Origin of the sequence: Sphingomonas rustica (assembly GCF_039652585.1) — a bacterium.
GTDB lineage: Bacteria > Pseudomonadota > Alphaproteobacteria > Sphingomonadales > Sphingomonadaceae > Sphingomonas > Sphingomonas rustica.
The window spans coordinates 171,617-284,481 of the sequence record NZ_JBDIZK010000002.1; the positions used below are offsets into that span (position 1 = coordinate 171,617).

Here is a 112,865-nt window from a genome sequence, read left to right on the forward strand (position 1 = left end):
CGTCCCGCCATCGATGAAGACGATCTGCCCGGGCTTGATCAGCCGCGCCGCCGCACGGCCGAGCGCGCGCTTCGCCGCCGATCCCGCCCGCGCCCGCGTGGGAAAGTCGGCCAGGGCCGGGGACGCGGGCAGGGCACCGCCATGCACCCGCTGCAGCACGCCGTCGCGCGCAAGCTCGCGCAGATCGCGGCGGATCGTATCCTCGGACACGCCCAGCCGCTGGCTGAACGGCTTCGCCACCAGCCGTCCCTCCTCTTCCAGCACCCGCCGGATCAGCGCCTTTCGCTCGGACGTCAGCACAAATGGGCCTTTCGATGCGGTATGTTGCTTGACTCTGCACGAAGTTGCACAAAATGGGAAGGGCAGGCGCGGCAGGTCGCTGCGCTTTCACTTGCCGGGAATCCTGATGAGCATCGCCAACCGTGTCCGCGTCGAAGACGTGACCCTGCTGTCCGACGACTGGTACGTCCTTCGCAAGACGACCTTCTCGTTCCAGCGGAGCGACGGGAGCTGGCAGCGCCAGTCGCGCGAAACCTATGACCGCGGCAATGGCGCCACGATCCTGCTCTACGATCCCGATCGACGCACCGTGATCCTCACGCGCCAGTTTCGTTATCCGGCGTTCGTCAACGGGCATGACGACCTGCTGATCGAGACACCGGCGGGCCTGCTCGACAATGCCGGGCCCGAAGCGCGCATCCGTGCGGAGACCGAGGAGGAAACCGGCTTCCGCGTCCGCGACGTGCGACAGGTCTTCGACGCCTTCATGAGCCCGGGATCGGTCACCGAACGGCTGCATTTCTTCGTCGGCGAATATGCACCCGGTGACCGGACCTCGGCAGGCGGCGGCAACGAGGACGAGGGCGAGGACATCGCCGTCCTCGAAGTCACGATCGACGACGCTCTGGCGATGATCCGGTCCGGCGAGATCCGCGACGGCAAGACGATCATGCTGCTCTATTATGCCGCGCTGAACCTGTTTCGCTGAGCCGCAGGCCCGGTGCAGGTCCCTGACTCATGCGGCGAAAAGCTCCAACTCATGGGCAGCGCTCGTCAGGGGTGGAAACCATCCTCCGCAAGACCGGGCCCCGTCTGCCAGGACTGAACCTGCATCCGATGCTCATGTGCGAACTCGAGCATATCACACAGCATGCCCTCGACCGTGGCTTCGCTCATGGGCTGTCGACGGCGGATAAAGAAGGTATCGCCCCATTGCACACGGTGCAGGGTCCATCCCGCGGGAGGGTCGAACGTCGCGGCTTGCTCCGGACAGCCATTCAGGCGGACCTCGACCGTCTTGGTTTCGGCCGCCTCGGCGGGATCGTAGAAGCACCATAGAAGCGACGAGCGATCCCTGATCCTGGCGATCGCCTCTTCCAGCTTATCCAATGCCTGTATCCTTGTGCGCGAGCGTGGAGTCCGATCTCGACGACCGGCACCGGTCCGAACAGTACTTCACCGCGTCCCAGTCGCGCTGCCATTTCTTCCGCCAGGCGAAGGGGCGCTGGCACGCGGCGCACAATTTAGTCGGCAGGTTCGGTTTGCGGTGCGCCATCACGCGACAACGCGCGTCGGGTCGATTTGCCTCATCGATCCGCCACGCTATAGTCCGACAAATAGGCGTGGATGCGGAGGGGATGGCGATGAGTGTATGCAGCATCAGGGGCCATTCGCGCCGCGACTTCCTGTCCGCCGCGGCGACGGGGGCGCTGGCCACCGGATGCAGCGCGGCCCTGCCGATGCGGGCCGGGGCGACGGCGGTCCCGCAGGACGCGGCGCGACCCGCCGCCAGGCTCCAGCCGTTCGACATGGCCGATGTGACGCTGGCGGAGGGACCGTTCCTTCATGCCCAGCGCATGACCGAGGCCTATCTGATGCGGCTCGATCCCGACCGGATGCTCCATAATTTCCGGGTCAATGCCGGGCTGAAGCCGAAGGCGCCGGTCTATGGCGGCTGGGAGTCGGTCGAGACCTGGGCCGACATCAACTGCCATGGCCATACGCTCGGTCACTACCTGTCCGCCTGCGCGCTTGCCTGGGCATCGACGCGCGATGCGCGCTATCGCCGGCGGATCGACTATATCGCCGCCGAACTCGCCGAGTGCCAGAAGGCGGCGAACAGCGGGCTGGTCTGCGCCTTTCCCAAGGGGGCGGCGCTGGTCACGGCGCATCTGCGCGGCGAGAAGATCACCGGCGTTCCCTGGTACACGCTGCACAAACTCTATGCGGGGCTGCGCGACGCGGTGCTGCTGGCCGACAGCGCGCTCTCGCGCGCGGTGCTGCTGCGGCTGGCCGACTGGGGCGTGGTGGCGACGCGACCGCTGTCCGATGCCGAGTTCGAGACGATGCTCGACACCGAACATGGCGGCATGAACGAGATCTATGCCGACCTGTACTTCATGACCGGCACCGCGGACTATCGCACGCTGGCGAAGCGATTCTCGCATCAGGCGATCCTCCAGCCGCTGGCGCGCGGGCGCGATCATCTCGACGGGATGCACGCCAATACCCAGGTGCCGAAGATCGTCGGGTTCCAGCGCGTCTACGAGGCGACCGGCGATGCCGCCTATCGCGACGCTGCCGCCTTTTTCTGGCGCACGGTCGCGCATACCCGGTCGTTCGCCACCGGCGGGCACGGCGACAACGAGCATTTCTTCGCGATGGCCGATTTTGGCGATCACGTGTTCTCGCCCAAGGGGTCCGAGACCTGCTGCCAGCACAATATGCTCAAGCTGACCCGGGCCTTGTTCCTGCACGATCCGCAGCCCGGCTACGCCGACTATTACGAGCGCACGCTCTACAATGGCATCCTCGCGTCGCAGGATCCGGACAGCGGCATGGCGACCTATTTCCAGGGCGCGCGGCCGGGTTACATGAAGCTGTACCACACGCCCGAGGACAGCTTCTGGTGCTGCACCGGCACCGGCATGGAGAACCATGTCAAATATCGCGACTCGATCTACTTTCACGACGAGTCGGCGCTGTATGTGAACCTGTTCATCCCGTCTTCGGTAACCTGGGCGGACAAGGGCGCGGTGCTGAGCCAGGCCACCTCGTTCCCCGATCGTCCCGCGACAGAGTTGCGCTGGACGCTGCGGCGCCCGACGCGGATGACGCTCAAGCTGCGGCATCCCGGCTGGAGCCCGACTGCGACCGTGCTGGTCAATGGCGCCGAGGCGCAGCGCTCGACGGCTGCCGGACGCTATCTCGAGATCGACCGGACCTGGCAGGACGGCGACTGGGTCGAGCTGCGCCTCGAGATGCAGCCGGGGGTGGAGACGATCCCGGCCGCCCCCGACATCGCCGCCTTCACCTACGGCCCGCTGGTGCTGGCGGGCGCGTTCGGGCGCGACGGGCTGGCCCCCGGATCGGACATCGTCGTCAACGAGCGCAACTATGGCAAATATAACGACGCGCCCTTCGCCGTGCCGACGCTCGCCGGGGATCCGCGCGCATTGGCGCAGGGCATTCGACCGAGCGGCCGGCCGCTGGAATTCACCCTCGCCTCGGCCGACGGGACACCCGTCCGGCTGGTTCCCTATCACCGGATCGCGCACGAACGCTACGCGACCTATTGGCAGGTGAAGCCCGCGCCCGCCTGATCGACTGCAACCCGGTGGCGCGTTGCGGGTTCTGTATCTTCGAGGCGAGCAGGGGAGCTACAGGTGAAGCGATCGGCGATATCGGGCTCGGCGCTGCTCGCGATCTTCGCCGCATCCCATGCGTCGGCGCAGTCCGCCAAGACCGTTCCGCAAAGCGTGATCGCCGCGCTTCCTGCCGGCCATGTCGTGCGGGCTGCCGCGTGCAGCGACGGCTTCGATCCGCCGAGCCGCATCTGCATCGTCGCCGCGGTTCGTCGCAACGAGGCTGGCCTAAGGCCGGCGCCCGCGCGGCCGCTGCTCGTCTATCGGCTGGCGGCGGGCAAGGCGGTGCTGATCGATCGCAACGACGATGTCGTGCTGCGCGCGGACGAGGGAGGGCAATGCGACCCGTTCGACGACGAACAGGGAAGCATCGCCGTGAGCGGCCGGTCCTTCACGGTCGAGAACGGCGTCGCCTGCGGCCAGCACTGGACCGATTTCATCACCTTCCGTTTCGATCCAGCCCGGCGCGCCTTTCTCTGGCGCAGCGAGATCTACGAGAGCTGGCGGCTCAACGAAAGCAACGCGCCCGATGCAGAGGCGCTGGTCTCCGACGGGAGGACGGTGCGCCGCGCCGACCCCCGAAAGCCGATCCGTCTGGGCGCCTATCGCTCACGAAAATGAGGACCACAGAATGAAGCGTCTCGATCCGCGTACCAAGGCTGGACTGGGTGCCGCGATGGCCCTGTGTAGTGCATGGCCGTCGGTTGCCTCCGCGGGGTGCGGCTGGCTCGATGTGAATGGTGACGACGTCCAGGTCGCGAAGGTCGCCGCGGGCAAACCGCGCGTGTATTTCGTGATCGACCGGATCTTCAAGGCGCAATGCCCAGCCGCGGGCCCAATCTGCCAGGGCAAGACCTATCTGGTTCCCGGCGACGTGGTCGTGACCGGCAAACGCGAGGGCGCGTTCGTTTGCGCCGGCTTCGTAAACACGCGCGGCAGCACCACGATCGGCTGGTTTCCCGCCGCGGCCCTCGCCCCGTTGCCCGCCTCGGAACGGGAGCCGAGCGACTGGGTCGGCCATTGGTCGGCGCCCGAACAGGACATCGCAATCAAGGCGGCGGCGGGCGGCATGCTGCATGTCTCGGGCGACGCGACTTGGGGCATGGGCGACAAGTGGCGGCGCGAAAATGGCGCGGTTCATATCGGCCAGGTCAAGGGCACCGTCCGTCCGGCAGGCGGGGTGGTCGCCTTCACCGAGGGGGACGACAAGACGCTTCCTTATAACGCCGGGGATGAAGATGCCTGCAGCATCCGCATGGTCCGCCGCGGTCCCTATCTGCTCGCGCGCGACAACAACAAATGCGGCGGCCTGAACGTCAGCTTCACCGGCTTCTATCGCCGCAAGTAAGCTGGCGGAACGGGGGGAGGGCTCACCATCCCCCCAGCCACCAGATCGCGATCCCCGCCTTCACCGTCAGCGCCATCAGCACCAGGGTCGACAGCAGGAACAGCAGGAAGCGGATCGCGACCCGGTTGACCGTCGCCTGCACGAGGCTGTGCACGATGCGCAGGCCGACATAGGCCCAGGCGAGCCAGGGGTTCCAGCCGCCGCCGGCATGGGCGACGGACAACGTGATCGCGATCGCGTAGAACAGGGTGGGCTGCTCGACCAGGTGCATATAGTTGTGGACCGGCCATTGCGCGCGATCGGGCAGCACACCGTCGAGTTGGTTGGGCCGCGTGCCGTAGACCTTCGACATGTCGATCCCGGCCTTTTTCAGCGCGGGCAGCCGGATCGCCAGCGTCCACACCAGCATGATCAGCGTCCAGCCGACAAGCACGACCACCGGCGCCAGGATCGCGGCACTGTTCGAGTGATGCATGAGTTCCCCTCCTCAACATCGTTGTGGCGCGGAGGCTGCGCCATGCGCGCCGCGAAGGCAAGCGGCGGTCAGCGCGCTGCTGCTCGACAGCCGGCCCCGATCCGCTAAACCCGGCGTATGCCACGCATCCTCCTGCGCCTGCTGCTCGTCCTGACGCTGGGCGTCGTGATGCTCGTTCCCGCGGCTACGCCACTATTGGCCCAGGGAAAGGGCGGCCCGGCGCCGATCGTCCTCGCCGCGGCCAGCCTGCAGGAGTCGATGAGCGAGGCGGCGGATGCCTGGGCGCGCAAGGGCCATGCCCGGCCGGTCATTTCCTTCGCGGCCTCCTCGGCGCTCGCTCGTCAGGCGGCCGCAGGCGCTCCGGCCGACCTGTTCGTATCCGCCGACGAAGCCTGGATGGACGATCTCCAGCGCCGCGGGCTGCTCGCCGCGGGCAGCCGCGTCGATTTTCTCGGCAACCGGCTGGTGCTGGTCGCCGCCGCCGGCGATCGCCGGACTGTCCCGCTCCAGCGCGGTTCGCCGCTGCCGGCGATGCTCGGTACCGGCCGCCTGGCGATGGCCGATCCGGCCTCGGTCCCCGCCGGCCGCTATGGCAAGGCGGCGTTCGAGCGCCTCGGGCTGTGGCCCCGCGTGGCGCCGCGCGTGGTCCGCGCCGAGAATGTCCGTGCGGCGCTCGCGCTGGTCGAGCGCGGCGCCGCCCGCTACGGCGTGGTCTATGCGACCGACGCTCGCGCCTCGCGCCGGGTGCGGGTCGCGGGAGTCTTCCCCGCCAACAGCCATCCGCCGATCCGCTACCCCATCGCCCGGCTGAAACGCTCGACCAACGCCGGGGCCGAGGGGTTTCGCCGCTTCCTGATCTCGCGCGAGGGCAGGGCAATCTTCGCGCGTCACGGTTTCGCGACCGGCTGACATGCTGACTCCGGCCGAATGGGGCATCGTCCTCCTGTCGCTTCAGGTGGGCTTCGCCGCAGTGCTGTTCACGCTTCCGATCGCGTTCGGAATGGCCTGGTTACTTGCACGTGCAAGTTTTCCGGGGCGAATCCTGCTCGACGGGATCGTCCATCTGCCGCTCGTGGTGCCCCCGGTGGTGACCGGCTGGCTGCTGCTCCTAGCCTTCGCGCCGGAGGGCCCGATCGGGGGCCTGCTCGATCGGCTGTTCGGCGTGACCGTGCTGTTCCGCTGGACCGGCGCCGCGATCGCCGCGGGCGTGATGGCGCTGCCGCTGATGGTCCGGGCGATGCGGCTGTCGATCGAGGCGGTCGACCGCCGCCTGGAAAGTGCGGCGCGGACGCTGGGGGCGTCGCCCTGGCGGGTGTTCCGCACGATCACGCTGCCGCTCAGCCTGCCCGGCATCATTGCCGGCATCGTGCTGGGCTTCGCGCGCGCGCTGGGGGAGTTCGGCGCCACGATCACCTTCGTCTCGAACGTGCCCGGCGAAACCGAGACGCTGCCGCTGGCGATCTACTCGGCGCTGCAGATGCCCGATGGCGAGGCGATGGTGCTGCGCTTGTCGATCATCTCGGTGCTGCTCTCGCTGGCCGCGCTGATCGCCTCCGAACTGATCGCGCGGCGGGCGGGGAGGCGGATGCATGTCCTTTGACCTCGACCTGACCAAGCGGCTGGGCGACAGCGACATCGCGTGCCGCATCGAACCGGGCGAGGCGCTGACGATATTGTTCGGTCCCTCGGGCGCGGGAAAGACCAGTATTCTCAACATGGTCGCCGGACTGATCGAGCCCGATGCCGGCCATGTCCGCGTCGGCGGGCAGATATTGTACGATCGTACAATCGATGTTCCGGTGGCTGCACGCAGGGCGGGCTATGTCTTTCAGGAGGCCCGGCTCTTCCCGCATCTGCGCGTGCGAGCAAATCTTCTCTACGGCCGGCGCGAGGGCGCTGGCGGGCTGGGCGTGGACGAGGTGATCGCGTTCCTCGGCATCGCGCAGCTGATCGATCGCTGGCCGCGCAGCCTGTCGGGCGGCGAGGCGCGGCGGGTGGCGATCGGACGGGCGCTGCTGTCGGATCCGGCCTTCCTGCTGCTCGACGAGCCGCTGTCGTCGCTCGACCGGGCGCGGCGCGAGGAGATCATGACGGTGATCGAGCGGCTGCGCGACGAGGTGAAGCTGCCGATCCTGATGGTCACGCACGACCGCGCCGAGGCCGAGCGGCTCGGCAACCGCATCGTCGAGATGGGCTGAGCGTCAGCCGCACGCTTCGGCGCGGGCGAGGAGATAGGCGCGTTCGCGGGCATTGCCGGTCAGCCCGGCCGCGGCGGTGAAAGCCTCACAGGCTTCGGCGAGGCGGCCGGCGCGGAAGAGAAAGTCCCCGCGCGCAGCGGGCAAGGGAGCGTAGTTGCGCAGCGCCGCGGTCTCGGCCAGCGCGTCCACCAGCGCCAGCCCGGCATCGGGCCCGAATGCCATGCTGTGCGCCACTGCCCGGTTCAGGTCCACGATCGGTGAGGGCATGACCTGACGCAGCCGGTCGTAGAGCGCGGCGATATGGTGCCAGTCGGTTTCGCCGGCGCTGCGCGCGCGGGCATGGCACGCGGCGAGCGCAGCCTGGAGCGTATAGGGACCGTCGGCACCGCCCAGCGCCTCGGCGCGGGCAAGCGCGGACAGGCCGCGACGGATCAGGACGCGATCCCAGCGGCCGCGATTTTGTTCGGTGATCGGCACGAAGCCGCCGTCCGGCCCGGTCCTGGCGGCGAGGCGCGACGCCTGGATCTCCATCAGCGCGAGCAGGCCGTGGACTTCGGGCTCGTCGGGCGCGAGGCCGGCCAGGATCCGGCCGAGCCGCTGCGCCTCGGCGCACAGGGCGGGACGGATCAGGTCCTCGCCCGCGGTCGCCGCATAGCCTTCGTTGAAGATCAGATAGACGACCTCCAGCACCGAGGCGAGGCGCGCGACGCGTTCGTCCCCGCGCGGCACCTCGAACGTCAGCCCTGCCGCGCCGATCGTCTTCTTCGCGCGGACGATGCGCTGGGCGATGGTCGGTTCGCTGGTCAGGAAGGCGCGGGCGATCTCCTGCGTGGTCAGGCCGCCGATCAGCCGCAGCGTGAGCGCGGCACGCGCGTCGGTCGACAGGATCGGGTGACAGGCGGTGAAGATCAGCCCCAGGAGCTCGTCGCCGATATCATCATCCATCGCGGCCTCCAGCGCCTCGATGCCGGTGTCCAGTCCGTCCGCCTGATCCCGCTCGATCTCGGCATGGTTGCGCTCGATCATCTTCGCGCGGCGCAGGTCGTCGATCGCGCGGCGCTTCGCGGCCGCGGTCAGCCAGGCGGCGGGATTGGCCGGAACGCCCGTGCGGGGCCACTCGGCAAGCGCGAGGACCAGGGCGTCCTGGGCAAGCTCCTCGGCACGCCCGACATCGCGCAGCATCCGCGCCAGCCCGGCGATGAGCCGCGGCCGTTCGATGCGGAAGACCGCCTCGATCGCAAGATGGGTGTCGCCTGCCGCCACGCCGCCTGTCTGTCCCCTGCGTCGCGCAAGGGCAAGCGGCGGGCGGCAGCGACGCGCGGGCTCAGTTGCCGCCGGCCTCGTCGCGCAGCTTCGCTTCGCGCTCGACGATCTCGGGCGTCAGCACCTCGGCGAAATCCGCCATTTCATAGAAAGGGCGGATCTCGATCTCGCTGGGGCCGAACATCGGGTTGGGGCATCGCTTCACCCATGCGACCGCCTCGTCCATGTCCTTGACTTCCCACAGCCAGTATCCGGCGACGAGTTCGCGGGTCTCGGCGAAGGGGCCGTCGATCACGGTACGGCCGGGACCGTCGAACGCCACGCGCTTGCCGAAGGACGAGGGCTTGAGGCCGTCGCCGCCCAGCATGATGCCGGCCTTGACCAGTTCCTCGTTGAAGGTCGTCATCGCCTCGAACAGCTCGGTCGTCGGCATCCGGCCGGCTTCGCTGTCCTCGGTCGCCTTCACGAACACCATGACACGCATCTTCGATCTCCTCTTTCCGGAAGCACGACTGTCGCGCTCCTGAAGTGACGACGAACGAGGGCCGGCGGATTCGACAGGCGCGAGAAATTTTCTTCAGGCGACCGTCGATCTCGATGCGAGCTGTCAGATTCCGCCGAGATAATCCATCTTGCCGACCGGCACGCCCTTCATGCGCAGGATGGCGTAGGCCGTCGTCAGATGAAAATAGAAATTGGGCAGCGCGAACTGAAGCGCATAGGCTCGGCCCTTGAACGTGAAGCTCTTCTTGGGGGTCTTCAGCTCGACATCGGCATCCTCGCGCCCGTTCATCGCGGCGGGCTCGACCGATTTCAGGAACTCGACGGTGCGGGCGATGCGCGCCTGGAGCTCGTCGAAGCTCTTCTCCTCGTCGGGCATGGCCACATTCTCGATCTGACCCAGCCGGACGGCGGCGAACTTCGCGGCATCGCTGGCGCGCTGGACCTGCGACGTCAGGGGCCCCATGTCCTCATAGAGCCGTGCCTCCAGCAATCGCTCGTGCGGGATGCCGCAGTCATCGGCATGGGCTCGCCCCTTTTCCAGGAGGGTGGACATCGCGTCGAAGCCGCGAAGAAAGACCGGGATCGTCAGATCATAGAGTTCGGTAGCCATGGTCCGGAAATAGGATCCCGGGCACCGCAAGTCGAGAGGTGGACAGCGCGCGGCGGAGCGCCTAGCGGGGCGGCGTGACCGGCACGCGCGCCTTTCTTCGCACCCCGATCGCGATCACCCTGATCGCGCTGGCGCTGGCGGTACGCGCGATGATCCCGGCCGGCTGGATGCCCGCCGCCAGCGGCGGGTTCGCCGTCACCCTGTGCACCGGCGGCATGGTTTCCACCGCCTGGGTCGATGGCGAGGGCAGGATCCACAAGGAAAAGCCCGGCGAGTCGAACTCGACCGAGCATTGCGCCTTTGCCGGCATGGCGCAGGCGATGCTGGGCGGCGACGTGCCCGCGGTCGCGCTGCCCGTCGCGACGGCAATTGCCGAAACCCGGTCGCGCCTGTCGGCCGTCTCCATCGGAAAGGGCCTGGCCGCTCCGCCGCCGCCCTCTACCGGACCGCCCGCGATCCTCTGACTCCGATGCCCGGGCAGTCGTCCGGGCCGTGATCCTGCGTGACCGGCGCTGCGCCGGCGCGCATCAGAGGTGGTACTTCATGAAACTTCGTGCGTTTCTGCTCGCGGGCCTGGCCTGCGGCATTCCCTCGCTTGCCCGAGCCCAGGTGCAGGCGGATCCCAACATCATCGTGCTTGGCCAACGGGTGCCGATCGACCTTCCGCCCGGCGGATCCGATATCGTCCCCGCCGAAGAATTCGAGAACACGGTGGCGGTGTCGCTGCGCGATGCGCTGGCCTTCTCGCCCGGCATCTATGCCCAGCCGCGGTTCGGGCAGGAGGTTCGCATCGCGATCCGCGGATCGGGCATCAGCCGCGGCTTCCACATGCGCGGCCTCACGCTGTTGCAGGACGGCATCCCGATCAACATGGCCGACGACAATGGCGACTTCCAGGAACTCGACCCGCAGGTGTTCGAGCGGATCGAGGTCTATCGCGGCGGCAATGCGTTGCGCTTCGGCGGATCGACGCTGGGCGGGGCGATCAACGCGGTGACGCCGACGGGACGCAGCGCCAGGGGGCTGGAGGTCCGGCTGGACGGCGGCAGTTTCGATACGGTGCGCGGCAAGCTTGCCTATGGCGTCGCGCAGGGCGCCGGCGACGCATTTGCGGCGGTGACGCTCGACCGGTCGGACGGCGACCGCGACCATGCGCAGCGGTTCGCGCTGCGGTTCAACGGCAATGCCGGCCTGCAGCTGGGCGAGGGGGTGGAGACGCGCTTCTACGCCTCGATCAACCATATCCGGCAGGATCTGCCCGGATCGCTGACGCTGCGCCAGGCGCTGACCGACCCGTCGCAGTCGCTGCCGGCGAACGTCGCCAACGACCAGGCGCGCGACATCGATTCGGTCCGGCTGCAGAACCGCACGACGATCGATGCGGGCGATGGCCTGCTGACGGTCGGCGGCTATTGGAACGCCAAGGAACTGTATCATCCGGTCTTCCAGGTGATCGACCAGAAATCGAACGATCGCGGCGTGTTCGCCAGCTATGACTGGTCCGGGCAGGTCGCGGGCATGCCGACCCAGATCGTGGTTGGCACCCAGGCGCGGTTCGGGGATGTCGCGGCTCGTCAGTTCGTCAACATTGGCGGCAAGCGCGGTGCGTTGGTCGGTGACGCGTTGCAATATGCCCGGACCGTCAACAGCTTTGCCGAACTGCGCGTGACCGCCGTTTCGGGCGTGACGGTGGTCGTGGGCGGTGTCCACGCCAATGGCTGGAGGCGTATCGACAATCTGCGCGATCCGGCGAAGAATGACGCGCGCAGCTACGACGCCTTCTCTCCCAAGATCGGTCTGTCATGGCGTCCTTCGACGGACGTCGAATTCTACGCCAACTATAATCGCTCGGTGGAATTTCCCGGATTTGGCGAACTGGTCCAGAGCGGGGTCCTGCAATTCGTTCCGCTCGATCCGCAGCGGGCATGGACGATCGAGGCCGGCACGCGTGGCGGCAGCGGGATCGCGCGCTGGGACGTGAGCGTCTACCGCGCCGACCTTCGCGGCGAGATGCTGCAATTCACGACCGCGCCGACAATCCCGGCGGCGACCTTCAATGCCGATCATACCCGGCACCAGGGCGTGGAGGCGAGCCTGGACCTGGCGCTGACGCCATGGGCAAGGCTGCGGCAGGTCTATCTCTACAGCGACTTCCGGTTTCGAGGCGATGCCGACTATGGCGACAACCGACTGCCGGTGGTGCCCGAGCATCTGTGGCGCGGCGAACTGAGGCTGGGCGGAAAGCGCTTCGCGGTCAGTCCGCGCGTCGAATGGATGCCCGACGGTGCCTGGGCGGATTATCGCAACACGGTGCGAGCGCCGGGCTATGCGTTGCTCGGGCTTGGCGCCGAAGCCGAGCTGGGCAGGGTCTCGCTGTTCCTCGATGCGCGCAACCTGACCGGCAAGCGCGCCATCGGCGATATTTCCGCCGTCGTGAAGGCAACCCCGGACACCGTCGCCTTCTATCCCGTTGAACGCCGCGCCATCTATGGCGGCCTGCGCGCGAGGTTCTGAACATGGCCATGCTCTATCGCACCGCGTGGCGCTGGCATTTCTATGCCGGGCTGATCGTGCTGCCGGTCATGCTGTGGCTGGCGGTGACCGGCGGCCTCTACCTCTACAAGCCGGAGATCGAGAGGCAGGTCTATCGCAGCTGGAGCCAGGTCGAGCCTTCGGGCGCGATCCGGCCGGTCGCGGCGCTGATCGGTGCGGCGGAGCAGGGGTCGGGCGGGCGCGTCACGCAGGTGACGCGCCCCTCGGCGCCCGACGAAAGCTGGCGCGTGACGCTGCAGATGCCGGACGGGTCGAAACGTCTGGGGTTCGTCGATCCCTATCGCGCGACGCTGCTCGGCGCCGCCAGCGGCGGCGGGATCATGGCGACGATCAAGGAACTGCACAGCCTGGCGATCACCGGCCCGGTCGGCAATGCGCTGGTCGAGATCGTCGCGGGCTGGGCGATCGTGCTGGTAGTCACCGGGCTGATCCTGTGGTGGCCGCGCGGCGGGTCGCCGGCAATCGGAGTGCGCGGGCGGCCCCGCGCGCGGGTGTTCTGGCGCGACCTCCACGCCTCGATCGGGGTGGTCGCCGCGGCGGTCATCCTGTTCCTGGCCGTGACCGGCATGCCCTGGACGGTGTTCGCGGGGGCCAGGCTCAACCAGTGGGTCGCGGCCCAGGGCCTGGGTCGGCCCGAACGGCCGGGGCCGAAGGCGGCGATGCATGACGAGCATGAAGGCCATGAGGGGCATGGCGGAAAGGTGACGCTCCCCTGGTCGATGCAGTCGGCGCCGGTGCCGCAATCCTCCGGACCGGTTGCGGTGACGCCCGACCTGATCGCCGCACGGGCCGAATGGTCGGGCATGACCACGCCCTGGACGATGACGCTGCCTGCGCGCGCCGGCGCACCCTATCTGGTCTCACATCTGGCGACGCGCGCCGAGGACGCGCATGCCGTCTATCTCGACGCCGCGACCGGCGCGGTGATCCAGGATGCGCGCCAGGCCGATTTCGGCCTGGGCGCGAAGACGATCGAATGGGGCATCGCCGTCCATCAGGGCCAGGAATATGGCGAGCCCAACCGGCTGCTGATGCTGTTCGGCTGCATCGCCATCTGGGTGCTGGGCCTCACCGGCACGGTGATGTGGTGGAAGCGCCGCCGCGACGGCCGGCTGACCGAACCGCCCCGCGGCGATCCGCGACGCGAGCGCGGGCTGGCTGCGGCGATGCTGGTCCTGGCGATCGCACTGCCGCTGACGGGACTGACGATGGTGGCGGCACTGTTGGGGGAAAAAGCGTGGCGGGCCGTCCTGGCAAATAAATAATTCATTCCGGGCAATCGACGACTTGGCGAGTCCTTGCGCGCCAAGTACATGCGCGATCAGGGGGGAATCGTCATGCTATCGTCGGCACGCGTCTTGTGGTGCGCACTGGGTGTGAGCTTGCTCACAGCCTCGCCGGTGTTCGCTCAGGACACTGTGTCGGTGGTCCCGTCCGTATCGGGTGTCGAGCCGGCAGCTTCCATCGAACCGGCACCCGCGGCATCACTGCGGATTCCAGCAAATTTGCCGATCGAATTCGAATTCGTCGATCCCATTTCCTCCAAGAGCGCGAAGAACGACCAGTTCTTCCCGATCCGCATCACGCAGGACGTTCGCTGGAACGGTGCGCTGATGATTCCGGCGGGTACGATGGGGCAGGGTCAGGTCGTCCATGCTGCCCGTTCCGGCTGGGGCGGCAAGGCCGGCGAGCTGATCGTCGCTGCGCGCTATATCGACATCGCCGGGGTGCATATCCCGCTGCGTCGCTTCCGCATGGGCGGCGTCGGGACAGGAACCGATCGGGCCAGCGAGGCCGTTGCGGTCGCCGCCATGGTCCCGCTGGCCGGGTTCCTGATGAATGGCGGGGAAAAGGAGATCGCCATCGGCACGCGCGCGAACGCGATCGTTGCCGCCGACACGCTTGTCACGCCGCCTCAGGCGCAGCCTGTACCGACCACCGACCAACAAATACCAAACTGAAGGGGGACTATATCGTGAAGACTGCACTCCGTTTCGCGGCGATTGCCGCTACCGTTGCGATTGCCGCTCCGGCGCTCGCGCAGGACGCCGCGACCACCACGACGATCGCAGCACCCGCCGGCGATTTCGCGCCGATCAAGACCAAGTCGGGCACGATCGCGGCCGCACCGGCGGACAAGGCGCAGGTCGTGTTCTGGCGTCCCGGCACGCTGATCGGCGGCGCGATGGGCTGCACCGTCCGCGAGGGCGAGGGCGCGCAGGAGGTCCAGGTCGCGCGCCTTGGCGCGGGCAAATATGCGGTTCTCTTCGCCGAGCCCGGCAAGCATGTCTTCTGGACCACCGGCGAAGCCACGGATCGCATGACGATGGAACTCGAAGCGGGAGAAACCTACTTCGTCCGCTGCTCGATCGGAATGGGGTTCATGTCCGGACGCGCGCAGGTGTCCCCGTCCGACCGTGATGCTTTCGCAAAGAAGGCAAAGGGCATGAAGCAGTGGGTGAAGAAGGAAGGTGGCGACGACGCCGACGCCAAGTAATCCCGGACTTCCAGGATCACACCTCAAGGCCGTCGCCGGACTATCCGGCGGCGGCTTTTTGCTGCGGCGGCGGGGTGTTCCGCCTGGCCGCGCGCTTCTTCGGGCGTTTGAACCAGAAGGTCCAGACCGCGAAGCTGCCCAGCAAGGCCATGGCCAGGCCGGACAGCGTCATGACGAGCCGATAGGGCAGGCCGCCGACCTTGGCGGCGTGGAGCGGATAGGCGGTGTTGAAGACCTGCGCCCCCATCGGCATCGCCAGTGCGTCGCGCGCGGCGAGCAATTGCCCGGTGGAGGCGTCGAACCAGAGGGTGGTGCGGCCATTGGGCAGCCATTCGGCCTGCTGGCGCATCCGCAGCGTGATCGGCGCGCCGGGCTTCGACGGCAGCGACAGGATGCGAAATTCCGCGCCCGGGAAGCGCCGGGCGGCGGTGCGCAGCAGGGCGGTCAGGTCGAGGTCCGGGTTTCGCGGGCCGCTCGTCACCCTGGGCGGCGCCATCGCCTGCCTGACCTCGGCCGCCGAGGAAAAGGGCGCGGTCACGAGGTTGGCGACGGGCTTGAAGATCATCATCGTGCCGGTCAGCGCGGACAGGAACAGCAACGGCGCCATGACGATGCCGAGATCGCGGTGGTGCATCACGATTGCGGGACGGCTCATCCGTGCGGGCCACAGCCTGAACTTGAACGTCCGGCGCGTGCGCCACCACAGGATCGCGCCGGAGACGACGAAGAAGATCGCCGCCAGGCCGGCGATGCCGATCACCGTCTCGCCCGTATCGCCGGCGAGGAGGTGATGGTGGAGGTCGAAGATCCAGAGTTCGGGCCGTTCCCACTGGCTGTGCCAGCTGGCCACCAGAGTGCCCGCCTGATCCGCATAGGCGCCGCTGCCCTCGCCGGTACGCAGGAGGTGCAGGCCGAAATCGGGGTTCGCATAGATGATGCCGTCGACCTTCCCGCCACCCTCGGCCATCAGCTTTCGCGTCGCCGCGGCAATCGTCTCGACATCGCCGGCCAGCGGATCCTGGGCATGGGGCAGGCGGATCCAGGTGAAGCGATGGACCAGGATCGCGCCGGTCAGGCCGAGCATAGCGAGGACCAGCCCGAGCAGCCCGCCGGTCCAGCGATGGAGAAGATCGAGCAGGCGCATGGTCAGAACCGATAGTCCCAGCCCAGGGTGAGCGTGCGGCCGCGGCCGGCGAAGAAGGAGAGATTGTCGGTCGGGAGCCGGGTGTCGCTGCTATAGTCGATATAGAATGTGTCGAAGAGATTGAGCGCGCTGAGCGACAGGGCGCCGAAGCCGATATCGTAGCGGATGCTGGCGTCGGTCAGCGTGTAGCCGCCGAAATTGTTGCGCGGGTCCGGATTGGCCTTTCCGTGGAAGCTGCGGGCCAGGTAGAAATTGGTCTGGACCAGCGCCGCGAGCCGTCCGCGGGCATAGCTGGCGGACAGGTTCAGCCGATCGGGCGAGATATTGACGCCGTCAAGATCGGTATCGACGATCCCGTCTGGATTGGCGCTGTCGCCGTCATAGCGGCCTTTGAGATGGGCATAGCCGACGCCGACGCGAAGCCCCTCGACCGGGAGCGCGACGCGCAGGCTGAGCTCCAGCCCCTCGATCTCGACGCGCTGGCGCTGGACTTCGACGATGCGGTCGGGCCGGGCGATCAGCAACTGGCCCTTGTCGCTCGACGACCAGAAATAGGTGGCGCTGGCATCGAGCGGGCCGCGCTTCACCTCGAAGCCGATCTCGCGGTTGTTCGAGATGATCGGGCTGATATCGAGGAAATTGTCGAGGTCGACCCCCGGCCGATTGATCGACCTGGTGATGCGGCCGATGTCGGGGACGGTGAAGCCTTCGGCATAGCTGGCATAGGCGCGGATGCCCTTCACCGGCTCGACGATGACGCCGCCGTTGAGCAGCAGGTCGGAGAAGCTGGGACGCCCGCCCGAGACCGCGACGCCGCCATAGGTGGACGGGTCCGCGTTCACGAACGTGGTCGAAGCAAGCGTGCGATAATCGTCGATGCGGATCTCGACATTCTCGTAGCGCGCGCCGCCGGCCAGGCGCAGCATGCCGTCGAACAGCTTGAGATTGGCCTGGGCGAAGGGCGCGAGGCTGCGGAAGCTGCTGGGCGGGACCCAGACGCGATTGGTCGCGATCAGGCGCTGTTCGGTCTTGTCGGTCAGCGCGTCGACGCCGATCGTCGCGGTCAGGTCCTCGAAGCCGGGCAGGGCACGTTCGTAGCTGAACTTGGCGCCCAGCTTGCGCGAGCGGTTCTCCGACTGGTCGAACAGCTTGCCGCTGGGATCGAGCGCCGGGTCCTGGAAGGTGGCGATCGGAGCGATCTCGCCCCCGAACGTGTCGTGCGTGCGGTTGAAGAAGATCTGGGCGATCAGATTGCCGCCGGCCAGGTCGGTGTCGGTGAACGTCAGCGCGACGCTCTCGGTACGGCTGGCGGCCGGCTTGCCCGGGGCGTCTCCCCGGATCGCCGAGGTGGGAATGCCGGTCAGGCGATTGCCGGCAAGCGCGATATAGTCGCCATCGCCCTTCATCTCGTAGCGGCTGGCGATCAGGTCGAGCCGGGCGGTGTCTGAGACGGCGTAGCCGAGCCGCGCGAACCCGTTGGTCGTCTGCGAATCCTGGGTCTCGCCCTGGGTCAGATTGATCCCGATGCGGCGGCCGTCGCCGTCATAATAGGCGCCGCGCCTTTCATAGACGCCGCCGATCGTCGCATCGAACCGCCCGGCGCGATACTGGAGCAGGCCGCCCAGCTTGCCGCCCAGCCCGTCGTCGTGGAAGCCGGTGTCGGCGGTTCCCTGAACGAGCACGCGGCCCGACAGGCCTTCCTTGCGCGGTGCGCCGACGGTCACCTGATTGACGATGCCGCCGGTGCCGCCGACGCCCTGGAGCGCATTCGAGCCATAGATCAGCTCGACCCGATCGACGAAGAAGCCGTCGATCGTGAAGCCGTCGCGGCTGCCGTCGCGCATTGGCGTGGTCTGCGGAATACCGTTGATCGCATAGAGCGGCGAGCGGCCGCGCAGCGTCTCGCCCGATCCAGACAACTTCTGGCGGGTGGGTGAAAAGGACGGGGTGAGCAGGGCGACCGCATCGGTGGTCGAACCGGCGATCGCCATCTGCTGGTCGAGCGTCTGCTTGTCGATGATGTCGATCGTCAGCGGCAGGGCAGAGGGCGGCAGGACGGTGCGCGCGGCGGTGACGACGATCTCGTCGTCACGGTCTTCCAGCGTCTGCTCGCCGGACGCGGGACTGGCGATCGGATCCTGGGTCTGCGCCTGGGCAAGGGTCGGAACGAGCAGTGCGAGCGCCACGAGCGGCAGGGAATGAAGCGACATGGCGGCGCGGCTAGCAGGCCATGTTAGCTAATGCAAACTATTCGCATTAGAACGCTGCGCCCGTAATGAGTGCGCTCGCTCTCGACTTGACCGCTGAGCGCAGGCAACCCTCGAACAATCCAGCCCGCGGCAGACCATTCTTAAGCGTGGTGTGAAGACCGCGAAGCGGCGATAAGTCGTGGAACCGCCATTGAGTTACGGGCCGCATGCGGCTAACTCCGTCGTTATGGGGGGGCTAGAAATACCATCGACCATCCACGACGCAATCCAGCATTTTTGCGCCAACGGTGACGCACTCGCCTCTGCTGGCAGATACGAAGAAGCTATCGGCGAATATAATCGAGCGTGGGAAATCGTCCCCGAACCAAAGGTTCAGTGGAATGCATCTACTTGGATCCTGGCGGCAATAGGCGACGCTGCGTTTCTCGCCAACTATAAGACCTCGGCGAGAGAGGCGCTGGAATATGCGATGATTTGTCCTGACGCGGTGGGCAACCCGTTTCTTCATCTTCGGTTAGGTCAGGTGCTATTCGATACGGGTGAGCATGATCGTGCTGCCGACGAACTAATGCGGGCATATATGGGCGCTGGGGCGGATTTGTTTGCCGCCGAAGATCAACGATACCTTTCCTTCCTCCGCACCAGAGCCGCACTGGATTGAACGTCCGCTGAGGCGAACTGCGATACTGCCTATGCGGCGTCGACGATCGTCGTCCGCTGACTCGATTTCGTCCGACATCACGGCCCCGCTCAATCAGCCTCTGCCAGCCTGTCGATCGTCCCGCCCGCAAGACGGCCTTCAGACCTCGCTTACCGCTGGAGCGCTGAGCGGGAAGCAGAACCGTCATCCCTTTTGGCCGTCGAGACAATCCCGCTCGCGCCGGGCGGCTCACACGTCCCGGACGCTTTGCCGACAAAAAAGAAGCCGCCGCCCGGTCCCGGGCGGCGGCTCTTTTCATTCAGCGACGCGAGGCGCTGGACGGGGCGATCACTCGCCTTCGTTCAGATACTCGCCGGCATCGGCGTCGGTGCCGGTGCCCGAGGGAACGACGCTGGCCAGCGGATCGCTGCCGGTGCCGCCCGAGTCGCGGACGTCGCGAGCGAGTTCGGCCGCATGCTCCTGAGCCGCGCTGTCCGGCGCGATCAGTGCGTTCTGCAGCGCGCGCTGCTGGACGCGGAGCGCCGCATCGCGCGACGTGGCCGCCACGCGCAGGCGGTTCATGCCCGCACCGGTACCCGCCGGGATCAGGCGACCCACGATCACGTTCTCCTTGAGACCGTTCAGCGTGTCCTGCTTGCCCTGGACCGCAGCCTCGGTGAGGACGCGGGTGGTTTCCTGGAACGACGCCGCTGAGATGAAGCTGCGGGTCTGCAGCGACGCCTTGGTGATGCCGAGCAGGATGGGCTTGCCCTGCGCGGGCTGCTGGTTGGCCGGCAGCTTCGCGTTGATCGAGTCCATCTCCTCGCGATCGACCTGTTCGCCGGCCAGCAGCGTGGTGTCGCCGCCGTCGGTGATCTCGACCTTCTGCAGCATCTGGCGAACGATCACCTCGATGTGCTTGTCGTTGATCTTCACGCCCTGGAGTCGATAGACTTCCTGGATTTCCGACACGAGATATTCCGCGAGCGGCTCGATGCCGAGCACCTCGAGAATGTCGTGCGGATCCGGCGAACCGCCGATCAGGTTGTCGCCACGCTTGACGTAGTCGCCTTCCTGGACGTCGATCACCTTCGACTTCGGAACCAGATACTCCACGACCTCGCCGCCGTCCTCGGGCTGGATGCCGATCTTGCGCTTGGCCTTGTAGTCCTTGCCGAACACGACGCGGCCCGAGACCTTCGCGATGATCGCGTTTTCCTTGGGCTTGCGTGCTTCGAACAGCTCCGCGACGCGCGGCAGACCGCCGGTGATGTCGCGGGTCTTGGCGGACTCGCGAGCGACACGGGCGACCACGTCGCCGGCGCGGACTTCCGCACCGTCCTCGACCGACAGCACTGCACCGGCTGCGAGCATGTAGCGCGCGGCTTCGCCCGAATTGCCGTCGAGCAGGGTGATCCGCGGACGCAGATCCTCCTTCTTGGCGGTGATGCGGTTCTCGGTGACGACGCGCTGGGTGATGCCCGTCGCCTCGTCGACCTGCTCGGTCAGCGTCTTGCCGTCGACCAGGTCCTGGTACTTGGCGGTACCGCCCGTCTCGGTGATCACCGGCATGGTGAACGGATCCCACTCCGCCATGCGGTCGCCCTGGCTGACGATATGGCCATCGTCATACAGCACGTGCGCACCATAGGGGATGCGGTGCACCGCAAGCTCGCGGCCGTCCATGTCGACGATCGCCAGTTCGCCCGAGCGGCTGAGCACGACGCGACGACCGCGCTGGTCCTCGATGATGCGCAGGTCACGATATTCGATCGTGCCGTCCGACGTGGCTTCGAGGTTCGACTGCTCGTTGAGCTGCGCCGCGCCGCCGATGTGGAAGGTCCGCATGGTCAGCTGCGTGCCCGGCTCGCCGATCGACTGGGCGGCAATCACGCCCACCGCTTCGCCGATGTTCACCGGCGTACCGCGGGCGAGGTCGCGCCCGTAGCACTTGCCGCACACGCCGAACTGCGCCTCGCAGACCAGCGGCGAGCGGATCTTCATCCCCTGCACGCCGATCGCCTCGATCCGCGCGACCGCAGCCTCGTCGAGCAGCGTGCCCGACGGGATCACGATCTCGCCGCTCTTGGCATCGACCACGTCCTCGGCCGTGGTGCGGCCCAGGATGCGCTCGCCGAGCGAGGCGATGGTCGAACCGCCCTGGACGATCGCCTTCATCTCGAGCGCACGCTCGGTACCGCAATCCTCTTCCATGACGACGCAGTCCTGCGACACGTCGACCAGACGGCGGGTCAGGTAACCCGAGTTCGCCGTCTTGAGCGCGGTGTCGGCCAGGCCCTTGCGGGCGCCGTGGGTCGAGTTGAAGTACTCGAGGACGGTCAGGCCTTCCTTGAAGTTCGAGATGATCGGCGTCTCGATGATCTCGCCCGACGGCTTGGCCATCAGGCCGCGCATACCGGCAAGCTGCTTGATCTGGGCCTGCGAGCCACGCGCACCGGAGTGCGCCATCATGTAGATCGAGTTGATCGGCAGCTCGCGACCGGTCGCCTCGTCGCGACGAACCGCCTTGATCTCGTCCATCATGGCCGACGCCACCTGATCGCCGCAACGGCTCCAGGCGTCGATGACCTTGTTGTACTTCTCCTGCTGCGTGATCAGGCCGTCCTGATACTGCTGCTCATAGTCCTTCACCTGATCGCGCGTGTCGTCGACCAGCTTCACCTTCTCGGCCGGAATGAGCATGTCGTCCTTGCCGAACGAGATGCCTGCCTTGAACGCGTGACGGAAGCCCAGCGACATGATCGCGTCGGCGAACAGCACGGTCTCCTTCTGGCCGGTGTGGCGATAGACCTCGTCGATCACGTCGCCCACGTCCTTCTTGGTGAGGAGGCGGTTGACGGTCTCGAACGGCACCTTGTGCGACTTCGGCAGGCACTCGCCGAGCAGCATGCGGCCCGGGGTGGTCTCGTAGCGCTTGAGGTACTGGTTTCCGTCCTCGTCGGTCTGCGGAACGCGGCTGACGATCTTCGAGTGCAGCGTCACCGCACCGACGTCGAGCGCCTGGTGCACTTCGGCCATGTCGCCCAGCAGCATGCCTTCGCCCGGCTCGTTGGTCTTCTCCATCGACAGATAATAGAGACCCAGGACCATGTCCTGCGACGGAACGATGATCGGCTTGCCGTTCGCGGGCGAGAGGATGTTGTTGGTCGACATCATCAGCACGCGCGCTTCCAGCTGTGCCTCGAGGCTCAGCGGGACGTGGACGGCCATCTGGTCGCCGTCGAAGTCGGCGTTGAAGGCCGAGCAGACCAGCGGGTGAAGCTGGATCGCCTTGCCCTCGATCAGGACGGGCTCGAACGCCTGGATGCCCAGACGGTGAAGCGTCGGCGCGCGGTTCAGCAGAACCGGGTGCTCGCGGATCACCTCGTCCAGGATGTCCCAGACTTCCTTGCGCTCCTTCTCGACCCACTTCTTGGCCTGCTTCAGGGTCATCGAGAGACCCTTAGCGTCCAGACGGGCGTAGATGAACGGCTTGAACAGCTCGAGCGCCATCTTCTTGGGCAGGCCGCACTGGTGCAGCTTGAGCTCCGGACCGGTCACGATGACCGAGCGGCCCGAATAGTCGACGCGCTTGCCGAGAAGGTTCTGACGGAAGCGGCCCTGCTTGCCCTTGAGCATGTCGGACAGCGACTTGAGCGGACGCTTGTTCGCACCCGTGATGGTCCGGCCGCGGCGGCCATTGTCGAACAGTGCGTCGACCGCTTCCTGAAGCATGCGCTTTTCGTTGCGGACGATGATGTCCGGCGCGCGCAGTTCCATCAGCCGCTTCAGGCGGTTGTTGCGGTTGATCACGCGGCGATACAGATCGTTCAGATCCGAGGTCGCGAAGCGGCCGCCGTCCAGCGGCACCAGCGGGCGCAGCTCGGGCGGGATGACCGGAACGACGTCGAGGATCATCCACTCCGGGCGGTTGCCCGAGTCGATGAAGCTCTCGACTACCTTCAGCCGCTTGATGATCTTCTTGGGCTTCAGCTCCGACTTGGTCGTCGCCAGCTCTTCGAGCAGGTCCTTGCGCTCACCCTCGAGGTCGAGGTCCATGAGCATGATCTTGACCGCCTCGGCGCCGATGCCGGCCGAGAAGGCGTCCTCGCCATACTGGTCCTGCGCGTCGAGCAGCTCGTCCTCGGTGAGGAGCTGGAACTTCTCGAGCGGGGTCAGGCCCGGCTCGGTGACGATGTAGCTCTCGAAGTACAGGACGCGCTCGAGCTGCTTAAGCTGCATGTCGAGCAGCAGGCCGATGCGCGACGGCAGCGACTTCAGGAACCAGATGTGCGCGACCGGTGCGGCCAGCTCGATATGGCCCATGCGCTCGCGGCGGACCTTCGAGACGGTGACCTCGACGCCGCACTTCTCGCAGACGATGCCCTTGTACTTCATGCGCTTGTACTTGCCGCACAGGCACTCATAGTCCTTGATCGGACCGAAGATGCGCGCGCAGAACAGGCCGTCACGCTCGGGCTTGAACGTGCGATAGTTGATCGTCTCGGGCTTCTTGATCTCGCCGAAGGACCAGCTGCGAATGCGGTCCGGCGACGCGATGCCGATCTGGATCTGGTCGAAGGTTTCCGGCTTTGCGACCGGGTTCGCGAAATTGGTAAGTTCGTTCATTTCTTTCGTCCCTCTGGAGGGTCAAATTCCTTGGGCGGGCAGGGGAGGGTGGGCGCCACCCGGAGGCGGCGCCCGTCCCTTTATTCCGCTGCCTCGGCCAGATCGCCGCCGTCGTCCGTGGCTTCCTCGAGCGCCTTGAGCTCCACGTTCAGGCCCAGCGAGCGCATTTCCTTGACGAGAACGTTGAAGCTCTCCGGAATGCCCGCCTCGAACGTGTCGTCGCCCTTGACGATCGCCTCGTACACCTTGGTACGACCGACCACGTCGTCCGACTTCACCGTCAGCATTTCCTGCAGCGTGTAGGCGGCGCCGTACGCCTGAAGCGCCCACACCTCCATTTCGCCGAAGCGCTGACCGCCGAACTGCGCCTTGCCGCCCAGCGGCTGCTGGGTGACCAGGCTGTACGGCCCGATCGAACGCGCGTGGATCTTGTCGTCGACCAGGTGGTGGAGCTTGAGCATGTAGATGATCCCCACGGTCACCTTGCGGTCGAACGCGTCGCCGGTGCGGCCGTCATACAGCGTCGACTGGCCCGACGTATCGAGACCGGCCAGCGTCAGCATGTCGGACACGTCCGATTCCCGCGCGCCGTCGAACACCGGGGTGCCCATCGGAATGCCGGTACGCACGTTCTGGACCAGCTCGGCGAGCTGCGAACCGTCACGTGATTCGATGTCGGCGGCGTAGTGATCGCCATAGACCTCGATCAGGCGCGACTTGACCGCGTCCGGCATCTCGCCCGGCTGCGCATTGGGATTGGCGTCACGCCAGTCCTCCAGCGCCTGGGCGATCTGCATGCCGAGGTTGCGGGCAGCCCAGCCGAGATGCGTCTCGAAGATCTGACCGACGTTCATGCGCGACGGCACGCCCAGCGGGTTCAGCACGAGATCGACCGGCGTACCGTCGGCAAGGAACGGCATGTCTTCCTGCGGCAGGATCCGCGAGATGACACCCTTGTTCCCGTGACGGCCGGCCATCTTGTCGCCCGGCTGCAGCTTGCGCTTCACCGCGACGAAGACCTTGACCATCTTGAGCACGCCCGGCGGCAGCTCGTCGCCCCGCTCCAGCTTCTCGCGACGATCCTGGAACTTGTCCGTGATCCGCTTCACCGCCTCGTCATACTGGACCTTGACCGCTTCCAGATCGCTCTGGGCCTTGTCGTCCTGCACGGCGAACTTCCACCACTCGTGGCGGTCGACCGAGTCGAGCAGGTCCTGGTCGATCTCCGACCCCTTCTTCAGGCCCTTCGGCGTCGCCGTGGCCACCTGACCGATCAGCATCTCGCGAAGGCGCGACCAGGTCGCACGGTTCAGGATGTTGCGCTCGTCGTCCGAGTCCTTCTTCAGGCGCTCGATCTCCTCGCGCTCGATCGCCATCGCGCGCTCGTCCTTGTCGATGCCGTGGCGATTGAAGACGCGGACGTCGACGATCGTGCCGGCAACGCCCGGGGGCAGGCGCAGCGAGGTGTCGCGCACGTCCGAGGCCTTTTCGCCGAAGATCGCGCGAAGCAGCTTCTCTTCCGGCGTCATCGGCGATTCACCCTTGGGGGTGATCTTGCCGACCAGGATGTCGCCCGGCTCCACTTCGGCGCCGATATAGACGATGCCCGCCTCGTCGAGGTTGCGCAGCGCTTCCTCGCCGACGTTCGGGATGTCGCGGGTGATGTCCTCGGGCCCGAGCTTCGTATCGCGGGCCATGACCTCGAACTCGTCGATGTGGATCGACGTGAACACGTCGTCCTTCACGATCCGCTCGGAGATCAGGATCGAGTCCTCGTAGTTGTAGCCGTTCCAGGGCATGAACGCGACGAGCGCGTTGCGGCCCAGCGCCAGCTCGCCGAACTCGGTCGACGGACCGTCGGCGATGATGTCGCCGGCGTTCACGACTTCGCCCACCTTCACCAGCGGGCGCTGGTTGATGCAGGTCGACTGGTTCGAACGCTGGAACTTCATCAGCGAGTAGATGTCGACGCCGCTCTCGGTGGCTTCGACGTCGCCGGTGGCGCGGATCACGATGCGCGACGCGTCGACCTGGTCGACGATGCCGGCGCGACGTGCGCCGATCGCGGCGCCGGAGTCGCGTGCAACCGTCTCTTCCATGCCGGTGCCGACGAAGGGCGCTTCCGCCTTCACCAGCGGCACGGCCTGACGCTGCATGTTCGAGCCCATCAGTGCGCGGTTCGCGTCATCGTTCTCCAGGAACGGGATCAGCGAGGCTGCGACCGAGACGAGCTGCTTCGGCGACACGTCCATCAGGGTGATGGTGTCGGGGATCGCCATCAGGAACTCGCCTGCCTGACGAGCCGAAACCAGCTCCTCCTGGAAGCGGCCTTCGGCATCGAGCTCGGCGTTCGCCTGCGCGATGGTGTGCTTGGCCTCTTCCATCGCCGACAGGTAGACGACCTCGTTGGTCACCTTGCCGTCGACGATCTTGCGGTACGGCGTCTCGATGAAGCCGTACTTGTTGACGCGGCTGAAGGTCGCCAGCGAGTTGATCAGACCGATGTTCGGACCTTCCGGCGTCTCGATCGGGCAGATGCGGCCATAATGGGTCGGATGGACGTCGCGGACCTCGAAGCCCGCGCGCTCGCGGGTGAGACCGCCCGGCCCGAGCGCCGAGACGCGACGCTTGTGAGTCACTTCGGAGAGCGGGTTGGTCTGATCCATGAACTGCGACAGCTGCGACGAACCGAAGAACTCGCGCACCGCGGCGACCGCGGGCTTCGCGTTGATCAGGTCGTTCGGCATGACGGTCGACACGTCGACCGACGACATGCGCTCCTTGACCGCACGCTCCATGCGCAGCAGGCCGACGCGGTACTGGTTCTCCAGCAGCTCGCCCACCGAACGGACGCGGCGGTTGCCGAGGTTGTCGATGTCGTCGACATCGCCCTTGCCGTCCTTGAGGTCGACCAGCGTCTTGACGACGGCCAGGATGTCCTCGCTGCGCAGCGTGGTGACCGTGTCGGGCGCGTCGAGTTCGAGGCGCATGTTCAGCTTCACGCGGCCCACGGCCGAGAGGTCGTAGCGCTCCGGATCGAAGAACAGGCCGGCGAACAGCGACTCCGCGGTCTCGAGCGTCGGCGGCTCGCCGGGGCGCATGACGCGGTAGATGTCGGACAGCGCCTGCTCGCGCTCCTCGGCTTTGTCGACCGCAAGCGTGTTGCGGATCCACGGACCGGTGGCGATGTGATCGATGTCGAGCAGTTCGATGCGATCGATCCCGGCCTTATCGAGCTTTTCGAGATTCTCGGCCGACACTTCGTCGCCCGCCTCGATATAGATCTCGCCGGTGGTCTCGTTGATCAGGTCATAGGCGCTGTAGCGGTTGAAGATCTCCTCAGTCGGGATCAGCAGCGTCTCGAGACCATCCTTGGCAGCCTTGTTGGCTGCGCGCGGGCTGATTTTCTGGCCAGCCGCGAACACGACTTCGCCCGACTTGGCATCGACGATGTCGAATGCCGGCTTCGCGCTGCGCCAGTTCTCGGGCTGGAACGGAATCTGCCAGCCGCCCGGACCGCGCAGGAAGGTCACGCGGTTGTAGAAATAGTTGAGGATGTCCTCGCCGTTCAGGCCCAGCGCGTACAGCAGCGTGGTGACCGGCAGCTTGCGCTTGCGGTCGATACGGACGTTGACGATGTCCTTGGCGTCGAACTCGAAGTCGAGCCACGAGCCGCGATACGGGATCACGCGCGCCGCGAACAGATACTTGCCCGAGGCATGGGTCTTGCCGCGGTCATGGTCGAACAGCACGCCCGGCGAGCGGTGCATCTGGCTGACGATGACGCGTTCGGTGCCGTTGATGAAGAAGGTGCCGTTCTCGGTCATGAGCGGCATGTCGCCCATGTAGACGTCCTGCTCCTTGATATCGAGCACCGAGCGGGCTTCCGTATCGGGATCCACCTCGAACACGATCAGGCGCAGGGTAACGCGCATCGGCGCCGCATAGGTGATGCCGCGCTGACGGCATTCCTCGACGTCGAACTTCGGCTGCTCCAGCTCGTAGGTCACGAAATCGAGCTCGGCGGTGCCGGCGAAGTCGCGGATCGGGAAGACCGAGCGCAGGGTCTTTTCCAGGCCCGACACATAGCCGATCGAGGGGTCGGAGCGCAGGAACTGTTCGTAGGATTCGCGCTGAACCTCGATCAGGTTCGGCATCTGCACCACTTCGTGGATGTCGCCGAACACCTTGCGGATGCGGCGCTTAACGGTGCCGCCCTCGATTGCCTTGGTTGCCATGGGTGTTTTTGCCTCGTCAGCCGTAATTTCGGTGCCCCTGCCCGGGGCCGGGACGTGCGACAGGACGCGAAAAAGCCGCGCGACTTCCCGTATGGAATTCGGCAGCTTCGGCGTCCTGTAGGTGCTCCAGTCCTATTCGATCGACACGCTGCGCGACGGCGCGTCATTTCCCGGATCCGGTGCTGGCTGCGATATAGGGATGGGGGCAGCGAGTGTCAAATGCACTCGGGGGTTACAGGGTCCCGGTCCCTGGATCGCGACCCTGGTCCGCCTCCTTTCCGGCGTAGCGATCGGTGGCGCGGATCAGCTGGTCGAGGATGCCCGGTTCGGAAAAGGCATGGCCGGCACCCTCGATCAGGTGGAAGTCCGCCTCCGGCCATGCCTGGTGCAGCGCCCAGGCATAGCGAACCGGGCAGGGCATGTCGTAGCGGCCATGGACGATCGTGCCGGGAATGCCGCGCAGCGTCGCCGCACCCGTCAGCAGCTGGTCGGGTTCCAGCCAGCAGCCATGGACGAAATAATGCGATTCGATCCGCGCGAAGGCGAGGGCGAAGTCGCCTTCGTCATGCTGGGCCGACAGGCCGGGATCGGGAAGAAGGGTGACGACCTCCCCCTCGAACAGGCTCCACGCCCGCGCTGCCGCGATCTGGTCCTCGCGCGTGCCGGTGGTCAGGCGGCGGTGATAGGCGGCCAGCATGTCGCCGCGCTCCTCCACGGGAATCGGCGCCGCGAACCGCTCATATTTGTCGGGGAAGAGTTCCGACACGCCGAACTGGTAGAACCAGTCGAGCTCGGGCCGGGTGCACAGGTAGATGCCGCGCAGGACGATCTCGCTGACCCGCTCCGGATGCTTTTGCGAATAGGCGAGGGCGAGCGTCGAGCCCCAGGATCCGCCGAAGACGAGCCATTGCTCGACCCCGACACGCTCGCGCAGCCGTTCGATGTCGGCGACCAGGTGCCAGGTGGTGTTCGCCTCGAGCGCGGCATGGGGCGTCGACCTGCCGCAGCCGCGCTGGTCGAACAGCAGCACGTCGTACCGCGCGGGATCGAACAGGCGGCGATGCGCCGGGGAAATGCCGCCGCCCGGGCCGCCGTGCAGGAAGACGGCCGGCTTGGCGCCGGGGGTGCCGCACCGTTCATAATAGATGCGGTGTCCGTCGCCGACGTCGAGCATGCCGATCTCATAGGGTTCGATCGACGGATAGAGGGTCCTGAGCATGCGGCCATGCTCCCCGATTTCCGCCGGCAAGGGAAGGGGCGGGCTCACTTGCGCTGGAGTGCCACGATGATCGGCCCGATCTCCGCGCCCGAATCCTTGCGGCCGCTGACCGGGTCCCAGAGGCGGGACACCGAGCCGTCGAGATACAGGGCATCGGGCGCCTTCACCCGGTCGCGGAACAGGCGGGCGAAGCGCCCGAACGACACCGGCTCGTTGCTGATCGCGAACCATGCCGATCCGTCCGGCGAGACGCCGACCCCGTTGCGCATCTGGAGCGAGACGCCGTTGTCGGCGAATTGCGGATGAAGCTTGCCGCCGATCACCAGCATCGGACCCGACTGGGTGGCGAAGCGGACATGGTCGGGCTTGCCGGCGGCGAACTGTTCGGTGGTGACGACGTGCCAGCCGCGCGCATCGCCGTAGAAGACGCCATTGGGCTTGAGGTGGAAATTGCCGGGCCCGGAGCGGCGGTTGAGCGGCGCCTGCACCGCGCCATCCTCGACATAATAGCCGATGGGCAGACCCTTGCCGTCGAACATCCCCGCATTCATCGCAAAGGCCAGGCGGGCAAAGCGGTCGCCCAGCCGCCGGTCGAGCGTGTCGAAGCCGCGCATCGGCGCGCCGGCGTCGCCCTTGTTCACCAGCATCAGGTCATGCTTGCCCGGCTGGGCACGGCACAGGGTGAACTCGTTCCCCTCGAACTGCGTCACCGAGCATGCGGCATCGATGCCGTTGCGGCTATCGGGGGCGCCGCAGGCCGAAAGCGTCAGGAGGGCAGCCGTGGTCAGCAGCCGGGCGATCGTCGTCATCGCGCCGACTTAATCGGCAAATCCGCTGAAACAAGCCGCATTCAGGTCACAATGCCGGGCAACTGTGCACGGCGCACGGGCGTTTAACGGGGCGTTGAGTGGAGGTTTCATGATCGTGAAGTTGGCGCTGGCTGCGCCGTTGATGCTTCTGGCGTTCCCGGCGATGGCACAGGATGCGAGCCCGCCGCAGGATCCGCCCAAGCGCGTGCGCAGCGTGATCCTGTTCGGCAGCGAGCAATGCCCGAAGTCGACCGATCCGGACGAGATCGTCGTGTGCGCCGATGGCGGCGATTCGCCCTATCGTATCCCCAAGCGTTTTCGCGACAAGCCGGCCGAGGGGCCTTCGGCCCAGGCCTGGTCAAACCGGTTCGAGACGGTCGAGGAAGTCAATCGCGCGGGCATCCCGAACAGCTGCTCGCCGATCGGAACGGGCGGGCAGACCGGATGCAATCGTCAGATGATCCGCCAATGGTATCAGGAACGGCTGGACGCGAAGGCGCGGCAGGCCCGCGAACAGGCGCCCGACAACGACGACAAGTGAGGACGGTGCCGGGTCGGGCCTATTGCCCGAACCCGGCCTCTTCCGCCCTGGCGACCGCCTCGCGCGCGGCGGCGAACAATGCGCCTGCCTTGGCCTCGCACTCGCGCTGTTCATAGGCGGGATCGCTGTCGGCGACGATGCCGGCGCCGGCCTGGACGTGCATCACCCCATCCTTCACCAGCGCGGTCCGCAGGACGATGCAGCTGTCCATCGATCCGTCGGGCGAGAAATAGCCGACGCCGCCGGCATAGGGGCCGCGGGTCTCCGGCTCCAGTTCGGCGATGACCTGGCATGCGCGGACCTTCGGCGCGCCGCTGACCGTGCCCGCGGGAAAGCCCGCGAACAGCGCGTCGAGCGCATCCTTGTCGGGCGCCAGCCGGCCGACCACGTTCGAGACGATGTGCATGACGTGGCTGTAGAATTCGACGGTATAGCTGTCGGTCACCCGGACGCTGCCCGCCTCGGCGACGCGCCCGACATCGTTGCGGCCCAGATCGAGCAGCATGAGATGCTCGGCACATTCCTTGGCATCCGCCAGCAGGCTGGTGCGGTTGTCCTCGTCCTCCGCCGCGGTCTTGCCGCGCGGGCGCGTCCCCGCGATCGGACGGATCGTGACCTCGCCGTCGCGTGCGCGAACCAGGATCTCGGGACTCGAGCCCGTCAGCGAGAAGCCGGGCAGGTCGAGATGATAGAGGAAGGGTGACGGGTTGATCCGCCGCAGCGAGCGATAGAGCTCGAAGGGCGGCAGGGTGAAGGGGGTGGTGAACCGCTGTGCCAGCACCACCTGGAAGATGTCCCCGGCGGCGATATAGTCCTTCGCCCGGGCGACCATCTCGCCATAGCGGCCGGGCGCGAGGTTCGGGGTGAGCGCGATCGGTGCGGGATCGCAGCGAACCGGAGCGGGCAGCGTGGCGCCGGCCAGCCGTGCGGCGGTCGCGTCGATCCGTTCGGCGGCAAGCTCCGGATCCTGTCCGGGCCAGACGGGGGCGACGAGGAACAGGCTGTCGGCGAGGCGATCGAACACCAGCACGACCGTCGGCCGCACGAAGATCATGTCGGGGACGCCGATCGGATTTTCCGCCGGGCGCGGCAGTCGCTCGACCAGGCCGATCGTCTCGTAGCTGAAATAGCCGACCAGGCAGGCAAGTGCCCGCGGCAGTTCGGCGGGCACATCCATCCGGCACTCCGCCACCAGCGTGCGGAGCGCATCGAGCGTCGGCGCATCGCAGGGTGCGAACGCCTCCCGGTCGGTCAGCCAGGCGCTGTTGATCTCCGCTTCATTGCCGGTGGCGCGAAAGACGAGGTCGGGCGCGAGGCCGATCAGGCTGTGCCGGCCGCGGATCGAGCCGCCCTCGACCGATTCCAGCAGGAAGTCGCCCCGGCCCGGCTCGATCAGCTTGAGCGCAGCGGCGACCGGGGTGTCCGTGTCGGCGACCTGACGCCGCCAGAGGAGCGCGGGGCGCCCGTCGGCGAGCGCGGTCCTGGCGGCGTCGATGCCTTCGATCATGATTGCCTCAGCGGGTCGCGATGCCGGTCTGGAGCAGATTGGCGCGCAGGGTGCCGATCGCCGCTTCGTTGCGGGTCACGCCGACATGACGCTTGATCGCCTCGAGGAAGCTTTCGCGACGCTCGGCGGCGGTGGTGCGCGACAATGCGGTGGTGGCGCCCGCCATCAGCTGGGCATTGCCGCGGGCATCGCCTTCCTGGATGGTGGCGACATAGACGACGAAATAGCCCTGGCGGTCTGGCGACTGCACCCATTTCGCGCTCTTGGCCGGCATGCTGAACGCCAGCTGAGCCTGCGGACCCGCCTGCGGCGTCAGGTCGCCGAACTTCACGTCGAACGCCTTGGGCGGCACGCCGCGGATGCCGAGCTTCGCCATCGCCTGCGCCATGGGCGTGCCCTTCTTCATCTCGCCAACCAGCTTTTCGGCATTGGCGCGCACAACCTTCATCGCTTCCGACTTGAGATAGTCGTCGCGAACCTGCTTGCGGATGCTCGCCATCGGTCGAGCGGCCGGCTGAACGACGCGCGAGATCGCGGCGACGGCGAAGCCGCCTTCCTGGTCGATCGGGACGATGACCGGATCCTGCGAGTCGGGATCGATGCCGAACGCGCCCTGGACGACCGGCGCGAGTGCCGGATCTGGCTTGCTGTTGGGGTCGTCGGGGTTGATGCCGGCGGCCGTGATGGCCGCGGTCTGTTGCGGAGTCAGCTTGGCGGCCTGCATCAGCTGGTCGAAGGTCTGGCCGTTGCCGATGCCGTCCTCGATCGACTGGCGCAGTGCGGCCAGCGACTGGATGGTCTTGGCGGTGGTCAGCTCGCTCGTCAGCTCGGCACGCGCCTGGTCGAGCGTCTTTGCCGGGATCTTCTCGACCGTCTCGACCTGCAGCACGGCGTATCCGCCCTGCGCGCGGACCGGGCCGACCACGCCGCCCTGCGCTGCCGCGAAGGCGGCGTTGGCGACCTCGGCCGAGCTCGCCTTGGTCAGCGTCGCCTTGTCGACCGCATCGAATACGCGCGGCTCGAGCCCGCGAGCCTTGGCGATGTCGGTGATCGACTTTCCGGCCTTGGCCTCGGCGGCCGCGCTGTTGGCGCCCGCCTGATCGAGGATGACGAGCTGGCGGATCGTGCGCTTCTCGGTCGCGGCGAAACGGTCCGCGGACTTGCGATAGGCATCAGCGATTTCGGCTTCGGTCGGTGCCGCGCGTGTGGCGAAATAGTCCTTGGGAACCATCGCATAGCGGATCACGCGCCGCTGCGGGATCATGTAGGCCGCGCGGTTGGCGTTGTAATAGGCCGCCAGCGTCTTGTCGTCGGGCTCACCGGGGAAGGCGGCGTCCTGCCAGCGCAGCATCGTGAATTCGCCGGTGCGGCGCTGCAGCGGAAGCGCGGCATAGGGGGCGACGAACTTGGCGGGCATGAAATTGCCGGACGCCGGCGAGTCGAGCAGCCAGGTCTCGAGCCGTTCGCGGGCGAAATCGTCGCGCAGCGCCGAGGCGGAGATGCGCGCATCGGCGATCACGCGGTTGAACTGGTCCTGGTTGAACTTGCCGTCCACGCCCTGGAACGCCGGGGTGTTCGCGATCTGGGCATCGACCACCGAATTGTCGACGCGGATGCCGGTGTCGTTGCCGAACTCCTCGAGCGCGGCGGACTTGATCAGCTCGTTGACCGCGAGATCCAGCCCGCCTTGGGCCAGGAACTGCTCCATCGTGATGTTCTGGCCGTTGCGACGCGCCTGGGTGATGAAACGGTCGATGACCTCGCGCACCTGGGTGTCGGTGATCTTCTGCTTGCCCACGGTGGCGACCACGGCGCCCTTCGGCCCCGCGGGGTTGCTCAGGCCGGTGACGTCGCCCAGCGCGAAGGCCACGGCGATCAGGCCGAGCAGCAGGAACACCACGATGAGACCGCCACGCGATTTGGCGAAACTGCGAAAGAAACCGAGCATCAGGGACCGTTCGTTCGAGGAAGCGTCGAGGCTGCTTTAGGGCGAGCACCGCCGGCCATCAAGCTTGCGCGGATGGCGATCCGCCCTCTATCGGCTTCGAAAGCGATTTCAGGACAGGGAGATGGATATGCGCCGCAAGCTGGTGGCCGGCAATTGGAAGATGCACGGCCTGAAAGGCGACCTGCCCGAGATTGCCGCGATCGCAGCGGCAGCGCGGGCGAATCCCGGAGTCGATGTCGCGCTGTGCCCGCCCTTCACCCTGATCGAGCCCGCCATCGCCGTTGCCGGGGGCATGCCGATCGGCGCTCAGGACGTGCACGACGCCGACAAGGGTGCGCATACCGGCTGTATCTCGGCGCCGATGCTGGTCGATCTGGGCGCGACGCTGACGATCGTCGGCCATTCCGAACGCCGCGCCGACCAGCATGAGACGAGCCACGACGCCTGGGCCAAGGCGGCGGCGGCGCGCCGTCACGGGCTTCGGGTGATCCTGTGCTGCGGCGAGACCGAGGCCGAGCGTGACGCGGGAAGGGCCGAGCGGATCGTCCAGTCGCAGATCGAGAAATCGCTGCCCGACGGAGCCGCGCCCGAGTGGCTGACGCTTGCCTATGAACCGCGCTGGGCGATCGGGACGGGGCGCACGCCGACGCTGGACGAGATCGCGTCGATCCATGCGATCGCCCGCGCCAAGCTGCGGATGATGGTGGGCGATGCGGCGCGCGGCATCCGCATCCTGTACGGCGGATCGGTGACCGGCGCGAACGCCGGCGCGATCCTGGCGGTGGACGATGTCGACGGGGCGCTGGTGGGTGGCGCGAGCCTGACGGCGGAGAAGTTCGTGCCGATCATCGAGGCTGCGGCTGCCCTGGGCTGAGCGTCAGATAGGCCGCCACGCCCGAGAACAGGGCGGTGGCGGCGCCGACCAGCGATGCGGCGTGAAAGCTGGAGACCAGCGCGGCGCCAGCCGATGCGATCACCGCGCCCGCGATCGCGGTCGCGATCAGGCCGCCGGCCCGCGCGACGGCGCTGTTGAAGCCCGAGGCCGTGCCGGTGTAACGGTCGTCGACGCTGGCCAGCACCGCCGTGGTCAGCGGCGCGGCGACGCAGGACATGCCGAGCGCTATCAGCGTCGCGCCGGGCAGCACCTGCGTCCAATAGTCGCCCCCTTCCTGTACCAGCAGCATGAGCGCGAAGCCGGTCGCCACGACGATCGGGCCGAAGGTGAGTGGCAGGCGAGGGCCGAGGCGGGTGGTCAACCGTCCCATCAGCGGAGACGCCAGGCCGACCCCCAGCGGCAGCGGCAGCAGCGCCATCCCGGCCTGGAGCGCGGAGTAGCCGCTCGCCTCGATCAGCACATAGGGCAGGAGCAGCAGCACGCCGCCAAGTGCGCCATAGAGGCAGAAGGTCAGGATCGTCAGCCCGGCAAAGGCGCGTGAGGCGAACAGGTCGAGCGGCATCATCGCCCGTGCCCCGCGATGCCGTTCGATCCACACGAACGCCCCGGCAAGGACGATGCCCGCAGCCAGGGCGCCGACGACTTCGGCATCGATCGCACCGCGGCTCGACCAGAGGGTAAGGCCCCAGGTCAGTGCGCCGAGCGCCAGCGTCGCGCTGACGGCGCCCGGCCAGTCGAGCGGCTGCTCGCCGGCGCGGCTTTCCTCGACGAAGCGCCAGGCGATCGCGATCGCGACCAGCGCGATCGGCAGGTTGATGAAGAAGATCGAGCGCCAGCCGATCGTATCGACCAGCCAGCCGCCGAGCGGCGGCCCGACCGCCCCGGCAATGGCGGCGACCGCTGCCCAGGTGCCGATCGCCTTGCCCCGTGCCTCGCCGGTGAAGGCGTGGCTGAGCGCGGCGAGGCTGTTGGGCAGCAGGATCGCGGCGCCGATGCCCTGCACCGCCCGCGCGGTCAGCAGCAGGTTCAGATCCCTCGCGACCGCGCAGCCGACCGACGCGATGGTGAACAGCGCGATGCCGAGGATCAGCAGCCGGCGCCGGCCATAATGGTCGCCCGCCGCGCCGCCCAGCAACAGGAGCGCCGACAGCGGCAGGAGATAGGCGTTGACGGTCCATTGCAGCTCGGCCGGGCTGGCGTGGAGGTCCGCGCCGATCGCGGGAAGCGCGACATTGGTGACAGACCCGTCGATGAAGGCGAGGCTTGACGCGAGGATGCACGCCACGAGCGTCAGCCCTGGGCGGTACGCGCCCCGGGGCGGCGTTCGGACGGCCGGTTCGGCGGAAGTCGAGGTCACGCGTGCGGTTCTGAACCATCTCCCCGATGCAGGCCAGCCGAACCTTCACCATTGGCGAGGCAATCGGATCGGGATATGTCTGCACGATCGGGAAGGGAGGGCGAAATGATCCTTCGCATGCTGTGCTGGTTCGCGCTGGTCCTGACGGCAAGTGCCGCGACGGCGGGCGCGATCGAACACCACCGGATCGGCGCGCCCAGCCTGAGTGGCAACGTGCTCGGCCTGCCGCTCCAGCGCGGCGTGACCGTCTATCTGCCGGACGACTATGCTGAACCCGGTCGGCGATTTCCGGTCATCTATTATCTGACGGGCTTTTTCGAGGACGATCGGGCGATCTGGGCCAATAGCGACGCGGCGGCGGTCGTCGACGCCGCGATCGCGCGTCGCGCGATCCCCGGCGTCATCATCGTGACGGCGGACTTCACGACGCCCGCCGGCGGAAGCTGGTACGTCAATTCGGCCGTGACCGGGAACTGGCAGGATTTCATGGTCCGCGACCTGATCCCCTGGGTGGATGCGCGCTACCGGACGATCGCATCGCGCGACGGGCGCGGCGTGGCGGGCGACCGGATGGGAGGGCATGGCGCGATCCGGTTCGGCATGACCCATCCGGAGGTTTTCTCGTCGGTCTATGCGCTTCACCCGATCGGCATGGGGCCGGGGCTGCAGACGATGTTTTCCCGGCCGGACTGGAGCCTGATGCAGCGCGCCCGATCGATCGACGACCTGCGCGACAACGGCTTCTCGCTGATCTTCACCTCGATCTTCCAGGCGTTCCTGCCCGACCGGACGCGCGCGCCGCTTCACTTCGTACCGCCTGCGAGGCTGAAAGACGGGCGGATCGAGGTCGATGCCGCGGTCGCGGAGCGACTGAACGCTGCCTTCTTCCTCGACCGGCAGGTCGCCGCGACTGCGGACAATCTGAAGCGGTTGAAGGGGTTCATGTTCGACTGGGGCCGCAACGACCCCAATTACGATCATATCGTGTCGATCCAGGCCTTTGCCCGGACGCTCGACGCTTTCGGCGTGCCGTACGAGGCCGAGGAATATCGGGGCGGCTGGGGCGACCGGATCTGGGGTGCGGACGGCCGCGTCGCGACCGAGATGCTGCCCTTCTTTGCGCGTCACCTCGCCTGGCGATGACCGGGCCCCTTCCCGTGCGGGAAGGGGCCTTCGATCCTAGCCGGCGTACCGGTCCTTCAGCAGCTTCCACACCGCGCGCAGGCCCGCCGCGTCGGCGCCCTTGGGGCGGCCCGGCTTGGGCGAGCCCTGCCAGCAGAAGATGTCGAGATGCGCCCACTGCGCTTTTTCAGGAACGAATTCCTTGAGGAACAGCGCTGCCGTCAATGCGCCGCCCCAAGGCGTTTCGGCCGCGTTCAGCATGTCGGCGACGTCCGACTTCAGCAGATCCTTGTACGGGTCATAGAGAGGCAGCCGCCAGATCGGGTCGGCCTCTGCCTCGCCGGCGGCGATCAGGTCGCTGGCCAGCGTGTCGTCATTGGCGAACAGCGCCTGCAGATCGGTGCCCAGCGCGACCCGGGCCGCGCCGGTCAGCGTCGCGAAGTCGATCACCAGTTCGGGATTGGCTTCGGCCGCCTTGGTCAGCGCGTCGCCCAGGATCAGGCGACCCTCGGCGTCGGTATTGCTGTTCTCGACCGTGACGCCCTTGCGCGACTGCATCACGTCGCCGGGGCGGGTGGCCTCGCCCGAGATCGAATTCTCGACGGCCGGGACCAGCATGTGAAGGCGGATCGGCAGGCGTGCGCCCATCACCAGTTCGGCGATCGCCAGCGCATGCGCCGCGCCGCCCATGTCCTTCTTCATCAGCCGCATGCCGGCCGCCGGCTTGATGTCGAGGCCGCCCGAATCGAAGCACACGCCCTTGCCGACGATCGCGACGCGGGGATGATCGGGATTGCCCCATTCGATCTCGATCAGGCGCGGCTCGCGGCCCTTGCCGGCCGCCTTGCCGACGGCCCAGATCATGCCATAGCCCTTTTCGATCTCGGGGCCCTTGGTGACCGTCAGCGTCGCGCCGTGCGCCTTGGCGATGTCCGCGGCGGCAGCCTCGACATCGGCCGGGCCGAAATCATTGGCGCCGGTGTTGATCCAGTCGCGCAGCTTGAGCGTCACCGCGGCAAGGCGGACCGCCTCGTCCATGCGCGCGGGATCGCCGGTCAGCAGGACGCGCGGGCCCTGCGCCTTGTCGTCCTTCTTCTTGTAGCGATCGAACTTGTACTGGGCCGTCAGCCAGCCATAGATCGCCTTGCCGGGCTCGGCGCCCTCGACGCGGTAACTGCCCTCGGGCAGCGTTTCCGCCAGGCGGGCGAGGCACCAGGGCGTCAGCTTGTCCTTGTTCGCGACGATCGCGACCACCGACCAGTCTTCCGGATTGTCGCTCGGCAGGATCGCGCTGGCATGCGGCGTGGCCGCCAGCTTTTGCGCGGCGACCGCGGCGCGGTGGCGCGGCGGTTGCGCGGTCAGCCAGGCATCAAAGCCCTTGGCATCGACGAGGTGGATGGCGCGAGCGGCTTGGCCGCGATCGGGCTGAACGAGCGTGTTTGGGTCAGGCATGGCGATGATTTAGGCACCCGCGCGCCGGACGACTAGTGCGGAAACCAGATTTCGGAATGCGGCGCGCGCGTGAGGACGCGACCTAAAGTCGTGGTGAGGGTTGAGCTTACACCAGTCATTACCGAAGATGTAATCAGATCGGAGTCGTAAGTTGAGGTACCGGTTTGACCGCCGATGACTGTCGATCATAGACTGTAACCATTAGAAACGGGTAAATCGAGTCGAGGTTGCGCTCTGGCTGGAGTTTGTCCCATGTTCTTGCCGATCTCGAAACTATTGCCTTATCTGCCTTTGGCGGGCGCATCGGTCGGCTTCGCCGCGGTCCTGGAATTTTCCGCGATTCCCGAACCCTCCATTGCGCAGGAGCAGGGCGAAGAGCCGATCGCCTATGTCGGCCACGGCGCGATGTTCGACGCGCGTGGCGAGGAGGTTGTGCCGACGCTCGAATGGGTCTCCCGTGCCCAGGACTGGTATCGCGCAGTGCTGCTGCGCAAGGTCGATGACGCGGACCGCTCGGCCTATCGCGCGTTCGATAAGCGGCTGATGGCGGGCGTCGAGGAACGCGGCCAGGCGGCGCTGGTGCTGCGCCAGCGTGGGCTCGACTGGCTGCTGGCGCGCAGTCGCAAGCGCGGCGGTGAACGGACGATCGAGGACGAGCGGCTGGGCAGCAAGCTGGGCGCGCTGCGCTACCAGCTGACCTGGAACCTTCCGTTGGGCGGCGCCGAGCGCAAAAAGCGGGGCGAGACGATCTGGAGCGGCGGCAAGTTCCAGCTTCCGCCCGAGATCGAGCGCAAGCTGAAGCTGCGCGACTTCGCGATTTCCAAGGGCGGCGTGGTCTTCCTGTCGACGGTCAACCAGGGGCAGGCCTATATCAACGAATGTGCCGCCGCCGGCGTGCCGATCCCGCCGACGATCAACCAGATGGACCCGAACGGCACCGCGGGATGGAAGTCGCAGGGCTTCATTCCGAAGAATCGCCAGTTCATCGTCCGGACACCCGCCGAGGTCCGCACGTTCGAGACGCCGACCGGCATGTGCATCGCGCTGCCGCGCTATAGCGACGACACGATGACCGAGGTTGCGCTGGATGGAGTCATCTGCCTGAGCAAGACCACGTCGAAGACCTGTTTCTGGGACAATCAGAAGGGCGGCCTGACCTTCTCCTTTCCCTCAGGCCAGCGAATCCCGATCGGGCTGCCCAATGGCGCGATCGATCCGGCGTTGCGCTATCAGGGCGGCGGCGCCGAGCTGACCGATCCGGACGCGGGCATGTGTACCGACTGCCATGCCGGCGAAAATCCCTATATCATCCATCCCGAGGTCGAACTGCGGCCGGGGTACAAGATGCGACAGCTGCGGAACGATCTGCCGATGGTCGCGCCCAACCGCTACGACCCGATCGTTCTCGCCTCCTGGCCGCAAAACGCGCTGTCGCATTCGCCGACCTTCGTACCCGGGGAATGCTCGGGCTGCCATGTCCAGGCCAGCGCAGGCCGCTTCCCGCATCTGTCAAACGAGATCCCCGGCTATTGCAACACGATCCTGCGCGGTGCGGTGGAAGGGCTGGGTGGCGTGCCTTCAGTGCCGCCCACGATGCCGCAGTTCGACGAAGGCAGTGCGGTCGGTGTCGAGGCGGTCAATGTTTTCCGAGCGATGTGCAACACCGACCCGAGCGCCGATCCGTCCGGTCGCGGCGACCCGCACCTGACGACCGTGAACGGCATCAATTACGACTTCCAGTCGGCGGGCGAGTTCGTCGCGCTGCGCAACTCCAGCAACGGGTTCGAGCTTCAGGCGCGGCAGACGCCGGTGACCACCAGCTTCGTGCCCGGCGCGAACCCCTATACCGGTCTTTCGAGCTGCGTCAGCCTCTACACCGCGGCCGCGCTGCGGATCGGGACGCGGCGCGTGACCTATCAACAGGAAGGCGAGCGGATGGCGCTGCGCGTCGACGGTCGAGCGGTCGGCGCGCTCCGGCGGCGGCTGACGCTGGGCGGCGGCAGCATCTCGCCGGTATCGATCGGCGATGGCATCGACGTGATCGCGCCCGACGGAACCCGCGTTCTGATCACCTCCAACTACTGGTCGTCGCAAGGCTATTGGTATCTCAACATCGAGGTGCTCGACACGCCGGCGCGCGAGGGCACGTTCGGGCTGATCCCGGTCGGACAATGGCTGCCGATGGCGCCCGACGGGTTCCGCTTCGGCCCGATGCCCGCCGCGCTCGGTGCGCGCGACATGCTGCTGAACCAGAAGTTCGCCAACGCGTGGCGGGTCACGCCCGCCAACAGCCTGTTCGACTATGCCGCAGGCACGTCGCCCGCCACCTTCGCCGATCCCGGCTGGCCGCCCAAGCAGGGCAGCAGCTGCAGCGCGGTGCCGAAGGTGCCCTCGATCCCCGCGAGAGGCCGCCCGCCGATCCGCCCGATCGAGGACGAGGCCGCGCAACGGTTGTGTCGGCCACTGGCGAACAACAAGGCGGCCTTTGCCGAATGCGTGTTCGACGTGCAGGTGATGGGCGATCCGGGCATGGCCGCCGCCTTCCGCCGTTCGCTCGCCGTCCGCGCCGCCGCGCAGAAGAAGTGAGGCGGCGCCCCGCGCGACGGGTCAGCGGGCGCGGGTCACCTGCGGGGCGCAAAGGGCGAGTGCACGGTCGATCATCGCCACCAGCCGGTCGCGCTGATCGGCAAGCGCCGCGGGCTCGTTGCCGCTGTCGAGCGTTTCGAAGTTGAGATAGTCCAGCCCGTGCAGCACGGCATAGTTGGATGCCGATCCGTCGGTGACGACCACGCGTTCCTGGACGACGTTGAAGTCGTTCTGCGTCAGCTTCCAGCAGAAGGACCGGGCGGGGTCCCGTCCGGTCGGGTGGGTGACGAAGGCGACGGTGTCGTCGTCATCGAACGGAAAGCTGCGCGTCTGCGAGGGATGCGGCGTGTAGAAATCGTCGCAATAGCGGATCGAGATGATGCCGTTGCCGGGCGGATCCGACTTGTTGCATCTGGACTCGCGGGTATCGAAGCCCTTCTGGTTGCTGTGCAGCGCGATGATCGGCCCGTCGGAAGGGCGGTGGGTCTGGAGAATGCGCCGGGCATAGCCGGGCAGGGCGCTGTCGAAATTGCGGTTGGGATCGACCGGCTTGCCGTAATCGACCGCATAGTTGAACCGCTGCCCGTCATGATCCGGGGCAATCCCGGCGTCGACCGCGACGATGGTGCCGCCATAGTTGCGGATCGAGACGAGAGCTGCCTCGAACCCGCCATTCTCGTTGTCGTGGGGGACGAACCAGAGCGGGCCGCGCGGCTTCGTCTGGCTGGTGATCCGCCACAACCGCCACTTCGCGCGTTCCTCGCGGAACTCGATCTTCTCAACCTTCAGTCCGCGCCATTCGGCGGGATCGCGGTGGCGGGCGAAATCATCGTCGTCGATGCGGAGCGGATCGACGCGGGTGATGCGCGTGGCGCCGGGCGCCATATCGGGCGACGCCGCAGCGGACAGGCTAAGGCACAGGGCTGCAAGCAGCGCGCGACGGATCATGCGACCTCCGTTGGCTTTTCAGGCCATCATAGGCACAGCGAGGCCGCAGGACTAATTCCCAGCGGGCATGACCCTGTTCGTCGCGGATATGGTGCGGCGCCCGACGTTGCGGCGCCGACCGGCCTCAGGCGAGGGGAACGCCGAACAGGTCGTGGTCGTCGGCATCCTCGATCTCGACCTGGACGATGTCGCCCTGGCTGAGATGCCCGGCATCGCGCAGATGGACCTCGCCGTCGATCTCGGGCGCATCCGCCTGCGAGCGTCCGGTGGCGCCCTCGTCGCCGACCTCATCGATGATCACCTCGAGCGTGCGCCCGATCTTCGCCTGGAGCTTTGCGGCGGAAATTGCCGCAGTCCGCTCCATCACGCGGGCATAGCGCTCTTCCTTCACTTCCTCCGGCACCGGATCGGGCAGGGCGTTCGCAGCGGCACCCTCGACCGGCTCGAAGCGGAAGGCGCCGACGCGGTCGAGCTGAGCCTCGTCCAGCCAGTCGAGCAGGTACTGGAAATCCTCCTCGGTCTCGCCGGGGAAGCCGACGACGAACGAGCTGCGGATCGCGATATCGGGACAGATGGCGCGCCAGGTCTTCAGCCGCTCGAGCACCTTCGCTTCGTTGGCCGGGCGGCGCATCGTGCGCAGCACGCGCGGGCTGGCATGCTGGAACGGGATGTCGAGATAGGGGAGGACCAGCCCCTCGGCCATCAGCGGGATGACCTGGTCGACATGGGGATAGGGATAGACATAGTGGAGCCGCACCCAGGGCGCGATCCGGCCCAGCTCGCGCGCCAGGTCGGTCATGTGCGGGATCACCTCCTGCCCCTTCCACATGCGCGGCTCCTTGCGGATGTCGACGCCGTAAGCCGAGGTGTCCTGGCTGATGACCAGCAGCTCCTTCGTGCCCGCCTCGACCAGCTTCTCAGCCTCGCGCAGGATCGCATCGGGCCGGCGGCTGGCCAGGTCGCCGCGGATCGACGGGATGATGCAGAACGCGCAGCGGTGGTTGCAGCCCTCGGAGATCTTCAGATAGCTGTAGTGGCGCGGAGTCAGCTTCAGCCCGCTTTCCGGCACCAGGTTCAGGAAGGCGTTGGCCGGCATCGGCGAATGCTCGCGCACCGCATCGACCACCTGCTCGTACTGATGCGCGCCGGTGACCGCGAGCACATTGGGGAAGCGCGCCCGGATCGTCTCTGCTTCCTGGCCCATGCAGCCGGTGACGATGACGCGGCCATTCTCCGCGATCGCCTCGCCGATCGCCTCCAGGCTTTCCTCCTTCGCGCTGTCGAGAAAGCCGCAGGTATTCACCAGCACGACGTCCGCGCCGGAATAGTCGGCGGACATCGCATAGCCGTCCGAGCGAAGCTTGGTGAGGATGCGTTCGCTGTCGACCAGGTTCTTGGGACAGCCCAAGGAGACCATGCCGACGCGCGGCGCTTCAGGAAGTTTGGTTGCCATGATTGGCCGGCGACATAGGGATTTTCGCGCGAAATGCTAGCTGGGGCTGTTCCGCGGGCGATCCGTCACACCGGCGCGCGGAAGATGAAGAAGGCGCCCGTGCCGATCAGGACGAAGCCGATCAGGTGGTTGATCGTGAATTTCTGGCCCAGCCACAGGATCGAGAAGATGGCGAACACGCTCAGCGTGATCACCTCCTGGATCGCCTTGAGCTGGGCTGCGGAATAGACGTCGCTGCCCCAGCGGTTGGCCGGCACCGCCAGCAGATATTCGGGCAGCGCGATCAGCCAGCTGATCAGGATCACCCCGAGCAGGGGCGCCTGCTTGTGCTTGAGATGGCCGTACCAGGCGAAGGTCATGAAGACGTTCGACAGGGCGAGCATGACGATCGGCAGGATGCGGGCGGTGAGCGGCGTGAACATGTCCGCACCATCACCCCGTTGCGCGCCGCGTCAAGCGGGGATCAGCTGATGATCTCGACGATCATGTCGCCTGCCTCCAGCGCCGCGGCCTCGGGCGCCTTGCGGTCATGGCCGACGCCGCCGCGATAGAGGCGCAGGCCGATGCCGGTCTGGATCGCGCTCAGCGGCCTGCCGACCTCGTCGCCGGTGACGGCGCGCTCGGTCAGCTGGACCTGGCCGTGGAAGGAGGCGAGGTCGGTCAGATAGTCGGCGATATGCGGCCCGTTGCACGAACTGGCGAGCAGCAGGCCGGCGAAGCTGACCGGATTGACCACCGTCGTCGCACCCGCGGCGCGCGCCGGCAGCTCGTTGTCCTCGTTGCGCACGATGACGCTGATCGGCAGTTCGGGCGCCAGGTGGCGCGCGGTCAGCGTGATCAGGATCGACGTGTCGTCGCGGCCGGCGGCAATGATCATCGACTGGGCCTGGCCGATGCGCGCCTGGTTCAGCACCTCGTCCCGCGTGCCGTCGGCCTGCATGACGATGCAGCCGCACGACTTGGCCGCCGTTAGCGCCTCCGCATCGGTGTCGATCACCACGAACCGGTCGGGCCGGTCGCCGCGCGCCACCAGCTCGTCCACCGCTTCGGAGCCGGTCTTGCCATAGCCGGCAATGATGATGTGGCCCGTCAGGTTTCGCTGGATCATCGCCATCCGCCATCTCTCCCAGGTACGCTTGAGAACGAAATTATAGGCGGTGCCGAGGAACAGCAGCACCACGAACACGCGGATCGGCGTGACGATCAACGCATCGAACATCCGCGCCGCGTCGCTGACCGGCACGATATCGCCATAGCCGGTCGTCGTGATCGAGATCGACGTGAAATAGATGATGTCGAGGAAGCTGACATGTCCGTCGGCATTGTCGCGCAGCCCGTCGCGCTCGATCCAGTGGACTCCGATCGCAAGCGCAAGCAGCGCCACCACCGCCAGCACGCGCCAGCCGATCGACACCCAGATCGGGAGGCTCGACTTGCGCTTGAGCGTGGCGGGCGGAAGCATCAGCGTTGGGGCAGGCGGGTCAGCGGGTCGACCGGGCTGCGCCCGTCGCGAAGCTCGAAATGCAGCTCGGGCCGATCCGCGCGCCCGGAATTCCCCGAAAGCGCGATCATCTCGCCCTGCCGCACCGTCTGGCCGGGGCGCACCAGCAACTGCCCGGCATGGCCATAGACGCTGGTCCATGTCCCGCCGTGACGCAGGATGACGAGTCCGCCCAGCGACGGCACGTCCCGGCCGACATAGGCCACCACGCCGTCGGCCGCCGCCATCACCGGGGTGCCGATCGGGGTGGCGATCTTGATCCCCGTACTGCGCTCGCCGCTGCGGCCGGGGCCGAAGCGGGTCACGACCATTCCCTTCAGCGGCCATTGCAGCGACGCCGGCGGTCGCAGCGACGAAGGCATCTCGCCGGGCAGGGTCCCGGATCGGTGCGGTGCCGCTGCCGGTTCGGCGCGGTCCGCGAGGGCAAGGGCGGGCCGGGTGCCCGTCACGATGTCGTCGAGATCGACCTGGACCCGATCGCCTCGCGCCTCCGACCTGTCGTCGACCGCGGGGATCAGCAGCCTCAGGCCGGTTCGCAGCACATAGGGTTCGCTCAACGCGTTGGCGGCGATGATCCGGCTCCAGCGCACGGCATAGGCGCGGGCGATCGCGATCCCGGTCTCGCCTTCGTGGACGGTATGATAGCGGCCCCCCGGGATGAAGAGCCGCTGGCCCGGGCGCACCGCATAGGGCGGGACGAGATTGTTGGGGCGGGCGATCGCTTCGCTGCCTGCGCCCGTCCGTTCGGCGATCAGCCGCAAGGTATCGCCCTGTCGCACGATATAGGTGGTGGCCGCGACCTCGATCGCATCCGCCAGTACCGGGCGGGCCTGCCATGCCGTCGGCGGAGCGACGTGCGCCGACGCCGGGGGAGACCATGTGTCCCGATATGGGGCAGAAGGGGGCTCCGCCGATGCGCGCTGGGCCATCGGCGGTACCATCGTGCAACCGGTCGTCAGCGCGAGCGCGATCAGCGCAGCTCCCCTAATCCACATATCTCTGTTCCCCCCGGAAGCCCCGACTATAGCGCAAGCCGGTCCGGTTCAGGAAGCCGAGATGCGCTCCAACCGGTTCAGGCCGCGCAGATAGGGCTGCAGCACCTCGGGCACGGCGACCGAGCCATCCTCCTGCTGATAATTCTCGACCACGGCGACGACGGTGCGGCCGACCGCCAGGCCGGACCCGTTGAGCGTGTGGACGAAGCGCGTGGCCTTCTCGCCCTCGGGGCGATAGCGCGCGTTCATCCGGCGCGCCTGGAAGTCGGTGCAGGTCGAGCAGGAACTGATCTCGCGATAGCGTCCCTGGCCCGGGAGCCAGACCTCGAGGTCATAGGTGCGCGCGGCAGAAAAGCCCATGTCGCCGGTGCACAGCTTCATCCGGCGGAACGCCAGGCCCAGCTTCGTCAGGATGTCCTCGGCACAGGCCGTCATGCGCTCATGCTCGTCGTCGGACGTCTCCGGCGTCACGATCGACACCATCTCGACCTTCTCGAACTGGTGCTGGCGGATATAGCCGCGCGTGTCGCGTCCGGCGGCGCCCGCCTCCGAACGGAAGCACGGGCTGAGCGCGGTGAAGCGCAGCGGCAGGGCCTCCTCGCTCAGGATCTGCTCGCGCACGGTGTTGGTCAGACTGACTTCCGAGGTCGGGATCAGCCAGCGCCCGTCGGTGGTCTGGAAACTGTCCTCGGCGAACTTGGGCAGCTGGCCCGTGCCGAACATGACCTCGTCGCGCACCATCAGCGGGACGACGGTTTCCTCATAGCCATGGTCGGCGGTCAGCGTGTCGAGCATGAACTGCCCGAGCGCGCGGTGCAGCCGGGCCGCGGATCCACGGACGAAGGTGAAGCGCGAACCGGCAAGCATCGCGCCGGTTTCGAAGTCCAGGCCAAGCGCGGGTCCGATCGCGTCATGCTCCTTCACCGCGAAGGCGAAGTCGGGACGAGAGCCGCGCTCATGCACCAGCGCATTGTCATTCTCGTCCGCTCCCGCGGGCACGTCGCCCAGCGGCAGGTTGGGCAGCGACGCCAGCCGGCCGCCCAGCTCGTCGGCGATGCCCTTTTCCTCCGCCTCGATGGCCGGGAGCCGTTCCTTCAGCGCGGATACCTCCGCCATCAGCGCCTGGGCCGTCGCCTCGTCCTTCCGGGCCTTGGCGGCGCCGATCGCCTTCGAGGCTTCGTTGCGGCGGGCCAGTCCCGCCTGGATCTCGGTCAGCAGCGCGCGGCGGCGTTCGTCGAGCGCAACGATCCCGGCGGCGGCGGGCTGGAGGCCTCGGCGGCCCAGGCCCGCGTCGAACGCGGCCGGATTATCCCTGATGGAGCGAATGTCATGCATGGGCTCGGCATTTAGCGGGGGCGGCGGCGTGCGCAACCCGGCTTTGGGGCTGGTCGGCGCATGTCGGCACGTTCCGGGGCCGGCGACCGCAACCCGCACCGCGCGGGCGGGTTACCCTGACAACAACCAGAGGAGATCCCCATGCGTGTGTCCCACAACGCCTTTGTCGTCGTCGCCGATGGCAGGAAGATGATGTTCTTCCGCAACGAGGGCGATGCCGAGCACCTCAATCTTCAGATCGAAAAGAAGCGGGTCGACCAGAACCCGTCCGATCTCGACCAGTCGACCGACCAGGCCGGCCGGGCGTCTTCGACACGCACCGGCGGGGCCAACTGGTCGTCGGGCAGCAATGTCGAGGAGACCGACTTCCATCAGCAGGAAGAGGACCGGTTCGCGGCGGAAACGGCCCAGTTGCTGAAGGAACGTGCGCTGCGCGGCGAGTTCGAATCGCTGATCATCGTCGCTCCGCCGCGGACGCTCGGCGAACTGCGCAAACATTATCACAAGGAAGTGTCGGACCGCCTCGCCGGCGAGATCGACAAGGACCTGACCAAGCATCCCGTGTCGGAGATCGAGGCACTGATCTCCGCTGCGGAATAGGCCGAAATCCGGCGCGACACGGGCGGCGATCGGCCGCCCGTGTCGTCACGCCGTCTCGGCTTTCTTCTTTGCCAGGCGCTTTCGGGCGACCAGGGCCGCCGCCGCGCCACCGAACAGCAGGATCATCGGCGGGGCGGGGACCGGCGACGGTCCCGAGGATCCGCCATGCGACGATCCGCCATGGCTGGACGACCCATGCCAGCCGCTCGACCCGTGCCAGCCCGAGGAATGGCCCCAGCTCGACGAACCCTTGGAGCTCGATCCGTAGGACGAGCTGGAGGTCGATGAACTCGACGACGACGATGTGGACGAAGAGGTTGAGGAGCTGTTCGAGGAGGAGGTCGACGAACTCGTCGAGATCCCCGATGAGGTCGATGTCGAGGACGAGGTCGCGCCTGACGAGGTCGAGCTGGACGATCCGCCGGTCGAGGATGTCGAACTGATCTCGATATTGATCCCGCTGCTGCCCGACGAGCTGCCGCTGCCCGAGCTGCCGAAGAAACCGCCTGCGAAGAACCCGCCGACGAAACCACCGCCGGTGGATCCGCCGATCACGCCCGACGATCCGCCGCCCGAACTTCCCGTTGCAATTTCGCCGATCGGCGGGGGCAGGGGAACGGGGGCGCCCTGGCTGGTCACCGTCACCACCGCGGGCGCGCACTGGGCCTGGGTGGTGGTCACCGTGCGGCGTACCACCCGCCTGGGCGCGGTCCGGGCGACCGTGCGCCGGACGACGCGTTTCTTGGTCACCACTTTCTTCGCGACCTGCGCCCGTGGCTTGGGCTTGCTTTCGACGACGTGCACCGCGCCGCCCCCGACAAGCGCGCCGCCGCAAGCGCACGCGCAAAGTTTCGCCAAAGCCATGCGAACCGACATGATTGTCCCACTCTTCCCGTTGCTGGCTCGCGATGCGCGACGGCATGTCCAGCGGATTGCCCAAACCGAGTGAGTGGAAAGTGCAAAACAAACCATTAAGCGCAACGCAATTAACGGTCATTAACCATATACTTGGCGCCGAAATCGGGTTTGGCCCGCAGGTGACATGGTTAATGTCCACGTTCGGCACAGTTATGGTCGAGCTGCCTGGTCGACGCGATGACGTTACTGGACCACAACTATCGTCTCTTGTCGGCCATCCGTTCAGTCGCAGCTAATTTCCCCTGCCTTAAAGGACATTTGTCGGCGGTCTTTTACGTGATTCGCCCGCTTGTTTACGGTTTCACGCACGCCTATAGGCGCTGCGGGCAAAGGCGGTCTCCGACGGCGTGCGAGCGCGAGACCGCGTTGGAGAGAGTGGGATATGGCTTCGGTTTTGGGACGAGTCGAAGATCCTGAGCAGGCTCCGCCGAGCGTGGCGAACGATGGGTATCGTCCCAGCGCCGACGAGCCGTTCATGAATCCCCGGCAGCAGGAATATTTCCGCGACAAGCTTCTGGCGTGGAAGGACGCGATCCATCGCGAATCTGCCGGTACGCTGTCGCACTTGCAGAACGAGTCGCTGCGCGAGGCGGATCTGACCGATCGCGCGTCGAGCGAAACGGACTGGTCGATCGAGCTGCGCACGCGCGACCGCCAGCGCAAGCTGATCTCCAAGATCGATGCGGCGCTGCGCCGGATCGAGGATGGCGAATATGGCTATTGCGAAGTCACCGGCGAGCCGATCTCGCTGGGCCGGCTCGAGGCGCGTCCGATCGCGACGATGACGGTCGAGGCGCAGGAGCGCCACGAGCGCAACGAGAAAGTCTCGCGCGAGGAATAGACGGATCGTCGAACGGGCGCCGGGGATCGGTCTCCGGCCGGGTTCGGGTTAACGGTTTCGATACCGGTTTCTGGTCTATTCCGCGCGGTGACACTTCGCGTTCGGACAGTCTGAATGGACCAGCTTTCGTTTGATCCCCCGGCGGCGTCGGGAAGCGATGACCCTTCCGGTCAGCGCAGCGGCGCGCGGGACAGCCTGATGCTGTCGGCGACCCTGCGCATCGCCGGCCGGAGCGACGTGACGGTCCGGATCCGCAACCTGTCGGCCGGCGGCCTGATGGCGGAATATGCCGAGCTTGTGCATCGCGGAACAGCGCTCGAGATCGAGGTTCGCGGGATCGGCTGGGTCGGCGGCGCGGTCGCCTGGGTTGCCGAGGGGCGCATCGGGGTCGCGTTCGATCGGGCGATCGATCCGATGGCTGCCCGCAAGCCCGTGGGCAGGGGCGCGTCCACTCCCGTCTATGCAAAGCCCGTGCTGCTTCGCCGCTGAGCCGGGGACGGTTTTGCGACGCGATCCGCGTTGATCCTGTCGGGTTGAGTGGCATTGTCCCCCGGCGTTGATGCCGGGGGCGATGACGTGGCGACTGATGCGCCGGTTGGGCCTTAGCGTTCCATTTCCTCTTTGACGCGCAGCTTCTGGCGCTTCAGGTCGGCAATCAGGATATCATCCGGGCGGGGCCGCTGCGACTCGGCCGCGATCCGCTGATCGAGCACTTCATGCTTGGCGTTGAGCGCCGAGAAATGTGCGGTGTTCATGGATGTTTCCTCCTTCGATGTTCAAGGCCGGAGAGTGAGTAGACCATCTTTACGCGCGCTTGTCGCGGGTGGTTTCAGAGGCTTTCGGCGAAATGGCGAAAAGCCGCGATGGCCCGTTGCGCGCTGCCGCGCTGTTCGTGCAGGAGGGGCGGCATGGACGAACGCGAGATTCTTCACCGTATCGAACAGCTGCGGTCCGAGCACCGGGATCTCGACTCGGCGATCGGCGCGCTGCTGGCGATGGGCGGGGACCAGCTGCAGATCGCGCGGCTCAAGAAGCGCAAGCTGCTGCTCAAGGACGAGATCGCCCAGCTCGAGGATCAGTTGATCCCCGACATCATCGCCTGATCGCGAACGCCGACATGCGGGATATTATGCATTCTGTTCCCGGCTGCGCTGTGGCAGAATCGGGGTCATGACCGGCGCAATGGGCACCTCGCTGATTCATCGCCGGCTGGCCGACTCGCTCCATGTCGAGGCGATGGTGCTGGCCGACGAGGCGCGCGCCTATTTCGACGAATTCGGCCGCAACGAACGCGACGCGCTCGAGGCGGCAAGCCGGGTCGCCTTTTCGTGCGAGTCGCTGAAGGTCACGACGCGGCTGATGCACATCATCGCCTGGCTGCTGACCCGGCGGGCGGTGGATACGGGCGAGATCGTCGAGCAGGATGCACGTTCCCCGGCACGCCGCCTGGGGCTCGCGCCGGACAGCGACGATGCGGTCCTGGCGGCGATGCCGGGCCAGGCCGAGGCGATCATGCGCAGCAGCATCGACCTGTACCGTCGGGTCGCGCGGCTGGACACCGCACTGGACGATCCGGTCCCGGCCGGCGCCAGCCCGGCCCGGTCGATGATCGATCGCCTGTCCGCCGCATTCTGAGCGAAACCGGCAAGGTCTTCGACGTCAGCGGGGCAGGGCAGCCTTGGCCGCGGCATATTCGGCCTTCAGCCGCTCGATCAGCGTCGCGGCCGGCTCCACCGCATGGACCGCGCCGATCCCCTGACCCGACCCCCAGATGTCCTTCCATGCCTTTGCGGCGCCGAAATTCATCTGGCTGGGATCGCTTGCCGGCAGATCGTCGGGATCGAGGCCCGCCGCGACGATCGACGCGCGCAGGTAATTGCCGTGAACCCCGGTGAAGAGGTTCGAATAGACAATGTCCGACGCGCGGCCGTCGACGATGCCCTGCTTGTACGCATCGACCGCATTGGCCTCCGCCGTCGCGATGAAGGGGGAGCCGATATAGGCGAGGTCGGCGCCGAGCACCTGTGCCGCGAGGATCGATCTGCCGGTCGAGATCGCGCCGGACAGGATGACCGGTCCGTCGAACCACTCGCGCACTTCCTGCACCAGCGGGAAGGGGTTCAGCCGGCCGGCATGGCCGCCCGCCCCGGTCGCGACCAGGATCAGGCCGTCGGCGCCCTTCTCGATCGCCTTGTGCGCGAAACGGTCGTCGATCACGTCGTGCAGGGTGATGCCGCCCCAGCCATGGACCGCGTCGTTCAGTTCCGGCCTGGCGCCCAGCGAGGTGATGACGATCGGCACCTTCCACTTGGCGCAGGTCGCGAGATCCTCTTCCAGCCGCGCATTGGAGCGGTGGACGATCTGGTTGACCGCGAACGGCGCCGCGGGCGTGTCGGGATTGTCGCGATCCCAGGCCGCCAGTTCCTCGGTAATCTGCTGCAGCCACTCGTCCAGCTGGCTTTGCGGCCGCGCGTTCAGCGCGGGGAACGAGCCGACAATGCCCGCCTTGCACTGGGCGATGACCAGATCGGGCACCGAGATGATGAAGAGCGGCGATCCGATGACGGGAAGCCGCAGGCGGTTGAAGATCGGGGGCAGGGCCATGCAGGTTTCATAGCGCAACCGGAATGGCTGTCGAGAGCGGGCCGGCGGACGCTACGGCAGCCTGACGTGACGATCCGGACGGGTGCGACCGCGGTCAGCCGACTCGGGTCAGGCGTTCGGCATAGTCGCGTTGCTTGTGGACATAGGTCGCGGCCGAGACCTTGAGGAACGCCAGGGTCGCGTCGTCGAGCGGACGGATCGCCTTGGCGGGGCTGCCGACGATCAGGTGGCCGGGAGGGAATGTCTTCCCCTCGGTCACCAGCGCGCCGGCGCCGACCACGCAATCCTCGCCGATGACGGCGCGGTTGAGGATCGTCGCGCCCATCCCGATCAGCGTGCGGTCGCCCACGGTGCAGCCATGCAGCACGGCATGATGGCCGACGGTCACGTCGTCGCCGACGGTGCAGGGCTGTCCGGGATCCGAATGGAGCATCGCCCCATCCTGGATGTTGCTGCCCTTGCCGATCGCGATCCGCGTATTGTCGGCACGGATCACCGCGCCGAACCAGACGGATGACTCCTCGGCCAGATGGACGTCACCGATCAGGTCCGCACTGGGCGCGACCCAGGCGGTCTCGGCGATGACGGGGCGCTGGCCCCCGATTTCGTAAAGCGGCATCCACCCCTCCTATCGGACGGGCGCGCGAATTAGAACAGCGCCTCGAACGTCGCCAGGGGAACCTGCATGCCCATCGCGATCGCAACGGCCACCCCCGCCATCAGCAATGCGAGCGTCGAGGACAGCGAAAACAGGCCCCAGCCTGCCAGGACCAGCGCCGGCGACGAGGAACGCCGTTCCTGCTGGTTGCGGCGCATCGATGTGAGGACGAACAGCGCGGTCATCGCGTACATGAACAGAAAGAACTCGGTCATCTCACCCACCCGGTAATAGCCGGGAGTCGCTTACCGGTTCAGCGGGGGCGGTTTCAATGCCGCATCGAACACCCCGTCGCTTCGATAGGGTCGGTTCATCTTGTTCGCCGCGGCGTGCGGAACCGTCCAGGATCGGATTTACGTAGAACTACTTAGCGGACTCCGGCGCGGTCCGCAGGCCGGACCCGTTCTGCCTCCGTCATAAGGTGACGCCGCGCTTCCAGATCGCGATCTCGCGCTCGCCATTGCGTTCGGCGGCGGTTTCCCTGCCCGAGGCGACCGCGCAGATCGTGTCGAGCAGCGCATCTGCCGCCGGGGCCATCCCATCGGTCAGCGCCAGTCCGGCGTCGAAGTCGATCCAGCCCGGCTTGCGCGCGGCCAGATCGCTGTTCGATGCGATCTTGATCGTCGGCACCGGAAAGCCGAGCGGCGTGCCGCGCCCGGTGGTGAACAGGATCGCCGTGGCGCCGGCGGCGGCCAGCGCGGTCGACGATACCGCATCATTGCCCGGCGCCTCGAGCAGCGTCAGTCCCCGGGTGCGGACGCGCTCGCCATAATGGCGCACATCGGTCACGGTCGCGTGTCCGGCCTTCTGCACCGCGCCCAGCGACTTTTCCTCCAGCGTGGTGATGCCGCCCGCGATGTTGCCGGGGGAGGGGTTTTCCGACACCGGCTCGCCATGGCGGACGAAATACGCCTTGAAGTCGCTCACCAGCTCGACGATCTCGTCGAACACCTGCTCGCTCGCGGCGCGCGCCATCAGCAATTGCTCGGCGCCGAAGATCTCGGGGATCTCGGTCAGGATCGCGCTGCCGCCTGCGGCGGTCACAACATCGCTCATGCGGCCGACCAGCGGGTTGGCGGTCAGGCCCGAAAACCCGTCCGACCCGCCGCATTTGACGCCCAGCACCAGCTCCGACAACGGCGCCGGCTCGCGCGTCGCCTGTGCGGCGACCTCGACCAGCTCGGCGACCAGCGCCAGGCCTTCCTCGATCTCGTCGCTCGACGCCTGTGCACCGATCGTGCGCAGGTTGGGGTGGTCGATCCCCTCGATCATCTTGCTGGTCTGGTTGTTCTCGCACCCCAGCCCGACAACGAGCACGCCGCCGGCATTGGGATGGTTGGCCAGCGCCGCCAGGATATCGCGGGTGCCGCGCAGGTCGTCGCCCAGCTGCGAACAGCCAAAGGGGTGCGGGAAGGCATGGACGCCGTCGACCCGCCCTCCGAATTTCGCGGCAGCGCGCTTGGCGATCTTCTGCGCCGTCCGCCCGACGCAGCCGACGGTCGGGATCACCCAGATCTCGTTGCGGGTACCCACCCGCCCGTCCGCTCGCCGATAGCCCAGAAAGCTGTGGCCGTCGGCATGCCTTTGCGGCGGCGACACCGGGCGATAGGCATAGTCGCCGCTTCCCTTGAGCGCCGTCGTCACATTGTGCGTGTGGACATGCTCGCCCGGCACGATGTCGCGGCTGGCAGTGCCGATCGGGAAGCCGAACTTCAGCACCGGCGCGCCCATGGCTACCGGCTTCACCGCGACCTTGTGCCCCTTGGGCACGGCAGCGGAGACGGTGACGCCGAGCGCGGTCTCGCCGGCCTCCACGTCGCGAAGGGCGGTGGCGACGCTGTCGCGCGGATCGATCTGGAACAGGGCGGGATGGGTCATGGCTGGGATATGGGTCCGTGGGCGGTCGCGTGCAGCAGGGCAGGGGGAGCGATCATGCCGATCTTCGTATCGGGCAAGCCATGATCTGGCGACCCGGATGGTGCGATCGATGTCGGCGCTCCTGCGTAGTCTAGCCCCGGCATTTTATCGCATAAAGCAGATATTTCTACTTCTCCGCCTGTTCGATGCCGATCGAACAGGATATGCCGTTAGCGTTACCATCGAGCCGAAGCTGCTCGATCAGGTCTGGCGAACGGCCATGGAGGGGAGAAGCACGTGATCAAGGGTTTGACGGGACTGGCGGCGCTCACGATGGCGCTTTGGAGCGGAACGGCGCTGGCCTCGGATGTGGTGCAGGTGCCGCACGGCGTCGTCGTGACGCCCGATTCGGGTCCCGCCAAGCGCGTCCGCGTGCTCGCCTATGGCGATGCCGCCTTTCGCGTCACCGCGGTCCCGGTCGAGACCGTCGAGGTGCCCGACAGCCTGATGGTCACCGCCAGGCCGGAGGGCCAGCCGGCGGTCAGCACCGCCAGGGGCATCGTCACGCTGAAGCTGCCGCGCGCGACCGCCGAGATTCGCCTGTCCGACGGCAATGTCCGCTTCCGCGACGCGGCGGGCAGGATCGTGCTGGCGGAATCGCCGCGCGGCACCTTCGGCCAGTCGGCGACGCCGGGCTATCTGACGATCCGCCAGCAGTTCAACCGCGCCACCGACGAGGGCTTTTACGGCCTGGGCCAGCACCAGAACCGGCAGATGAACTATAATGGCGAGGACGTCGAACTCGCCCAGCACAATATGGACATCGCCGTTCCCTTCGTCGTCTCGACCAAGGGCTATGGCCTGCTCTGGGACAACAACTCGATCACCCGCTTCGGCAATCCGACGCCCTATGCCCATGTCGGCCAGGGGCTGCGCGTCAGCAGTGGCGGCAAGCCGGGCTGGAAGGCCGACTATTATCTCGGCGACACGCTGGCGGTGACGCGGCAGGAGCCGTTCATCGACTATCAGTTCATCAAGGACCAGAAGAACTGGCCGGAAGCGGCCAAGGCGCAGACCGTCGCCAGCCCGCAGAGCGGCCAGAACACCGCCGGTGTCGTCGTCGGCAAGCAGCAGGTCGTGTGGACCGGCACCGTCAGGCCCGACGTGACCGGCACGCACAAGTTCCGCCTCTATGCGTCGAGCTACATCAAGGTGTTCGCCGACGGTAAGGAAGTCGTGAACGCCTGGCGCCAGAACTGGAATCCCTGGTTCCGCAATTTCGACCTGCCGATGACCAAGGGCAAGCCGGTCGAGATCCGCATCGAGTGGGAACCGAATGCCGGTTATCTGGCGCTGTTCCACTCGGATCCGCTGGCCGCGCCCGACCGCCACTCGCTGTGGATGTCGTCCGAGGTTGCCAAGGGGCTCGACTATTACGTCGTGACCGGCGCCGACATGGACGGCGTCATCGGCGGCTATCGCCACCTGACCGGCAAGGCCGAGATGATGCCGCTCTGGGCCTATGGCTTCTGGCAGAGCCGCCAGCGCTACGACACGCAGGAGCAGCTGCTGGGCGTGGTGCGCGAATATCGCAAGCGCCGCATCCCGCTCGACAACATCGTCCAGGACTGGTTCTACTGGCCCGAGGACCAGTGGGGCAGCCACGAGTTCGACAAGAAGCGCTTCCCCGATCCCGTCGGCATGGTGAACGAGGTCCATGCCCAGAATGCGCGGATCATGATCTCGGTCTGGCCGAAATTCTATCCCAACACCAAGAATGCGCAGGAGCTCGCCGCCAAGGGCTATCTCTACCAGGGCAATCTCGAGGCCAAGGAAAAGGACTGGGTCGGCCCGGGCTATCTCAACACCGACTATGATCCCTACGCCCCCGAGGCGCGCCAGATCTATTTCCGCCAGATGAAGGAGCAGCTGGTCGACAAGGGCTTCGACGCCTGGTGGATGGACGCGACCGAGCCAGACATCCATTCGAACCTGTCGATCGAGCAGCGTGCCGAGCGGATGGGCCCGACCGCCAAGGGACCGGGCGCCGCCTTCTTCAACAGCTATCCGCTGGTGCACGGCGAGGGCGTCGCCGACGGCCTGCGCGTGGCGCAGCCCGACAAGCGGCCGTTCATCCTGACCCGCTCGGGGTTCGGCGGTACCCAGCGGACGAGTTCGGCGCTGTGGTCGGGCGACATCGCGGCGCGCTGGGACGATCTGCGCGACCAGATCTCGGCAGGGACCAACCTGTCCATGTCCGGCGTGCCGAACTGGACGCACGATATCGGCGGCTTTGCGGTCGAGGATCGCTACACCAACGAGGAGCCTGCGCACCTTGCCGAATGGCGCGAGCTCAATCTGCGCTGGTATCAGTTCGGTGCGTTCAGCCCGCTGTTCCGCAGCCATGGCGAGACGCCGAAGCGCGAAGTGTACGAGATCGCGAAGGGCGACCAGGCGATGTACGACGCGATGGTCGACTATTCGCGGCTGCGCTACCGCCTGCTGCCCTATATCTACACCGTCGCCGCCGACACCTGGCACAAGGACGGGACGATGATGCGCGGCCTCGTCATGGACTTCCCGGCGGACAAGCGCGGCTGGGGCATCGACGACGAATATATGTTCGGTCCCGCCTTCCTGGTGGCGCCGGTCACCGAGTTCCGCGCGCGCAGCCGCGACGTCTATCTGCCGGCGGGTGCCGACTGGTATGATTTCGCCACCGGCGCCTTCCTGAAGGGCGGGCAGGTCGTGAAGGCCGATGCCCCGCGCGAGCGGATGCCGCTGTTCGTGCGTGCCGGATCGATCGTGCCGACCGGCCCCGCGCTGCAATGGACCGGCGAGCAGCCCGATGGTCCGATCGTCCTCCATGTCTTCACTGGCAAGGACGGCAGCTTCTCGCTGTACGAGGATGACGGACTGAGCCCCGGCTACAAGAAGGGCGCCTTCGCCCGCGTCCCGATCACCTGGAACCAGGCCAACGGCACGCTGACGCTCGGCGCACGCCAGGGCAGCTTTCCGGGCATGGCCGCGAAGCGCGCCGTGTCGGTCCGCTTCCATGGCCCGGACAAGGCGGTCGCTCCGGACTTTGCCGAGAATGGCGCGACGCTCGTGACCTATGACGGCAAGGAAGTGACGATCCGCCGCAAGTGACCGGTGAACGCTACCGGGTGCGCCGCCGCATCCGGTAGCGCGTCGGCGCAGACCGGAATCAGGCGATCCCGCGCCCGTCGATGCGAAGGACCGGGATCGTCTCGTCGGCCTTCGCCCCGGGCAGGGTCAGCGTCAGGCCCGCATCGCTCCGCTCGGTCCTGACGGTGCCGCCGCCCACCAGCGACACCCGCTCGATCACGGCATCGGGCAGGGCATGCCGGCCGAGCGCGGTCAGCGTCAGCGGGGCTTCCGGCCAGACGAGCACCGCGGCATACAGCGCGCCGCGATTGACCATGTAGCGCACATCACCCGCGGCGAACTTGACGTTACCCTCGCTGTGCATGCCGCCGCCCGGCCGGGTCGGGCCCTCGCCGAACCGGCGCCACGGCCGCGATCCGAAGATTGCCGCATCGCCGTTGCGCGCCATCCACCGCGCCAGATCGTCGAGGATCTTCTCCTCCTCGCCGTCGATCGACCCGTCGCCGCGCACCGGGATCGACAGCAGCAGGTTGCCGTTCTTCGACACGATGTCGCACAGCCGCTGGATCACTTCCACGGCCGGGACATAGGCCTTCGCCTCGTACCGCCAGCGATTATAGTGCCAGTCGCCGATGCAGGTGCAGGTCTGCCAGGGCAGGGGGCGGATATCCTCGACGAAGCCGCGCTCGACATCGTCGACCATCGCGCGGCGCAGTTCGGGGCTCAGCCGCTTGGCCGTCGCGACGACATCGACCTTGCCGTCGCGATTCAGGCCCTGGCCGTAATAATGCGCCAGCGCCTCGACCCCGACGCTGTCGAACGGCATGCCGTAATCGTCGAAATAGATCAGGTCGGGCCGGTATTTCTCGACCAGCTCCTTCTGGCGCATCAGCCAGCGCGCGACGAAATGCGGGTTCGCATCGGGGATGAACTCCATCCAGCGGCCGCTATGCGTCTCGTGAAAATCGTTCATCGCCGGGATCGAGCCGATGCCCTCCGGCGGTGCCATCGCCCGGCCGCCATACAGATGTTGCGGGTCCAGCCCGTCCCACCATCTGCCCTTGCCGTCCGCCGCGCTCAGCCGGAACGCGTCATAGCGCTCGCCGGCGCGCGGGCCCTCGGGATCATAGCCATAGCCGGTCTGCCACCAGTGCCAGGCATGGCTCGAATGGTTCGACACGCCGAAGCGCAGCCCCTCGGCCCGGACGATCTTTTCCCAGGTGCCGATAATGTCCTTCCTCGGCCCGACGCGGACGGAGTTCCACGGGTGATGGCTGCTGTCGAACAGGTCGAGATTATCGTGGTGGCTCGCCATCGCCATGATGTAGCGCGCGCCAGCCTTGCGATAGCGCCGCGCGAGATAGGCGGGGTCCCATTTCTCGCCCTTCCACCGGCCGATGATGTCGATGAAGCCGGTATCGGCCGGATGGCCATAGGTCTCGAGGTGATGATCGTAGAAGGGGTTGCCCTGCTGGTACATCTGCCGGCCGTACCAGTCGCCATGTTCGGGCACGCATTGCGGCCCCCAATGCGCCCAGATGCCGAACTTGGCGTCGCGGTACCAGTCCGGCACCTGCCATGCGGCAGCGATCGCCGACCAGTTCGCCGGCAGCGCCGCCCGGGCGCCCGCGCCAACCGTCGATCCGGCCAGCGCGGCACCCAGTCCGCCCAGCATCTTGCGTCTCGTGACCAGCGACACTCTCCCGATGGGGCACAGCCAATGCGCCCCGCCTGCCCATGGGAAATGGTACCGCTAACCTGCTGAACCGACAAGCCGGACGCGTCAGGCCTTGGCCCGTCGGCGCCACTCGGTCAGCGCGAACTCGGTATAGCCATTGGCCGCCGCCCGACCTTCGAAGACCAGCGCCCGCGCCGCGCGATAGGCCGGTCCGTCGAAGCCCGGGGCCATCGGCCGATAGAGCGGATCGCCTTCATTCTGGCGATCCACGACCGCCGCCATCCGCTGCAACGTCTCGTCGACCTGATCCTCCGTGACGACGCCGTGGCGCAGCCAGTTGGCGATATGCTGGGACGAGATGCGTAGCGTTGCCCGATCCTCCATCAGCCCGACGTCATGGATGTCGGGCACCTTCGAGCATCCGACCCCCTGATCGACCCAGCGCACGACATAGCCGAGAATGCCCTGGCAATTATTGTCCAGTTCCTCGGCGATCTCGGCCGGCGAGAAATTGGTGCCGGTCGCCAGCGGCGGGGTCAGCAGCGTGTCGAGCGCCCCGGTCACGGGTGCCTTCGCCATCTCGTCCTGCACCGCGAACACGTCGACCTCGTGATAGTGCATCGCGTGCAGCGTCGCCGCAGTGGGCGAAGGAACCCAGGCGGTCGTCGCGCCGCTCCTGGGATGGCCGATCTTCTGCGCCAGCATGTCGGCCATCCGGTCGGGCGCCGCCCACATGCCCTTGCCGATCTGCGCCTTGCCCTTCAGCCCGCAGGCCAGCCCGATGCCGACATTGCGCGCCTCGTACGCCTTGATCCAGCCGGTGTTGCGAACCGCCTCCTTGCGGACGATCGGGCCGCCTTCCATCGCCGTGTGGATCTCGTCGCCGGTCCGGTCGAGGAAGCCGGTGTTGACGAACACCACCCGCTCGCGCGCCGCGTGGATGCACGCGGCCAGATTGACCGAGGTGCGGCGCTCCTCGTCCATGATCCCGATCTTGACTGTGTTCGGCGCCAGCCCCAGCAGCCCCTCGACCCGCGCGAACAGCTCGCAGGCGAACGCGACTTCCTCCGGCCCGTGCAGCTTCGGCTTGACGATATAGATCGATCCCTTGCGGCTGTTGCGGACCGCGCCCTTGCCGTCGTGCAGCGCACACAACGTGGTGACGACCGCGTCCAGAATGGTTTCGGGCACGGCCTCGCCATCCAGCGTCGCGATGTCGCTCAGCATATGATGCCCGACATTGCGGACCAGCAGCACGGACCGGCCGGGCAGCACCACCGATCCCTCGCCGTCGGGGCGGGTATAGTGGCGATCCGGCTCCAGTGTGCGTTCTCCGCTCACGCCGCCCTTGGCGACGGCGGCGCTCAGGCTGCCCTGCATCAGCCCCAGCCAGTTGCGCCAGGCGAGCAGCTTGTCCTCGGCATCGACCGCGGCGACCGAATCCTCGCAGTCGATGATCGTCGACACCGCCGCCTCGATCAGCAGGTCGGACATGCCGGCCGGATCGCTGGCGCCGATCGCATGGTCGGGGTCGATCTGGATCTCGAGATACAGTCCGTGATGGCGCAGCAGGATCGCCGAGGGGTGGGCGGGGTCGCCGCGATAGCCGGCGAACGTCCTGCGATCCGCCAGCGCCGGGGCTAGCTCTCCCATCTCGACCGAATAGCCCGTGACGTCGCTATGGCTGCCCTCGGCCAGCGGCGCGGCCTGGTCGAGCAGCGCCTTGGCCCGCGCGATCACCCGCGCGCCGCGCGCCGGATCATAGCACTTGCCCTGGGGCAGGTCGCCCAGCGCGTCGGTGCCGTACAGCGCGTCGTACAGGCTGCCCCAGCGTGCATTGGCAGCGTTCAGCGCATAGCGGGCATTGGTGACGGGAACGACCAGCTGCGGCCCGGCGACGATCGAGAGCTCGGCGTCGACGCGCGAGGTCTCGATCGCGAACGGTGCCGGCTCGGGCACCAGATAGCCGATCTCGCGCAGGAACGCCTCATGCGCGGCGACATCGAACGGCTGGCCGGCGCGGTCGCGATACCAGCCGTCGATCTGCGCCTGCATCGTATCGCGCTTTGCCAGCAGCTCGGCATTGCGCGGGGCGAGATCGGCGAGCAGGTCGGCGAAGCCGTTCCAGAATGCCTCGCGATCCACGCCCGTCCCGGGCAGCGCCTCCTGGTCGATGAAGGCGGCGATACGGTCGTCGATGGTCAAACGGGCACGGTCCACAGGAGACTCCTTGGGCAAGGTCTGGTCTGGTTCCTGGGGAAGGAGCCCCGGATGTAGCCGAATTCGCCGGAGGGGCAAGATGGCCGGTGGCGAATTTCACGTCGATTGTCGCGCCCAGCCGTCGCCCGCAGGCTCCAGCGTCCGGAGAAAGGCTTCCGCGCTGTCCAGATACTCGGCCTGCTTCTCCGGGCTCATCCGCCGCCAGGTGGCGTACATGTTGGACATGCGCGGATTGCCGGAGACCCGCTTTTCGTGCCGCGCCAGGAAATGCCAGTAGAGCGCGTTGAACGGACAGGCATCGGGACCCGTCTTCAGCTTCACGCTGTAGCGGCACCGCCCGCAATAGTCCGACATCCGGTCGATATAGGCGCCACTGGATACATAGGGCTTGGACGCGATCATGCCGCCATCGGCAAACTGGCTCATGCCGATGACATTGGGCAGTTCGACCCATTCATAGGCGTCGAAATAGACGACCAGGAACCAGTCCGAGATCGCCCGGGGATCGACCCCGGTCAGCAGCGCGAAATTGCCCAGCACCGTCAGCCGCTGGATATGATGGGCATAGGCTTCGCGCCTCGTCTGGCCGATGCTTTCCTTCAGGCACCGCATCTCGGTGTCGCCCGTCCAGTAGAATTCGGGCAGCGGCCGCGTCGCCTTCAGCGCGTTGCGCTCCGCGAATTTCGGCATGTCCCACCAATACATGCCGCGGATATATTCGCGCCAGCCGATGATCTGGCGGATGAAGCCCTCGACCGAATTGAGCGGTGCCGTGCCGGCGCGATAGGCGTCCTCCGCCGCGCGGCAGACCTCGATCGGATCGAGCAGGCCCAGGTTCAGGCACAGCGACAGGCTGCTGTGATAGAGATAGTCCTGCCCGGCGACCATCGCATCCTGATACTGGCCGAAGTCGGGCAGGGCGGCTGTGATGAAATGCTTCAGCGCCTTCAGTGCCTGCGCGCGCGTGACCGGCAGGCCGAACGGCTCGAGATCGCCGAAATGACCGCCGAAGCGCGCCGCGATGAGCGCCATTACGTCGCGGGTGATGGCGTCGGGTTCGAACCGCTCGGGCGGGGGATAGTTGAGCCCGCGCGGCGGTGTAGCACGATTTTCCTTGTCCAGATTCCAGATCCCGCCTTCGGGCTTGCCTTCGTCGGTCATCAGCAGTCCGGTGCGGCGGCGCATCTCGCGATAGAAATATTCCATGCGATATTCGCGCCGCCCCTGCGCCCAGGCGTAGAAATCGAGCAGCGGGCAGACGAAGCGGTCGTCGCTCAGGACATCGACCGGCAACCCGGTGCGATCCGCCCATTCGTCCTGGAACTGCCGCACCCGATATTCGGCGCCCTCGACCACGCGGATCGCACTCGCCTTGTGCCGCTGCGCCGCGCGAACGACCTCGCCGGTGAAGCTCTGGCTGTTGTCGGCGGCGTCCAGCGGCACATAATCGACCGTCCAGCCGTCCGCGCGCAGCGCCTCGGCGAAATGCCGCATGGCCGAGAAGATCAGCGCGATCTTCTTCTTGTGATGGCGGACATAGGTCGCCTCGTCCCACACCTCCATCATCAGCACGATCGCATCGCCGCGCTCTACATCGCGCAGGCTGGCGAGCCCCGGCGACAGCTGGTCGCCCAGCACCGGGATCAGGATCGTCATGACCGACCGCCGCGCCCGTGTTGATCCGCGGCGGCCGTCATGCGTTCTGGCCGGGTCGCGGCGCGAAGTTCACTGTCCATGTCAGCAAATGCCGGAACCCCCGGCGCAAGTTCCCTCGGAGGGTCAATGCAGCAGGCGATCGTTATCGGGGCAGGGGGCGGGATCGGTCGCGCCTGTGTCGATCATCTCGTCCGCTCGCGACGGTACGGGCTCGTCCATGCCCTGTCGCGCGCGCCCGACCCGGATTCCTTGGCAGGGGTCCGTTCGGGGTCGATCGATATCGCCGATCCCGCCAGCATCGCCGCCGCGGCGGAGGCGTTTGCCGGCGATGTCGACCTCGTGATCGTCGCCACCGGCCTGTTGCACGAAGGCGGGCGCGGACCCGAGCGCAGCCTGGGCGCGCTCGATCCCGACTGGCTGCTGCGCCAGTATCAGGTCAATGCGATCGGTCCGGCGCTCGCGCTGAAGCATTTCGTGCCGAAGCTCGCCAGGGACCGGCGCAGCGTCATCGCCTGCCTGTCGGCGCGGGTCGGCAGCATTTCCGACAACCGGCTCGGCGGCTGGTACGGCTATCGCGCGTCCAAGGCGGCGCTGAACCAGATGGTTCGGACCGCGGCGATCGATATCGCCCGGACCCGCGCTCGGGCGGTGTGCGTGGCGATCCATCCCGGCACGGTCGAAACCGGGTTGAGCGCGCCGTTTCGCGGCCGGGTGCCGCCGGACCGGCTCTTTTCGCCGGCCGTCGCGGCGGGACATCTGCTCGCGGTTCTCGACGGCCTGCAGCCCGCAGACAGCGGCGGCATCTTCGCCTGGGACGGATCGCCGATCGCGCCCTGATGTCCAGCGTCTCAGGCGTGCGAGAGCGCCGCCGCCAGCCCGCGGATATCGACCCGCGCCTTCAACCGGGCGGCGAGCAGCGCGGTGCCGCTCACCTTGCGCTGGACGAACAGCGTCTCGACATCGGGGACGTGCCAGGTCGCCTTGTCGGCGATCATCGCCCGGGCTTCCTCGCGGACGACGGGCACGAAGGCGCGATCGCCGAAGTCGAACGGGCCGGGCCGGTTGAGCGCGGTATCGATCGCCGCGATCATCCGGTCGATCGCCGGCCGGTGCGCATCCGCCGCCGCGGCGCCGACGAAACCGGTTTCGATCGCCACGTCGCGCACGGCGTCCAGGTCGCGCGACAGGCCGGCTGCGATCAGCCGGCGATAGGCGTCCGACGTTGCCGCAGGCACCGCGCGCGTCGCACCGAAGTCGAGCAGGACCAGCGCACCGCGTTCGGGCTGCCAGCGATAATTGGCGAAATTGGGATCGGTCTGCATCACCCCGAATTCGAAGAGTTCGCGTAGCACCAGCGACACCAGGGCGGTCGTTGCCCGGTCGCGCTCGTCCTGGCCTGCGTCCGCCAGCGTCTCGATCGGGCGGCCCTCGACATAGCTCATCGCCAGCACCTTGGGCGTCGTCAGCGCCGCTTCCAGCACCGGCACGACATAGCGGGCGTCGCCGTCCAGCCTCGCGCCATAGGCGCGCATCTGCTCGCCCTCGCGGACATAATCGGCTTCCTCTGCCAGTTGCCGCTTGGCCTCGGCCAGCAACGGCTTCAGGTCGATCGTGGGGGGAAGCACTCCCGATACCCTGAGCAGGGTGGCGACATTGTCGACATCCGAATCGATGCTCTCGGCAATGCCCGGATACTGGACCTTGATCGCGAGCAACCGCCCGTCGGGCAGGGTGGCGCGGTGGACCTGGCCGATCGACGCCGCGGCCATCGGCGACGCCTCGAAATGGCGGAAGCGCCGCCGCCAGTCCGCGCCCCATTCCTGGCGCAGCACCCGGTCGAGTTGCGCCGGCGGCATGCGATAGGCCTGGTTGCGCAACCGCGCGAGGATCGCCGACAATTCGGGCGGCAGGACGTCGCCCGCATCCATCGAGATCATCTGGCCCAGCTTCATCGCCGCGCCGCGCAGGTGTGACAGCCGGTCGGCGACGCGTGCGGCATTGGCGGGGGTCAGGACCAGGTCGCCCATCTTCGGCCGCTCGCCGGCGGCAAGGCGCCTGGCGCCTTCGGCCAGCATGCCCCCGGCAACCCCGCCGGCCAGTCGCCCGAAGGCGCCCAGCCGCGCGATCCTGCCGCTGGGCACCGCCCGGTGCCGCGACCTCTTGTCGTCATCATCCTGCTGCATGCGCGAACAGCGCGGGACTGGCGCGTCGGTTCCACGTCGGCGACCGCAATTCCGCCGCGACGCAGGGCGCAGGATCGACTAGGAGAGCCGGCTCGCATTCCCAATGATCTTGCAGGTTCCGAAGTGACGTCCCCCATGCCGATCCAGGTCGCCGCGCTGTATCAGTTCACGCCGGTCGAGGATCCGTCCGCGCTGCGTGCGCAGCTTCAGCCGCTCTGCGATGACCTGGGGCTCAGGGGAACGTTGCTGATCGCTCCGGAAGGACTGAACGGCACCATCGCCGGCGACGATGCCGCGATCGCCGCGATCCTTGCCCATCTTCGCGCGCTGCCGGGCTGTGCCGATCTGGACGTGAAGCTGTCGCGCGCGCCGGCAATGCCGTTCGACCGGATGAAGGTGCGGCTGAAGCGCGAGATCGTGACCATGGGCCAGCCCGATATCGATCCGCTGACCGATGTCGGCCATTATGTCGATCCCGCCGACTGGAATGCGCTGATCGAGGCGCCCGACACGATCGTAATCGACACGCGCAACGCCTATGAAGTCGCCCTCGGCAGCTTCCAGGGCGCGATCGATCCGCACACGCGAAGCTTTCGCGAATTCCCCGACTGGTTCCGCGCGTTCCGCAAGGCGCGCGAGGCCGATGGGCCGATGCCCCGGGTCGCGATGTTCTGCACCGGCGGCATCCGCTGCGAAAAGTCGACCGCCTTCCTGAAGGCCGAGGGGCTGGACGACGTCTATCACCTCAAGGGCGGCATCCTCGCCTATCTCGAGCAGGTGCCGGCAGCCGACAGCCGCTGGGAAGGCGAGTGTTTCGTGTTCGACCAGCGGGTGACGGTGAAGCACGGCGTGGAACCCGGCGAACGCCGCCTGTGCCCCGCCTGCCAGACCCCGCTGACCGAGCGCGGTTGCGAGCGCTGCACCTAAATTCCTCCCCGAGCTCGCTCGGGGAGGGGAACCATGCGAAGCATGGTGGAGGGGCCAACCCGGCCGCCCCCGGCGAACCGATCGCGGCTCCACCACCGCAATTCCCCTCCACCACGCCCTGCGGGCGCGGTTCCCCTCCCCGAGACGAGCTCGGGGAGGATCTGAGCAATGCCACCGCCGCGCCTGAAATCCTCCCCGAGCTCGCTCGGGGAGGGGAACCATGCGAAGCATGGTGGAGGGGCCGACCCGGCCGCCTCCGGCGAGCCGATCGCCGCTCCACCACCGCAATTCCCCTCCACCCCGCCCTGCGAGCGCGGTCCCCTCCCCGAGACAAGCTCGGGGAGGAATGAAGACGCACTCACTTCCGCGCCGGCAACACCCTCTTGTCCAGCTTCGCCGCCACGCCGACGTTCCGTCCTGCCAGGTTCGGGATCGACAGTCGCAGCGAGCTCCCCATCACCTGCGCCGCCTCGGACAGGGTCAGCCCGTAATCCTGCTGCAGCCACTGGATCATGCCCGTCGTCGCGAATTTCAGCGCCTCGTCCAGCGACCCGGCCTGACCCAGCACCATCAGCTCGGTCGGCGATTCGATCCGCGGCATCGACACCGAACGCCCCTTGATCAGTTCGACGCGGAACTCGACGTCCAGCGACGTCTCCAGCGCGAATTGCGACGTCTCGCCGTCGCCCTGCAGCGCGTGTCCGTCGCCGAGATAGATCAGCCCGCCAGGTTGCAGCACGGGCAGCGATACGCTGTTGCCCTCGATCACTTCGGGAAAGTCCATATTGCCGCCGGCGCGGCCGGTGTCGCCGGTCGACAGCGGCGCGGCGCCCGGGCCGCTCGCCAGCGCCAGTCCCCCCAGCATCGGCCGCAGCGGCACGCGCAACGCCCTCAACGCGCCGGTCGCCCCCTCGGGCGTCGCGAAGCCCCCGACACGATCCAGCTTCCAGCGCACCGGCTTCCCCAGGTCTCCCGCCTGCGCCACCAGCGCCCGCCCTAGTGCTCTGCCCACGATCGCATCCAGGCTGTCGGCCCAGTCGCGGTTCAGGCGCAGCGTTTCGATATGGATCACGATCGTGTCGCCGGGCGCGGCGCCGGCGACGAAGAAGGGGCCGGTCTGCGGATTGCCGAACAGCGCGCGGGTGACGCCCTTCGCATCCATCCCTCCCGAATCGAGGGTCGTCGTTCGCACCCGGTCGCCCGGCCAGATCGTCAGGACCGGGGGGCGATCGGGCGAGAAGGCGTTGGCGTAGACGGTGGGCGCGAAGTCATGGGTGCGGGAGCCGCCGGCCGGCCGGTCCGGCACTCGTCGTGCGGTGAAGGAATGGCGCGCGCGGCGTGCCGGGTCGTTGCTGTCGGGAAAGTCCGCCTCGCCGGTCAGTACGCCCTTCGCCAGCCGCCCAGTGAATGCGTAGCGAACATTGCGAGCACCGTTGACGGTCAAGGTGATGCGGTCGCCGGCGATGGTTCCGCTGACCGGATCGCCGTCCCAGTCGCCGGACACCCGCGGCCCCGACCGCGCCAGGTTGAGGATCGAATATTCCAGATTGCCCCATCGATCGGTCGCCACGATCCACTGGCCGTTCAGTGCCGGCTGCGCTGCTGCCGGCGCCACGACCGCGATCGACGTTGCCAGTGCCAGAAAAACGCCGCGCATCCGATCCTCCCACCATAAAACGCTGTCGACTACACTTGTAGTCGAACGGTCCGCGGGTGCAAGGCCGGATGGGGCAGATGCCGCTGCCGGCGGCGGCGCGAAGGGGCATCCTCACGAGCCGCCGCCGGCAACGAACCTCGGGGTCAGCGCTGGACGGCGGACAGCGGCACGTGCTTCCAGAACGCCTTCACCTCATCGTCATAGCCGGTAAGGTCATAGCGCAGCAGCGACACCGGCAGGCGGCCGGTGTTCATCAGGTAATCGTGATAGTCCTTGATCGAGAAGGCGTCGCCCAGCTGGCGGCGGCGATCGACCATCAGCTTCTGCAACTGCATGCTGCCGATCGTATAGGTCATGCCATAGCCCGGCGGGCGACGGATATAGATGCCGGCATCGACCCGTGCGACATTGTCGTCGAGATAGGGCGTCCACTTCTTCCAGAAGGTCATCGTCTCGCCGACGGTCATCTCGTTGCGCTGCATCTTCACGTCGCCGATCGTCCGCGCCGAACGGAACAGGCCGAAGATGTAGATCAGCTCGCGGGTGCGCGGACGGTCGTCGAACAGGCCGAGCTGGAGCGCCGCCTCTTCCAGATAGAAGCCCCAGCCTTCGGTACGGCCGCTGTCGCTGATCCGGCTGCGGATCGGATGCGTCACCCGCTTGCCGGTCATTCCGTCGAAGCGGTGGCCGGGGAAGGTGGCGTGGAGATGATCGGGTGACGCGTCGCGGAACTGGATCTGCTCCCAGAACATCGGTCCGGTCGGACGGACGATCCACGGGGCGTTGAAGCCGACCTCCTGATAGGTGCCGGGGATATAGTCGGGGATCGTGATGATCTCCTCGTCCTTCAGCCATTTGCGGATCTTGGCATCGGTGCCGGCCAGCTGCGCCTCATATTCCTCGCCCGACTTGGGCAACTCGAGTTCGGGCAGCTTGCGGTTGCGATGGCGTTCGGTGGTGTAGTTGGCCCAGAACCGCTCGAGCTCGCGTTCGCCCAGCGTCACGATCTGGTCGGAGGTGTAGGGCATCAGCCGGACATTGGTCAGGAACCAGTCATAGGCCGGCTTGCCGACGCCGGCGCGCGCGGTCATCGACGGACGCTGCGCCACCAGCCAGTCGCGATAGGCCAGGATCGCCTTCTCGGCCGCCTTGATATCGCCGACCAGCGCGGGCTGCTGTTTCTCCGCCCGGCCGCGCAGGTCGGCAAACCAGCCGATCAGGCCCTCGGGCTCGACCGCGCGATAGGGCATGCCGTGGCCGACGCCGTCGCCGTTGGACAGGCTGTGGATCGCGAGGTCGGCATAATCCGACGCGACCGAATCGAGGTTGATCCGCGCCTGGTCCAGATAGGCGGGGATCGCCTTCAACCGGCCGCGATAGGCGGTCAGCGCCTCGCCCTTCAGCGGCAGCTCGGCATAAGCGAGCTTCTGAAGCTCGTCGACATACATGCCGGGGTCGCGGGCCCAGGGCTTGAGGATGTTCAGCGTGAAGTCCTGCAGGTCCATCTGCGCGCGGACCGCGAGATAGTCGACCTGCTGGTGCCGGTCCCAGCGCGCGACCGAGAAACCGGGCAGCTTCGCCTGGAAGTCGCGCAGCTCGGCGCGGCGCTTCTCGACCGTCGCGGGGCTGTAGTCGACGACGCCGTTCACCGCCTTGGGACTGCGCCAGTCGTCGAAGGCGAGGAACAGCGTGGTCAGATCGGCATAGCTGCCCTGACCGTCGGGCGGGCCCGCGACCGGCGTGGTTGCCTGCTGTGCCGCCGCCGGCGCGATCGCCGCCGGTGCGAGCATCGCGCAGCCCGTCATCAGCGTCGCGATCATCAAGCTTGTCGTTTTGCGCATGTCGACCCTCCCGGTTCCCCGCGGCATGGATGAGGTCCCGCCGCTTCGGTTTCTAGATAAAACCAACAACATGTGATTTGTAACACGATGCGTTGAGATTTGGCGTTGGTCAAGCCACACCGAATCGGTTCGATCTCGCAATGTCGAACTGGCGCCAGGGCGGATCATCGGCGGGTTTGGCGTTGGAAACAAAGCGATATTTCGATCGGTCCGCCGCGAGTTCGCTACTCATTATGGCGAGCGTAAGAGGGGCGGGCGATCCAGGCGTCGAGAAAAATCGTGCGCGACCGGCTCGGTTGGGACAGCTTTGTTACCTGAAAGCGACACTTTTCACATTTTTTCGTCAGGCCGAATTGACCAGCTGTTTTTAATATGCTCAAAATCACGCACTTGTTCACGGAAAGAGGGCGCGATCGACGTCTGAGGCGGAACGAGGCTGCAGGCGAGCGTATCAATCGGGGAGACGAACATGTCCAAGAAGCGGGTTGCAGTGATGCGGGCGGGGTTGAGGAGCGGTTCTGCACTGCTCGCATCCATGCTCGTAATGGGTACGGCGATGGCACAGACCGAAGAGCCGGTCGTGGCAGAGGAATCCGAATCGATCGTCGTGACGGGCTCGCGCATTCCGCGCCCCGACGTCGTGTCGAACAGCCCGGTCAACGTCATCGGCGAGGAAGAGATTCGTCTCACCGCCACGAACGAGACCGACCAGCTGCTGAACGCGCTGCCCCAGGCGGTGTCGGGCGCCGGCGCGCAGTCGAACAACGGCAACGGATCCGCCACCGTCAACCTGCGCAACCTGGGCACCGTGCGCACGCTGGTGCTGCAGAACGGCCGCCGTATCGTCGGCGCCAGCCAGGACGGCGTGGTCGATCTCAACATGATCCCGCCCTCGCTGGTGAAGCGGGTCGAGGTCGTCACCGGTGGCGCGTCCGCGGTGTACGGCTCGGACGCGATGGCCGGCGTCGTCAACTTCGTGATGAAGGACGATTTCGAGGGCCTCGAACTTGGTGCCTCCTACGGCCTCAGCGATCGCGGCGATGCGCAGCGCTACAATATCGACCTGACCGTCGGCGGCAATTTCGCCGATGGCCGCGGTAACATCGTGTTCCACGGCAGCTATTATGACCGCAAGCAGGTCACCGGTGCTGCCCGCGATCATGCCAGCCTCTTCTATGTCGACGCGGTCCAGAACGGCCAGGGCGTCCTGGTCCCGGGTGGCAACGGCGTCACGCCGCAGGGCACGATCTTCGCGCCGGCACTGGTCGGCGAGAAGGATCAGTTCGGCAACACGATCGGCACCGCCGGCATCTTCTTCGCGCCCGAGGGTTGGCGCGCCTATCGCACCAGCGACGGCTTCAACGACCGTCCCTTCACCAACCTCCAGATGCCGATGAAGCGCTGGCAGGGCTCGGTGAACGCCCATTACGAGCTGACCGGCGGCGTCACCGCCTTCTTCGAAGGTTCCTATGTCCGCAACGAGATCAACTCGGTGCTGGGCGCGGTGCCGATGAGCAGCTCGGGCTTCATCCCCGGCTTCCAGCTAGACCTGCGCAATCCCTATCTCGCGCCGTCGCTGCGGTCGTTCCTCAGCACGAACCTGGATGCGGACGGCGACAATCTCGTCACGCTCAACATCAACCGCCGCCTGCTCGACTTCGGGTCGCGCACCAGCGACCAGACCCGCGAATTCTCGCGCTTCGTCGTCGGCCTGCGCGGCGACCTGTCGAGCCGACTGAAGTGGGAAGCCTATTACAACCAGGGCGACGTCACCATCACCGACCGCCAGGGCGGCGGCGTGCTGATCGACAATTTCGCCAACAGCTTCCGCACCAACCCGGCCGATCCCTATGACTGCCTGGTCGCCGATCCGCGCTGCGTCACGATCAACCCGTTCGGGCTGAACTCGCTGACCCAGCCGATGATCGACTATATCTCGACCGAGCTGACCAACATCACCGTGCTGAAGCAGAAGCAGGTCGGCGCCAGCATCACCGGCACGCTGTTCACGCTGCCGGCCGGCGATGTCGGCATCTCGGTGGGCGCCGAATATCGCGAGGAAAGCTCGCGCTTCGATCCCGACCAGCTCTATGTCCAGGGCAAGGCGCTGTCGCGCTCGGCGGGCCTCCAGCCCACCGCGGGCGGGTTCGACGTCAAGGAAGCCTATGGCGAGCTCTACGTCCCGATCCTGGGCGGCATGCCCGGCATCGAGCTGCTGGCGTTCGAGGGCGGCGTCCGCTTCTCCGACTATTCGACCGCCGGCTCGGTCGTGTCGTACAAGGCGGGCGGCGAGTACACGCCGTTCCGTGGCCTGAAGTTCCGCGGCCTGTACCAGCGGGCGGTGCGTGCACCGAACGTGGTCGAGCTGTTCTCGGGCGCGACCAACAACGCCACGCTGGCGACCGACTTCTGCAACGCCACCTCGTCCCGCACCGCGGCGGAGCGCGCCTTCTGCGTCACCTCGCTGGGCGTGCCCGCCTCGCTGATCGACGTGTTCCAGCAGGAGAATACCCAGATCCGCTCGATCACCGGCGGCAATCCGAACCTGCAGGAGGAAACCTCGGACACCTGGTCGGTCGGCGCCGTGCTTCGCCCGACCATGATCCCGAACCTGCAGGTTACCGTCGACTATTACAACATCACCATCGACGGTGCGATCGCGGTGTTTGGCGGCGGGCTCCAGCCGACCATCACGGCCTGCCGCGCCAACCTGTCGACCAGCAACCCGTTCTGCGCGGTGCTGGGCAACCGCACGCCCGACGGCCAGCTGTTCGACGTGCCGCTGCTCAACGCCAACATCGCCAGCATCAAGGCGTCGGGCATCGACTACCGCCTCGACTATCGCCACAGCATCGGGTCGATGGGCAGCCTCAGCTACTTCCTGGCGGGCACCTATCTGCTGAAGAACACGACCAAGCCCAGCCCGGTCGTGGCCGAGGTCGACTGCGCCGGCTATATCGGTGGCGGCACCTGCGGCAGCGCCAACCCGCACTGGCGCCTGACCCAGCGCATCACCTGGGAAAATGGCGGCTTCCAGCTCTCGCTGCGCCATCGCTTCATCGGTTCGGCCCGCGACGGTCGCATCGCGGCGGCAAAGGCATCGGGCGCTGCGGCTCCGCTGCTGGCGGTGCCGGAGACCGGCGACATGAGCTATTTCGACCTGAGCGCGAACTATAATTTCGAGGGCGGGTTCACCCTGTTCGGTACGATCGACAACATGCTCGATCACAATCCGCCCTTCCAGCTCTACGAGCGTGAAACCTACGACGCGATCGGTCGCCGGTTCACGATCGGCTTCCGCAAGAAGTTCTGAGATGGAATGATACCGGCGGCGACAGGGTCGCGTCGCCGCCGGTATCGATCGCCCGATGTCCGTCGAGGGCAGGGCGGTCGGTCAGAAAAACAGTCGAGGTGATGATGTCGAGATTCCGTGCCTCCGGGCGTTCCGCCGCAGCGTTGCTGCTGATCGCCTCGCTCTCGCTTCCGGGCATCGCGCTGGCCCAGGCGCAGCCGGCGGCCCAGTCGCACGCCCCGGCTCAGGGTACCGCCCAGGTGCCCGGCACGTCGCTCTCGATCGACGAACTCTATCGCTATCGCAGCCTCGTCGGCATCCCGCCGGAGGGCTATAGCTGGTCGCGCGACGGGGGTACCGTCCTGTTCCTGTGGAACGAGGAGGGCTATGCCTTTCGCGATATCTGGTCCTATTCGGTCCGCACCGGCAAGAAGACCCGCCTGACCTTCCTCGGCCGCGATGCCAAGCCCGAGGCCGAGCAGAAGGGCGTCGCCCAGGCGGTGTTCCTCGACAGGGGCCGGGTCGCCTTCACGCTGAACGGCGCGCTCCACATCCGCGAGGCCGATGGCCGCGTGATCAAGGTCGAAGGGGACAAGCAGGCGATCCGCAAGCTCGCCGTGTCGCCCGATGGATCGAAGCTGGCCTTCGTCTCCGGCACCCAGGTCGATGCGCGCAACCGCGTGACGCTGGGCGGCATCCTGTGGGTCCGCGATGCGTCGGCCGGCGAGGGCAATCTGGCCCGCCGCACCGTCGGCGACGACGATCCGAAACGCTATATCGACGATTTCCACTGGTCCGACGACGGCAAGGCGATCGCCTTCCAGCAGGCCGACGACCGCGCCATGCCCGAACGCGACATCTTCTATTATGCCAAGGGCGGCCTGCAGAATAATCGCGTGATCCGCGCCTTCCCGGGCGACGAGACGACCAAGGCGACGGTCGGCGTGGTCGATCTCGCCTCGGGCAACACCCGCATGTTCGAGCGTCCGGATGCGAAGCATCATGTCTGGAGCTACGGCCTGTCCGGCGACGGCAAGCGGCTGTTCGTCAGCGGCTCCGACATGGAGGCCAAGGAGCACAGCATCTATCTCTACGACGTCGCCACCGGCACGCGGGAGACCTTCTACCAGCTGCGCGAACCCAAGCATCTGCGGCCCGACTGGCAGGTCGCCTGGGCGCCCGGCGACGACGGCCTGATCATCCTGACCGACCGCGACGGCTGGCTGCAGCTCTATCACCAGAAAAAGGCAGGCGAGACGCCGCGCCAGATCACCAGCGGCAAATGGGAGATCGCGTCTTTCGAGGTCGATCGTGCGAAGCGCCAGCTCTATTTCGTCGCCAACAAATCCTATCTGTCCGATCGCCAGCTCTACCGCGTTCCGGTGGCGGGCGGGACGATCCAGCAGATCAGCGGTCCGGCGCCCGGCACGCACGAGCCGGTCTATTCGCCCGACTTCCGCCGGATCGCCGACTGGTACAGCAACGACACCACGCCGCCCGAACTCTATCTGGTCGACACCGCGAAGCCCGCGGCGAAGCCCGTCCAGGTGACCAAGTCGCCCCAGCCCGACTTCTATACCCAGACCTGGGCGAATATCGGCTATTTCGAATTCCCGAGCCATGTTGACGGCGTCAATCTGCTCGGCCGGGTCAGCCTGCCGGCCAATTACGACCCGTCGAAACGCTATCCGCTGATCGTCGGCTCGGTCTATTCCGATGCGGTGCGCAACCAGTGGGGCGGCCGTCGCGCCCACCCGACCTGGGGCCTCGACCAGTATTTCGTCGCGCAGGGCTATATCGTCCTCAACGTCAACGTCCGCGGCTCCTGGGGGCAGGGGCGCGATCACAACCAGACCCAGTATCACAGCTATGGCGAGACCGACATCAACGACCTGGAAAGCGGCGTCCGCTTCCTGGTGTCGAAGGGCTATGTCGATCCGAAGCGGGTCGGCATCTGGGGCTCCAGCTATGGCGGCCTGATGACGATCATGTCGCTGTCGAAGAAGCCGGGCGTCTATGCTGCGGGCATCGCCGGCGCCCCCGCCACCAATGTGTGGCACGCCTATCCGGGCCAGATGTGGATCATGGGCCCGCCCACCGGTCCCGACATGCCCAAGCGCTATGAGGATCAGTCGGCACTGTTCCAGGCCAAGGGGATCAAGGATCCGCTGATGATCATCCACGGCACCCGCGATCCCGTCGTGCTCTATTCGGACACGATGGCGCTGATCGAGGGGATGATTCAGCGCGAGCAGATGTTCGAGCTGGTGACGCTGCCCGGCGCCAACCACGCCTGGGCAAGCGATACGCTGCCCCAGGCGCGCTTCGCCTTCAGGAAGATGGCGGACTTCTTCGACCGCAACGTCAAGAACCGGGACTGATCGATGATGCGGCGGGGCATGGCGGCACTCATGGGATGCGGGGCGATGCTGGCGGCGCATGCGGCGCAGGCGCAGCCCGAGGTGCAGGCGCTGGGCGCCGACTTCTGGGCATGGCGCGCCGCGACCCAGCCGGCGACCAGCGACGACATCCCCCGCATCGTCCGCCCGAAAGGCTGGACGCCCGACTGGTCGCCCGCCGCGGTCCGCACGCAGGAAACGCGGCTGGCCGCGTTCGAGACGCGGTGGAAGGCGCTTGCCGCCGCCCCCCGGACGGTGACCGAGAAGGTCGATTATCGCCTCGTGGGCTCGGCGCTCGCGCGCGTCCGCTGGGAACTCGATCACGTCGCCGCCTGGCGCCGCCAGCCGCATTTCTACGTCGCCCAGGCGCTCAACCCGATCTTCGAGGTGCTGCTGCCCCCGCCGCCGGTCCAGCGCGACCGGGTCGAGGACGTCATCCGCCTGCTCGACAACGCCCCCGCGATCCTGGTCGCCGGGCGAACCAACCTGACCGACATGCGCGGACCTTTCGTGGACGTCGCGCTGCATCAGGTCGCCGACGTGCCGGCCAGCCTGCGCGGCATGGCGGCGGGGCTCGATCCCTTCGCCGATGCCGGCCAGCGCCGCCGGCTCAAGGCGTCGGTCGACCGGGCCGTCACCGCCTTCACCGCCTATGCCGAGTTCCTGAAGTCGCGCCGTGCCGGCCTGCCCGAGGCGACGGCGGTCGGCCGCGACGGCTATCGCTTCTTCCTCGGCCAGGTCGCGCTCTACCCCTATACCCCAGAGGAACTTCTGGTCATGGGGCGGCAGGAATGGGCGCGCGCGGTCGCGTTCGAGACGCTGGAGCGCAACCGCAACCAGGGCGTGGCCGAACTGCCGATCGGCGCCTCGATCGGCGCGGTCACCGCACGCCTCGATGCCGAGGAGCTGAAGGTCCGCCAGTTCCTGAAGGAGCATCGCCTTCTGACCGTGCCCGACTGGGCCGGCCATTATAATGCGCAGGCGTTCCCCGCCTATCTTGCGCCGATCGGCTGGCTGGGCCGCACTTTCGATCTCACCAGCCAGGCGCGGGTGGGACAGAATGCGACCGTCTATCTGCCCGAGCCGTCGCCGAAGCTCGGCTATTTCAACCTGTCGATCACCCGCGATCCGCGCCCGATCATCGTCCATGAAGGCGTGCCGGGGCATTTCTTCCAGCTGACGCTGGGGTGGAAGCATCCCAATGTGCTGCGCCGCCACTATTATGACAGCGGGGCGAACGAAGGCACCGGCTATTATGCCGAGGAGATGATGCTCCAGGCCGGGCTGTGGGCCGACGCGCCCAAGACGCGCGAGATGATCTATAATTTCGGCCGGCTGCGCGCGCTGCGGGTCGAGGTCGATGTCCGGCTGGCGCTGGGCGAGTTCACCATTGCACAGGCCGCGGACTATCTCGAATCGATGGTCCCGATGGACCGCGCCACGGCGGAGGAGGAAGCGGTGTTCTTCGCCGCCGCCCCGGGCCAGGCGATCAGCTATCAGATCGGCAAGATGCAGACGCTCGAATTCCTCGCCGAGGCGCGGGTGCGCCAGGGCAAGGATTTCGATCTGCTGCGCTTCCACGATTATCTCTGGCAGAACGGCAATGTGCCGATCGCGCTCCAGAAAGAAGAATATCTGTCGATGGCGACGGGCAAGTAGGGGGATGGCGTCGATGGAACTGGTTCGCTTTACCGAGCCGAGGTCGGGACTGTCCGTCCGCTGCCGGCTGCTTCAGGATGCCGCGCCGCAATCGTGCGACTTCCTGCGCGACCTCGCCTCGCGGGGCGCCGCGTTCGAGGCGGCGCATGCGATCTGGACCGGGCCCGAAATCTCGGTGCCGATGCCGTCGGCGGCGCTGCCCCAGGGGATGGACCAGCCGGCGATCCCGTTCGAGAACGCGACCTCCTATCCCGACACGGGCGACATCGTGCTCGCCTATCTGGCGGCAGGCAGCACCAAGGGGCTGCCGCCCGGCCCCTTCTACGACATCGGAATCTTCTATGCCGGCGGCGGGCGCCTGCTGATGCCGTTCGGCTGGATCCAGGCCAATGTCTGCGCCCGCATCGTCGACGAGGATCTGGCGAAGGCGGTCGCCGACTGCCGCACGATCCGTCGCAACGGCGCCTGCACCATCACCGTCGAACCGGCCTGAGGGGACACGGATATGACCTATGCCGACCTGATGTCCTTCCTGGGCAACTGGGTGCTTCCCGGATCGCTGGTCGCGATCATGGCCTCGATGGGCCTGTCGCTGACCGCCGATGATTTCCGTCAGGTGTTCCGCAACAAGCGTGCGCTGATCTTCGGCGTCTGCTCGATGCTGATCGTGCCGCCGCTGATCGGCATCACCCTGGCGCTGACCGTCGCGCCGACGCCGGCGCTTGCGGTCGGCTTCGTCCTGCTGGCGACGACGCCGGGGGGCATGCTGTCCAACCTGTTCACCGACATGGCGAAGGGCGATCTGGCGCTGTCGATGTCGATGACCCTGCTCCTCAGCATGATCTACATCCTGGTCATCCCCTTCTACGCGCATTTCGCCTTGCTCCACTTCATGGGGCTGGAGGCGGACGTGAAGGTGCCGCTGGCGTCCTTCTTCTGGGACATCTTCTCGATCACCGTGCTGCCCGCCGCGGTCGGCTTCACCATCCGCGCGCTGCGCCCTGGCTTCGCGCTGGCGTTCAAGAAATATCTCAAGAACATCGCCACGATCGTGCTGTTCAGCGCCTTCGGCGTGATCCTGTTCGATCAGGTGCCGGTGCTGCGCGAGAATCTGGGCGCGCTGTTCTGGATCACCGTGGCGCTGAACCTGATCATGGTCTGCGTCGTCATGACGATCGTCCGCTTCGCCGGCTTCACCCGGCGCGAGAATATCGCGATCGGGATCGAGCATCTGATGCGACAGGAGGGGACCGCGATCTTCATCGCGGTCAGCATCGTCGGCAATAACGAGATGTCGCTGCCGATGATCATGAACACGCCGGTCGCGCTCTGCTTCGTGCTGCTGTTCGTCACCATCGCCCGCCGGACCGAACGCGGGGGCGGGGGCGCCGCCGTGCCGGCCGCCGCCTGAGACCTGTGGAATTGGCGCCCGGACGCCCGGGTGAATGAGAAAGTTCGTACGCACATGAGATTGTCCCGACCCGAGGACGTCGCGGGAACGCCGTCGTTTCCCGCGCCGATCCCCCGCCTTCCGCACGTGAGCGTGTGGTGATGCGGCATCAGCCCATCCCGCGCCGCGACGGCGACGGGCCCGCCACGACCCCGCTCTGGGTAGCGACGGCGCCGGCCGGCCCGCAGCTTCCGACGCTGGCGGCCGACGTCGAGGCCGATGTCCTCGTCATCGGCGGCGGCATCGCCGGCATGACGACCGCGCTGCACCTGGCCGAGGCCGGGGTCGATACGGTGCTGCTCGAGGCGGGGCAGCCCGGCGACCGCGCCACGGGGTGGAGCGGCGGGCTGGTGGCCCCCGACTATATCCGCCACACGCCCGAGACGATCGGCTCGGTGCTGGGTCGCGAGCGCGGCGAGCGGCTCAGCCGCATGATCGGCAATTCCGCCCGGGCGGTGTTCGACCTCATCGAGCGCCACGGGATCGCCTGCGAAGCGCGGCAGGACGGCTTCTTCACCCCCGCGCACAGCGAGAGTCTGTCGCAGAACCAGCGCAGCTATGCCGCCCAGTGGAGCGCGCGCGGCTTCGACGTTTCGTTCGTCGAAGGGGCCGAGGCGCGTCGCCGCTTCGGGGTCGAGCGCTATTGCGGGGCGCTGCGCTTCGGCGAGGGCGGCAGCATCAACCCGCTCGCCTATGTCCGCGGCATCGCCGGTGCCGCGCTTGCCGCGGGCGCCCGGCTGTTCGCGCAAAGTCCGGTGGAAACGCTCGACCGGGTCGGCGATCGCTGGGTCGCCCGTACGCCCGGCGGCACCGTCTCGGCCCGCCGGGTGGTCCTGGCCGCCAATGGCGCCAATGCGACCCTGCATCCGGCGATGCGCCGCACCGCGCTGCCGCTGCATGTCGTCCAGTTCGCCAGCGCGCCGCTCGATCCCGATCAGCGGCGGTCGATCCTGCCGGAGGGCGGCGCCTTCACCGACAAGATGCCCTATCTGTTCACCGCCAGGCTCGATGCCCATGGCCATCTGGTTTCGGCATTCCCGGTGTCGTTCATGGTGCGCGGCGCAAAGGCGCATGTGCGCGAGGCGAAGCGGCGCCTGGCGCAGCATTTCGCGGCAATGCCCCAGCCGCAGATCGACTATATCTGGGAGGGGCTGGCCTGGGTGAACCCGTCCTTCCTCCCCGAACTCTACGATCTGGGCGACGGCGCGCTGGCGATCCAGGCCTGCAACGGTCGCGGCATCGGCATCAACACCCAGCTCGGGATCGAGGTCGCGGCCGCGATCGCGGCCAACAATCGCGATGCCCTGTCGGTCCAGCCGCGCGCGCCGCATCCGATCCGGCTCCACGGCGGCGCCTCGCTGCTGCCGAAGATGCTGATGTCGATGGCCTATCTGTCGAACTGACGATGACCGGCCGGCACCCGCAGGACGATCAGGGTACCAGCGGCTCGAGATTGTCGTGCAGCCGGTCGAGCAGCGAGATCAGTTGCTCGAACTCCTCGGGCGACAGGCCGCGCGTGACATGCTCATAGACCGGCGACGCGATCAGCCGCGCATCGCGCAGGCCCTCTTCCCCCTCGCGGGTCAACTCGACCAGCGTCACCCGCCCGTCCTCGGGGCTGGGGGCGGTGGTCACCAGCTCCAGTGCGGTCATGCGCTGGAGAATGCGGGTCAGCGTCGACAGGTTGATTACCGCCGCCTCGGCGATCTCGCGCGCCGGGCGGGGCGACCGCTCGCCCAGGATCATCAGCACGCGCCAGCTGGGGATATCGAGCCCCATGGTTCGCAGCCGGCCCTCGATGATCAGATTGTACCGGCTGACCAGCCGATTGAGCAGATAGAAGGGATAGCGCTTCACCCGGAAGTCGGGGGTGCCGGGATTGCCCGAGCGAAACGCGTCCATGTCCGATCCCTTCCTCATCCTGCATCTCGCTTTCGCACGAGCCTCGACGGCTGTCGATTGCCCCATCCGTTGCTTTCCGGAGTCCAGCCATGATCCGATCCGCCACGGCGCGCCGCCGCGTCGCCACGATTCTCCTGCTGCCTCTGGGTGCGATGCTGATCATGGCGCAGTCGGTGCCCGCCGCGTCCGATCTCGACGCGCAGATCGCGCGCTACGAACGATTCACCGAAGACTTCCCGATGGAGGCAGGACGGTCCGATCCGTCGCTGTCGCGCCAGGGCTGGCCGGACGAGACCCCGGCCGGGATGGCGGCGCGCAGGGCCGAACTCCTGCGCATCGACGCCGCGCTGAAGGCGCTGCCGGGCGATACGCTTGCCGCCGGCGAAGCGCGGGTCAATCGTGACTTCCTGCGTCGGATCATCGAATGGCGGGTCGAAGGGATCGACTTCGACGAACGCCGCTTCGCCTTCGTCGCGCATGAAGGCTTCTACAATACGCCCTATTATACCGCGCGCGGGGTCGAGGTGCGCAGCGACGCCGATGGCCGCGCCTGGATCGCGCGGCTGCGCGGCGTGCCCGCCTATTTCGACCGGCAGCGCGCCAATCTCCAGCGCGGCATCGCCACCGGCTGGACCCAGCCGGGCAGGGTGGTCGACGTTGCCGCCGCGGTGCTGCGCAACCAGATCGCCCGGCCGGTGGCCGAGGACCCGCTGCTCGAACCGCTCAAGGGCCGCCCGGCGCTGATCGCCGAGGCAAGCGCGGTGATCGAGCGCGAGATCCGCCCGGCGCAGCGCGCCGCGCTCGCCTATATCGACGGACCGTACCGCGCAAAGGCACGCAAGGCGCTCGGCATCTCGGCGATCCCGAATGGGCGGGCCTATTATGATTTCCTGCTGCGCTATTACACCACCACCGACCTGACCGCCGAGCAGATCCACGCGCTCGGCCTGTCCGAGGTGAAGCGCATCCGCGGCGAGATGGACCGGGTCATCGCCGAGAGCGGCTTCAAGGGCAGCTTCGCCGAATGGTTGGCCTTCCTGCGCACCGATCCGCGCTTCTACGCGCGCAGCCGCGAGGAATTGATCGAGAAATACAGCGCCGCCGCCAAGCGGATCGACGGCGTGCTGCCGCGCTGGTTCGGCGTGCTGCCGCGCCAGCCCTTCACCGTCGAGCCGGTGCCGCGCGACCTGGAGGAAGGCTATACCACCGCGCGATCGGGCGGCGGCGACTATTCGCGCGGCTTCCCCGGCCGCTTCATCGTCAACACCTCGCACCTCGACCAGCGCCCGCTTTACGAAGTGACCGCGCTGGCGCTGCACGAGGCGGCGCCGGGCCATCACACCCATGCCGCCATCGCCCAGGAACATCCCGAGCTCCCCGCCTTCCGCCGCCACCGCGACCTGCTCGCCTTCCGCGAAGGCTGGGCGCTCTATGCGGAACGGCTGGGCCACGAGATGGGCGTGTACCGCGACCCCTATGAGAAGTTCGGCAGCCTCTCGACCGAGATGTGGCGCGCCTGCCGCATGGTCGTCGACACTGGCATCCATGTCCTTGGCTGGACCTACGACCAGGCCCGCGCTTGCTTCACCGAGAATACCGCACTGGCCGACATCAACATCGACACCGAACTCGCCCGCTACATCGGCGCCCCCGGCGGCGCCGTCGCCTACAAGGTCGGCGAACTGAAGATCATCGACCTGCGCCGCCGCGCCGAAACCGCGCTCGGCGACCGCTTCGACATCCGCGCCTTCCACGACCTGATCCTGATGCAGGGCCAGCTGCCGATGACGATGCTGGAAGAGAAGGTAGACGCATGGATCAAGGCGCGGCGATAGGGGCATCGCAGAGGCTTGGATTGCTCCTGAAGCCGGACAGCTTCGCGCAGCGGGATCTGGGCAGAGGAAAATGATCTGCCGCTATTTGGTCGAGACTGCATTCAGATAGGCCAGCAACGCCGTCTCCAGTTGCGTCGACAGGCACGCCGTGAATTCGGCTGAACCATAGCCTTCGAGCATGGTTCGCGGCAGCCCCAGGAAGATGCTGAGGAACACCTCGGCGGTCACGCTCAAATGCTCGAATTGGGCGTCCGGCGCCGATCGCAGCGTCTCGGCGATCGCCGGGAGCATCATGTTGTGGATCGTCAGTGCGATGTTTTTCCCGGTCTTCTCTGCCGCGACCGCGTAGAGCACGGCCGCTTCCTGCGGATCGCTCATTTTGAGGCGCAGCAGCACCTCCACCAGATGCCTGGTCATCTCGGCAATCGGCTTGCCCGCAGCCTCCTTGCATGCGCCGATCACCGAAGCCGAGAACGCATCCAGGTGCCGTTCCAGCACGGCGGCGAGCAGCACGTCGCGATTGGGATAATATTGATAGATCGTACCCACGGACACGCCCGCGCGCCGCGCGATGCGGGTGGTGGTGCAGTGGCCGAGTCCCTCCCTCGTCAAAACGTGAATCACTGCGGTGTGCAGCACCGCGATCGTCGCCATCGAGCGGGCTTGAACCGGCAGTTTCCGGACGATTGCGGGCTTGGAAAGGAAGCTCATGAAACGCGAATTCCAATGCTTGTCGATTCTACATACGATCAAGGCACGACAGGGTTTCCGAGAGACATAATGGAGGTCAAGATGCCGATGCCCGCCGCTCCGGACTATGAGAATGGATCCAGCCCCTTCGCGTCCTGGTGGCTCAATCACGTCGCCGTCCGAGTGCCTGATTTCAGCGCGGGTGTGCGGTGGTATTCCGACACACTGGACTTTCGGTTGGTGCATAGCTGGCCCTATGAAGGCGGCATCACGTTCGGATATTTGTCGCCCGCCACCGACAATCGTGTTCGTCTCGAGCTCATGGGTGGTCCTGGCGCCAAGCCCAAGCCGCGCTATGCGGATCTGAACGACAGTTTGTCGCTGCATGGATTTCACCATGTGGGCTTTCGCGTGGATGACGTGGACGAGACCGTCAGGATGCTCAAGGCACGCGGGGTGACCATCCTGTCCGAACCGATGGATTTCGAGGCCTGCAATCGGCGCTTCGCCGTCTTCTCCGATCCATGGGGCAATGTATTCGAAGTCGACCGACCGATCGTGCCCGACGGCTCCCAAGCCTAGACGAAGGGTCTTCGACATGGGGGCTATCCTCTACCCAGTTCGTCCGGCGACGCTGCCGGATCGATGCGCGGGCCCTCGCCGTCCCGAGGGGGCGCGAGCAGGTGCAGGCGCGGTCGGCGAACGGGACAAGGGTTGCAACCCCGGAGCGCGCCCGATCTCAGTCGGCTCAGCTAACGGTAGCGAATCCCGTTCGCCGCCAGAAACCCCTTGGCATCGAAGTGGCTCCAGACTTCGCCCCATGGCTGCGCACCCGGGACGATGCCCATTTCCTCCGTCAGAATGCGGCGGACAAAGGCGATCTCGGCGTCGATCGCCTCGCGCGTCGGCCAGCCGTCCTGGAGTTCCACCTCGTCCAGGCGGACATTCCAGCTGGCCCGTACCAGTGCCCCGTCATGAAACCCGAGCGACAGCCAGGCGGGACGCCCGCCGAAGCTCAGCCCGGCAAGGTCCAGCCAGCGATAGCCATTCCCATGGTCGCGCGCGCGCATGATCAACGCCTGGACGCGCGGCTCGACCTCGATGCTGCACGCGCCGGGTTCGATCACGAGGGCGCCGTCGAACCTGAAGCCGCCGGTGTCGCGGTCGATTGAGAACGCGATCGGCGAAGGAGTCGCGATCATCCAGCGCCCCGCTTGCGTATCCCGCCGCTCATCGCGACACCAGCAGCCCCTCGGCCAGCGTCCGGAACGCCTCGATTGCCCGGTGCAGCACCGCGCCAGGATCCTGCGCCGCCGCGACCCACAGGGCGGCGTTCAGCGCCGCGCCGTTGAACAGCCGCGCCGCCGCCTCGATGTCGACCGGCCGGATCACGCCGTCGTCGCGCAACCGCGCCAGGCTCTGGATCGTGAGGTCCAGGCACGCCTGCTCCCCCGGCCAGGTCGATGGATCGCCCAGCACCGCCGGCCCGTCGAGCAGCATGATCCGTTGCACCTCGGGGTCGAGTGCCATGCGGATATAGGCGACGCCTTCCTCGATCAGTCCCGCCCAGGGATCGGGCGCCGCCTCCCGCGCACGCGCCAGCTTCGCGGACATCTCGCCGTCGATCTGGTCGATCACCGCCGCCAGCAGGCCCTTCTTGTCGCCAAAGCCATGATAGAGCGCGCCGCGCGTCAGCCCGACCGAAGCGGTCAATTCGTCCATGGATGCGGCGACATAGCCCTGCTCGGCGAACGCGGCGCGCGCGGCGGTGATCAGGCGAGCGCGATTGGCGGCGGCGCCGGCCGTCCTCGTTTCTCCGCCACCGCCACTCGCCCGTGCGGTTGACATACGCGGCGTATGTTTCGATATGGTCGACATACGCGGCGTATGTAATGCCGCGACGACCGCTTGCAAATCGAAAGGACACTTCATGTCAGCACGCGATGCGATTTTCCCGCCGGGCCGCCAGGCGCTGTACGACCAGAACCGCTATTCCGCCGCGATCCGCTCGGGTGACCTGCTGTTCATCTCCGGCCAGGTCGGCAGCCGCGACGACGGCACGCCTGAGCCGGAGTTCGCCGCCCAGGTCCGCCGCGCCTTCGCGAACCTGAAGGCAGTGCTCGCCGCCGCGGGGTGCAGCTTCGACGATGTCGTCGACGTCACGACCTTCCACACCGATCCGGAGAAGCAATTCGAGACCATCATGGCGATCCGCGACGAGGAAATCGGCGCGCCGCCCTATCCGAACTGGACCGCCGTCGGCGTGACCTGGCTCTTCGGCTATGATTTCGAGATCAAGGCGATCGCGCGGATTTCGGCGGGGGCGGGCGAGACGCAGGAAAGCCGAGACTGACCGTGCCCGGGGCTCCCGGCTTCGCCCGAGACCCGGGAAAAGCCGGGAGGCACAGGTCTCCGGACACCGATCCGATGGAACTTTCGTGGCCACTCGCCGCTGAACCAGCTTCGCTGGTAAGATGGAGAGGTGCGATCCTGTCGCCGATGCTCTTCAGGCACGCTGCCGTCCTGACCGCCCTCGTTCTGGCGGGCTGCGGCGGCGGAACCGAACAGAATGGCTCCGGCGTGAAAACGGCGGTCACGGGCGTCGACCCGCGCGCCTATGTCACCAGCTTCATCACCGAAGACGTCGAGGCGTGCTTCAGGAGCGAGCAGATGGAACAGCCGGTCCTGGAGGCCAAGGGCGCTCCGTCCGGCTCTCGCGCCGCGCCGGTCCGCGTGGTCGTCGCGGTCGACGGTTCCGGATCGATGGCCGGGCGGCTCGGCGGGCAGACCAAGCTCGACCTGGCCCGCCGCGCCGCTCTGGCGTTCGTCGACGGGCTGCCTGACACTGTCCAGACCTCGCTGCTCGTCTTCGGCCAGCAGGGCAGCAACAGCGAGGCGGGCAAGGCGCGGTCCTGCGCCGGCGTCGACATGCTCGCGCCGATGTCGACCGATCGCGCGCGGTTGGTCGACGGCGTAGGCAAATTGAAGGCGGTCGGCTGGACCCCGCTCGCGCTGGCGCTCGAACGCGCGGAGGCGCTGCTTCAGGCCTCGTCGGTCGCGGGGGAGCAGATCATCTATGTCGTCTCCGATGGCGAAGAAACCTGTGGCGGCGATCCCGTCGCCGTCGCGCGCCGGATCAACACGGGCAAGAGCCGCGCCATCGTCAACGTCATCGGCTTCGGCCTGCCGTCCGGCGAAGCGGCAGCATTGAAGGCGGTGGCGGACGCCGGCGGCGGCAGCTTCGTCAACGTCGCGAACCAGGCGGACTATGATCGCACGATGGCGCAGGTGCGCGAAGCCAACCGAACTGCGCGCAACATGGCCAGCCTCAGCAACTCCGCCAGTCGAAACAGCCTGAAGGCTTCCGCAGCCTCGACCCGCGCTTCGCTCTGCGTCAGCGATATCGTCGCGAGCGAAAGCCGGCGCATGAGCGACGACATTGCGGACCGGGACAAGCGCGGGATGCCCTATCCCCGCGCCGGCGAAGCATTGAGACTTCAGCAGGAGCGCCACCGCGCATTGCTTCAACGCAGCCAGGCGTTCTCGCGGGCGTCGCTGGACAGCGCGGCGGCTGCACGCGAGCGGATGGAGAAGGCCGACGCTGCAGCAAGATGACCGTGATCGGGCACGATCGGTCCGGCCGGCCGACCGGGCGGCCCGTCACCCCTTGCGCGCGATCGTATCGTGATAGCCGTCCAGCGCCGCCTGGTTGATCCGGTCCCACTGGTAATCCAGCCCGCGCCGGTGCCCGGCCGCGCCGGTCGCCTTGCGATAGTCATGGTCGGTCGCGAACTTCTCCAGCGCATCGGCATAGGAATCGAGGTCGTTGGGATCGCACAGCAATCCGCTGACGCCCGGCTCGACGATCCCGACCGGGCCGGTGGCATAGGCGGCGACCACCGCCACGCCCGATGCCATCGCCTCCAGCGTGACATTGCCGAAGCTTTCGGTGATCGATGGGTTGAAGAACACGTCCATCGACGCGACCGCGCGGCCCAGATCCTGGCCCGACTGGAACCCGGTGAATACCGCATCGGGCACGCGCTCGGCGAACCAGTCGCGCGCCGGGCCTTCGCCGATCACCAGCACGCGATGCTTCACCCCGCGCGCCTCCAGCCGCCTGACGACGTCGGCGAACACGCCGAGTCCCTTTTCCAGCACCAGCCGGCCGAGAAAGCCGATCGCCACCTCGTCGTCGGCGATGCCCAGCGACCGGCGCCACTCCAGGCTGCGCATGCCGGGGTTGAACCGCTTGTGATTGATTCCGCGCGACCAGATGCTGACCGGCGTCGTCACGCCCCAGCTGCGCAGCAGCTCGGTCATCATCGGCCCGGTGGTCAGGACCGTGTCGGGCCGGTTGTAGAACCGCGTCAGCGCCCGGATCATCAGCGGTGTCAGGAAGCCGATGCCGTAATATTGCGGATAGGTCTCGAACCGCGTGTGCAGCGACGCGACCGAAGGCAGGCGGCGCTTGCGCGCCCAGGTGATCGCCCGGTGTCCAAGAATGTCGGGCGCCGACACATGGACCAGGTTCGGGTTGAACGCCTCCAGGTCGGGCAGCACCTTCCTGATGCCCGTGGCCAGATGATATTCGCTGCGCCCGCCCGGCATCGGCAGCGACGGCACGCTCACCAGGTCGCCGGTCGGCTCGAACGGGGGATTGTCGATGGTCGGCGAATAGACGCGCACCTTCACTCCCTGAGACAGCAGATAGCCGACCAGCAGGTTCAGCGCCTGATTGGCGCCGTCGCGGACATAATTATAGTTCCCGCTGAACAGCGCGACCCGGAGTTCATCGTTCTTCATCTGGCCCGCGCGCATAGCGCCCGGCGGGCAGGGTGTCGAGTTTGCGGGCCTTGGGCAAATCGTCCGCCCGGCGGGGCCGGGCGGGTGGCATGCTACTGAAACAAGGAGAGTTCCCGGACTGATGCGAGGCGCAGCTCGCGTTTCGATCCGGCGGAAGATTGCTCGCACGAAGGCAGGAGGCCCGAAGGGTCGCCTTCCATCCCGATCGCGGCAGCGCCTGCGATCCATGCTGCTGCACGCAACCGGTTCACCAGAGCGCCACTCCGGGATGTGCCGCCTGGTGGATGCCGGCACTCCGGCCGGCATGACGAGAAGGGGTGCCGACCGCCCGAAACACCCGTCACCCCGGATGAAATGCCGGGGGCCACCCATCCTCCATCCCGGACTGGAGGCAGCCACGACGTCCCCTGGCTCGACTACGAACCCGTCTTCAGTTCCGCCAGGTTGCTTCGTGCCTTCGTGGCTTCGTGTGAGCACCTTTTTTTACCGGGTCGCGCGCAGTACCTGGGCTGAGAATCACACGAAGACACGAAGACACGAAGGCACGAAGAGCGCAGTGGAAGGCGCTGAAGTTCAGGCAACGCACCCTGCTTTGTGCCTTGGCGTCTGTATGCGAGCATTCTCTTCCGCGCGCCCATGCTGGCCAAGCTGAAACTTGCACGAGAACACAAAGCTACGAAGGTCGCATTCCAGCCCGATTGCGATGGACCCGGCGATCTGCATCGGTGGACTCAATCGTCGCGCTATAACCCCACTCCGGGATGTGCCGCCCGGTGGATGCCGGCACTCCGGCCGGCATGACGAGAAGGGCAAGGCGCACCCCTTACGGCGTTCCCAGCGCCTCGATACTGGGGGCCCTTACCGGGCAACCGTCCGAACCTCGCCCGCCGCGAAAGAGGCGACCACGCCGGCTCCACACCGGCAGCTTTTGATGTTCCCTTCCTGTTCCACCTGCGCTACCTCCCGGCCATGGCGAAGCTGCGCAAACGATATGTCTGTCAGGCCTGCGGGTCGGTCACCTCGCAATGGGCGGGGCAATGTGCCGATTGCGGGGAATGGAACACGCTGGTCGAGGATGCCGTCGCCGTCGCCGCGTCCACCCCGTTCCAGGCCAAGCACAATCTCCAGGGCGGCGGCCGCACCATCCTGATGTCCGGGCTCGACAGCGACGTCGCGCTGCCCGAACGGATGCAGTCGGGCATTGCCGAGCTCGATCGCGCGCTGGGCGGCGGCTTCGTCGAGGCGTCGGCGACGCTGATCGGCGGCGATCCCGGCATCGGCAAGTCGACCCTGCTGCTCCAGGCCGCGGCACGGATCGCGATGCGCGGGCTCAAGGTCGCCTATGTCTCGGGCGAGGAGGCGGCCGATCAGGTCCGGCTGCGCGCACGCCGGCTGGGGCTGGGCTCGGCGCCGGTGCTGCTCGCCTCGGCCACCTCGGTGCGCGACATCCTGACGACTTTGGGCGAGGGGCCGGCGCCCGCGCTGCTGATCATCGATTCGATCCAGACCATGCATTCGGACCTGATCGAGGGCGCGCCCGGCACCGTCAGCCAGGTCCGCGCCTCGTCGGGTGAACTGATCCGCTTCGCCAAGGAACGCGGCACCGCCGTCGTGCTGGTCGGCCATGTGACGAAGGACGGCAGCCTGGCCGGTCCGCGCGTGCTCGAACATATGGTCGATACCGTGCTGGCGTTCGAGGGGGAGCGCAGCCATCAATATCGCATCCTGCGCGCGGTGAAGAACCGCTTCGGCGGCACCGACGAGATCGGCGTGTTCTCGATGGAGGCGGAGGGGCTGAACGAGGTCGCCAACCCGTCCTCGCTGTTCCTCACCTCGCGCGACGAGAGCGTGACGGGCACGGTCGTCTTCCCCGCGCTGGAGGGCACCCGCCCGGTGCTGGTCGAGGTCCAGGCGCTCACCGTCCGGCTGGCCAGCGGCGCCACGCCGCGGCGCGCGGTGGTCGGCTGGGATTCGGCGCGCCTGTCGATGATCCTCGCGGTGCTCGAGGCGCGCTGCGGGCTCAGCTTCTCGGCCTGCGAGGTCTATCTCAACATTGCCGGCGGCTACCGCGTCCAGGATCCCGCCGCCGATCTCGCGGTCGCCGCCGCGCTGATCTCGGCACTGACCGAACGGCCGATTGCCAGCGACTGCGTCACCTTTGGCGAGATCGCGCTGTCGGGCGAGATCCGCCCGGTCGCGCACGGCAATCTGCGCTGCCGCGAGGCGGCGAAGCTGGGCTTCGAAAAGGCGCTGGCGCCGGCATCGATGAAGGATCACGCCGGATTGCGGCTCTCCGGGTTCAAGAGTCTCGGCGCCTTCGTTGACCATCTGCTCGGGCGCGGATAGCGAGTCACCCGGGGTACATCCGCACCGGAGCAGGTGCGGACCGGAGGACTTTTCGACATGGCGCTGACCGGACTCGACATCATCGTGCTGATCGTGATCGGCGGCGCGGCCGTGCTCGGCTTCATCCGCGGCTTCACGACCGAGATCCTGGCGCTGGCCGTCTGGCTGGTGCTGGTGCTGGCGATCAAGCTGCTCCACACCCCGCTGGCCGCGATCCTGGCCGGTATCGTCGGCACCGCACAGGGCGCGGCGGTGCTGTCGTTCGCCATCCTGGCCGGCGTCACCTATTTCGGCGGACGGATCGTCGCCAATCTGGTCGGGTCGCGCACGCGCCAGAGTTTTCTGGGGCCGATCGACCGCGCACTGGGCTTCGGCTTCGGCGCGCTCAAGGGGCTGGTGCTGGTCAGCATCGCCTTCCTGCTCGTCGTGCTGGTCGTCGATACCGTCAGCGGCGGCCCGTCGCGACGGCCCGACTGGATCCGCGACTCCAAATCCTATCCGCTGCTCGACGCAACCAGCGCGTTCGTGGCGGATTTCGTCGATCGCCGCCGCAAGGGCGAGCCGGTGTTCGGCGAGGACGGTTCCGAACGCTCTACAAATACCAGCCGCGAGGATTGAGTTTGCGAATTCTGTTGATAGCCGCGCTTCTGGGCCTGGGCGGATGCGGCGAGGCGTGCCGGACCTGCCTCGCCTCGTCGCCGCGCAACCCGGTGGCGACCGCCGAGCTCGAGAAGATCCGCCTGTTCGACGGCGAACGCCTGCCCGGCAGCGCGCGCGACGTCTATTATCATGAGGAATGCTCGGTCGACTGCACCTACTGGCTGCGCTTCACCGTCCCCGACGCCGACGCCCGCAGCTTCGCCGCCCGGTTCCACGCCCGCCCGCGCAAGGGCTATGACCCGATGCCCGAATCCGGCGGCGGCAACGAAGGCCCCGGCTTCGCCTGGTGGCCGGACAAGTTCCCCGACGGCTTCGAAGGCGACGAAGTCGAACGCGACGCCGCCCGCACCTCCGCCCTGGTCATCGCCCGCGACGACAAGGGCAACGCAACCGTCTGGGTGACCGAATCCAATAAATAGCCTGTGCGGCGAGGGAGTACGTGATCGCGCCCAATCTACCCTTCACCGGGCCACAGTGCCGGGATTCGGCGCAACTGGTGGTGACCTTCGATCGGCCATTTTTCGACATTGACGCCTGCGCGCCCGATGGGAAATCATGTCCATCATGAGGCTATGGGTAATTGGCGCGCTCTGTGGTTCCCTGTTGCTGGGCGAGCCCCAAGCTACGGTGTACGCGCTCGAAGCCGAGGCACCGCGATGCGATCGACATGGCATTGCGCTCGCTGAAATCACCGCAGCGAACGCGACGACCCAGGGCGCTGCGCGATCATTGCAGTTCATAGGTCCTCAGGCGGACATGCTCAAACTGTGGAGCGTTACGTCGATCACTGGGCCCTGCGCTGGCGCGGCCGTCGCCTATTCAAAAGGGGTCCTGCACTTCCCGTACGACATCGGCTTCAAACTGGACGGGAGTGACGGCGCCTTGCAACGGGTGCGCGGCGCCGCACTGAGGAACTCATATTCGGGTCCTGTCGTGGCGTCGCCGCACGAACTGATCGGCGCGCGGCTCATCATGGCCGATGAAGCGCAACGGCGTGCGCTCGATGGGCATAGCGCGATCCGATACGTCGCGCTGTGGAAGCGACAGGGGAAATCGCTCGTCGGCACGTTCAGGGTCATCGATGGCGGACCCGCGCAGGACGTCATTCCCCTTATCGTGACCTCTGCTGACCTCAAGTCCGTTGCCTTTTTTCCGGACCTGCACGGATCGTCGGGGCGATTGCTAGTTCTGGCCCGAAACAATCGCTCTTCTGCGGAGGTGATTGGCGTCGATTGGTCGATGAAAGGGGGCTAGGCAATTTGGGCGGCGCGACCGCGACGATGGCCTACACTGTCGGGTACCTTCCGTCCGTCAACCAGGGGGCGGACTCCAGAAGCCCAATTTAGTTTCCCGCGCCATCTCCCCCTCGCGCGCGCCATCGCCTACATCGGGCGGAACATGAACGCGCCGCTCTACAATGCCGAGATCCTGCGCCTTGCGGCGTCGATCCCCTATCAGTCGCGGATCGAGGCGCCGATGGCCAGCGTCGAGAAGCGCTCGCCGGTCTGCGGCAGCCGGGTGACGGTCGATCTCGACCTGGACGAAGCGGGCAGGGTGGCTGCGATCGGGCTGCTGGTGCGCGCCTGTGCGCTCGGCCAGGCTTCGGCGGCGCTGATGTCGGCCGAGGCGGCGGGCAAGTCGCCGGCCGAGCTGGCGGCGGTCCGCGATGAACTCACCGAGTGGCTGGCGGGTGAGCGCGACACCCCGCCCGACTGGCCTGGCCTCCACCTGTTCGAACCGGCGCTGCCGCACCGCGCGCGCCATCCCTCGATCCGCCTGGCGTTCGAGGCGATCGCCGAGGCGGCCGACCAGGCCGCGCGCGAAAGGGCAGGCTGATGGAGGATCATGGGGGGATGTCGCTGCTGCACGACGGGGTGCCGCTGCTCGGCTTCGCGCTGGTCTTCGTCCTGCTGTTCCGGCGCCTCGGCCTGGGCGCCACGCTCGGCTTCCTCGTCGCCGGCGCGATCGTCGGGCCGCATGTGCTGGGGCTCGTCGCCGGTGCCGAGAGCAAGATGGGCATCGCCGAGCTCGGCATCGCGCTCCTGCTGTTCCTCGTCGGGCTCGAGCTCAGCCCCGGGCGGCTGTGGCGGATGCGCCGCGACATCTTCGGGCTCGGCCTGGCCCAGGTCGTGCTGTGCGGCCTTGCCGTCACCGGCGTCGTCCTCGCCTTCACCCCCTTTTCGTGGGCGGCGGCGCTCGCGCTCGGCCTGCCGCTGGCGCTGTCCTCGACCGCACAGGTCCTGCCGATGCTCCAGTCGGCCGGCCGCCTGCGCACCCCCTTTGGCGAGCGCGCCTTCGCGATCCTGCTGTTCCAGGACCTCTCGATCGTCCCTCTGATCACGATCGTCGCGGCGATGAGCCGCAACCCCGCCGACCTGAACGGCCCGCCCGGCTGGCTGCTCGGCCTCTACACGCTCGGCGCGATCCTCGGCCTGATCCTCGCCGGCCGCTACATATTGCGCCCGCTGTTCCGCCTGATCGGCAATCTGGGCGAGCGCGAGATGTTCGTCTTCGCCGGCCTGTTCACCGTGATCGCCTCTGCCGCGATCATGGAGGCGCTGGGGCTGTCGGCGGCGCTCGGCGCGTTCATCGCCGGGGTGATGCTGGCCGACTCGCCCTATCGCCACGAGCTCGAGGCCGATGTCGAGCCGTTCCGTACCATCCTGCTCGGCCTGTTCTTCCTGGCGGTCGGCATGACGCTCAATCTCGAGGCGATCGCCGACCGCCCGTTCTTCGTCGCCGGCATGGCGCTGGCGCTGATCGCGGTGAAGACCGGCGTCATCATGGCGCTGGCGATGCTGTTCGGCGCCAGGCCCCGCTCCGCCTTCGCGCTCGGCATCCTGCTCAGCCAGGGCGGCGAGTTCGGCTTCGTCCTCTTCGCCCAGGCGCAGCAGGCGCTTCTGGTCGAGAACCAGGCCGCCAGCGTCTTCGGCGCGATCATCACCCTGTCGATGGCGACCACGCCGTTCCTCATGATGCTGACCAAGCGCCTGCGCGCCGAGCCCGAGCCGACCGGCGACCATCTCGATACGCCGCAGCATGACGGCAGCAACGCGATCGTCGTCGGCTATGGCCGCTTCGGCCAGACGGTGGCGCAGATGCTGCTGGCGCAGAACATCCCGGTCACCCTGATCGACACCGATGTCGAGATGATCGAGACCGCGGGCGGCTTCGGCGCCAAGGTCTATTATGGCGACGGCACCCGCCTCGACGTGCTGCGCCAGGCCGGCGCCGCCGATGCCGAGCTGATCCTGTTCTGCCAGGACGGCGACGCGCTCGATACCGAGGCGCTCGAGATGATCCACCACAGCTTCCCCAAGGCCAGCATCCTGGTGCGCGCCTTCGACCGCCGCAGCGTCATCAAGATGAACGGCGCCCCCGTCGCCGGCATCGTGCGCGAGGTGCTGGAAAGCGCCGTCTTCATGGCCCGCCGCGCGATGGAGGCGGTCGGCGTCGACCAGACCGAGATCGACCGCAGCGAGGCCGAGTATCGCCGCCGCGACAAGGCTCGCCTCGACATCCAGCGCGAATCCGGCGACATCCGCGCCGCCCGCGACACCATCCTGACGCAACAGTCGAAGCCGGTGGCGATGGATAACGACCTCGAGTTGACCGGCTGATCTGCGGTCTTGGGCTGGTTCGCGCAGAGACGCGGAGACGCAGAGAGGACGCGCGCGATCGACCCGGGCGCTGCCAGATCGAAGCAACTGAAACGCACCCGCCCACCCGAACGAAACCCCTCAGCGCCTCCGCGCCTCCGCGCGCACAAAATCTTCACCGAAACCAAGCAACGCCCTGCATCTTGTAGCGCCAAGCGATATGATTGAATGTCACGGCAATCGGCGAGGAGACAGGGTGGTGAGAACCAAAGTTGCGATCCTGGCGCTGACGGCCATGGCGGGCGCGTGTGCGCCGCACGCCGAGCGGGGCGATCCGGTGACCGTCCGTTACAGCACCATCAGTGGGTTCGAGATCAATCCCGGCAAGCCGTTCCGGTTCGACACGCCGACCTGCCGTCTCAAATCGGCCGATGCCGCCGCCATGCGAGCAAGCCTCGCCCGGGCCGAGCAGCCCCGGGATCAGGAAGAGTATGAACAGGAGGTCGAGCGGCGCAGGGCGCGTTCTCCGCTGGGCCCGATCTTCCGGGTGGAGGTCGGCAAGCCCGGCGCGGGGCTGGTGGCGCATATCCCAGGCAGGGTGGATTCGAGACGGACCAGGGTCCCCGTGGTGATCAACGATGTCGTCTGGCAGTTCCGCGCGGAAGACATCGCGACGATGCACGCCATCGCCGAGCGCAGCGGCTGTGCGCCGCGGCTGCGCGCGCTGTAAGTTGAGCCCGAGGCCGGGGAAGAACCGATGACCCCTCTCACGATCCTCGCCGCTCTCTCCGGCGCGCTCGCAGTCGCCGCCGGCGCGTTCGGGGCCCATAGCGCAACCGGCGTCGCCGCCGAATGGCTGCGCACCGGCGCGCACTATCAGATGATCCACGCCGTCGCCGCGCTCGTCGCGCTGCGCATGGGCGCGCGGCTGCCCGCCGGGCTGTTCGTGGCGGGCGGCGCGGTGTTCGGCCTCAGCCTCTACCTCATGGCGCTCGGTCTCCCGCGCTGGCTCGGCGCGGTCACGCCCATCGGCGGCGTGCTGCTGATCCTCGGCTGGCTGGCGCTCGCGTTCCACGCGCTGCGGGGTAGGGCGGAATGAGCAGGCTCACGATCGATCAGCTCGACATCGTCGGCCGCAGTTTCGCCGCCGCCGCAGTGACCAGCATCGGCGTGATGCTGATCAATCTTGGCGCAGTCCTGTATCAGGTGCGCGGCCCGCACATACCGCTGCTCTGGGCCCTTCCGCCGTTCGTCGCGGCGCTGGTCTTTTACCGCGCCCCGCTCCACCGCATGCTCGCGACGGTCGGCCTGTGGCTCGTCGTCCTCCCCGCGGCCATGGCCACGGACGTCATCGCCCACCTGTTCGGCTATTGCCTGCAGTAACGCGCTTCCCCCTTCCAGGGAGTGGGTAACGCCCCCCTTACTCCCCCGCCACGATCTTCTCGATTCCCGCCGCGGTCGACGGGTGGTACCCCGCCCGCGCCTCGGCGAACAGCGCGCGCGCCTTGGGCCGCCCCCACTCGCCCTGTTCCATCAACCGCGTGTACAGCGGCCGGATCAGAAGCCCGCGCCCCACGCTCGTCACGAACTGCCTCAGCGACGGCAGCGCCGGCTCGTACCGGTTGCCGATCGCCAGATCGAGCCAGGCCGAGCGCACATAGGCATTGCCCGACGCCGACAGCCCCAGCGTCTCGTCCAGTTCCTTCAGCCGCGCCGCGCTCATCTGCCGCGGCAGCCCGTTCAGGAACCGCTGCCATTCCTGCGTGCTCCACCCGTCCGGCCGCACCGCGCTCGCCGGTCCGCCCGCCTTGAACGCCGCCAGCTTCGCGTCCACCGCGGCCAGCGTCGCGCTCGTCACATGCACCGCATTCTCGGGCAGCCCCGCGCCATAGGCCCAGCGATCCAGCTGAAGCTTCGCCTCCAGCGCCGCATCGCCCTTGATCAGGTTCGCCCGGATATCCGCCAGGAACCCCGCGGTCGTCTGCGGCTGGAACGCATGCCGGTCGAAATAGGACTTCAGATACGCGTCGAACCGCGCCCGCCCCACCGTCCGCTCGATCGTGCGCAGGAACACCGATCCTTTGAAATAATCGAGCTGGCCATAGGTCGCCCCCGGCTCGCCGTGCAGCCGCGTTGCCGGCGCATCCTTGCCCCCGGCCAGCCCGATGTCGCGCTGCAACCCGTCCCAATCCAGGTCGGAATACATCGCCGCCCGCTCCGCGCCGTACAGCGCCTCCATGATCCGATTCTCGAAATAGGTCGTGAACCCCTCGTTCAGCCAGCTGTCCGACCAGGTCGCATTCGTCACCAGATTGCCCGACCAGCTATGCGCCAGCTCGTGCGCCACCACATCGGTGTTCGACCGGTCGCCCGTCACGATCGTCGGCGTCAGGAAGGTCAGCATCGGATTTTCCATGCCGCCATAGGGAAAGGACGGCGGCAGGACGAGCATCTCGTACCGGCCCCAGCGATAGGGACCGTACAGCGCCTCGGCCGCGTCGATCATCTTCTCGATATCGACGAACTCGCGCGCCGCCGCGTCCAGCATCTCGGCCTCGGTCCACACGCCCGTGCGCGGCCCCAGTTCGCGATACTTCAAATCCCCCACCGCCAGCGCGATCAGATACGGCGGCACCGGCTTGGTCATGCGAAAGCGGAACGTCCGCATGCCCTTCGGCCCCGCCTCGCCAGGAAGCTTCGTCAGGTGCTCGGCGCTCATCACCGCCACCAGCCCCTCGGGCACGGTGATCTTCGCGGACCAGGTCTGGCGGATGCCGGGGCTGTCCTGCGTCGGGATCCAGCTGCGATTGTTGATCGGCTGCCCCTGGCTGAACAGATACGGCTTGCGCTTGCCCAGCGTCTGCTCGGGGCTCAGCCACTGCAGCGCGCTCGCCCCCGGAGCGGTGGCATAGCGGATGACGATCCGCTTCGCCCCGTTCAGCTGGATGGTCAGCGGCGCGCCAAGCTCGGCATCGTCCGCCCCGACCATATATTTCAGCGCCCGCCCGCGCCCGTCGGTGACCGAAGTGATCGCCAGGTCGTCGGTATCCAGCACGATCTCCCGCGCGCCCTTCGCGGCCAATATGTCCAGCGTCGCGGTGCCGCGCATCGCCTTGGCCGCGAAATCGGCGGTCAGGTCCAGGTCGACATGCGTCACCCGCGCCACCTCGGGCCGCGCCCGCGTCCACACGTCCTTCGCCTCGGGCGTGGTCAGGATCGGCGCCGGCTGCGCCACCTGGGCAACCGCGGGCAGCGACAGCGTCGCCAGGACAAGGGCAGAGGCCAGAAAGCGCATGTTTGGGCCTTTTGAAGGGGTTGGCATGGGGACGTGCCTATGCGGATGCGCGATGAACCGCAACTGAGTGGGGCGGGGGAGCGCGTTCGCCAACACCGCCGCCTGGCGCGTGCTCCGGCGAAGGCCGGAGCCCAGCTACGGGAGTTAGGGGCACCCACGCCATAAGGTCAGTGCTCACGACCCGATGGTGCAAGATCCCGGTGGTAAAGCCGGCGGAAGTGCCGCTAGATGCTCGTATGAGAAGGGGTGCCCTCAACAATAATTACGACATCCGACGCGAACGTCGTAAGCTGATCCGCTCCCTGGGCTACTGGTACACGATGATGTTCGTCGTGGCCCCCGCTTTCCTGCTCGGCCTGCTCGATCAAGGGAGGCCGCCCCTCTTGCTCGGCCTGTCCATCGGCATTTTTCTCCTGATCTTCTGGGTGCCGTACCTGACGAACTGCGGCCGCTGCCGGACACCGTTCTTTTTCGATCCCGACAGCCAACCGTTCAGGCACCCCGTCACGATCCTGAGACGGCCGGCCCGGGCGTGCATGAAATGCAACCTCGACCGCGGGTAACCAGGCGGCGACACTGACAGAGGAGCGCTCCAAACATGGAACCGGCACAACTCGAACATCTCCGCGACCTCGCCACCGCAAGCGGCCTTGTCTCCGACCCACAGATCGGCGACGGTATCGTATACGGCCGCTCACGCCTGCCGGCGACCGGCGACGAATTCACCCTCAATCTCGATCCGGAGGACGAGGACGGCTTTACCGATCCCGCGACCCTCATGGCATCCGCGGCCCGCTTCCTCGCGATGGACGCCGCAGCCTGGCGCGCGATCATCGACGCGATCGCTCGGGAGGTGGAGGAAGCGGTCGGCGACGTCGAGGTGATCGAGAAGACCGACCTGCGCGACGACCTCGACATCCGCTCGGTCGTCATCTTTGCCGAGGTCACTCTCCTGTCGTTCGCCGCCGACCGCCAGTTCCCCGACAGCTGGATCCGCGCCCAACTGGCGGAGGACTATGAAGTGGAGGACATTGCGGTCGATAAGCGGGATGAGGTTGAGACGGTGGCGTTCGATACGCTCGACGAGCTTCTCGATCACATAAGCGCGGATAACAGCCGGTAGTCTGGTTTGGCCGCGAACTTGCGGTGAAGTCCAAAGTGACAGGCAACGGGGAAACATGGTATCAGCGACCAGCCTGACCGGTGCTGCCGGCGAACATTTCGTCATGAGCGAATTGCTACGCCGTGGATTCATTGCGGCTCTCGCACCGGCGGGCGTCCCGAACTGCGACATCGTCGTCACGAACGATATCGGAGACCGGCTTTGCGCCATCCAGGTCAAAACCCGCAACAGCACCGGTCAGGATGGGGGCTGGCACATGGGCAAGAAGCATGAGAGCCTGACGTCACCGTCCCTCTTCTATTGCTTCGTGGACTTCGCGATGGGGAAGGACTGCGGACCTTTCACTCATGTCGTACCGGCGTCAGTCGTCGCGGGATCCCTGGCCGTTTGCCATCAGGCGTGGTTGCATCAGCCCGGAAAGAAGGGGCAGCAGCACAAGGATGGCGACATGCGGCGCTTCCTGCCGGACTATAGTCACCTTGAGATCAGCAAGTACGGCGCAGGTTGGCTCGACCCCTATCGAGAGGCTTGGCACCTGCTATCTCCATCGCTCACTGATTGTGGGTAAGGCTCGCAGGCTGATCAGATGACGGATCACCGAAGAATGATGCTTGAAAATCGACGCGACGCGGCGGTCGCCCGCCGCGAAGAATTGCTCGCTCGCATCGCCGCTGTCGAGGATGGACGAAAGCGTTCGAGGCCGTTCTTTATCGGCGAGACCGAAGCAGATACCCACGAAAACCTTTTGTACACCATGCGCCAGTGCCTACGAGACGAAGAACTTGCGATCGAGACGATGAACGAGGATTTGTCCAGATTGTAAGTCAGGATTGATATTGGGGGGTAGTATGCGAATTGAGGACATTGAGATTCACGTCGGCGAAGCCGATTTCGAGTACACGCCGATTCGGAGACTTGAAGCCAAGTGCGAGGCAACCATGGCTTTCTCGCCGGCTCCGACAGTTGATGAGATGAACGGCAAGTTGAGGGCCATGGCCAGTAAGCTCGGCGCGAATGCCATTATCAACGTGCGCTATGACAGCGGCGTCTCTCTGACATCCTGGAAGTCGATGAAGGGGACTGGGTTGGCCGTTTTGAAACTTTCCGACGAAACGCAATGCGCTGTTTGCGCCGAGACCATCAAGCGCGCTGCCCTCAAGTGTCGTTTCTGCGGTGTGGATGTGCCTCAAGCATCTAAGGAACCGGTGACTGAGCCGTCAGCTTCTGCCGAGCCGGCGGCGTCGGCTACAGAGGATGCAACCGTCGCCGCCCCCCTACGTGAGACCAACAACCCCCAGCTCTGGCTCATCATCGCTGCGGGCATCTTGGTCGTGCTCACATTTATTGGGATGGCTAGCTAATGCTAGACCGGGCACTTGTTCGTAGCCGGTTGAAACGGGTGTTCACACGAAATAGCCTGACGCCGTGACAACGCCGCAAATCCTGGACCTGCGCCAATGCTACGATGTGATATTCTCGGGGCTTCATCATCAGCTGGTTACCCCGCGGGGCAAGCGCCATTCGCTTGAGCTGTTGATAGTCGAAGACATGATCGCCGGGCCCATCTACTCCATCAAGGAATATGGCGGCTGCGCTTGTGTCTACGCGGACCAAGCGCGCTTTCACGGTGTCGATTCACCCGTCGCATTGCGAGAACGATTTCACCTGCATCACCGCGATCTGCTTGACGCAATTGCAGAGTTCAGTCCAAGCACCAAGGAAGAGGTTTCGGACTTGGCTCAAATGCGTGAACGCGCTTCCGACATATGGGCACTGGTCGAGTTGGCGTGCGATGTCGAGATAGTGCGATGGAATGCTGCTGCCGACAGCGTATAGCGTCGCCATGTTAAACGCCTTCGGACAGGAAGGACGTCAGGCCTCACGCAACGGACGAGCGCTTTGCGGTTTCATCACAACGAAGTTATTGACGGGCTGAAGCAACAGCTGAAATCATTTGCTGCAGATTTCATTCGCCGCTCGCCAATGACGAGTCCGGCCGCTTGAAAGCAAGCATCGTCATCATGGTGGAAATCATGAAGCACATTAAGGCCAGAAATGCTAAATCTTTCCGTTCTATAAATACCGCGACCACGCCTTCAAGCCATGCAAGGCGGTTAAGGACAAGGAATCTCCAGTCACCATATGCTGTCGAAAACAGCGAGCGGAAAAACCCCAGTTTCTCCAGCTCTTTTGCGGTGGTAGCGTTGAAGCGGTTATTCGCTTCTCGCACGGACTTGTCGAAAACAACGCTGACGAACATGACTACACACAAGGGTGAGAACGCGATCATCGCTGGGCCAAGTACCGGACTGATCGCATCCGGGTAAAATAGCATGAGAACGGGCAGGGCAACGCCCACCACGCAGCAAAATAGCGCCGGCAAAAAGAATACGTCAGTCCACCGGCCATTCATCGCGTCAGTTCTACGGCGGATATTGGGGCCCGACAACGTCAGATATCGGACGGGGTGCGCGCGATGAGACAGTCACGCCGCGTGCTGGCCTGGCTGGAACAGCCGATCCTTCCCCTAAAGTCGGGGCGTCAAGATTGCAGACCCCGGTCGTCGGATCCGTTTCGAACGACCGGGTTCTGTGGAGCCACCTGCCTCAGTTCGGCGTACCGTCCGGGTACCAAATCTTCATGCCCCCATGCGCCGAGCACGCCGTCTGCTTGGAACCGGTGCTTACATAAGTACCGTCGTTGCACAGGCCCAGCGCGTCGCTCGGCACGCCGCTTACCTTTTCCTTGGTCGCGGTTCTGCCGGACTCGGGCGTCGCATAGTCGGCCGCCGTCGCGGTGCCCGGCCCATCGGGATACCAGATTTTCAGGCCACCATGCCGGCTGCACGCGGTGGCCTTCGAACCCGTGCTCACATAGGTGCCATCCTTGCACAGCCCCAGTGCATCGCTCGGCACGCCGCCGACCGACTGGCCGGATGCCGTCTGGCCCGATCCGCTGTCCTGCGCATAGGCGGCGGAACCCGCCAACATCACCGCGCAGAGTGCCGAAAATGCCATTCCGTTACGAGTATTCCTCATCACTGAACTCCCTGCCTGAACACCAATGTTGCTCGAACGTGCAGGTTGGCCGGGAGTTGCTACGATCGGTTAATAGCATAAGGACGAGGTCGCAGGGGGTAACACGCCTGTTAACTTTCGCTCCGCACACATTGCCGCGGTGGAAAGCGTCACCGCACGGACGATCGTTGCGATCCTCGTGTCAGCGGTGGCTTTCTCGCTATTTCATATTCCCGTCTATTGCCTTGAAAAGGGGCTGCTAACGGTTGTGCCCGCGACTTTCATGGCAAGCTTCTTCGCGTGGCCGCAGACTGACCGCGAGTGTCATGGCACATTCTCTGCTCGACCTTATCAGCGTTTGACCTCCTTTTTGCGGGATCCTGATAACACCATGTGACCGAGCGTGATGATGGCCAGCGTCCGCCACGCAAATGCTGCGGGTCCGCTGACGCGCCACTTGCAGCCATTCCTACTTCAACGCGAGTTCTGCATTTCGCATAAGCTGGATGACCCGCGCGACCGCCTCGTCGAGTGGCAAGCGACAATCATGGTCCGGCCCCCTCGGCTCAATCAGGTTGGCGATATTCCAATGTCGATCCTCGGCAGGATAGAGATACATCATAAGCCTATAGCTGACGATCTCGCCATCCGACGTTGGCAGAGACCCAACAGCGATGCTGTCACCTAGCGACCAAGTGCGCTCGACCGCGAAGAGTCCCTCGCTTCTTAGAGCTTCAATGGCGGCGCTGCGATCCATCGCCAAAGTCTATTCAGCGACCGCCTGGCTGTCCATCGAAGCAACCGCATTCCACCTATCCGAGTCATTCGCCCCTACGCCCCCCGCACCTCATCCAGGAACCGAGCCACCTCGCCCAGGTCCACCGCCCGCTCCAGATACGTCTCGCCGATCCCCCGCGCGAGGAGGAAGGGCAGGGTGCCGGCGTCCATCTTCTTGTCGTGCAACATATGCGCCACCAGCGTCGCGCCATCCGCGTCGATGCCCGCCGCCGCCAGCCCGTCGGGCAGGCCCACCGCGCGCAGGTGCGCCGCGACCCGCTCGGCATCCGCGGCGGGGCACAGGCCCAGCCGCGCCGAATATCCGAACGCCAGCGCCATGCCCGCCGCCACGCCCTCGCCGTGGACCAGCCGGTCGGAAAAGCCCGTCTCCGCCTCCAGCGCATGGCCGAAGGTGTGGCCCAGGTTGAGCAGCGCGCGCTTGCCGGTCGTCTCGCGCTCGTCCTCGGCCACGATCCGCGCCTTGGCCGCGACCGACCGGGCGATCGCCGTCTCGCGCGCCTGCGGATCGCCCGCCAGCAGCGCCGCGCCGTTCGCCTCGCACCAGTCGAAGAATTCGGGATCGTCGATCAGGCCGTATTTCACGACCTCGCCATAGCCGGCGCGCGTATCGCGCAGCGGCAGCGTGTCCAGCACCTGCGGATCGATCAGCACCAGTGCCGGCTGGTGGAACGTGCCGATCAAATTCTTGCCCGCCCGGCTGTTGATCGCGGTCTTGCCCCCCACCGAACTGTCGACCTGCGCCAGCAACGTCGTCGGGATCTGGACGAAGCCGCATCCGCGCTTGAGGATGCTGGTGGCGAACCCGACCAGGTCGCCGATCACCCCGCCGCCCAGCGCGATCACATGGTCGCCGCGCTCCACGCCCAGCTCGAGCAGCCGGTCGGTCAGCGCCTCCAGCTGCGCCCAGCTCTTGGTCCCTTCGCCGGGCGGCAGCACGATCGCCTCGCTGGCGATGCCCGCCTCGCTCAGCGCGGCCTGCAGCGTCGCCAGGTGCGGCGCGACATTGGCGTCGGTGACGATCGCCATCGTCCGGCCGCGCGACAGCGGCTTCAGATGGGCACCGGCGCGCGTCAGCACGCCGGCCTCGATCACGATGTCATAGCTTCGGGCGCCCAGCGCGACGGGAATGAGGGTCATGCACCTATTGCTTCAAGGATGGCGTTCACCGTCGCGTCGTGCGGGGCGACCACGCTCTTCACGCGGAACGGGGCCAGCGAATAATAGGGGTTTCGCACCGCCGCCAGCTCCGACAGGATTTCTTCCGGATCGCGCCCGCGCAGCAGCGGGCGGGTGTCGCGCCGCCGCACCCGGTCGGCCAGCACCGCCGGCTCGGCGTCCAGCCACACCGCGATCGCATGGTCCAGGATCAGGTCGCGCGTCTGCTGCTGGATGAACGCGCCGCCGCCCGTGGCGATCACCTTGGGTGTGCCGTCGACCAGCCGGGCGATCACCCGCCGCTCGCCGTCGCGGAAATAGGGTTCGCCGAATCGGTCGAAGATGTCGGTGATCGCCATGCCCGCCGCGGTCTCGATCTCGGTATCGGCATCGACGAAGGGCAGGTCCAGCCGCTGCGCCAGCCGCCGCCCCACGGTCGACTTGCCCGCGCCCATCAATCCGACGAGCACGATCGGCTTGCCGCTCCAGCGCGGATCGGGGGGGCGTGTTTGTAACATGTCCATCGGGGCTATACAGCGAGGGTCGCGCTCGGGCAAAAGGCCGCGCGCATAGTCTTGGTTGTTTGCGGAAGAGTTTTCCAATGTCCCGTTCGTTAGTCGTGCTGATCGCTGTCCTCGTGCTGCTGGTGGCAGGGCTGTTCTTTTTCGCCGGGCGGGACACCGCCAAGGAACCGACGCGCGTGGAAAAGGGCGTCTCGCTTGAAAATCTCGCCAACTAGGCTGTCCGCCGCCCGCATCGCCCTCGTCGCCGCCCTGCTTGCGGGCGTCGCGGTGCCGGTGCTCGCGCCGCTCCGGGCCCAGGACACACCCGAATCGCTGCTGCCGCCGGGGTTCAACGATCCCGCGCCGGCGCCCGCTCCGGCACCGCGTCCGTCGGGGCCCGCTGCCCCGCGTCCGACCGCCGCGCCTGTCGCGCCGCCCTCGGTCCCGGCCGATTCGCCCGCGCTGTTCGGCAACGACAGCGCGCCGCTGGCGGAGGCCACCCCGGCGCCGATCGACTATAGCAAGTACGAACTGCCCGAATTCGCCAAGCGGTCGCTGAACCGCATCGGCGTGTCCGCCTGGGGCAATCCGGTGTTCGCGCCCGATGCCTTTGCCCGCACGCCGGGCCGGGCCCAGATGATCCTGATGCAGCGGCTCGACGCGCCGGTGCCGTCGCGCTGGGTCTCGATCGCGCTGCGCCGCGCGCTGCAATCGCCGATCGACACCCCCGCCGGGATCAACGGCGCCGATTATGCGGCGCAGCGTGCCTGGCTGCTACTGCGCATGGGCGAAAGCTTCGCCGCACGCGCGGTGGTGCAGGGCGTCGATGCGGAGAATTTCACCCCCGGCCTGTACCGCGTCGGCATGCAGGTGGCGCTCGCCGCCGCCGATCCGGCGATGGTGTGCGGCTTCGCCGATCCCGCGGCTCAGGAACTGCCCGATCGCGCCTGGCAGTTCGCTCGCGCCTGGTGCGCCGGCCTGGGCGGTGAACCGAACAAGGCCCAGGCGCTGCTGAAGGAGGCCCGTTCGGGCCCGCGCGGCACCATCGACAATCTGCTCGCCGAAAAGCTGGTCGGTGCCGGCGGCCGCGGCGCCATCACCATCGAATGGGACGGCGTCGACGCGCTCAGCGCGTGGCGCTGGGGCCTCGCCACCGCCACTGGCGAAACCGTGCCCGACGCGCTCTATACCGGCGTCGGCCCCCAGGTCCGCTTCTGGCAGGCGCTGGCGCCGATGGTCCCCGCGGCCCAGCGTCTCGCCCCGGCCGAGCTGGCCGCGGCCAATGGCGTCTTCTCCAATGCCGGCCTCGTCTCGCTCTATGGCGAGATCGAGCAGGAGGATGATGGCGGCCCCTTCGTCGCCACCGCGCGCGACCTGCGCACCGCCCATAGCGGCCCCGATGCCGCCGCCCGCGTCGCCGCGCTCAAGACCATCTGGGGCGAAAGCGATTCGGCCCGCCGCCGCTATGGCCGGCTGGTGCTGACCGCGCGCGCCGCCTCCGCCATTCCGGTGCGGCCCGAACTGGCCGCCGATGCCGACACGCTGATCGCCGCGATGCTGACCGCCGGCTTCGAACAATCCGCGCTTGCCTGGCGCGGCGTCGCCCCGCGCGGCGGCTCGGGCTGGATGCTGCTCGCGCTTACCGATCCCAATGGCGGCATCGCCGGCGGCGATTTCGAGGCCTATCGCGCAGCGGCCAGCCCGCGCGCGGTCCAGCTCGCCTTTGCCGGCCTCGCCGGCCTCGGCAAGCTCTCGGACAGCGACGCGCGCAGCTATGCCCAGTCGCTCGACGTGCCCGTGGCCGCGCAGAACAGCTGGACCCGCGCCATCGACGGCGCTGCGGCCCGCGGCGATTCCGGCACCGTCGCGTTGCTCGCCGCGGTGGGGATGCAGTCGCGCGGCTGGGGCGCGATCTCGCCCGAGGCGCTGTTCCACATCGTCGCCGCCTTCCGCACCGCCGGCATGCCGCAATATGCCCGGATGATCGCCGTCGAGGCGGTCACCCGCGCCTGACCCGGCCGGGGCACCCCCGATGAGCGCCGGCGACGATCGCGCGCTGATCGACCGGTTCCTCGAAATGCTCGCGGCGGAGGCGGGCGCGGCGAAGAACACGCTCGCCGCCTATGGCACCGACCTGCGTCTCGCATCGCAGGCGCTGTCCGGACGGCTGGGCGATGCGGGGCAGGGCGAGCTTCAGGCGCTGGCCGGCGGCTGGCAGGCGCTGTCGCGCGCCACCGTCGCACGCAAGTCGGCCGCGCTGCGCCGCTTCTTCGCCTTCCTGGCGGACGAGGGGCTTCGCGCCGACGATCCCGGCGCCGCGCTGCCCCGTCCGGGCGCCACCCGGCCGCTGCCCAAGGTGCTGAGCACCGCCGATGTTGACCGCCTGTTCGACGCGGTTGCTGCACGACAGGCGCGGGTGCCTGCCGATCCGCTCGACCTGCGGCTCGGCGCGCTGGTCGAACTCCTCTACGGCTCCGGGCTGCGCGCCACCGAGCTCGTCTCGCTGCCGCGAAACGCCGTCCATCCCGACCGGCCCTATCTGATCCTGAAGGGCAAGGGCGGGCGCGAGCGGCTGGTGCCGATCTCCGACCGCGCCCGCGCCGCGGTCGCCTTGTGGCGCGGCCATGTTGATCCGGCCAGGCTGTGGCTGTTCCCCTCGGGCAAGGCGCACCTGTCGCGCGTGCGTCTGTACCAGATCCTCCAGGGGCTGGCGGTCGAGGCCGGCATCCCGCCCGACCGGGTCAGTCCCCACGTGCTGCGCCATGCCTTCGCCACCCATCTGCTCGAAGGGGGCGCCGATCTGCGTGCGCTCCAGTCGATGCTCGGCCATGCCGACATCGCCACGACCGAAATCTACACCCATGTCGACAGCCGCCGGCTGGTCGATCTGGTCAATTCGCGCCACCCGCTGGGTCAGGCGCTCGTTGACGCGAGGCCCCGGCGCGCTTAACCGAAACGACCCATGGCCAGTTTCCTAGATTTCGAAAAGCCGATCGCCGAGCTTCAGGCTCGCATCGACGAATTGCGCGCCACCGCCGCCGGTGGCGAGGTCGATCTCGATGCCGAGATCACCCCGCTTCAGGTCAAGTCGGACAAGCTGCTGCGCGACACCTATTCGCGCCTCACCCCGTGGCAGAAGACCCAGGTTGCGCGCCATCCCGAACGCCCGCACTTCACCCATTATGTCGCGGCGCTGATCGAGGATTTCATGCCGCTGGCAGGCGACCGCGCCTTTGCCGACGATCAGGCGATCATCGGCGGCCTCGGCCGTTTCCGCGGCCGCCGCGTCATGGTCATCGGCCATGAAAAGGGCGACGATACCGCCAGCCGGCTCAGGCATAATTTCGGCATGGGCAAGCCTGAGGGCTATCGCAAGGCGATCCGCCTGATGCAGCTCGCCGACCGCTTCGGCCTGCCGGTCATCACACTCGTCGACACCTCCGGCGCCTTTCCGGGCATCCAGGCCGAGGAACGCGGCCAGGCCGAGGCGATCGCCCGCTCGACCGAACAATGCCTCAACCTCGGCGTGCCGCTGGTCGCGGCGGTGCTGGGCGAGGGCGGATCGGGCGGCGCCGTGGCGCTGGCCGCGGGCAACAGCGTGCTGATGCTCGAACACGCCGTCTATTCGGTGATCTCGCCCGAAGGCTGCGCCTCGATCCTGTGGCGCACCGCCGACAAGGCGCCCGAGGCGGCCGAGGCGATGAAGGTCACCGCGCAGCATCTCAAGGAACTGGGCGTCATCGACACGATCGTTCCCGAGCCGCTGGGCGGCGCGCACCGCGATCATGCCGCCGCGATCCGCGCGCTGGGCGATGCGATCGATTCGGCTCTGGTGGCGATGGACGGGCTGGCGCCGGAAGCGCTGCGCCAGATGCGCCGCGCCAAGTTCCTCGCAATGGGCCGTCTCTGAAGATATATCTTGGCGTAGGAAGCTTCCTGCGCTTTTTGCACGAACGTTATGCACGAAAAGGGCGGCGGAACCGGAGTTCCGCCGCCCGATACTGTGTCGAGACGAGGCTTACGAAGCCTTCATGTTCGACGAGACGTTGCTGAAGGTGGTGTTCAGCTGATTGCCCAGGCCCTGCATCGCGGCGATCGCGGCAACGGCGATCAGCGCGGCGATCAGGCCGTACTCGATCGCGGTCGCGCCCTTGGAATTCTTAACGAAATTGCGAATCTTGGTCATAACGGTCTCCACGTTCGAAGGTGCTTCATTTCCCGGCCGCTGCGGCAAAACCGTCGCGGCATCACTGGTTTAGGCGGGGGAGGTAAATAAATTTCTAAACTGCGGCCCATAGCGGCCGAAAAAGTTTCGGGAGCTCAACGGCTGGTCTGAACCCGCTCGGACACCCGGTTCCACATGCTCGTCGTCCGCCCCGCCAGCAGCTGCAGCGTCGCCAGCAAGGCGAGCACCACCAATGCAAGGATGAAGCCATATTCGACCGCGGTCGCCGCCCGCCGGCTGTCGCAAAAGCGCCGCACGTGTCGCAACAAGGCTCGCATTTGTGCACCACTCCCCCGATAGGTGCGCCGCAGTCTAGGGAAGGGGCGTTAACAAGTGTCTAGCAACGATCCGGCGCTTAACTCGCAGATGCTGTTCGTTGTCGCAGCCGCGATCGTCGACGGCGACGGCCGGGTCCTGGTCCAGCAGCGCCCGGCGGGCACGTCGATGGCGGGGTTGTGGGAGTTTCCCGGCGGCAAGGTCGAACCCGGCGAGCGGCCCGAGGCGGCGCTGATCCGCGAGCTGCACGAGGAACTGGGCATCGATGTCGAGGCCGCCTGCCTGGCACCGGCCTGCTTCGCCAGCGAACCGCTGGGCGACCGCCACCTGCTCCTGCTCCTCTACGCCCTGCGCAAATGGCGCGGCGTCCCCGAACCGCGCCACGCGCATGCGCTCAAGTGGCTCCGCCCGGTCGAGCTCCACCGCCTCGACATGCCCCCCGCCGACAAGCCGCTGATCGGCCTGCTCGAGGCGCTGGTCTAGCTGTTCAGTCTCGAAGCTTGGCGGCACGGGGTGGAGCGAATGGCCTTCGCCCCCATCGGGGCAGCATTGACGCTTGCCCGCTCGCGCCGATTCTGCGCGGTCGTCTCACCGATGCCGTGACGACGGGCCTGCGCCTTTGTGCTTTCTTCACCCCGCCAGCGCCAACCCCAAGGCAACACCGTCCTCGTCCGCCAGCGCCGCCTCTCTCAGCGCCCGCAGCCCCGCCGCATCCACGCCGCCCGCGCGCCACCGTGCGACGATCCGCTCGTAATTGCCGAGCCCCCGCGCAAAGGTGTCGCCATAGCCCTTGATCAGCCGCTGGCACTTCACCAGCTCCAGTGCCGCCTCGGGCTCAGCCGCGCGAACCAACGCCAGCCAGTCCTCGATCCGCGCCTGCTCGAGCTGGTAGCGCAGCGTCCCGCGGCGCCAGCGGCGCCAGCCGGCGAGAACTGACAGCATCAGGAACCAGCGCAGGCTGGTCGTCTCGACATGGCGGCCCTTGGTGAAGAACGGATGCAGCCGCCGCGACCAGCCTTCGCTCGCCAGGATGCGACGGCCCAGGGGCGCCGGCAGCGTCTCGCAAATCTCCTCGAGCCGCGGGTGCATATATTCGGTCATGTTGACGATCTGGTCTTCCTTCGCCTTCACCTCGCTGCGCACCCGGGCGAAGCGGGTGGCGCGGACCTTCAGGTCGGCGACGCGGATCGTGTCCTCGTACGACATCCATAGCGCCAGGTGGCGCGCTGCCTCCGCCAGCACCTCCGGCGTGCCGTCCAGGCGCTCGAGCCGGTCGAGATAGTGTTCGGCATAGGCCGCGTCCTGATAGTCCATCAGCCGCTTGACCCCTTCGAGCGCGAAGCGGTGCGCCTCGGGCGGAAGCGCTGCCGTGATCCGCTCGGCCAGGATCCGGCCGGTGGCGCTGGTCGGGGCGGGCAGGTCGGGCAGGGCGGGCGCGGGTTCGGCCACGCCCTGCGCCGCATCGAACCCCGCCGCGAAGCCGCGCAGATTGGCCTCGATCGCCTTGCCGCCGGCGCGGATCGCGTCCTCGAAAGCGCTGCGCGCGAAGGGCAGGGCGCCGCTGCCGGCCAGCGCGCCGAACATCACCGAGCTGATCACGCTGCCGGTGCGCTCGGCGACCGCGTCCATGTCGAAGCCGATGAAGCGCCGCGCGCGATCATGCGCCGCCGCGACGATCCGCTCGCCGCTGGCGCGACCGTCGCCCATCGCCGACTTTTCGGAGATAGCGTACACGCGGTGGGTCGATCCGATCAGCTGGGTCCGTTTCGACACGAAGCCGCGCAGGATCGCCCGGCCCGCCTCCATCAGCTCGGATGCGACGACGACATCGACATCGCCCGGCACCGGGGTCAGCGCCAGCACCGGGCGGGGGCCACCGACATCGGCGATCATCTCGATATAATAGATGGTCGCGCCGGTACGCTGGGCGACGCCGGGCACCGACGTGCCCTGCGCGACATGACCGTTGCGCTCGCCCAGCTGGACGATCCAGTCGGCCAGCACGCCGCCGCCTTGGCCGCCCAGCCCGAGCACGGCGATGGTGATGCGGTTGCGATCGGTCATCAGAAGGTCCTTGCGGCGATGCCGCGCGCGGTGCGGCGTTGCAGCGCGCCGATCATCCAGCCGCGCAGGCGCTGGCGCAGCCGGTCGCGGCGATCGGGATTGGAGACGATGCTCGCCTTGTAGAAGGACGGACACAGCACCGCGGCATGGCTCACCTCGCCGCACACGCCGCAGCCGACGCAGCTGTTTTCGACATGCGCGATCGGATCCTCGCGCAGCGGATCCGGGTTGGTCTTGATCGTCAGCGACGGACAGCCCGACAGGCGGATGCAGCTATGGTCGCCGGTGCAGGTGTCGGGATCGACCCCGAACCGCTCGCGCACCACACGCTTGCCGTCCTTCACGGCCTTGGCGAGCTGCGGCTTGATCCGGCGCTGGCGGTTGAGCTGGCATTCGGACTGGGCGACCAGGACCTTCGGCCCCTTTTCCTTCGAGGTCAGCGCGTCGCGGATCGCATCGCGCATGCCGGCGACGTCATAGGTCCGCTCCAGCGTCTTCGCCCAGCCGATGCCGATGCCGCGCACCGCCTTCTCGATCGGGTTGTTGGTCTTGCGGTTGGGCGGCTTGGCGCGCGACGACAGCACGTCCTGCCCACCGGTCGCGGCCGAATAGCCATTGTCGACGATGATCGTGAGGTTGTCGTCCTGGTTGAAGACGGCGTTGCCGATCCCCGAGGTCAGGCCGTTATGCCAGAAGCCGCCATCGCCCATGATCGCGATCGCGCGCTTGTCGCGCGGCTTGAACGCCGATGCGCCGGCTGTGCCCAGCCCGTAGCCCATCGTCGTGTTGCCGATATGAAAGGGCGGCAGGATCGAGAAGAGGTGGCAGCCGATATCGGCCGAGACATGCGAGGGACCCAGCTCCTTCTCGACCAGCTTCATCGCCGAGAAGATCGGGCGTTCGGGACAGCCGGTGCAGAAGCCCGCAGGCCGCTGCGGCACTGCCGCCGGGGAAAGCGCCGGGGGCTGGGCCGGTTCCTCGGCCGGGGCGCGCTCGGGGGCATGGAGGCGCAGGAACTTGGCGACGCCGTCGCGGATCACCGCGCCGCTATATTCGCCCGCACGCGGCAGCACGTCCTTGCCGACGATTCTGGTCCGCAGGTCGGCGCGGCGCACCAAGGTGTTGAACTCATGCTCGATGAATTCGGGCTGGCCCTCCTCGACCACCAGCACCGCGCGCTTGCCCGCGCAGAAGTCGCGGACCTCGTCGGGGATCAGCGGATAGGTGACGTTGAGGACATAGACCGGCAGCTTCGCATTGCCATAGGCATCCGACAGCCCGATCAGCTCGAGCGCACGGTTGAGCGAGTTGAACAGCCCGCCCTGGACGATGATGCCGATCTCGTCCCCGGCAGTGCCGAAATGCTCGTTGAGCTTGTGCT

Annotated in this window: 104 protein-coding genes and 1 pseudogene (2 of these 105 running past the window's edge); 56 read left to right on the forward strand and 49 right to left on the reverse strand. The window is 67.0% G+C overall.

Annotation, left to right across the window (positions count from 1 at the left end; translation table 11 throughout):
* Positions 1-300 carry the 5' end (the start) of a DeoR/GlpR family DNA-binding transcription regulator gene (locus TPR58_RS03770; RefSeq protein WP_346245280.1) on the reverse strand. Its footprint begins 456 nt before the window's first position, so 300 of the gene's 756 nt are visible here — the first part of the coding sequence; it begins with the start codon at positions 298-300; its stop codon lies beyond the left edge, outside the window.
* 106 nt (positions 301-406) lie between these two features.
* On the opposite strand from TPR58_RS03770, the gene TPR58_RS03775 reads away from it, so the two are divergent.
* Positions 407-988 (forward strand): NUDIX domain-containing protein, encoded by a 582-nt coding sequence (locus TPR58_RS03775; RefSeq protein WP_346245281.1) that lies wholly within the window; start codon positions 407-409, stop codon positions 986-988.
* A gap of 65 nt (positions 989-1,053) precedes the next feature.
* Here TPR58_RS03775 and TPR58_RS03780 read toward each other — a convergent pair whose 3' ends face one another.
* Positions 1,054-1,389 carry a hypothetical protein gene (locus TPR58_RS03780; protein WP_346245282.1) on the reverse strand — a complete coding sequence of 112 codons (336 nt, stop codon included), beginning with the start codon at positions 1,387-1,389 and terminating at the stop codon, positions 1,054-1,056.
* The gene (locus TPR58_RS03785; protein ID WP_346245637.1) at positions 1,382-1,555 is read right to left on the reverse strand and encodes a DUF2256 domain-containing protein; all 174 of its coding nucleotides are present in this window, start codon (positions 1,553-1,555) and stop codon (positions 1,382-1,384) included. Before TPR58_RS03785 ends, TPR58_RS03780 begins: the two co-directional genes overlap by 8 nt.
* A gap of 184 nt (positions 1,556-1,739) precedes the next feature.
* On the opposite strand from TPR58_RS03785, the gene TPR58_RS03790 reads away from it, so the two are divergent.
* From TPR58_RS03790 to TPR58_RS03800, 3 genes are all read left to right on the forward strand, one after another.
* Positions 1,740-3,602 carry a glycoside hydrolase family 127 protein gene (locus TPR58_RS03790; protein ID WP_428835692.1) on the forward strand — a complete coding sequence of 621 codons (1,863 nt, stop codon included), beginning with the start codon at positions 1,740-1,742 and terminating at the stop codon, positions 3,600-3,602.
* A 63-nt stretch (positions 3,603-3,665) separates the two neighbouring features.
* Positions 3,666-4,265, forward strand: a complete 600-nt coding sequence (locus TPR58_RS03795; RefSeq protein WP_346245284.1) for a hypothetical protein — start codon at positions 3,666-3,668, stop codon at positions 4,263-4,265.
* 10 nt (positions 4,266-4,275) lie between these two features.
* Positions 4,276-4,992, forward strand: coding sequence for a hypothetical protein (locus tag TPR58_RS03800; RefSeq protein WP_346245285.1), 717 nt, complete (start codon positions 4,276-4,278; stop codon positions 4,990-4,992).
* A 22-nt stretch (positions 4,993-5,014) separates the two neighbouring features.
* On the opposite strand, the gene TPR58_RS03805 is transcribed toward TPR58_RS03800, so the two are convergent.
* Complete coding sequence (locus TPR58_RS03805) at positions 5,015-5,467, reverse strand: MAPEG family protein (RefSeq protein WP_346245286.1); 453 nt, start codon at positions 5,465-5,467, stop codon at positions 5,015-5,017.
* Positions 5,468-5,584: 117 nt separating this feature from the next.
* Between TPR58_RS03805 and modA the strand changes: the two genes are divergently transcribed.
* From modA to TPR58_RS03820, 3 genes are read left to right on the forward strand one after another with little or no spacing between them, the layout of a single operon-like run.
* Positions 5,585-6,376: a molybdate ABC transporter substrate-binding protein gene (gene modA / locus TPR58_RS03810; RefSeq protein WP_346245287.1), complete on the forward strand. Its 792-nt coding sequence runs from the start codon at positions 5,585-5,587 to the stop codon at positions 6,374-6,376.
* Between the two features lies 1 nt (position 6,377).
* Positions 6,378-7,067 (forward strand): molybdate ABC transporter permease subunit, encoded by a 690-nt coding sequence (gene modB / locus TPR58_RS03815; RefSeq protein WP_346245288.1) that lies wholly within the window; start codon positions 6,378-6,380, stop codon positions 7,065-7,067.
* On the forward strand, positions 7,057-7,665 hold the full coding sequence (locus TPR58_RS03820; RefSeq protein ID WP_346245289.1) for an ATP-binding cassette domain-containing protein: 609 nt from the start codon (positions 7,057-7,059) through the stop codon (positions 7,663-7,665). Before modB ends, TPR58_RS03820 begins: the two co-directional genes overlap by 11 nt.
* Positions 7,666-7,668: 3 nt before the next feature.
* Here the strand turns inward: TPR58_RS03820 and TPR58_RS03825 are convergent, their stop codons facing one another.
* The 3 genes and pseudogenes from TPR58_RS03825 to TPR58_RS03835 all read right to left on the reverse strand — a co-directional run bounded on the left by TPR58_RS03825 (position 7,669) and on the right by TPR58_RS03835 (position 10,042).
* Positions 7,669-8,928: an RNA polymerase sigma factor gene (locus tag TPR58_RS03825; RefSeq protein ID WP_346245290.1), complete on the reverse strand. Its 1,260-nt coding sequence runs from the start codon at positions 8,926-8,928 to the stop codon at positions 7,669-7,671.
* A gap of 133 nt (positions 8,929-9,061) precedes the next feature.
* Positions 9,062-9,412 (reverse strand): annotated as a pseudogene (locus tag TPR58_RS03830) (YciI family protein); the annotation flags it as partial.
* 123 nt (positions 9,413-9,535) lie between these two features.
* A complete protein-coding gene (locus tag TPR58_RS03835; RefSeq protein WP_346245291.1) occupies positions 9,536-10,042 on the reverse strand; it encodes a DUF1993 domain-containing protein in 507 nt (168 codons plus the stop codon).
* 74 nt (positions 10,043-10,116) lie between these two features.
* Between TPR58_RS03835 and TPR58_RS03840 the strand changes: the two genes are divergently transcribed.
* From TPR58_RS03840 to TPR58_RS03860, 5 genes are all read left to right on the forward strand, one after another.
* Positions 10,117-10,506, forward strand: coding sequence for a hypothetical protein (locus TPR58_RS03840; RefSeq protein ID WP_346245292.1), 390 nt, complete (start codon positions 10,117-10,119; stop codon positions 10,504-10,506).
* 79 nt (positions 10,507-10,585) lie between these two features.
* Positions 10,586-12,556: a TonB-dependent receptor family protein gene (locus TPR58_RS03845; RefSeq protein ID WP_346245293.1), complete on the forward strand. Its 1,971-nt coding sequence runs from the start codon at positions 10,586-10,588 to the stop codon at positions 12,554-12,556.
* 2 nt (positions 12,557-12,558) lie between these two features.
* Positions 12,559-13,860: a PepSY-associated TM helix domain-containing protein gene (locus tag TPR58_RS03850; protein ID WP_346245294.1), complete on the forward strand. Its 1,302-nt coding sequence runs from the start codon at positions 12,559-12,561 to the stop codon at positions 13,858-13,860.
* 33 nt (positions 13,861-13,893) lie between these two features.
* On the forward strand, positions 13,894-14,556 hold the full coding sequence (locus tag TPR58_RS03855) for a hypothetical protein (protein WP_346245295.1): 663 nt from the start codon (positions 13,894-13,896) through the stop codon (positions 14,554-14,556).
* A gap of 14 nt (positions 14,557-14,570) precedes the next feature.
* The gene (locus TPR58_RS03860) at positions 14,571-15,092 is read left to right on the forward strand and encodes a hypothetical protein (RefSeq protein WP_346245296.1); all 522 of its coding nucleotides are present in this window, start codon (positions 14,571-14,573) and stop codon (positions 15,090-15,092) included.
* A 40-nt stretch (positions 15,093-15,132) separates the two neighbouring features.
* Here TPR58_RS03860 and TPR58_RS03865 read toward each other — a convergent pair whose 3' ends face one another.
* A complete protein-coding gene (locus tag TPR58_RS03865) occupies positions 15,133-16,236 on the reverse strand; it encodes a PepSY-associated TM helix domain-containing protein (protein ID WP_346245297.1) in 1,104 nt (367 codons plus the stop codon).
* Positions 16,237-16,238: 2 nt separating this feature from the next.
* Positions 16,239-18,446, reverse strand: a complete 2,208-nt coding sequence (locus TPR58_RS03870; protein ID WP_346245298.1) for a TonB-dependent receptor — start codon at positions 18,444-18,446, stop codon at positions 16,239-16,241.
* A gap of 190 nt (positions 18,447-18,636) precedes the next feature.
* Here TPR58_RS03870 and TPR58_RS03875 point away from each other — a divergent pair, with 190 nt between their 5' ends.
* Positions 18,637-19,107, forward strand: coding sequence for a hypothetical protein (locus tag TPR58_RS03875; RefSeq protein ID WP_346245299.1), 471 nt, complete (start codon positions 18,637-18,639; stop codon positions 19,105-19,107).
* A gap of 327 nt (positions 19,108-19,434) precedes the next feature.
* Here the strand turns inward: TPR58_RS03875 and rpoC are convergent, their stop codons facing one another.
* From rpoC to TPR58_RS03895, 4 genes are all read right to left on the reverse strand, one after another.
* Positions 19,435-23,715 carry a DNA-directed RNA polymerase subunit beta' gene (rpoC, locus tag TPR58_RS03880; RefSeq protein WP_346245300.1) on the reverse strand — a complete coding sequence of 1,427 codons (4,281 nt, stop codon included), beginning with the start codon at positions 23,713-23,715 and terminating at the stop codon, positions 19,435-19,437.
* A gap of 80 nt (positions 23,716-23,795) precedes the next feature.
* Positions 23,796-27,953, reverse strand: coding sequence for a DNA-directed RNA polymerase subunit beta (gene rpoB / locus TPR58_RS03885; protein WP_346245301.1), 4,158 nt, complete (start codon positions 27,951-27,953; stop codon positions 23,796-23,798).
* A gap of 232 nt (positions 27,954-28,185) precedes the next feature.
* Positions 28,186-29,172, reverse strand: a complete 987-nt coding sequence (pip, locus tag TPR58_RS03890) for a prolyl aminopeptidase (protein WP_346245302.1) — start codon at positions 29,170-29,172, stop codon at positions 28,186-28,188.
* A 44-nt stretch (positions 29,173-29,216) separates the two neighbouring features.
* The gene (locus TPR58_RS03895) at positions 29,217-29,981 is read right to left on the reverse strand and encodes a phosphodiester glycosidase family protein (RefSeq protein ID WP_346245303.1); all 765 of its coding nucleotides are present in this window, start codon (positions 29,979-29,981) and stop codon (positions 29,217-29,219) included.
* A gap of 109 nt (positions 29,982-30,090) precedes the next feature.
* On the opposite strand from TPR58_RS03895, the gene TPR58_RS03900 reads away from it, so the two are divergent.
* On the forward strand, positions 30,091-30,522 hold the full coding sequence (locus tag TPR58_RS03900) for a hypothetical protein (RefSeq protein ID WP_346245304.1): 432 nt from the start codon (positions 30,091-30,093) through the stop codon (positions 30,520-30,522).
* Positions 30,523-30,541: 19 nt separating this feature from the next.
* Here TPR58_RS03900 and TPR58_RS03905 read toward each other — a convergent pair whose 3' ends face one another.
* The gene (locus TPR58_RS03905) at positions 30,542-32,029 is read right to left on the reverse strand and encodes an anthranilate synthase component I family protein (protein WP_346245305.1); all 1,488 of its coding nucleotides are present in this window, start codon (positions 32,027-32,029) and stop codon (positions 30,542-30,544) included.
* A gap of 7 nt (positions 32,030-32,036) precedes the next feature.
* On the reverse strand, positions 32,037-33,977 hold the full coding sequence (locus TPR58_RS03910) for a peptidylprolyl isomerase (RefSeq protein WP_346245306.1): 1,941 nt from the start codon (positions 33,975-33,977) through the stop codon (positions 32,037-32,039).
* 127 nt (positions 33,978-34,104) lie between these two features.
* Here TPR58_RS03910 and tpiA point away from each other — a divergent pair, with 127 nt between their 5' ends.
* Positions 34,105-34,851, forward strand: coding sequence for a triose-phosphate isomerase (gene tpiA, locus TPR58_RS03915; protein WP_428835689.1), 747 nt, complete (start codon positions 34,105-34,107; stop codon positions 34,849-34,851).
* Here tpiA and TPR58_RS03920 read toward each other — a convergent pair.
* A complete protein-coding gene (locus TPR58_RS03920) occupies positions 34,823-36,157 on the reverse strand; it encodes an MFS transporter (protein ID WP_346245308.1) in 1,335 nt (444 codons plus the stop codon). The two genes, tpiA and TPR58_RS03920, sit on opposite strands and share 29 nt — an antisense overlap.
* 177 nt (positions 36,158-36,334) lie before the next feature.
* Between TPR58_RS03920 and TPR58_RS03925 the strand changes: the two genes are divergently transcribed.
* Entirely contained in the window at positions 36,335-37,372 is a 1,038-nt protein-coding gene (locus TPR58_RS03925; RefSeq protein WP_346245309.1) for an alpha/beta hydrolase, read from the forward strand.
* 36 nt (positions 37,373-37,408) lie between these two features.
* On the opposite strand, the gene TPR58_RS03930 is transcribed toward TPR58_RS03925, so the two are convergent.
* On the reverse strand, positions 37,409-38,803 hold the full coding sequence (locus tag TPR58_RS03930; protein WP_346245310.1) for a leucyl aminopeptidase family protein: 1,395 nt from the start codon (positions 38,801-38,803) through the stop codon (positions 37,409-37,411).
* Between the two features lie 252 nt (positions 38,804-39,055).
* Here TPR58_RS03930 and TPR58_RS03935 point away from each other — a divergent pair, with 252 nt between their 5' ends.
* Entirely contained in the window at positions 39,056-41,389 is a 2,334-nt protein-coding gene (locus tag TPR58_RS03935; protein WP_346245311.1) for a hypothetical protein, read from the forward strand.
* 21 nt (positions 41,390-41,410) lie between these two features.
* Here TPR58_RS03935 and TPR58_RS03940 read toward each other — a convergent pair whose 3' ends face one another.
* The 6 genes from TPR58_RS03940 to serS form a co-directional block, all read right to left on the reverse strand.
* Positions 41,411-42,337, reverse strand: coding sequence for a hypothetical protein (locus tag TPR58_RS03940; RefSeq protein ID WP_346245312.1), 927 nt, complete (start codon positions 42,335-42,337; stop codon positions 41,411-41,413).
* 124 nt (positions 42,338-42,461) lie between these two features.
* Positions 42,462-43,790 (reverse strand): 30S ribosomal protein S12 methylthiotransferase RimO, encoded by a 1,329-nt coding sequence (gene rimO / locus TPR58_RS03945; protein ID WP_346245313.1) that lies wholly within the window; start codon positions 43,788-43,790, stop codon positions 42,462-42,464.
* Positions 43,791-43,855: 65 nt separating this feature from the next.
* A complete protein-coding gene (locus tag TPR58_RS03950) occupies positions 43,856-44,212 on the reverse strand; it encodes a DMT family protein (protein WP_346245314.1) in 357 nt (118 codons plus the stop codon).
* Positions 44,213-44,253: 41 nt separating this feature from the next.
* Entirely contained in the window at positions 44,254-45,252 is a 999-nt protein-coding gene (locus TPR58_RS03955; RefSeq protein WP_346245315.1) for a potassium channel family protein, read from the reverse strand.
* Positions 45,252-46,286, reverse strand: coding sequence for a peptidoglycan DD-metalloendopeptidase family protein (locus TPR58_RS03960; protein WP_346245316.1), 1,035 nt, complete (start codon positions 46,284-46,286; stop codon positions 45,252-45,254). Before TPR58_RS03960 ends, TPR58_RS03955 begins: the two co-directional genes overlap by 1 nt.
* A gap of 48 nt (positions 46,287-46,334) precedes the next feature.
* Positions 46,335-47,621, reverse strand: coding sequence for a serine--tRNA ligase (gene serS, locus TPR58_RS03965; protein WP_346245317.1), 1,287 nt, complete (start codon positions 47,619-47,621; stop codon positions 46,335-46,337).
* A gap of 141 nt (positions 47,622-47,762) precedes the next feature.
* On the opposite strand from serS, the gene TPR58_RS03970 reads away from it, so the two are divergent.
* From TPR58_RS03970 to TPR58_RS03985, 4 genes are all read left to right on the forward strand, one after another.
* Complete coding sequence (locus tag TPR58_RS03970) at positions 47,763-48,221, forward strand: host attachment family protein (protein WP_346245318.1); 459 nt, start codon at positions 47,763-47,765, stop codon at positions 48,219-48,221.
* A gap of 304 nt (positions 48,222-48,525) precedes the next feature.
* Complete coding sequence (locus TPR58_RS03975) at positions 48,526-49,170, forward strand: hypothetical protein (protein ID WP_346245319.1); 645 nt, start codon at positions 48,526-48,528, stop codon at positions 49,168-49,170.
* Between the two features lie 351 nt (positions 49,171-49,521).
* A complete protein-coding gene (gene dksA, locus TPR58_RS03980) occupies positions 49,522-49,980 on the forward strand; it encodes an RNA polymerase-binding protein DksA (RefSeq protein ID WP_346245320.1) in 459 nt (152 codons plus the stop codon).
* A 114-nt stretch (positions 49,981-50,094) separates the two neighbouring features.
* Positions 50,095-50,469 carry a PilZ domain-containing protein gene (locus tag TPR58_RS03985; RefSeq protein WP_346245321.1) on the forward strand — a complete coding sequence of 125 codons (375 nt, stop codon included), beginning with the start codon at positions 50,095-50,097 and terminating at the stop codon, positions 50,467-50,469.
* Positions 50,470-50,582: 113 nt separating this feature from the next.
* Here the strand turns inward: TPR58_RS03985 and TPR58_RS03990 are convergent, their stop codons facing one another.
* Complete coding sequence (locus TPR58_RS03990) at positions 50,583-50,735, reverse strand: YdcH family protein (RefSeq protein ID WP_346245322.1); 153 nt, start codon at positions 50,733-50,735, stop codon at positions 50,583-50,585.
* Positions 50,736-50,888: 153 nt separating this feature from the next.
* On the opposite strand from TPR58_RS03990, the gene TPR58_RS03995 reads away from it, so the two are divergent.
* Complete coding sequence (locus TPR58_RS03995) at positions 50,889-51,083, forward strand: YdcH family protein (RefSeq protein WP_346245323.1); 195 nt, start codon at positions 50,889-50,891, stop codon at positions 51,081-51,083.
* A gap of 67 nt (positions 51,084-51,150) precedes the next feature.
* Positions 51,151-51,615, forward strand: a complete 465-nt coding sequence (locus TPR58_RS04000; RefSeq protein ID WP_346245324.1) for a DUF1465 family protein — start codon at positions 51,151-51,153, stop codon at positions 51,613-51,615.
* A gap of 24 nt (positions 51,616-51,639) precedes the next feature.
* Here TPR58_RS04000 and TPR58_RS04005 read toward each other — a convergent pair whose 3' ends face one another.
* The 4 genes from TPR58_RS04005 to TPR58_RS04020 all read right to left on the reverse strand — a co-directional run bounded on the left by TPR58_RS04005 (position 51,640) and on the right by TPR58_RS04020 (position 55,120).
* A complete protein-coding gene (locus TPR58_RS04005) occupies positions 51,640-52,584 on the reverse strand; it encodes an NAD(P)H-dependent flavin oxidoreductase (protein ID WP_346245325.1) in 945 nt (314 codons plus the stop codon).
* 94 nt (positions 52,585-52,678) lie between these two features.
* Positions 52,679-53,203: a gamma carbonic anhydrase family protein gene (locus TPR58_RS04010; protein ID WP_346245326.1), complete on the reverse strand. Its 525-nt coding sequence runs from the start codon at positions 53,201-53,203 to the stop codon at positions 52,679-52,681.
* Between the two features lie 29 nt (positions 53,204-53,232).
* Positions 53,233-53,457, reverse strand: a complete 225-nt coding sequence (locus tag TPR58_RS04015; RefSeq protein WP_346245327.1) for a hypothetical protein — start codon at positions 53,455-53,457, stop codon at positions 53,233-53,235.
* Between the two features lie 199 nt (positions 53,458-53,656).
* Positions 53,657-55,120: a UxaA family hydrolase gene (locus TPR58_RS04020; protein WP_346245328.1), complete on the reverse strand. Its 1,464-nt coding sequence runs from the start codon at positions 55,118-55,120 to the stop codon at positions 53,657-53,659.
* Between the two features lie 276 nt (positions 55,121-55,396).
* Here TPR58_RS04020 and TPR58_RS04025 point away from each other — a divergent pair, with 276 nt between their 5' ends.
* A complete protein-coding gene (locus TPR58_RS04025; protein ID WP_346245329.1) occupies positions 55,397-58,249 on the forward strand; it encodes a TIM-barrel domain-containing protein in 2,853 nt (950 codons plus the stop codon).
* A 58-nt stretch (positions 58,250-58,307) separates the two neighbouring features.
* On the opposite strand, the gene TPR58_RS04030 is transcribed toward TPR58_RS04025, so the two are convergent.
* The 3 genes from TPR58_RS04030 to TPR58_RS04040 form a co-directional block, all read right to left on the reverse strand.
* Positions 58,308-59,903 (reverse strand): alpha-L-fucosidase, encoded by a 1,596-nt coding sequence (locus tag TPR58_RS04030; RefSeq protein WP_346245330.1) that lies wholly within the window; start codon positions 59,901-59,903, stop codon positions 58,308-58,310.
* Between the two features lie 108 nt (positions 59,904-60,011).
* Positions 60,012-62,126: a malate synthase G gene (locus TPR58_RS04035; protein ID WP_346245331.1), complete on the reverse strand. Its 2,115-nt coding sequence runs from the start codon at positions 62,124-62,126 to the stop codon at positions 60,012-60,014.
* A gap of 96 nt (positions 62,127-62,222) precedes the next feature.
* Positions 62,223-63,782, reverse strand: a complete 1,560-nt coding sequence (locus TPR58_RS04040; RefSeq protein ID WP_346245332.1) for a cryptochrome/photolyase family protein — start codon at positions 63,780-63,782, stop codon at positions 62,223-62,225.
* A 126-nt stretch (positions 63,783-63,908) separates the two neighbouring features.
* Between TPR58_RS04040 and TPR58_RS04045 the strand changes: the two genes are divergently transcribed.
* Positions 63,909-64,619: an SDR family NAD(P)-dependent oxidoreductase gene (locus TPR58_RS04045; RefSeq protein WP_346245333.1), complete on the forward strand. Its 711-nt coding sequence runs from the start codon at positions 63,909-63,911 to the stop codon at positions 64,617-64,619.
* Between the two features lie 11 nt (positions 64,620-64,630).
* Here the strand turns inward: TPR58_RS04045 and TPR58_RS04050 are convergent, their stop codons facing one another.
* Positions 64,631-65,965, reverse strand: coding sequence for an ABC1 kinase family protein (locus tag TPR58_RS04050; protein WP_346245334.1), 1,335 nt, complete (start codon positions 65,963-65,965; stop codon positions 64,631-64,633).
* Between the two features lie 135 nt (positions 65,966-66,100).
* On the opposite strand from TPR58_RS04050, the gene trhO reads away from it, so the two are divergent.
* Entirely contained in the window at positions 66,101-66,892 is a 792-nt protein-coding gene (trhO, locus tag TPR58_RS04055) for an oxygen-dependent tRNA uridine(34) hydroxylase TrhO (protein ID WP_346245335.1), read from the forward strand.
* Between the two features lie 358 nt (positions 66,893-67,250).
* Here trhO and TPR58_RS04060 read toward each other — a convergent pair whose 3' ends face one another.
* Positions 67,251-68,549, reverse strand: a complete 1,299-nt coding sequence (locus tag TPR58_RS04060) for an acetamidase/formamidase family protein (protein WP_346245336.1) — start codon at positions 68,547-68,549, stop codon at positions 67,251-67,253.
* 143 nt (positions 68,550-68,692) lie between these two features.
* The gene (locus TPR58_RS04065) at positions 68,693-70,390 is read right to left on the reverse strand and encodes a DUF885 family protein (protein ID WP_346245337.1); all 1,698 of its coding nucleotides are present in this window, start codon (positions 70,388-70,390) and stop codon (positions 68,693-68,695) included.
* 556 nt (positions 70,391-70,946) lie between these two features.
* Here TPR58_RS04065 and TPR58_RS04070 point away from each other — a divergent pair.
* The 6 genes from TPR58_RS04070 (at position 70,947) to TPR58_RS04095 (ending at position 80,593) form a co-directional block, all read left to right on the forward strand.
* On the forward strand, positions 70,947-73,703 hold the full coding sequence (locus TPR58_RS04070; protein ID WP_346245338.1) for a TonB-dependent receptor plug domain-containing protein: 2,757 nt from the start codon (positions 70,947-70,949) through the stop codon (positions 73,701-73,703).
* Positions 73,704-73,804: 101 nt separating this feature from the next.
* Positions 73,805-76,063, forward strand: a complete 2,259-nt coding sequence (locus TPR58_RS04075; protein WP_346245339.1) for a S9 family peptidase — start codon at positions 73,805-73,807, stop codon at positions 76,061-76,063.
* 18 nt (positions 76,064-76,081) lie between these two features.
* Positions 76,082-77,740, forward strand: coding sequence for a DUF885 family protein (locus TPR58_RS04080; protein ID WP_346245340.1), 1,659 nt, complete (start codon positions 76,082-76,084; stop codon positions 77,738-77,740).
* Positions 77,741-77,753: 13 nt separating this feature from the next.
* On the forward strand, positions 77,754-78,233 hold the full coding sequence (locus TPR58_RS04085) for a DUF3830 family protein (RefSeq protein ID WP_346245341.1): 480 nt from the start codon (positions 77,754-77,756) through the stop codon (positions 78,231-78,233).
* A 12-nt stretch (positions 78,234-78,245) separates the two neighbouring features.
* Positions 78,246-79,151: a bile acid:sodium symporter family protein gene (locus TPR58_RS04090; RefSeq protein WP_346245342.1), complete on the forward strand. Its 906-nt coding sequence runs from the start codon at positions 78,246-78,248 to the stop codon at positions 79,149-79,151.
* A 140-nt stretch (positions 79,152-79,291) separates the two neighbouring features.
* Complete coding sequence (locus TPR58_RS04095; RefSeq protein ID WP_346245343.1) at positions 79,292-80,593, forward strand: NAD(P)/FAD-dependent oxidoreductase; 1,302 nt, start codon at positions 79,292-79,294, stop codon at positions 80,591-80,593.
* Positions 80,594-80,621: 28 nt separating this feature from the next.
* On the opposite strand, the gene TPR58_RS04100 is transcribed toward TPR58_RS04095, so the two are convergent.
* Complete coding sequence (locus TPR58_RS04100) at positions 80,622-81,110, reverse strand: MarR family winged helix-turn-helix transcriptional regulator (RefSeq protein ID WP_346245344.1); 489 nt, start codon at positions 81,108-81,110, stop codon at positions 80,622-80,624.
* Between the two features lie 71 nt (positions 81,111-81,181).
* Between TPR58_RS04100 and TPR58_RS04105 the strand changes: the two genes are divergently transcribed.
* A complete protein-coding gene (locus TPR58_RS04105) occupies positions 81,182-82,927 on the forward strand; it encodes a DUF885 domain-containing protein (RefSeq protein WP_346245345.1) in 1,746 nt (581 codons plus the stop codon).
* 81 nt (positions 82,928-83,008) lie between these two features.
* Here the strand turns inward: TPR58_RS04105 and TPR58_RS04110 are convergent, their stop codons facing one another.
* On the reverse strand, positions 83,009-83,638 hold the full coding sequence (locus tag TPR58_RS04110) for a TetR/AcrR family transcriptional regulator (protein ID WP_346245346.1): 630 nt from the start codon (positions 83,636-83,638) through the stop codon (positions 83,009-83,011).
* An 81-nt stretch (positions 83,639-83,719) separates the two neighbouring features.
* Between TPR58_RS04110 and TPR58_RS04115 the strand changes: the two genes are divergently transcribed.
* Positions 83,720-84,199, forward strand: coding sequence for a VOC family protein (locus TPR58_RS04115; RefSeq protein ID WP_346245347.1), 480 nt, complete (start codon positions 83,720-83,722; stop codon positions 84,197-84,199).
* A 170-nt stretch (positions 84,200-84,369) separates the two neighbouring features.
* On the opposite strand, the gene TPR58_RS04120 is transcribed toward TPR58_RS04115, so the two are convergent.
* Both TPR58_RS04120 and TPR58_RS04125 read right to left on the reverse strand, forming a co-directional pair.
* Positions 84,370-84,819: a hypothetical protein gene (locus tag TPR58_RS04120; protein WP_346245348.1), complete on the reverse strand. Its 450-nt coding sequence runs from the start codon at positions 84,817-84,819 to the stop codon at positions 84,370-84,372.
* Between the two features lie 28 nt (positions 84,820-84,847).
* Entirely contained in the window at positions 84,848-85,465 is a 618-nt protein-coding gene (locus TPR58_RS04125) for a TetR/AcrR family transcriptional regulator (RefSeq protein WP_346245349.1), read from the reverse strand.
* An 82-nt stretch (positions 85,466-85,547) separates the two neighbouring features.
* On the opposite strand from TPR58_RS04125, the gene TPR58_RS04130 reads away from it, so the two are divergent.
* Positions 85,548-85,970 carry a RidA family protein gene (locus TPR58_RS04130; protein ID WP_346245350.1) on the forward strand — a complete coding sequence of 141 codons (423 nt, stop codon included), beginning with the start codon at positions 85,548-85,550 and terminating at the stop codon, positions 85,968-85,970.
* Positions 85,971-86,197: 227 nt separating this feature from the next.
* Positions 86,198-87,232 carry a vWA domain-containing protein gene (locus TPR58_RS04135; protein WP_346245351.1) on the forward strand — a complete coding sequence of 345 codons (1,035 nt, stop codon included), beginning with the start codon at positions 86,198-86,200 and terminating at the stop codon, positions 87,230-87,232.
* A gap of 45 nt (positions 87,233-87,277) precedes the next feature.
* On the opposite strand, the gene TPR58_RS04140 is transcribed toward TPR58_RS04135, so the two are convergent.
* Complete coding sequence (locus TPR58_RS04140; protein ID WP_346245352.1) at positions 87,278-88,423, reverse strand: glycosyltransferase family 4 protein; 1,146 nt, start codon at positions 88,421-88,423, stop codon at positions 87,278-87,280.
* Between the two features lie 969 nt (positions 88,424-89,392).
* Here TPR58_RS04140 and radA point away from each other — a divergent pair.
* From radA to TPR58_RS04185, 9 genes are all read left to right on the forward strand, one after another.
* A complete protein-coding gene (radA, locus tag TPR58_RS04145; protein ID WP_346245353.1) occupies positions 89,393-90,769 on the forward strand; it encodes a DNA repair protein RadA in 1,377 nt (458 codons plus the stop codon).
* Between the two features lie 57 nt (positions 90,770-90,826).
* A complete protein-coding gene (locus TPR58_RS04150; RefSeq protein WP_346245354.1) occupies positions 90,827-91,387 on the forward strand; it encodes a CvpA family protein in 561 nt (186 codons plus the stop codon).
* A 2-nt stretch (positions 91,388-91,389) separates the two neighbouring features.
* Positions 91,390-91,848 carry a hypothetical protein gene (locus TPR58_RS04155; protein ID WP_346245355.1) on the forward strand — a complete coding sequence of 153 codons (459 nt, stop codon included), beginning with the start codon at positions 91,390-91,392 and terminating at the stop codon, positions 91,846-91,848.
* Between the two features lie 136 nt (positions 91,849-91,984).
* Complete coding sequence (locus TPR58_RS04160) at positions 91,985-92,683, forward strand: hypothetical protein (protein ID WP_346245356.1); 699 nt, start codon at positions 91,985-91,987, stop codon at positions 92,681-92,683.
* Positions 92,684-92,827: 144 nt separating this feature from the next.
* Entirely contained in the window at positions 92,828-93,265 is a 438-nt protein-coding gene (locus TPR58_RS04165; protein WP_346245357.1) for an iron-sulfur cluster assembly scaffold protein, read from the forward strand.
* 17 nt (positions 93,266-93,282) lie between these two features.
* The gene (locus TPR58_RS04170; RefSeq protein WP_428835690.1) at positions 93,283-95,049 is read left to right on the forward strand and encodes a cation:proton antiporter domain-containing protein; all 1,767 of its coding nucleotides are present in this window, start codon (positions 93,283-93,285) and stop codon (positions 95,047-95,049) included.
* 238 nt (positions 95,050-95,287) lie between these two features.
* Complete coding sequence (locus tag TPR58_RS04175; protein WP_346245359.1) at positions 95,288-95,758, forward strand: hypothetical protein; 471 nt, start codon at positions 95,288-95,290, stop codon at positions 95,756-95,758.
* 27 nt (positions 95,759-95,785) lie between these two features.
* On the forward strand, positions 95,786-96,127 hold the full coding sequence (locus TPR58_RS04180; RefSeq protein WP_346245360.1) for a DUF423 domain-containing protein: 342 nt from the start codon (positions 95,786-95,788) through the stop codon (positions 96,125-96,127).
* Positions 96,124-96,411 carry a hypothetical protein gene (locus tag TPR58_RS04185; RefSeq protein WP_346245361.1) on the forward strand — a complete coding sequence of 96 codons (288 nt, stop codon included), beginning with the start codon at positions 96,124-96,126 and terminating at the stop codon, positions 96,409-96,411. The genes TPR58_RS04180 and TPR58_RS04185 overlap by 4 nt, the downstream gene beginning before the upstream one ends.
* A gap of 37 nt (positions 96,412-96,448) precedes the next feature.
* Here the strand turns inward: TPR58_RS04185 and TPR58_RS04190 are convergent, their stop codons facing one another.
* Positions 96,449-98,323: a M1 family metallopeptidase gene (locus TPR58_RS04190; protein WP_346245362.1), complete on the reverse strand. Its 1,875-nt coding sequence runs from the start codon at positions 98,321-98,323 to the stop codon at positions 96,449-96,451.
* Between the two features lie 236 nt (positions 98,324-98,559).
* Between TPR58_RS04190 and TPR58_RS04195 the strand changes: the two genes are divergently transcribed.
* The 6 genes from TPR58_RS04195 to TPR58_RS04220 all read left to right on the forward strand — a co-directional run bounded on the left by TPR58_RS04195 (position 98,560) and on the right by TPR58_RS04220 (position 101,282).
* Positions 98,560-98,886, forward strand: a complete 327-nt coding sequence (locus TPR58_RS04195; RefSeq protein WP_346245363.1) for a hypothetical protein — start codon at positions 98,560-98,562, stop codon at positions 98,884-98,886.
* A gap of 35 nt (positions 98,887-98,921) precedes the next feature.
* Complete coding sequence (locus TPR58_RS04200) at positions 98,922-99,446, forward strand: hypothetical protein (protein WP_346245364.1); 525 nt, start codon at positions 98,922-98,924, stop codon at positions 99,444-99,446.
* Between the two features lie 55 nt (positions 99,447-99,501).
* On the forward strand, positions 99,502-100,014 hold the full coding sequence (locus tag TPR58_RS04205; protein ID WP_346245365.1) for a hypothetical protein: 513 nt from the start codon (positions 99,502-99,504) through the stop codon (positions 100,012-100,014).
* A gap of 36 nt (positions 100,015-100,050) precedes the next feature.
* Positions 100,051-100,269, forward strand: coding sequence for a hypothetical protein (locus TPR58_RS04210; RefSeq protein WP_346245366.1), 219 nt, complete (start codon positions 100,051-100,053; stop codon positions 100,267-100,269).
* 25 nt (positions 100,270-100,294) lie between these two features.
* Positions 100,295-100,807 (forward strand): YbjQ family protein, encoded by a 513-nt coding sequence (locus TPR58_RS04215; protein ID WP_346245367.1) that lies wholly within the window; start codon positions 100,295-100,297, stop codon positions 100,805-100,807.
* Positions 100,808-100,871: 64 nt separating this feature from the next.
* A complete protein-coding gene (locus tag TPR58_RS04220) occupies positions 100,872-101,282 on the forward strand; it encodes a hypothetical protein (RefSeq protein WP_346245368.1) in 411 nt (136 codons plus the stop codon).
* Positions 101,283-101,412: 130 nt separating this feature from the next.
* Here TPR58_RS04220 and TPR58_RS04225 read toward each other — a convergent pair whose 3' ends face one another.
* The 5 genes from TPR58_RS04225 to TPR58_RS04245 form a co-directional block, all read right to left on the reverse strand.
* On the reverse strand, positions 101,413-101,859 hold the full coding sequence (locus TPR58_RS04225; RefSeq protein ID WP_346245369.1) for a hypothetical protein: 447 nt from the start codon (positions 101,857-101,859) through the stop codon (positions 101,413-101,415).
* A gap of 193 nt (positions 101,860-102,052) precedes the next feature.
* The gene (locus TPR58_RS04230; RefSeq protein WP_346245370.1) at positions 102,053-102,484 is read right to left on the reverse strand and encodes a hypothetical protein; all 432 of its coding nucleotides are present in this window, start codon (positions 102,482-102,484) and stop codon (positions 102,053-102,055) included.
* A gap of 448 nt (positions 102,485-102,932) precedes the next feature.
* Positions 102,933-103,220, reverse strand: coding sequence for a hypothetical protein (locus TPR58_RS04235; protein WP_346245371.1), 288 nt, complete (start codon positions 103,218-103,220; stop codon positions 102,933-102,935).
* A 74-nt stretch (positions 103,221-103,294) separates the two neighbouring features.
* A complete protein-coding gene (aroB, locus tag TPR58_RS04240) occupies positions 103,295-104,398 on the reverse strand; it encodes a 3-dehydroquinate synthase (protein ID WP_346245372.1) in 1,104 nt (367 codons plus the stop codon).
* The gene (locus tag TPR58_RS04245; RefSeq protein WP_346245373.1) at positions 104,395-104,934 is read right to left on the reverse strand and encodes a shikimate kinase; all 540 of its coding nucleotides are present in this window, start codon (positions 104,932-104,934) and stop codon (positions 104,395-104,397) included. Before TPR58_RS04245 ends, aroB begins: the two co-directional genes overlap by 4 nt.
* An 83-nt stretch (positions 104,935-105,017) precedes the next feature.
* On the opposite strand from TPR58_RS04245, the gene TPR58_RS04250 reads away from it, so the two are divergent.
* The 4 genes from TPR58_RS04250 to TPR58_RS04265 are packed head-to-tail and all read left to right on the forward strand — an operon-like array spanning position 105,018 to position 108,829.
* The gene (locus TPR58_RS04250; protein ID WP_346245374.1) at positions 105,018-105,155 is read left to right on the forward strand and encodes a hypothetical protein; all 138 of its coding nucleotides are present in this window, start codon (positions 105,018-105,020) and stop codon (positions 105,153-105,155) included.
* Complete coding sequence (locus TPR58_RS04255) at positions 105,136-106,932, forward strand: hypothetical protein (protein ID WP_346245375.1); 1,797 nt, start codon at positions 105,136-105,138, stop codon at positions 106,930-106,932. Before TPR58_RS04250 ends, TPR58_RS04255 begins: the two co-directional genes overlap by 20 nt.
* 19 nt (positions 106,933-106,951) lie before the next feature.
* Complete coding sequence (locus TPR58_RS04260) at positions 106,952-107,869, forward strand: tyrosine-type recombinase/integrase (RefSeq protein WP_346245376.1); 918 nt, start codon at positions 106,952-106,954, stop codon at positions 107,867-107,869.
* A 12-nt stretch (positions 107,870-107,881) separates the two neighbouring features.
* On the forward strand, positions 107,882-108,829 hold the full coding sequence (locus TPR58_RS04265; protein ID WP_346245377.1) for an acetyl-CoA carboxylase carboxyltransferase subunit alpha: 948 nt from the start codon (positions 107,882-107,884) through the stop codon (positions 108,827-108,829).
* Between the two features lie 108 nt (positions 108,830-108,937).
* On the opposite strand, the gene TPR58_RS04270 is transcribed toward TPR58_RS04265, so the two are convergent.
* Positions 108,938-109,105 (reverse strand): Flp family type IVb pilin, encoded by a 168-nt coding sequence (locus tag TPR58_RS04270; protein ID WP_346245378.1) that lies wholly within the window; start codon positions 109,103-109,105, stop codon positions 108,938-108,940.
* Between the two features lie 134 nt (positions 109,106-109,239).
* Positions 109,240-109,422 carry a Flp family type IVb pilin gene (locus TPR58_RS04275; protein ID WP_346245379.1) on the reverse strand — a complete coding sequence of 61 codons (183 nt, stop codon included), beginning with the start codon at positions 109,420-109,422 and terminating at the stop codon, positions 109,240-109,242.
* A gap of 88 nt (positions 109,423-109,510) precedes the next feature.
* Here TPR58_RS04275 and TPR58_RS04280 point away from each other — a divergent pair, with 88 nt between their 5' ends.
* Positions 109,511-109,903 carry a (deoxy)nucleoside triphosphate pyrophosphohydrolase gene (locus TPR58_RS04280; RefSeq protein ID WP_346245638.1) on the forward strand — a complete coding sequence of 131 codons (393 nt, stop codon included), beginning with the start codon at positions 109,511-109,513 and terminating at the stop codon, positions 109,901-109,903.
* A 147-nt stretch (positions 109,904-110,050) separates the two neighbouring features.
* Here the strand turns inward: TPR58_RS04280 and TPR58_RS04285 are convergent, their stop codons facing one another.
* Both TPR58_RS04285 and TPR58_RS04290 read right to left on the reverse strand, forming a co-directional pair.
* Complete coding sequence (locus TPR58_RS04285) at positions 110,051-111,484, reverse strand: indolepyruvate oxidoreductase subunit beta family protein (RefSeq protein ID WP_346245380.1); 1,434 nt, start codon at positions 111,482-111,484, stop codon at positions 110,051-110,053.
* A protein-coding gene (locus TPR58_RS04290; protein WP_346245381.1) for a thiamine pyrophosphate-dependent enzyme crosses the window boundary here: on the reverse strand, positions 111,484-112,865 show its 3' portion. It continues 742 nt past the right edge of the window; the window shows 1,382 of its 2,124 coding nt (coding positions 743-2,124); its start codon lies off the right edge, out of view; the stop codon is at positions 111,484-111,486. The genes TPR58_RS04285 and TPR58_RS04290 overlap by 1 nt, the downstream gene beginning before the upstream one ends.

Excerpts from the sequence above, each read along its gene's own strand:
- TPR58_RS04270 (WP_346245378.1), bottom strand. The coding sequence starts at position 109,105 with ATGACCAAGATTCGCAATTTCGTTAAGAATTCCAAGGGCGCGACCGCG.
- TPR58_RS04125 (WP_346245349.1), bottom strand. The coding sequence starts at position 85,465 with ATGTCAACCGCACGGGCGAGTGGCGGTGGCGGAGAAACGAGGACGGCC.
- TPR58_RS04065 (WP_346245337.1), bottom strand. The coding sequence starts at position 70,390 with ATGCGCAAAACGACAAGCTTGATGATCGCGACGCTGATGACGGGCTGC.
- TPR58_RS04085 (WP_346245341.1), top strand. The coding sequence starts at position 77,754 with ATGGAACTGGTTCGCTTTACCGAGCCGAGGTCGGGACTGTCCGTCCGC.
- dksA (WP_346245320.1), top strand. The coding sequence starts at position 49,522 with ATGGCTTCGGTTTTGGGACGAGTCGAAGATCCTGAGCAGGCTCCGCCG.
- TPR58_RS03775 (WP_346245281.1), top strand. The coding sequence starts at position 407 with ATGAGCATCGCCAACCGTGTCCGCGTCGAAGACGTGACCCTGCTGTCC.
- TPR58_RS03985 (WP_346245321.1), top strand. The coding sequence starts at position 50,095 with ATGGACCAGCTTTCGTTTGATCCCCCGGCGGCGTCGGGAAGCGATGAC.
- TPR58_RS03805 (WP_346245286.1), bottom strand. The coding sequence starts at position 5,467 with ATGCATCACTCGAACAGTGCCGCGATCCTGGCGCCGGTGGTCGTGCTT.
- TPR58_RS03800 (WP_346245285.1), top strand. The coding sequence starts at position 4,276 with ATGAAGCGTCTCGATCCGCGTACCAAGGCTGGACTGGGTGCCGCGATG.
- TPR58_RS03905 (WP_346245305.1), bottom strand. The coding sequence starts at position 32,029 with ATGATCGAAGGCATCGACGCCGCCAGGACCGCGCTCGCCGACGGGCGC.
- TPR58_RS04005 (WP_346245325.1), bottom strand. The coding sequence starts at position 52,584 with ATGGCCCTGCCCCCGATCTTCAACCGCCTGCGGCTTCCCGTCATCGGA.
- tpiA (WP_428835689.1), top strand. The coding sequence starts at position 34,105 with ATGCGCCGCAAGCTGGTGGCCGGCAATTGGAAGATGCACGGCCTGAAA.
- TPR58_RS04185 (WP_346245361.1), top strand. The coding sequence starts at position 96,124 with ATGAGCAGGCTCACGATCGATCAGCTCGACATCGTCGGCCGCAGTTTC.
- TPR58_RS03790 (WP_428835692.1), top strand. The coding sequence starts at position 1,740 with ATGCGGGCCGGGGCGACGGCGGTCCCGCAGGACGCGGCGCGACCCGCC.
- TPR58_RS03900 (WP_346245304.1), top strand. The coding sequence starts at position 30,091 with ATGATCGTGAAGTTGGCGCTGGCTGCGCCGTTGATGCTTCTGGCGTTC.
- TPR58_RS04265 (WP_346245377.1), top strand. The coding sequence starts at position 107,882 with ATGGCCAGTTTCCTAGATTTCGAAAAGCCGATCGCCGAGCTTCAGGCT.
- TPR58_RS04205 (WP_346245365.1), top strand. The coding sequence starts at position 99,502 with ATGGTATCAGCGACCAGCCTGACCGGTGCTGCCGGCGAACATTTCGTC.
- TPR58_RS03960 (WP_346245316.1), bottom strand. The coding sequence starts at position 46,286 with ATGTGGATTAGGGGAGCTGCGCTGATCGCGCTCGCGCTGACGACCGGT.
- modB (WP_346245288.1), top strand. The coding sequence starts at position 6,378 with ATGCTGACTCCGGCCGAATGGGGCATCGTCCTCCTGTCGCTTCAGGTG.
- TPR58_RS04245 (WP_346245373.1), bottom strand. The coding sequence starts at position 104,934 with ATGTTACAAACACGCCCCCCCGATCCGCGCTGGAGCGGCAAGCCGATC.
- TPR58_RS03950 (WP_346245314.1), bottom strand. The coding sequence starts at position 44,212 with ATGTTCACGCCGCTCACCGCCCGCATCCTGCCGATCGTCATGCTCGCC.
- TPR58_RS03935 (WP_346245311.1), top strand. The coding sequence starts at position 39,056 with ATGTTCTTGCCGATCTCGAAACTATTGCCTTATCTGCCTTTGGCGGGC.
- TPR58_RS03785 (WP_346245637.1), bottom strand. The coding sequence starts at position 1,555 with ATGGCGCACCGCAAACCGAACCTGCCGACTAAATTGTGCGCCGCGTGC.
- TPR58_RS03970 (WP_346245318.1), top strand. The coding sequence starts at position 47,763 with ATGCGTGTGTCCCACAACGCCTTTGTCGTCGTCGCCGATGGCAGGAAG.
- TPR58_RS03895 (WP_346245303.1), bottom strand. The coding sequence starts at position 29,981 with ATGACGACGATCGCCCGGCTGCTGACCACGGCTGCCCTCCTGACGCTT.
- radA (WP_346245353.1), top strand. The coding sequence starts at position 89,393 with ATGGCGAAGCTGCGCAAACGATATGTCTGTCAGGCCTGCGGGTCGGTC.
- TPR58_RS04110 (WP_346245346.1), bottom strand. The coding sequence starts at position 83,638 with ATGAGCTTCCTTTCCAAGCCCGCAATCGTCCGGAAACTGCCGGTTCAA.
- rimO (WP_346245313.1), bottom strand. The coding sequence starts at position 43,790 with ATGGCAACCAAACTTCCTGAAGCGCCGCGCGTCGGCATGGTCTCCTTG.
- TPR58_RS03995 (WP_346245323.1), top strand. The coding sequence starts at position 50,889 with ATGGACGAACGCGAGATTCTTCACCGTATCGAACAGCTGCGGTCCGAG.
- TPR58_RS04130 (WP_346245350.1), top strand. The coding sequence starts at position 85,548 with ATGTCAGCACGCGATGCGATTTTCCCGCCGGGCCGCCAGGCGCTGTAC.
- trhO (WP_346245335.1), top strand. The coding sequence starts at position 66,101 with ATGCCGATCCAGGTCGCCGCGCTGTATCAGTTCACGCCGGTCGAGGAT.
- TPR58_RS03940 (WP_346245312.1), bottom strand. The coding sequence starts at position 42,337 with ATGATCCGTCGCGCGCTGCTTGCAGCCCTGTGCCTTAGCCTGTCCGCT.
- TPR58_RS04260 (WP_346245376.1), top strand. The coding sequence starts at position 106,952 with ATGAGCGCCGGCGACGATCGCGCGCTGATCGACCGGTTCCTCGAAATG.
- TPR58_RS04105 (WP_346245345.1), top strand. The coding sequence starts at position 81,182 with ATGATCCGATCCGCCACGGCGCGCCGCCGCGTCGCCACGATTCTCCTG.
- rpoB (WP_346245301.1), bottom strand. The coding sequence starts at position 27,953 with ATGGCAACCAAGGCAATCGAGGGCGGCACCGTTAAGCGCCGCATCCGC.
- TPR58_RS04030 (WP_346245330.1), bottom strand. The coding sequence starts at position 59,903 with ATGCTGGGCGGACTGGGTGCCGCGCTGGCCGGATCGACGGTTGGCGCG.
- TPR58_RS04215 (WP_346245367.1), top strand. The coding sequence starts at position 100,295 with ATGCGAATTGAGGACATTGAGATTCACGTCGGCGAAGCCGATTTCGAG.
- TPR58_RS03845 (WP_346245293.1), top strand. The coding sequence starts at position 10,586 with ATGAAACTTCGTGCGTTTCTGCTCGCGGGCCTGGCCTGCGGCATTCCC.
- TPR58_RS04000 (WP_346245324.1), top strand. The coding sequence starts at position 51,151 with ATGACCGGCGCAATGGGCACCTCGCTGATTCATCGCCGGCTGGCCGAC.
- aroB (WP_346245372.1), bottom strand. The coding sequence starts at position 104,398 with ATGACCCTCATTCCCGTCGCGCTGGGCGCCCGAAGCTATGACATCGTG.
- TPR58_RS04015 (WP_346245327.1), bottom strand. The coding sequence starts at position 53,457 with ATGACCGAGTTCTTTCTGTTCATGTACGCGATGACCGCGCTGTTCGTC.
- TPR58_RS04150 (WP_346245354.1), top strand. The coding sequence starts at position 90,827 with ATGGCGCTGACCGGACTCGACATCATCGTGCTGATCGTGATCGGCGGC.
- TPR58_RS04060 (WP_346245336.1), bottom strand. The coding sequence starts at position 68,549 with ATGCGCGGCGTTTTTCTGGCACTGGCAACGTCGATCGCGGTCGTGGCG.
- TPR58_RS04075 (WP_346245339.1), top strand. The coding sequence starts at position 73,805 with ATGATGTCGAGATTCCGTGCCTCCGGGCGTTCCGCCGCAGCGTTGCTG.
- TPR58_RS04165 (WP_346245357.1), top strand. The coding sequence starts at position 92,828 with ATGAACGCGCCGCTCTACAATGCCGAGATCCTGCGCCTTGCGGCGTCG.
- TPR58_RS04280 (WP_346245638.1), top strand. The coding sequence starts at position 109,511 with ATGCTGTTCGTTGTCGCAGCCGCGATCGTCGACGGCGACGGCCGGGTC.
- TPR58_RS03955 (WP_346245315.1), bottom strand. The coding sequence starts at position 45,252 with ATGCTTCCGCCCGCCACGCTCAAGCGCAAGTCGAGCCTCCCGATCTGG.
- rpoC (WP_346245300.1), bottom strand. The coding sequence starts at position 23,715 with ATGAACGAACTTACCAATTTCGCGAACCCGGTCGCAAAGCCGGAAACC.
- TPR58_RS04200 (WP_346245364.1), top strand. The coding sequence starts at position 98,922 with ATGGAACCGGCACAACTCGAACATCTCCGCGACCTCGCCACCGCAAGC.
- TPR58_RS04115 (WP_346245347.1), top strand. The coding sequence starts at position 83,720 with ATGCCGATGCCCGCCGCTCCGGACTATGAGAATGGATCCAGCCCCTTC.
- TPR58_RS03910 (WP_346245306.1), bottom strand. The coding sequence starts at position 33,977 with ATGCTCGGTTTCTTTCGCAGTTTCGCCAAATCGCGTGGCGGTCTCATC.
- TPR58_RS04120 (WP_346245348.1), bottom strand. The coding sequence starts at position 84,819 with ATGATCGCGACTCCTTCGCCGATCGCGTTCTCAATCGACCGCGACACC.
- TPR58_RS04250 (WP_346245374.1), top strand. The coding sequence starts at position 105,018 with ATGTCCCGTTCGTTAGTCGTGCTGATCGCTGTCCTCGTGCTGCTGGTG.
- modA (WP_346245287.1), top strand. The coding sequence starts at position 5,585 with ATGCCACGCATCCTCCTGCGCCTGCTGCTCGTCCTGACGCTGGGCGTC.
- TPR58_RS04050 (WP_346245334.1), bottom strand. The coding sequence starts at position 65,965 with ATGCAGCAGGATGATGACGACAAGAGGTCGCGGCACCGGGCGGTGCCC.
- TPR58_RS03990 (WP_346245322.1), bottom strand. The coding sequence starts at position 50,735 with ATGAACACCGCACATTTCTCGGCGCTCAACGCCAAGCATGAAGTGCTC.
- pip (WP_346245302.1), bottom strand. The coding sequence starts at position 29,172 with ATGCTCAGGACCCTCTATCCGTCGATCGAACCCTATGAGATCGGCATG.
- TPR58_RS03865 (WP_346245297.1), bottom strand. The coding sequence starts at position 16,236 with ATGCGCCTGCTCGATCTTCTCCATCGCTGGACCGGCGGGCTGCTCGGG.
- TPR58_RS04045 (WP_346245333.1), top strand. The coding sequence starts at position 63,909 with ATGCAGCAGGCGATCGTTATCGGGGCAGGGGGCGGGATCGGTCGCGCC.
- TPR58_RS04180 (WP_346245360.1), top strand. The coding sequence starts at position 95,786 with ATGACCCCTCTCACGATCCTCGCCGCTCTCTCCGGCGCGCTCGCAGTC.
- TPR58_RS03850 (WP_346245294.1), top strand. The coding sequence starts at position 12,559 with ATGGCCATGCTCTATCGCACCGCGTGGCGCTGGCATTTCTATGCCGGG.
- TPR58_RS04100 (WP_346245344.1), bottom strand. The coding sequence starts at position 81,110 with ATGAGGAAGGGATCGGACATGGACGCGTTTCGCTCGGGCAATCCCGGC.
- TPR58_RS04095 (WP_346245343.1), top strand. The coding sequence starts at position 79,292 with ATGCGGCATCAGCCCATCCCGCGCCGCGACGGCGACGGGCCCGCCACG.
- TPR58_RS04090 (WP_346245342.1), top strand. The coding sequence starts at position 78,246 with ATGACCTATGCCGACCTGATGTCCTTCCTGGGCAACTGGGTGCTTCCC.
- TPR58_RS04040 (WP_346245332.1), bottom strand. The coding sequence starts at position 63,782 with ATGACGATCCTGATCCCGGTGCTGGGCGACCAGCTGTCGCCGGGGCTC.
- TPR58_RS04230 (WP_346245370.1), bottom strand. The coding sequence starts at position 102,484 with ATGAGGAATACTCGTAACGGAATGGCATTTTCGGCACTCTGCGCGGTG.
- serS (WP_346245317.1), bottom strand. The coding sequence starts at position 47,621 with ATGCATGACATTCGCTCCATCAGGGATAATCCGGCCGCGTTCGACGCG.
- TPR58_RS04285 (WP_346245380.1), bottom strand. The coding sequence starts at position 111,484 with ATGACCGATCGCAACCGCATCACCATCGCCGTGCTCGGGCTGGGCGGC.
- TPR58_RS04195 (WP_346245363.1), top strand. The coding sequence starts at position 98,560 with ATGAGAAGGGGTGCCCTCAACAATAATTACGACATCCGACGCGAACGT.
- TPR58_RS04225 (WP_346245369.1), bottom strand. The coding sequence starts at position 101,859 with ATGAATGGCCGGTGGACTGACGTATTCTTTTTGCCGGCGCTATTTTGC.
- TPR58_RS03835 (WP_346245291.1), bottom strand. The coding sequence starts at position 10,042 with ATGGCTACCGAACTCTATGATCTGACGATCCCGGTCTTTCTTCGCGGC.
- TPR58_RS04235 (WP_346245371.1), bottom strand. The coding sequence starts at position 103,220 with ATGGATCGCAGCGCCGCCATTGAAGCTCTAAGAAGCGAGGGACTCTTC.
- TPR58_RS04170 (WP_428835690.1), top strand. The coding sequence starts at position 93,283 with ATGTCGCTGCTGCACGACGGGGTGCCGCTGCTCGGCTTCGCGCTGGTC.
- TPR58_RS04190 (WP_346245362.1), bottom strand. The coding sequence starts at position 98,323 with ATGCGCTTTCTGGCCTCTGCCCTTGTCCTGGCGACGCTGTCGCTGCCC.
- TPR58_RS04070 (WP_346245338.1), top strand. The coding sequence starts at position 70,947 with ATGGCACAGACCGAAGAGCCGGTCGTGGCAGAGGAATCCGAATCGATC.
- TPR58_RS03820 (WP_346245289.1), top strand. The coding sequence starts at position 7,057 with ATGTCCTTTGACCTCGACCTGACCAAGCGGCTGGGCGACAGCGACATC.
- TPR58_RS03930 (WP_346245310.1), bottom strand. The coding sequence starts at position 38,803 with ATGCCTGACCCAAACACGCTCGTTCAGCCCGATCGCGGCCAAGCCGCT.
- TPR58_RS04210 (WP_346245366.1), top strand. The coding sequence starts at position 100,051 with ATGATGCTTGAAAATCGACGCGACGCGGCGGTCGCCCGCCGCGAAGAA.
- TPR58_RS04020 (WP_346245328.1), bottom strand. The coding sequence starts at position 55,120 with ATGACCCATCCCGCCCTGTTCCAGATCGATCCGCGCGACAGCGTCGCC.
- TPR58_RS04010 (WP_346245326.1), bottom strand. The coding sequence starts at position 53,203 with ATGCCGCTTTACGAAATCGGGGGCCAGCGCCCCGTCATCGCCGAGACC.
- TPR58_RS03925 (WP_346245309.1), top strand. The coding sequence starts at position 36,335 with ATGATCCTTCGCATGCTGTGCTGGTTCGCGCTGGTCCTGACGGCAAGT.
- TPR58_RS04140 (WP_346245352.1), bottom strand. The coding sequence starts at position 88,423 with ATGAAGAACGATGAACTCCGGGTCGCGCTGTTCAGCGGGAACTATAAT.
- TPR58_RS04080 (WP_346245340.1), top strand. The coding sequence starts at position 76,082 with ATGGCGGCACTCATGGGATGCGGGGCGATGCTGGCGGCGCATGCGGCG.
- TPR58_RS03870 (WP_346245298.1), bottom strand. The coding sequence starts at position 18,446 with ATGTCGCTTCATTCCCTGCCGCTCGTGGCGCTCGCACTGCTCGTTCCG.
- TPR58_RS04275 (WP_346245379.1), bottom strand. The coding sequence starts at position 109,422 with ATGCGAGCCTTGTTGCGACACGTGCGGCGCTTTTGCGACAGCCGGCGG.
- TPR58_RS04160 (WP_346245356.1), top strand. The coding sequence starts at position 91,985 with ATGTCCATCATGAGGCTATGGGTAATTGGCGCGCTCTGTGGTTCCCTG.